Consider the following 115,343-nt stretch of genomic DNA (forward strand, 5'->3'; position numbering starts at 1 on the left):
TGTTATCCGGCGCTGAAGTATCGACCATGCTGCTGGTCTTCGTCCTGCTGGTCGGCATCGCCGACCTGGCCAGCAAATTGTTCCGCAAGGCTCTGGCATGAATACGCATGATAACAACATGCCAGTCGCACCGGCGCTATTCACCCCGCTCAAGCTGGCATTAAGCACAGGTATCATCTTGCTGGTCGTGGCCAGCTTTGTCAGTCTGAACATGGAATGGCGCGCCCTGTTCAGTGACGATGCCGCTGGCAAAACATGGGAATTCCTGCAAGGCTTCGCACCGCCTGACGTCAGTCCTGCCCTACTCCACAAAACTGTCCTGGCGTCTTTTGAGACCCTGGCCATGTCGGCACTGGGTACATTGATTGCTGCCATCCTTGGCCTGTTTCTGGCATTGCCAGCCAGCGGTCGTTTTGGCCAGACTGCAAAAAGCAGTACGCGATTATTTCTGAATGTAGCGCGCGCCATACCCGAACTGGTGTGGGCATCCATCATGCTGATTGCCGCCGGTCTGGGTCCATTTGCTGGCACTATCGCACTGGCCGCCCATACCACAGGCGTACTTGGCCGCCTGTTTGCTGAAGTACTGGAAAACGCCGCGCCGCAGGCAGAGACCAGCTTGCGCCTGAACGGCGCGTCTGCCATCAATGCCTTTATGTATGCCACGTTGCCACAAAGCCTGCCGCAAATGCTGTCTTATACCCTGTACCGCTGGGAAAACAACATCCGCGCCGCAGCCATACTCGGCGTGGTCGGCGCCGGTGGACTGGGGCAGATGTTGAAGTATCATTTGTCACTGTTCCAGATGCAAACCGCCGCCACGGTCATCATCGCCATGCTGATACTGGTCGCCATGGTGGATGCATTGAGCTTCGCAATGCGGCGCTGGCTCATGCATTAGATTAAAATGACTTCATGAGCCTATCCGCCAAACCCTATCTGCAACGCATCAGCATGCGCGATGATGCTGTCATTGATTTTGACAGTTACCCTTACCACATCCCGGCAGTACGGGAACTGGACGCGCTGGAATTTCATGCTGATGTGACTTTTTTCGTCGGCGAAAACGGTGCCGGCAAATCAACGGTCCTGGAAGCGATTGCCATGGCGCTGGGTTATGGGCAGGAAGGCGGCACGAAGAATGTCGCGCATCGCACGACAGAGTCGGTATCTTCGCTCCATCAGAATCTGCGACTATCCAAAAGCTTCAAGAAACCACGCGATGGCTATTTCTTGCGGGCGGAGAGTTTTTTCAACATTGCTACCTACATGGATGAAGTCGGCTATGCAGGTGGTTATGGCGGTTCGCTACATGCGCGTTCACATGGCGAATCTTTCATGGCGCTGTTGCTGAACAAGCTCGAAGGAAATGGCCTTTACCTGATGGATGAACCCGAAGCTGCGCTGTCACCCAACCGTCAACTGGCCGCCCTGAGCGCCATCCATCAACTGGTGCAGGATGGTTCGCAATTCATCATCGCCACTCATTCACCGATACTGCTGTCTTACCCCCACGCAAAAATTTATCAGTTTGACGGCAGCGGCATCACGGAAACCAGTTATGAGGACACAGAACACTTTGCAGTGACCCGTGACTTTCTCAACAATTATCCCAAGCGGCTGGAACAGTTATTGGCCGATGAAGAATAAACAGATTCTCAAGGCTTGCTTTACCAATCGATTACACAAGACAAAGCCAGCAAAGCCAGTGCCAGGACAAAGTACAATAACTGCAAGGGTATCATCCACTTCGCCCAGGTCGCCCAGGGTATGCGCGCCAGCGCCAGCACGCCGACGGTAATGCCGGATGTCGGTATCATCGGCGTCGTGAATTCACCAAACTGAAATGCCAGTATGGCAGTCTGTCTGGTCACGCCGACCAGGTCAGCCAGCGGTGCCATGATGGGCATGGTCAATGCTGCCTGCCCGCTTCCGGAATGGATGAAAAAGTTGATGACAGACTGAATCACAAACATCTTGTGTGCCGCAAAGATGGGATGCGAGGACTGCACGAAAGGCATGAGAAAATTCAACATGGTGTCAATAATATTGGCATCACGTGCCAGTATCATGGTGCCGCGTGCCAGGGCTATCACCAGTGCGGTGGTGACCAGGTCTTTGGCACCCTGCATAAAAGCTTCTACAAAACTGTCAGCACTGAGCTTGCCGACCACACCCACCAGGATCGCCATGACCAGGAACAGGGCAGCAATCTCTTCTATATACCAGTTGTATTTAACTACACCGACCACCATGGTGATCAGCGTGAAAAGGAACATACATAGCACAGCCTTGTGAGTCGTGGTCATGCCAGTAAAACTGGTGAATTCATCGATTTTAAGATTTTTGCGTTTTTCCTCATCAATTCCAAAAGTTGGGCTGAGCATGGGATTTTTCTTGATGCGTGCCGCATACCAGCTGAGAAAAGCAATAGTGACCACTGTCGCCAGCAACCACGCAACAAGCCGGAAACCTATGCCGGAAAATAAGGGCACGCCAGCAATTCCCTGCGCAATACCCACATTGAAGGGATTCAGAAACGCCGCTGCAAAGCCCACTTGTGAACCGATAAAGGGAATCGATACGCCTACGACCGAGTCATAGCCCAACGCCAGTGCCAGCGGGATGAAAATCATGACGAAGGGTATCGCTTCTTCTGCCATGCCAAAGGTGGCGCCGCCCAAAGAAAACAGCGTCACGAACAGGGGAATGATACCAGCCCTGACCAGGCTGGAATGAGTATGCGCCCTGGCCACGGATTTGATCATGGCATCAATCGCTTCAGTCTTTTGCAAAACCGCAAAAGCACCACCGACAATAAGTACAAAGCCTATGATCAGTGCAGCCTCAACAAAACCCTTGACCGGTGCCATCATCAGGGCAACTGCACCTTGCGGATTGCTGGTGACGTAGTGAAAGGTGGAAGGATCAATAAGTGTCTTGCCATTGACCACATGGGTATCATATTTGCCACCGGGTACCAGCCAGGTAGCCAGCGCAATCAGGGCCAGCAAGGAAAATAACAGAACAAAGGTATTCGGCAATCTGAGTTTTTTCAGCATGATGGATTCCAGGTCACAAAGACAGTAAATTGCCGGTACGGTAAGCAACAGGGCCAGCAATCTTGGCGATGCGCATGCCATGCGTGGCATAACGTCTGGCCACACGTGCAAACAAGATACCCGATACCGTCGCCAATACCGGCGTCATCCGTGCGCTGACAGGATCAACGATGTCTGCCACTTTTTCACCTGCTTCGATGTAATCACCCGCTTCCCTGGTAAATACCAGGATGCCAGCATGTGGGGCGCGCAAAGGCTCTACACCCTCCAGCGGCGTAGGCTGGCATAAGGCCTGAGGTAAGGCTGGTGCTTTTCCACGCAGATAACCCGCATGTCTGAGGAAATTAATGATAGCCAAGGCATCTGCCTGCGCCAGTTCATGACTGACCTCGGTTTCGCCACGCAATTCCACCGTAATGGACAGGCAGGCATTTGGAACAGGCGTCGCCGTACCAAAGTGTTGCGCCAGTTCCCACCAGTGACGTGAACAGGATTCGTCGAAAGGATCATCCCCCGACAATACCGATACCAGCACCGCCTGCGCCCTCAGATAAGCTGCCAGCGGCATACAATCATCTGCCAAAGGTGTCCCTGTATATAAATGCATGACAGCCTGGTTATCACAATGCAGGTCCAGCACGATGTCGGCATCCACAGCCAGGGTCTGCAAGATTTTCTTTTGATGATCGGTTGCGGTGTCCGGCTGCCACTCCTGTAATACGGCAAGTGCCTGCTGGCGTATCAGTTTTACATTTTCACTTGCATCTGCACCCAGCTTGCCCTCCAGCAAAGGCAGCAGATGTGGCGTCAGGTGGCGATAACCACGATTGAAGTTGATGCCTGTCGCCAGGTCAAAACGACCGAAGGCTGTACCCTGTATGTCCTGCGCCAGCCCTATCGGGTTAGCCACGGGTACCAGCACTATTTCTGCGGCAATGGCTGCAATTTTCTCATACTGCTCCAACATTTCACGCAGGTAATGGTTCACCAGCATGCCCGGTATCTCATCTGCATGCAAAGACGACTGTATATACACCTTGCGCCCCTGGCCCGATTGACCAAACGAGCCGTAATGAAAACTCCGCAATTCGCGCACCGTCCCGCTACTGATATCGGGCAAGACATGTTGCTGTATCTGCATAGAAAACTCTTTTCTTTGTTGGTAATACTAAAACCAAAAACAGAATCGCAATTTGATTCTGAATTTACATGAATATGGTCCGGCTCATGCAGGATTTATCCCAAGGATGTTCCCGCTACTTCAATCGCAGTTTGTACAGGCAGCGTAAAAACAACACCGTAACAACTGCTCCTCACTGCAAACAAATGAACGATTTTTTACATATTCTACATTTATGAAAATAAAACGACAAATAGTATTGAAAATATTTTTAAACAGGTCTACAGTTCATTCATCGAAAAAGTTTTGCTGACAGTTTTATTGATTGATGCGCATGAAAAAATTAACTACCCCTGTTGAATCTGCTTCACCTGAAATGGTCTTTGCCAAGTCCACGCTGGGTGAATCTTTAATGCTGGTGTTGCAGGAAGGTTCTGTCTCCTACAAACGGATTGCCAATTTCCTCTTGCGCAACCAGGTCAAGGTAACGGCACTGGGCATAGAAGACATGGCCGAACAATGTGAGGTATCAACCGCCACCATCAGCCGTTTTGCGCGCGACATGGGTTTTAATAATTACGCTGGCCTGCGTAACCAGATTGCAGAAGTGGTGCAGGCTGTATTTCAGCCAGTAGAAAAACTGCGCAATACCATAGAAGCAAAAAAGAATGCGCCCTCGCCCGCCCATACCAGCATGCAGTTTGCTGCGGCCAATATCGATGCGGCTAACCAAGGCATGTCTGAACAGAGCCTGAACCAGATTGTGGGACACATCGCCAAGGCCAGCACGGTGTATGTCATGGGCTTTGGCCTGAGTGCCCATCTGGCTGGCATGCTGGCCCTGCATTTGCAGCCATTCTGTTCACATGTGGTGGAAGTGGTTGGCTACGGTGGCACTGAAGTGGCGGCGGGTCATCTGGCGAATATTTCTGACAAAGATGTGCTCATCGTTATCTCATTTCCACGCTATGCACTGGATGTCATCAAGCTTACACAGTTTGTGCGTGACCACGGTGCCTGCATCGTTACGATTACCGATTCCCCTGCCTCGCCGATTGCACAACTGGGTAATTATTTACTGCTGGCACCCAGCACTCATGGTGTTTTGCCCAGCAGTGCCAGTGCAGCGATTGCGGTGATCGAAGCCCTGGTCAGCAGCATGATGGTGTCGAATAAAAAGAATGTGGAAAAGGCCATGCGCCTGACCGAAGCCATATCAGCCTATCTGCATAGCGCTGACAACAACGTCAAATATACACAGCCGGATAACACCAAACCCAAGAAGTAAATAAGGAACCTCTGATCAAGCTACTGCGCGACGCTATTTTGAGCCTGCGATGCTCGCCGTACAGCCGTACGACTGCGCTTCCGTGTTTGTCAATGCGTCAAACTAACGCCGCTCGCTACACTTAATCAGAGGTTCCTCAAGCAAAAAATTAGCACATCACAGTCACTCCCCGGAGTGCCTGAGGGGGATGCTTTTTTTAAATTTCTGTAAAACCCGAGGAGAGCAAGGCAATGGCAACGAAAAAGCAAGCATTTCAGCCCATACCCAAGAAAGTGGCTGTCGCAACCTGGTCTGCATTGAGCGTCATGGCAATGTTGAGCATGGCCCCGCAAGGCGCATGGGCACAGGCTGAAAATCCAGAAAATAAACCACAACGCATAGAAATCACTGGCTCATCCATCAAACGCATTGATGCAGAAACAGCTTTGCCGGTGCAAATCATCAGTCGCGAATCGATAGAAAAATCCGGCGTCACTACAGCGGCAGAATTATTGAGCAAAGTATCTGCCAGCACTGCGGGCCTGACGGACGGCGCCAGCTTCAGCGATAACGGTGGTACTCAACGTGGTTTCAATGGTGCCAACCTGCGGGGTATAGGTGTGTCATCGACCCTGATCTTGCTGAATGGTCGCCGCCTGGCTAATTTTGCTTCGCCTGGCACCTCATCTGGCGTAGATTTGAATTCCATCCCTTCTGCCGCCATCCAGCGTGTGGAAGTATTGAAAGATGGCGCGTCAGCCATCTATGGTGCCGATGCGATTGGTGGTGTCATCAACTTCATTACCCGTCCCGATTATCAGGGGGCAGAAATATCTGCCTATGCGGGCAATACCCAGCATGGTGGTGCAGACAAAAAGATCATCAGCCTGTCTGGTGGCATAGGCAATCTGAGCCAGGACAGGTACAACCTCATGGGCGTAGCCAATTTTCAGAATACTGGCAGCTTGCGTGCGACCCAGCGCTCATGGATAGGTTCAGCCTACCAGCCCGACATCAATCTGGATGTCGGTAGTTCCAACACCTTCCCAGCCAATGTGCGCCGTACCACGGCCAGTGGTGGCGCCACCGGCTCGCGCCTGAACCCTAGCGCCCCGACTTGCAATCCACCTGCCACGGTGTTTGCGGCAGACAGCTTTGTTGGCAGTAAAGCCTGTCTGTATGACTACATGCATGACACTGAAATCTTCCCTGAATCCCAGCGTGCATCGCTGCTGGGCCGTGCCCAGTTTGCCATTGATGCCGACAACACCCTGTTTGCCGAAGTGCTGCACAGTGACACCAAAACCACTTACCGCATCAGCCCGTTGACGGTGACGAATCTGAATTATCCGGTGACTGGAATTTACTATCCCAATGACCTGATCACTAGCAACAAAACACCTTTGCGCGTTGGCCTGCGCCTCAGTGCAGCTGGCCCACGTACCAATGAAGTGAATGCCATTGCGCAACGCCTGGTGGTCGGTGCCAAAGGCACGGTGGCAGGCTGGGACTATGACACGGCACTGAATCACAGCGTCAGCAAGGTCGATGATAAATATGTCGATGGTTATGTCAGAACATCGGCTTTTGACAGCGCCTTCCTGACTGGCAAAATCAATCCTTTCGGCCCATCGGGAACGGAAGGCACGAACTTGCTGAATGCAGCAAAAATCAGTGATGCAGCCCGTCAGTCCAGAGCTACTACCGATTCTTTTGACATCAAGGCGTCACGCGAATTGTTTGCCATGGCAGGCGGCAATGCCGGTCTGGCGATAGGTGCAGAATACCGTCGTGAAAAACTGGAATTCACGCCCTCTGCCTTGCTGGCTGCCGGTGAGATACGCGGTGATGGTGCAGCAATAGCTTACGGCGGCAGCCGTACCGTCAAAGCCCTGTTTGCCGAATTGAACTTGCCCCTGCTCAGCAACCTTGAAGCCCAGGCTGCCGTGCGCCATGACAGCTACAACGATGTCGGCAGCACCACCAATCCAAAATTTGGCTTGCGCTGGACGCCCGCGAAAGAAGTCGTGGTACGTGGCTCGTATAGTGCCGGTTTCCGTGCGCCCAGTCTGGCAGACATCAATGAACCCGCACGCACAGGCCAGACCAGTGGCATCTACAATGACCCGCTGGGTTGCATCAAAGTTGGCAATATTGACAATACCAAAAACCCTGATTACTGCGGCATACAGCCTGACCTGATCAAGGGTGGTACTGCCAATCTGAAACCAGAGACATCGAAGCAATTTTCTGCCGGCATGGTGATAGAACCCAGCCGCAGCCTGACTGCATCGCTGGATTACTGGCGCATCGAAAAATCTGACACCCTGCTGGCCAACGAAGGTGCCTATTTCAGCGACCCAAGGTCCAATCCCGGCTATGCGATACGTGGTGCCACAGACCCCAGCCTGCCTGGCATACCTGGCCCCATTCTGTCGGTAGATGGCCGGGTGAAAAATATTGGCTCACTGAAAACCTCAGGCGTGGATGTCAACGTCAACTGGAAACTGCCAGAAAACAGTCTGGGCAAATTCAATGTCAGTCTGAACGGTACCTATGTCATCGACTACAAGACGCGCAACACGGCAGCCAGCCCGGAAGTGAATGGCGTCGGTATTTATACCGACACCCAGGTGGTACAGCGCTGGAGACATACGCTGACATTTGACTTTGACCGTGGCCCATGGGGCGCAACCCTGCAGCAGACTTACTACCAGGGTTATCACGACCAGAACGCCCTGGCTGATGGCAGCACCCGTGACGTGCCTGCCTATGTCTTGTGGGATGCAAGCGGCAGCTATAAATTCAACAAGGCATTCAGCCTGCGTGCCGGTATCAAAAACCTGCTGGACACCAATCCACCCCGTTCCAACCAGGTGTATAGCTTCATAGCCGGTTATGACCCCAGCTATACCGATCCGCGTGGTCGCTTCTTCTACGTGTCTGGTAACTATGCATTCAAATAAATCGCCATAAGCCAAAAAAATAACGCACAAAAAGCCGCATCAGCAATGAATTAAATTTTTCCAAAGCAGCGCGTTCGGGGACAGCACTTGGTGTTGTCCCTTTTTTTAAATTCATGTCAATAGTGATGAATTGAATGATTTACAATATGAAAAAATCAGGATGAAAATAATGACAATTTCTCTGAAAAATACTGACCGGCTGTTGCGCAGTTTGTTAAGCTGCCTGGCTATCTTACTCTGGCAATTCCCCATGCATGCTCACGCTGAAGACAACTCTCCACCACAAGGCTCACTGGTCATCATAGGCGGTGCCCTGCGGGTAGACAATGCCGTGGTCTGGCAGCGCATCGTGCAACAGGCCGGTGGCAAAGGTGCAAAAATTGCCGTCATACCGGCGGCAGCCGGCAATCCGGAACGGTCTGGTGCTGCCACGGCTGCGGCACTGAACCAGAACGGTGCCCAGGCCTTTGTGATTCCCCTGTCAGTCAAGCATCCACAATTCAAACCACAGGATATCGTCAACGATGCGGGATGGCTGGCAAAACTGAAGGATGCCAGCGGTGTATATTTCACCGGTGGTGACCAGGGTCGCATCGTGCAGGCACTGGTCAAACCTGATGGCAGCAAGACAGCCATGCTGGAAGCCATCTGGTCCATCTATCAGCGTGGTGGCGTCATCGCAGGCAGCAGTGCCGGTGCTGCCATCATGAGTACCACCATGTTCTATGATGCCAAACCGGTGCTGCCCACATTGAAGCTGGGCGTCACTGACGGCAAGGAAATTGCGGCAGGCCTGGGCTTCATCGGTCCTGATGTATTCATCGACCAGCACCTGATCATTCGTGGCCGCTTTGCCCGCATGTTGCCGGTCATGCTGAAGAAGAATTACAAGCTGGGCCTGGGTGTGGATGAAAATACCGCCATGGTCGTCAGCAACCAGGGGGAAGTCGAAGTTATTGGTTACAAGGGTGCCATTCTGTTTGATCTGGCAGAAGCAAGCACCGACAGCAGCCAGAAAAATTTCAACATCAGCAATGCCCGTATCAGCTATCTGGACCGCGGCGATCGTTTCAATTTGCGCAGCAAGACGCTGACACCTTCGGCGGATAAACTGCAGGGCAAGCTCAATCCAGCCCAGACTTACAATACCGACCAGCGCTTTTACGCTGATATCCTGGCCAATACCGTGGTTACTGACCTGATGTTTCATTTAATCGACAGCAAACAGCAACGCGCCATTGGCCTGGCCTTTGGCATGGATGACCAGCCCGAACTGGGTTTTGAATTCAGCTTCAGCAAGGTAGCAGAAAGCCAGGGCTACTTTTCAGCATCGTCAGGCGCCGAGGCTTACACGGTGCATAAGCTGCGTCTGGATATACGGCCAGTCAAAATGCAGTTACCCCTGTATAAATAACTAAATAACTGAAATGCAGGTAAAAGGATGGTCATCTGCGCCGTCCTTTTATAGTGCCTTTGTAGCTATTTCTTTACAGCTCGGTTTTAGATTGGCTACGGCAGGTTCATAGTTCTTTTACCGTCCTCGTTACAGCCAGCCTCCCGGACTGCCGCATCAGAACAACACCCTCACACCATTTTGTCGCTTGTTTGCCTGTTCTTCACCCTATGCGGGGCGTGCTTCACATACAATAAAACTGCAGCACTGAACGTCCCTTGCACATTGTGTGCAGGCCCCAGGCTGCATCATTCATCAGATAATACAGATCCAGCCATCGGCGTATCGGCGTAAGCGAAAAGCCAGAGATGATCAGGCAAGCTTTCTGGCTAGCATATGCACAGCTGTTGCGCTGCATAACCCAGTGAGACCACACCATGAAACTCAGTACCCGCATCATTCTGCTGTGCGCCATCACCCTCTTCGGTATCTCCATCATATCCGTCATTTCACTGTACTCCCTGCGTCAAAGCATGCTGAAAGAACGCAAGGAACAGATTTCCAATATGGTAGAAATGGCCTACGCCGCCATGGAAAAAGCCCATGCGCTGGAACAGGCGGGCAAACTGACGCGTGATGATGCGCAAAAACAGGCCAAGCTGGCAATTTCCAGCTTCCACAAAGATGAAATGTATTTCTTTGTGCGTGGCTACAATGACGATTTGCTGCTGGTACACCCCAAAGCCTCACGTATTGGTGTCCCCCAAAAGGATATGAAAGAATCCGGTGACCGCTATCGGGCCTCACTGGCAAACAGCGCCATCGGTATCGTACAGGCACCCGGCACACGCCCAGGTGTTGAAGCACCAGTCGATAAAATCTATGCAGTGAAAAGATTTACCCCCTGGGAATGGCTGGTGGGCACCGGCACCTACATTGATGATATCAATGAGTCGTTCTGGCAGCAGGCCGGCATACTGCTGGGTGTGGGCTGCATCATGATGGCCATGGTAGGCGTCATAGCCTGGCGCATCACACGGGCCATTCTGGGTCAGTTGGGTGGCGAACCAGCCTATGCAGCTGAAGTCGTCGGCCATATTGCCGAAGGCGACCTGACCACCGACATCAGCCTCAGGCACAATGATGAATCCAGCCTGCTGTTCGCAATCAAGAGCATGCGCGACAAGCTGGCCGCAGTCGTCAGTGAAGTGCGCACAGGTTCTGAATCGATTGCGACAGCCTCGGGGGAAATTGCCTCGGGCAATCTGGATTTGTCTAACCGTACCGAGCAACAGGCTGGCGCACTGGAAGAAACTTCATCCACCATGGAAGAACTGACTTCCACCGTCAAACAGAATGCCGACAATGCCCGCCAGGCCAACCAACTGGCGATTTCTGCGTCTGAAGTGGCAACCCAGGGTGGCAGCGTGGTGGGTAAAGTAGTGGCCACCATGGGTTCCATCAATGAATCATCGAAAAAAATTGTCGACATCATCAGCGTGATTGACGGCATTGCCTTCCAGACCAATATTCTGGCATTGAATGCAGCAGTAGAAGCCGCACGCGCCGGTGAACAGGGGCGCGGCTTTGCCGTAGTCGCCAGCGAAGTGCGCAACCTGGCGCAACGTTCGGCCTCGGCAGCCAAAGAAATCAAAACCCTGATAGACAGTTCGGCCGAAAAAGTGGAAGAAGGCGGCAAGCTGGTCGCCATTGCCGGTTCCACCATGGATGAAGTGGTCGCCAGCGTCAGGCGCGTGACCGACATCGTGGCAGAAATTGCCTCGGCCAGCCAGGAACAAAGCTCGGGCATAGAACAGGTCAATCATGCCATCGTTGACATGGACAATATGACGCAGCAAAATGCCGCGCTGGTCGAACAGGCATCGGCTGCTGCCCAGGCCATGAATGAACAGGCGGCTGCACTGGCGCAGGTAGTGAATATTTTCAAGGTGCAGCAGGCCAGCATTGCACCACAGGTCAGCCGGGCCAACATCCGCCCAGCGCAGCCAGGTCAGCCAAGCCAATCAAACCAGCCGCGCCGGCTACGCTAAATCAGTGATCAGGATCAACTGTCGGGGAAGATTTTCCCGCTTAATGCGGCAATGATGCGCTGGCGCTGTAAAGCCTGTTCACTTGCCGTATTGTTGAGACCTGAACCGACTGCAAAATCAATGACTGTCGATTGCTTGTCCGGTGAATTTTTGGTATCCACCAGCTTACCCAATTCGTAACTGGATATGGATAGATTGCGGTCATGGCTTTTTTCCAGGCGCGCACTATTCAGTTGATTTTTTTCAAAGCCGATCGTCAGTTTGCTGCTCTCATGATCGTCCACCTTGATATAGCGATAATTTTGCGAATTCTTGCTCTCGTCCAGCACCGGCTTTTTGCCTGACTTCAATTCCAGATGAAAAGCTGCACTCAGGCTTGATTCCAGGTTCTGACTGATTTTCCCGCTCGCCTGATGGCCTTCCTGCGTGGTCTTCTGGCTGGTCTGGAAATTGAAATAATCACTTTCCTGTAAACGCATCGGATTCGGCGAAGTTGTCACGCCTTTGATTTTTGCGTCAAAGTCTGCCAACCCGGTTAACAGGGAACTGGCACCCACATCCCAAAAAGATGGCGCTTTCGCAGGCACCAGATTTCCCACGCTACTGTCTTCGTCAGTGGTATTGATTTTCTGCATGGCAGAAAACGCGTCCTTATACATCGATACCAGTCCTTCATCCGCATTGCCGCGCTTGGCTGCGCTGTCGATTTGCGTCAGGAATTGCTGGATAGCCTTGTTTCTTTGCGCTGCATTCCCCTTCAGTCCAGGGTTGTCGTGACTGACATCAATATCAACAACACCGCTAGCCGATGTCAGCTTGAGCTGGTGATGAGACTGATCAATACTGAAATCAAGTTGACGATCGCCTGCATTGATATTCAGTTTCAGCGAGTTGACCACAGATGTGTCAAAGCCCGACAATGCGTCAAGGTTGATCTTTTTATCAGTGAAATAACTTTGTGCTGCGGCCTCCAGGCCCGTCGCCAACTTTTCCAGCGCCTTGCCATCCGCCTCACTCAATTCTGCATCACTGCTGGCTTCAACGCTCAATCCACTGGCATTGCTTTTGATGGACAAGGTAACGCTGCGGCCCGAAGCCAGTTTCACAGTCAGCCCCAGGCTTTGATCAGGGCGGTCACGCAAGTCATTCAAACTGACCTGGCCTGCCTGGGCCACGGCTTTGCTGTCCGCACCTGCATCCAGAGATGTCGCAATGTATGCCTGTTTGACGTCTGCGCCCGTAGTTTGCAAGCGCTCTATCAGGCCTGAAGCAAGTCCATTGAAGCGCCCTGCTGTGGTTGTCGTTGCAATGGCATTTTGTTCCAGCAGGTAACTGAAATGATCGTCGCTCTTGTTTTCCCACCATTGCGATGGTGCAGTACTGGCAGTGGCACTGGCGGAAGCCGCACCGGACTGCGTATAAGTCTGGCTTGCAGATTCAGTACGCGATGTCCGTAAATTGACCTGATAAGAAGCTGCTGTAGAAATAGCCGGCACAGTGGCAGTATTCACTGCACCAGCCTGACTGCTCACATCCTGCGTCCGGCTGACATTCGATGATGTCGTTGCCGCCGCATTCAAACCTGCAATAGTAGTCGACATGGTTTACCAGCATCCCTCAAATTAATTCTTGCCTTATCTTTAAGTACGTAACGGCAAGACTTCCTGTTTCTTTAGCGCATGGCGCTGCAATGATTCGATCTGTCCACTACCACTATGTGCCGGGCACATAAAAAAAGAGATGCACATGGCATCTCTTTTTTCGTCTTGCTGATCAAGCCGATCAGCAAAAAATCAGCTATTAAGACAGATTCCAGACATATTCCAGCTTGGTCCAGGCTTGCTGAGGCTTGCCGTCTTTTGCACCTGGTTTGAATTTGCAGGAAGAGTAAATTTTCTGTGTTGCCTTGTCCAGCGCCTTGGAACCGCTGGATTTTTCGACTTTGGAATCCACAACGGCGCCATCAGGGCCAACCAGAATCGACAATACCACGGTGCCGCTTTCTTCATTCATCAAAGCAGATTTTGGATAAACTGGTTTTTCGCATGTTTGTTTATCAACTGAAGGGGCGATTTCGTTGGCAGAAACAGACACAAAGGAAGCGAGCAGCGCTACAGCTAAAATGATTTTTTTCATGGAAGTCGATGATAAATAAAGGATTTTTTAAAAAAGAGGAAATGCCGAAAATTGCCACATAGAAACACGAAGCGTATTTTACTGCATATTTTTTCCGCATAGCAACATATTTCTGTAAATCATCTTTTCGTGATCAGCATATTGAGCAAACGCATGAAAACTTCGCTTTGGCAGATTTCTGCTAACCCGACCTGATGAGCTGCATTTGCCGCGCTGCAATAACAAGAATGTGAACAATATCAACGCCTGATGAAACATTTTGCCTTTTTGAATAATTTCCGCTAGCCTCAATTCATGCCACACAGTCTGGCTACTGGTTTATACAAGACACAAATTCAGGGAGAGATAAAATGAAATTCTTGAAATTACTTGCCACTTTAACCACTTCATTATTCTTCATTCAGTTCCAACCCGCTTATGCCGAAGACAATCCCGCCGATGCCGTTGCCATGGTAGAAAAAGGCCTTGCCTACATGCAAAAAAATGGCAAGGACGCCCTGGCGCAAGAAATAAACAATAAAAATCCTGAATTCATCAATGGTTCCATCTACCTTGATATGCGTGGCATGGATGGCGCCATCATCGCCCACCCCGTCAATCCCAAGCTGATAGGCAAAAACATGCTGGACCTGCCGGATGCCGATGGTAAATACTACCGCAAGGACATACTCACACTGGCCAAGACCAAAGGCAAAGGCTGGGTCGATTATCGCTATAACAATCCGGTCTCCAAACAGATAGAAAACAAGACCACCTATATTTTCCGCAGCAATGACGTGATACTGGAAGCGGGGATTTATAAAGGCAAATAATCTGCACGCTCTGTAAAATTTAAACTCAAAGGTATTGGCTAAAAATTTTAGCGATACCTTTTTTAATATCTACAGACTAGGTACTGATCAATAAAAGAGTATCGACCCCGTACAGTTTTCCAGATGCTTTGTGCGTCATCGTACAGACGCTGGTAAACAGGTCTTGTAACTTGCCATGTATTCAATAATGAATGGCATGGCAAAGGAACAGACCAATGGCGCAGCGAATTCTCATTATCACCAACGATCTGACTGACAGTATTTCACTACAGAATGCACTGCGCGAAACCAGCGACGGGCCTTACGAGGTGCTGACGGCAGTCAGCATGTCTGAAGCCATTGACCAATTGCGCAAACACAAGATGGATGCGATATTGGCAGACCTGTATCTGCCTGATAGCGAAGGCATGGTCACCTTCAATACCTTGTTCGCCAATGCGCCACAAACACCTATTCTCATCCTGTGCGGTGACGATGAAACACTGGCCAGCGAGGCAGTCAAATCAGGTGCCAAGGCTTATCTGACCAAGAATCACCTGGCCACTTATCTGGTGGCACAGTCTGTGCGCAATGTCATACAGCGCAGAGCTGCAGAAGAGTCCATCTACATCGATAAGGTGCGGGCAGAAATCACCCTTAACTCCATCAGTGATGCCGTCATCGGCACTGATATGGCAGGTAATGTTGATTATTTGAATGTCGCGGCAGAACATATGACCATGTGGAGCAGAGAAGAAGCACGCGGCCAGCCGATTACCACCGTGATGCCCATCATACATAGCGAAAGCAGGCTGGAAAAAGACAATCCGGTGGCGATGGTATTGCAACAGGACAGGGCAACAACCCTGACACCCGGAACCATACTCGTGCGGCGTGATGGCAGCGAAGTAGCCATTGAAGATTCCACCGCCCCCATACACGATTCGGCAGGCAATATTGCCGGTGCGGTCATGGTGTTTCATGACATTACCGATGCCAAGGCCATGGCGGTAAAAATGGCACACCTGGCACAGCATGATTTTCTCACCAATTTACCTAACCGCGCCCTGCTGAATGATCGCATCGCACAGGCAATTGGTCTGGCAAAACGGCGCGGCAGTTTTCTGGCCATTCTGTTCATGGACCTGGATAATTTCAAGCATATCAATGATTCACTGGGGCACGCCACGGGCGACAAACTGTTGCAATCAGTGACAGAACGCCTGAGCGCATGTGTGCGCAGCTCTGACACCGTCAGCCGTCAGGGTGGAGATGAATTCGTGATCCTCGTCACCGACGACAAATCCGCAGAGAGTGTGGCCCAAACTGCCGAGAAATTATTGAAGTCCCTGGCAACGCCCCACCATATCAATAAACATGAACTGCATGTCACCTCCAGCATAGGTATCAGTGTCTATCCGTCTGATGGTATCGATGCAGAAACCCTGATCAAGAATGCCGATACAGCCATGTACCAGGCCAAGGACAAGGGTCGTAATAACTATCAGTTTTTCAAACCCGAAATGAATGTACGTGCCGTAGAACGCCAGGTGATTGAAGCCAATCTGCGTGTTGCGCTGGTACGCCATGAATTTTTCTTGCACTATCAACCCAAGATCAACCTGAAAACCGGCGAAATCACCGGGGCTGAAGCCTTGCTGCGCTGGCAGCATCCACAATGGGGCATGGTACCGCCTATACGCTTTATCGGCATTGCCGAGGACTGTGGCGTCATTGTGCCTATTGGTCGCTGGGTGCTGCGCGAAGCCTGTGCACAGACCAGGTATTGGCAGGATAGTGGCCTGGACATTGCCACCATTTCGGTGAATATTTCAGCCGTTGAATTTCGCCGTCAGGATTTTGTGGCAGCGGTAAATACAATACTGGTGGAAACCGGCCTGCCCCCTACCTGCCTGCAACTGGAAATTACCGAAAGTGTCTTGATGCGCAACGCAGAAGGCAGTATCGCCATCCTTGAACAATTAAAAAACATGGGCATACAATTGGCAATCGATGATTTCGGTACCGGCTATTCCAGTCTCAGCTACCTGAACCAGTTCCCCATCGACGTCCTCAAAATTGACCAGTCATTTGTACAGGACATAGGCTATAACAAAACCGATAGTGATGGCATCATCGTCAGTGCCGTTATCGCGATGGGAAATAGCCTGAAACAAAAAGTCATCGCAGAAGGCGTGGAAGAGCAAGAGCAACTATCTTTTCTCAAGGACCAGCATTGCGAAGAAGGACAAGGCTATATTTTCAGCAGACCCGTGGGGGCCGAGCAATTCGAGAAACTATTGCGCCAAAGGGTAATGACCCAGATAGCAGATGTTGCCGTTTTCCCAAATTAAATAACAAGAACCGATCCACATCGTAAATGAAAAATATTTACGTAAAAAGATATGGAGTAAAGTACTAAAATTTTAGAACTCAGGTGATAACTTGAAAATTTATGGCTATAAAAATACAGAACTTCTTCCGGAAGAAATAATACCTGATGAATTAGCGGAAATTACCCTGCTGGCCTCGGTTGAAGAACTAAGAAAGATCGCAAGTTTCATGCTTTCTGCTGCTGATGAAATAGAAAGCAAGGGATCAAAATGGGAACATAGGCATTTATCGGACTTTGACAAACGCTTTAATGAAGCGCCACATTTCGTTATATATAACCCAAACACAGGCAGCTAAAGCACTTTAGATCTCACCTATCCCAACTTGGCAAAAAAAAACGGACATGCAAACACATGTCCGTTTTTTTCAAGCCAAAACTACCACAAGCTTATTCGTAATCGCTGACCGGCACGCAAGAGCAGAACAGGTTACGGTCACCATAGACGTTATCAGCACGGCCAACCGGCGCAAAATACTTATTCTTGCGCAGGGAAGCTACCGGATAAGCCGCTACTTCACGGCTGTAAGCATGTGGCCACTCATTGGCGATCAACACTTCTGCCGTATGTGGTGCATGTTTCAGCGGATTGTCCTTGGCATCGAATTCACCACTGGCGACCTTGGCGATTTCTTCGCGGATGCTGATCATGGCATCGATGAAGCGGTCAAGTTCGGCTTGTGATTCGCTTTCTGTCGGTTCTATCATCAGCGTGCCGGGCACAGGGAAACTCATGGTCGGTGCGTGGAAGCCAAAGTCGATGAGACGTTTTGCAACATCTTCATTGCTGATGCCGGTGGCATCGGTCAATGGACGCAGATCCAGGATGCACTCATGCGCGACCAGGCCGTCATGACCGCTGTACAGTACAGGGTAATGCGGGGCCAGGCGTTTGGCGATGTAGTTGGCGGCCAGGATCGCGGTTTCTGTTGCTGCCTTCAAACCTTCAGAGCCCATCATGGCGATATACATCCATGAGATAGGCAAGATGCTGGCAGAACCGAATGGTGCGGCACTAACGGCAGAGATACCATCTTCACCGCGTACATAACCTGTGGATTTCTGATTCGGCAAGAACTTCGCCAGATGTGCACCGACAGCCACCGGGCCTACGCCTGGGCCGCCACCGCCATGAGGGATACAGAAAGTCTTGTGCAGGTTCAGATGGCTGACGTCGCCACCAAATTTGCCAGGTGCGGCTACGCCGACCAGCGCATTCATGTTGGCACCATCGACATAGACCTGACCACCGTGGCTATGCACGATGTCGCACAATTGCTGTATACCTTCTTCAAACACACCATGGGTGGATGGATAAGTCACCATCGCTGCGGCCAGGTTGGCGCTGTGTTTTTCTGCCTTGGCTTGCAGGTCAGCCAGATCAACGTTGCCTTTATCATCGCAAGCCACCACGACCACATCCATGCCCACCATGCTGGCTGATGCTGGATTTGTGCCGTGTGCAGACGATGGAATCAGGCAGATATTGCGGTGTGCTTCACCACGGGATGCGTGGTAAGCCTGGATCACCAGCAAGCCTGCGTATTCCCCTTGGGAACCGGCATTTGGTTGCAGGGATACGGCGTCATAGCCAGTTGCTGCGCACAGCATGGCTTCGAGCTGGTCGATCATTTCGCGGTAACCGATGGTCTGGTCATTTGGCGCGAATGGATGGATACTGGAAAATTCTGGCCAGGTTACGGGGATCATTTCGCTGGTGGCGTTCAGCTTCATCGTGCATGAACCCAGCGGTATCATGGTGCGGTCCAGCGCCAGATCCTTGTCAGCCAGGCTGCGCAGGTAACGCAGCATTTCATGTTCTGCGTGATAGCGGTTGAAAGTTGGGTGCGTCAGGTAAGTCGTGCCACGTGTCAGCGCTGCCGGGTAGGCATCATTGACACCTGCTTCAATCGCTGCAAAATCCAATGTCGCGGTGACACCGCTGGCCTTGGCAAAAATCGCCCACAAGGCTTCTATGTCAGCACGGGTAACCGTTTCATCAACAGAGACACCAACCTGCGTTGCACTGATCTGGCGCAGGTTATAGCCCGCAGCTTGGGCAGCCTGATGGCAGGCAGCAGCATTGGCGACATTGACCGTCAGCGTGTCAAAGTAAGTGGTGTTGGCGATGGTCAGGCCCAGCTGTTTCAGGCCGCCAGCCAGTACACCAGTCAAACGATGTACGCGCAACGCGATCTGGCGCAAGCCTGCCGGGCCGTGATAGACGGCATACATGGAAGCGATGACTGCCAGCAAAACCTGGGCAGTACAGATATTCGAGGTGGCTTTTTCGCGGCGGATATGCTGTTCACGCGTTTGCAGGGCCAGGCGATATGCCTTGTTGCCTTGCGCATCGATCGTCACGCCTACCAGGCGGCCTGGCATGCTGCGTTTGAATGCATCGCGTGTACCCATGTAACCCGCGTGCGGGCCACCAAAACCCAGCGGTACGCCAAAACGCTGGCTGTTACCGACGACAACGTCAGCACCCCATTCGCCTGGTGAGGCGATCAGTGTCAGTGCCAGCAGATCGGCAGCAGCGATGACCATCGCACCCTTGGCATGCAAGGCCGCCGCGTATTCGCGGTAATCGCTGATGGAACCATCAACACCTGGGTATTGCAGCAAGACGCCAAAACATTCGTTCTCCAGCGCTTCAGTACCGGCGCAGGTGCGTACTTCTATACCCAGCGGTTTGGCGCGGGTTTCGATGATTTCACGTGTCTGTGGCAAGACATCGGCAGCAACATAAAACACACTGGATTTGGATTTGCCTACGCGCTGTATCAGCGTCATTGCTTCCGCCGCAGCCGTGCCTTCATCCAGCATGGATGCATTGGCAATGTCCATGCCAGTCAGGTCAGTGATGACTTGCTGGAAGTTCAGTATGGCTTCCAGGCGGCCCTGGGAAATCTCTGGCTGGTACGGTGTGTAAGCAGTGTACCAGGCCGGGTTTTCAAAGATATTGCGCAGGATGACGCCAGGGGTATGCGTGTTGTAATAACCCTGACCAATCAAAGACTTCAGTACACGGTTTTTCGACGCCAGTGCCTTCAATGTGGCCAGGGCTTCCTGTTCAGATTTGGCTTCGGTGAATTGCGCCAGTGGCAGCACGTCGTGACGACGGATATTGGCCGGAACGATGGCATCAATCAGGGCAGTGCGATCTGCATAGCCCAGGGTTTTCAGCATGGCGGCTTGTTCTGCTTCAGAAGGGCCGATATGGCGTGCGATGAAAGCATCGTGTGCTTCCAGTTGTGTCAGTGAAGGACGGGTCATGGTATGTGGGGTACAGAAGAGTAACGTGGAATATCAGGCGGAGCTATGCAGGGCAAGCCGCATTCAGGCAAATCCAGATTAAAAGAGGTGATCACAAGATCACCTCTTTTAAACAAATAATTAAGCGATGTTCTTGGCGTAAGTTTCAGCACTCAGCAAGCCATCCACATCAGCAATATTTGCTGGTTTCAGTTTGAACAGCCATGCTGCAAACGCGTCTGCATTGATGGATTCTGGTGCATCCGCCAGCGCTTCATTGATGGCGACAACTTCGCCAGTCACTGGTGCATAGATATCACCGGCAGCCTTGACAGATTCAACCACGGCGCAGTCTTTGCCAGCGTCGAGTACGGTACCGACTTTAGGCAGGTCAACAAAAACGATATCACCCAAGGCGTCCTGGGCAAATTCAGTAATGCCGACAGTGATGGTGCCGTCTGCTTCTGTGCGTACCCATTCGTGGGATGTGGTGTATTTCAGATCTGCTGGTACGTTCATGATGGGCTCCAAATAAGTAAATTAAATAATAATCAGTAAGACTGGCGGTTCAAATCACGCAGCCAGGATTTTGCCGTTACGGACGAAAGGCAGTTTGACCACAGATGCTGCCAATTGCTTGTCACGGATAACAACCTGTACAGTATCGCCTACAGACACACCCATAGGCAACCGCGCCAGAGCAATCGCTTGCTGCATGGTCGGGCTGAAAGTACCACTGGTGATCTCGCCTTCGCCTTGCGCGCAGACGACTTTTTGATGGGCGCGCAGGATGCCGCCTTTTTCACGCAGGATCAGGCCCAGGAACTGAGCATTCTGCCCTTGCGTCTGCAAGGCTTGCTTGCCGACGAAATCACGTTCGCTGACCAGATCAATCGTCCAGGCCAGACCCGCATCCAGCGGGTTGACGGTTTCATCCATATCCTGGCCATACAGGTTCATGCCAGCTTCCAGACGCAGGGTGTCACGCGCACCCAGGCCGGCCGGTTTGACGCCTGCTGCTGCCAGGGCATTCCACAAATCTGTCACGCGATCGGCAGAAACCGCAATTTCAAAACCGTCTTCACCGGTATAGCCGGTGCGTGCCACCATCACTTCACCAAAGGAAGTATCAGCAACGATCACGGCATTGAAGGGTTTGATATCTGCACTGGCAGATTTGGTTTCTGGCAAGACTTCCCAGGCTTTGGCGCGCGCATTTGGTCCCTGCACTGCCACCAGGGCAAAAGCATTTGCGCCATCACGGCGCTGGGTAATGGTCAGGCCGCTATTGGTTTCTGTATTGCGGGCGTTCATCCAGGCGATATCTTTTTCTGCCGTGCCGGCATTGACCACCAGGCGGAACCAGTTTTCGCTGAAGAAGTAAATGATGAGGTCATCAATGACGCCGCCTTCAGGCTTGAGCATGCAGGAATACAGGGCCTTGCCCGCTACCTGTAATTTATCGACATTGTTGGCTACTAGGCCACGCAGGAAGCTGCGTACATTTTCACCCTGCAAATCGACGACACACATATGCGATACATCAAACATGCCGCAATCATTGCGCACAGCATGATGTTCTTCGATTTGGGAACCATAGTTGACAGGCATGTCCCAGCCGCCAAAATCAACCATTTTTGCACCAGCCGCACGATGGGCTGCATTGAGGGGAGTTGCCTTGAGTGATGTCGCTGTTTGCGTCATGAATGCCTCATTACCAGATTGAAGGGACGAACAAACGCATGCCGACGAATAAACGTCGCATGCGTTGAAATCGCATACCCCTCTGTCCTGGTACCTGAGAGATTACGGGAGCATTGTATGTTTGCTTTCCCGCGCGCACCTTCGGTGGGTAGCCCGGCGAATATTTATAAAAATAAACATATCTGCCGCTACCGCTCTCCAGAGTTGGGGCAACTTTTAACTACCCCGTCGATCGGTCCTTTTGCCTGAGAGTTTTTTGGGTATTAGCCCCTTCGGCGGCGACTTTCGTCACGCTCTCCCGATCAAGTAGCGCGATTATATAAGGCTTGCCAGGGATTGGATAGTTGGGTGTGGAAATATTTACAGAAAAGCTGTGGGAATAGTTAAAAAATCACAAAAAAGGCACTTCAAGGCAGTTTCACCAACTTCTGAGGCAATAGAACCACTCGCCAAGATTTGCTCTGCTTCCAAAGTAAAAAATCAAGGGACAGGGTCAAACCTTACCAGACCACTATCCATCTCAGTACTCACTTCTGTATTAATTTGTAATTATTGTATTAAGTAGAAACAATTGCCATAAAACAATGTATGAGTTGCTACTCTTCGCTACGGTTTTATTTCCATTGTATAAATATCTGCCCCTGAGAATTCATCGTTGCCTGTCGTTTCCTGCTGCAAATGACTACCTCGAATGAATAACTCGAACGACTAATTTTTAACGACTAAGCAATCAAGAAGTGACCGGAGAAAAAATGAATAGCAATAAGTTGAAATTGATCGCCTTTGCCGCCATCACAACATGTGGCATGGGTTCTGCATATGCAGCAGACTGGCCGTCCGGCTTTTCCAAATGCGCCGACGAAGGTGGCATCTGCAAAGTAGGCGATAAGGCACTGCAAGTGTCATTTGGATTGAAAGACAAATGGGTAGTGAAATCCCTGTCTGGCAATGTCAGTTGCACCGCCACTACCTTTGGCGCCACCACCACGTCGGATATCAAAGAGAAATGTGCAGTCGGCTCAGCCGCCACACCAGATACCGGCGGCAGCAGTGGCGGCAATGGCGGCAGCACGGGTAATGGATCAGGCACCACACCGGTCCCAGCCGGACACAGCGGCGGCTTTGCCGGACTGGTCACTGGTGGCGGCACCGTGCCAGCAGTCACTGTCACCACAGCGGCACAGATGCAGGCGGCGATTGATGCCTACAATGGCACTGGTGGACTGGTTATCCGTTACACCGGCACGGTCGACTTCCGCACCATTCCTGATGCCTGCACACAATGGAAAAAAGCCAAAGGCGCGATTGTTGAAATCAAGAACAAAGGCAATGTCACCATTGAAGGCAGCAATGGTTCCGCTGCCAATTTTGGTATTGCAGTCAAAGGTGGCGCGACCAACATCATCATCCGCAACATGACCATAGGCCTGTTACCCGGCTCGATCGATGCCATCGGCATAGAAGGCCAGAGCGGCAAGTTCCCTGGCTACGTATGGGTCGATCACAATACCCTGTTCAGCTCACTGGCAGAATGTCCGGGTGCAGGCGATCTGGAATTTGATGGCCTGGTGGACAACAAGGCAGGTGCGCATCATCTCACCTACTCTTACAACTACATCCATGATCACCACAAAGTCGGCCTGATCGGTTCCAACGACAGCGATGCGAGTGACCGTTACATCACCTTCCATCACAATTACTATAAAAATATAGGTTCCCGTGTGCCTCTGCAACGCGGCGGCTATACCCATATCTACAACAATCTGTATAGCGACATCCAGACATCGGGTATCAATGTACGCATGCTGGGTTATTCCCTGATCGAAAGTAACTATTTCGAGAATTCACAAAACCCCGTGACTTCCCGCGACAGTGATGTTATCGGCTACTGGGAATTGCGCAACAATAACGTCAAGACCCCTGCTGACTTCAATACCTACGGCATCAAATGGGTAGCCAGCGATTCCAAGCCGAATCGCGACGCTACAGACTGGATAACGACATCGCACCTGCCGATTGGTATCGCTTACAGCTACACACCAGATGAGCCGACATGCCTGAAACAAAAACTGCCTGCAGTCGCAGGTGCGGGCACGTCACTGGCTAAACTGAGTTGCAAGTAATGTAGTAAGAAAGCAATAGCGCAAGAAAGTAATACAGCAAGAAAGCATACTGTCCTTGCAATCTGAAGCTGAGTGGTCATTCCAGGCCACTCAGCTCCCACAACAAATTCATGTCTTTAAACGACATACCTCTACTTCCCTCGCAACACAAGCACACTCCTGGCATGTGCGCTTACATCTTTCGCATCCAGATACTGCTGCACATAATTGCCTGCTACGAAGCTGGCTGCCTGGTCATTGTAATGCGCATCAAACCAGACACCGCTCTGGCCGACAGGATTAATGCCGAGCGCCTTGCCGGCATTGGCAAAGTCAATCAGGCGGCGGGTTGAAGGGCCGTACGTCACTTCCCATGGTGCGGGGCCGATAGGGCCGGACAGGTTGTTTGGCACTTCCCTCCCGCCGGGTGCAGCGAAGGGGCCGACGTTAAACAGTTTATCCAGCGGCTTTTGTTGCGACAGCGGATGCTTGTGGGTCAGTGTATGTGCCCTGCCCCAGGTCCATTGCTTGCTGTCAGCGCCCAGGGTGTTTTGCAGGTGGGCGATACTGTCACGCCAGGCCAGGCGGATGATATCGTCGCGGCTTTCCACCGCTGGCGTTTTGCGGTTATCCCACCAGGGAGAATGCTCATCCGCCAGCAGACGTGGCAAGGCCATATCCAGCGCACGGGTACGCAACAGATTCTTGAACTGCACTTCGCCCAGCTCATCTGCCATGGCAGCAAAACTTATTTGATACAAAAGCTGGCTGAAGATCACGGGTGCCACGCTGTTGATCTGGTAACTGCCATCCCATTTTTCCAGTTGATCCAGCAAGCGACGGCCTTCGGCATCAGTGACCTGCCGGCGCAATACCGGCAGCAGTGTGCGCAATAGCTGTGGCCCATATTCGGTGCGGGTATCGAGTTGCAGGGTCTGGCTGTTCTTGGCATCCCATTTGATGCCGGGTTTGGCCAGCAGATATTCCAGCCTGCGCGCCCGCTCTGGCAGATTGTAATAACCAGGTATGGAAAAATTAACCGAAGGCAAAGGCTGCTGATTGGCTGACACGATAAAGCCGCGCTCTGGATTCATCTCATGCGGGTTGTCAGCAAAGTCGTAATAGCCTGGCTTATCAGCCTCGGCACTACTGCCATCCAGAATAAAAGCCGGATTCACCTCTGCCGGGCGCCTGACCAGTTTGGCCGCAGCCCACCAGGCAATATCGCCACTGGTATTAGCCCACAATACATTCAAGCCGGGCGCATGGATTTTGCTGGCAGCCTGGCTGGCCATGGGCTGTGTGTTGGCACGGTTAAGTTCATAAAAAGCGTCCAGCACTGGGTTTTCTGTTTCCAGAAATGCCCACCACATCGCCACCGGATTATTGCGGAAGTTATCGCGAAATGCGTCGGTGATGATAGGGCCGTGTGGCGAAGACCGCAGTTGCAGGCGGACCGGATCACTGCCCTTGACCTTGATGATTTCTTCGCGGTTTTGCATGTCCACCCACTGCCCTTTGATCCAGACCTGGTTGGCGTTTTTCGGGTTCACTTTTTCTGCAATCAAATCCAGGTCGTCATTCTGGAACATGGTCAGGGTCCAGCCAAACTGGCTGTTATGGCCAAGCAGGGCAAACGGGTTCAACACCTGGTGGTGACCGTACAGCTCAAAACCCGGCATTTTCAGATGGGCTTCATACCAGACTGCGGGAACCGAATAGGCAATATGCGGGTCGCCAGCCAGCAAAGGTTTTCCACTGACAGTTTTGCTGCCTGCCACCACCCAGGCATTACTGCCTTCCAGTTGCGGCAAACCGAACTCCTCCAGCGCCTGCTGACTGGTGGTGGCGATGCGCTGCAAGCTGGCCCAGTCCGACTGGCTTAATTGCGGGCCAGATTTGATGACACCCTGGGGATACCATGACAGATCAAATATGCGCAGGTAATCAGGCCCCAGTTGATCACGCACCTGCGTCAACACAGGCTCAGTACGAAACGCTGCGGCAAAGCTGTAGGCCATGTAACCGGAAACGGCGATGGTGTCTTCTGCAGTAAACGGGCGTTTGGGGATACCCAATAAATCAAATTCCAGCGGCGCGGCATGGCTGGACTGAAATTGGTTGATGCCATCCAGATAGGCATTCAGGGCTTTTACCGGAGCGGAATTCTGATCCAGCTTTGCCGCATAGTCTGCCGCATGCTTGCGTATGCCCAGGGTGCGGAACAAACGGTCGGTATCGACCAGCTTGGGCCCGAGGATTTCTGCCAGTTCGCCGCGTGCCAGGCGACGCGCCATTTCCATCTGGAACAGACGGTCTTGCGCATGCACATAACCCAGGGCACGATACAGGTCAGCTTCATTTTTTGCTTCGATATGCGGCACACCACGTTCATCATATTGCACGGTGACTTCGGCACTGAGGCCGCTCAGTTCACCAACACCTGAGCGCTGCACCCGCTTGCCATAGACGTACACCGAAACAGCGATCAGCGCGATGATGATCAGGCCAACCAGTAACAGCAAACTCCATTTCAACAGACGTTTCATCAGCATCTCTCATTCCGGGTATGTTTGCTGATTTTACACTTATCTGCCCGGACTCTGCCGTGATCGACTTTTTACAGATATAAATCCCGTTTGATCTGGCGCATTTGCTGGTCATAACGGAATTCCCATGCACGCAAATCATCAATGCGTCTGCGATTGGCACTCAGAAATTCTTGCAGCTCGCGGCGCTCACGTTCACGCTTGCGGTCGATGTTGGCATTGTCTTCGGTTTTAGGGCGATTTTTGTCATCCTGATCGCGCTTGATATCTTGTTCCAGCCTGCGTAACTTGCGTTCGGCATCGGTGTGGCGATCTTCGTGTGTCAGCAAATCGGCATGCGTCTGATTATATTTTCGCGACAGTTCTTCATAATCCTGCCCACCCAGTATGGCACGACGCAAACTACCCTGCAGGCTGATATTGCATACCTCGATTGCCATGCCTTTATTTTCACGGCCCCAGTTAAAGGCATTGTCGACCGTGCAGTAACGTGCGTTCTGGCTGATCCAGGCCTGTTCGTAGACATCGCGGGTCTGGGCAATCACGAAAACATTGTCACGCCGCGCATTGGCCATGCGTTGCTCCAGCTGGTTGGGGTGACCATAACCGTCGCTATTGCCAGCATCGGTCCAGTACTGCAATAATCTTTGTTCCCATTTTTGCTGGTATTCAAGCTCGAATATTTTCAGGCCACGTCGTTTGGCATCATCGCGACGGGTGTGAATATCGCGCCCGCTGACCGCATCATTCCAGCCCAGATTCTTCCAGTATTCGACGATCTCGCGATTCCAGCCGATGTGATAGGCATCTTCACGTATTTGCAGGCCGCTGGCAGTGGCGGTCCTGACGCGGCTGGCCAGTTCACTGTCGGGTATGCCATCATGCGCATCCTGATAACCCATTTGCTGCCAATAGGCGTAATTACCATCAGCCCAACCGCGCTGGTAACTGGGAGCCTGGAAGCCAATTGCCGCGCCGGACCTGGCACGGGCTGCTTCTTCGCCCGCATTGCGGCCTGCCTTGCCATCTTGTAAACCGGTCTGGTACCAGTAATCAGCATTACCCTGCTGCCAGCCTTGTTCATAGGCGGGGCGGTTCAGTGGGGTGCTGTTACGTCCGACAACATCTGACTTGATCTGGGTATCAAAATAACTGATGCCGCGTGCATTGCGGCCATCTTCCCGCCCTAGCCGTGACCAGAAAATCTGGTTACCCTGGACCCAGCCCTGTTCATAATTGCTGGCAGATTCTGCCTTGATCTTGTCGCCATCAATCAGCGAACAAAACCGTCGCCTGTCATCGAAACGCTTGTCCAGCCCTTCGGCCCCATCTTTACTGCCGATAGTGACCCAGTCGCCTAGCTTGCAGTCATTGACGCGGTTAACGGTCGACTGACAGCCGCTCAATAAAAAACCGACAGCCAAAACGGCTGCCAGGATGACACGCTGACCGGGGTTTGATATCAGGTACATAGCAATAATGACTTTAAATGATGATGTTTTAAGTGACGATGCTATATCAACGCATTTGCTTCACATTTGTTGACAAAGCCGATTACAAAGGCTATGACAAAGCCGATTACAAACACGGCATGACATCTTGCCAGACAGGCCATACGTCTTTGGCACAAGGATAAAAAGAACAGCCAGCGCTATTGATTTTAACCAAGCCAACATCATCTATTGCCTTTGCTATTGTTTAGCCCACGCTCGCCCCCTATTCTGGACTGCGCATGACCACCTCCCCTCCCGGCACTGACATTTCCCAGCGCAGCAGCCTGCAAACGCTCAAAGGATTGCTGCCTTTCTTAAGCCCTTACAAGATGCAGTTTGTGCTGGCGGGCATTGCCTTGCTGGTGGCTGCCGGCGCGACCCTGGCTATTCCCTATGCTTTCCGCCAGATGATAGACCTGGGTTTTGGCGGTGGCGATCACAGTATCAAGCATGTGGACCTGACCTTTATTGCCCTGTTTGGTGTCGCCTGTGTGCTCGGCATTGCCACTGCAGCCAGGTTTTATATGGTGTCCTGGCTGGGTGAACGGGTGACGGCAGATATACGCGACGCCGTGTATTCCCACGTTGTGACGCAAAGCCCGGAATTTTTTGAAACCACCCAGACCGGTGAAGTGCTGTCGCGCCTGACCACTGATACCACGCTGATACAGACCGTTGTAGGTACCAGCATATCGATGGCCTTGCGCAATTTCCTGCTCTTCCTCGGTGGGCTGGTGATGCTGTTCGTGACCAGCCCCAAGCTGTCCTCCATCATCATCGTCATGCTGGCGGTGGTGGTCTTGCCCATCATCCTGTTTGGCCGCCGCGTGCGCACGCTGTCGCGGGATTCGCAAGACCGGATAGCCGATGCATCAGCCATCGCTGGCGAAATTTTAAATGCCATGCCCACCGTGCAAGCCTTTACCCATGAACATATAGAAGCACAGCGCTTCTCTGGCTCGGTAGAAGGCGCCTTCAATACCGCCATGCGCCGCATACGCGCACGCTCGCTGCTGACGCTGATTGCTATTCTGCTGATATTTGGTGCCATCGTATTTGTATTATGGCTGGGCGCACATGCCGTCATGCAGGGCCGCATGAGTGGTGGCGAACTTGGTCAGTTCATCCTGTACGCATCCATTGTTGCCGGTGCAGTCGGTGCGCTGTCAGAAGTAATGGGCGATGCCCAGCGCGCTGCCGGGGCCACAGAACGTTTGCTGGAACTGATAGAAGTACAGTCACCGATACAGAATCCGGCTCCTGACCAGGTTTTGCGTCTGCCGGTCAGGGCTGAACATGATGCCAGCGGCGCTGCACTGTCATTGCAAGGACTGGAATTTCACTACCCTTCACGTCCCAACACTGCTGCACTGTCTGCGCTTGATCTGGATATACGGCCAGGCGAAACGGTGGCAATTGTCGGCTCGTCTGGTGCCGGCAAGACCACGCTGTTCCAGATGCTGTTGCGCTTTTATGATCCACAGCGAGGTGAAATACGTCTTGATGGCGTCAATATCCGTCAGCTAAGCCTGCACGACCTGCGTGCCGCCATCGGCATCGTGCCGCAAGATACCATTATTTTTTCTGCCAACGCCATGGAAAATATCCGTTATGGCCGCGCCGATGCCACCGATGCCGAAGTGATCGCCGCCGCCAAAATGGCCGCCGCGCATGAGTTCATAGAAAGACTGCCCGAAAGCTATCAATCCTTCCTGGGAGAACGCGGTGTGCGCCTGTCTGGTGGACAAAGACAGAGAATAGCCATCGCCCGTGCCCTGCTGAAAAACCCGCCCTTGCTATTGCTGGACGAAGCCACCAGCGCACTGGATGCAGAATCAGAGCGTCTGGTACAGGGCGCGCTGGAAGTGGCAATGCAGGGACGCACCACCCTCATCATTGCCCACCGCCTGGCTACCGTGCAGCGGGCAAACCGCATCATCGTCATGGAACATGGGAAGATTGTGGAAACCGGCACCCACGCTTCACTGGTCGAACAAGGTGGCGTGTATGCCAAACTGGCGGCGCTGCAATTTGATTTGCACAAGAACGAAGAGTAAACCTGGCAAGCCCGGTAAGTCCGGTAAACTTGGCAAGACAGGCGCCTGCCAGGTCAGACTGCAGGCGTCTGAAGTTTTACAGCAACGGCCTGTTTTTCCAAAGTCACAGCAACTGCCTGCAGGATGCGCTGCGAAAACCCTGCATCATCCACTGCACGCGCCAGCATGACCGCCCCTACCATGCTGGCAAAAGCAGCCATCGCCTGATCTTCTTTTTCCGTTTCAGTATCCCCCGGCAATAGCTCTGCCAGCACACCGATCAGATCATGTGCTCCTTTGCTGGCGGTTTTACGCACGGCATCGCCCTGCCTGCCCATGTCAGAACCGAGTGCGGCAAGTGCGCAGCCTCTGCCGGGTGCATCGCGATGCGCTGGCGACAAATAGTCTGCGACTATGCGTGACAAGGTCGTTTCTGGCGATTCTGATTTCCATCTCTTCCATCTGTCTGCCGAACGACCCAGACTGCGGGCGCAGGTCTTTGCAATCAAATCTTCTTTGGAAGAAAAATTTCCATAAAAACCACCATGAGTCAGGCCCGCACCTTTCATCAGGTCGACCACACTGACACCGTCAAAGCCGTGCTCACGAAATAATTGCGCAGCCACATTCAGGATGCGCTCGCGATTTTCATTTGCCTGCTCTCTGCTGACTTTCATTACAGCCCCCCACCCACACAAGAAATTGTCTTGACATTATAAATTACGACCGTAATATATACAATCATGACGATCATCATCTATAAATAAAAACGCATAAACCTTTTATTGGTTTTTCAGCATTTGCTCACCACCCATTACCGGAAACCCATATGGATACTCAAAGCAATTTTGTGAACAAATACCCGGCCGTCTGGCTGGTATTGCTAGGCACGGCCGGCACCTTTGCCCTGAGCATGGGCGCACGGCAAAGCATGGGCTTGTTTCTCAGCCCTATGAATACGTCTACCGGCCTTGGCATAGGCAATATCAGTCTGGCATTCGCCTTTGGTCAGTTGTGGTGGGGTTTGACGCAGCCGTTTGCCGGGGCCATTGCCGACAAACTGGGTGCTGGCCGTGTGTTATTCATTGGCCTGATACTGGTGGCACTGGGTACCTTTATCACACCATTAATGACCACCACTGCCGGTTTAATCTTTGCCATTGGCATATTGGCAGCAGGCGGTGCCGGCATGGCCGGGCCAGCTGTGCTGATGGCAGTCGCTACCCGCATGATCCCGGCAGAGAAGCGCGGCCTGGCCACCGGCATCATCAATGCAGGTGGCTCGTTTGGCCAGTTCCTGATGGCGCCGCTGGCAGTATGGCTGATGAGTCTGTACGGCTGGAACAATGCCATGCAGATTCTGGGTCTGGTGGTATTGCTGGCGCTACCCGCTGCTTTTCTGCTGCGTGGCAAACCTGTGCAAAATACAACTGCCGGGCAAGCACCAACCAGCACCAAAGATGCCATCTACAGCGCCCTGAAAAACCCCAGCTACCTGATGCTGGCAGGAGGCTTTTTTGTTTGCGGTTTTCATGTCGCTTTTCTGGCTACACACTTGCCGGGCGTAATCAGCCTGTGCGGCTTGCCGCCAACCTATGGCGCCTGGTCCCTGGGTATATTGGGCCTGTTCAATATTGTTGGCAGTATTTCCATGGGCCTGGCAGTGAGTCGCTGGCGTATGAAATCCCTGCTGTCGCTGTTGTATGCGACACGCGCCCTGGCCATCATCGTGTTTTTGCTGACACCCAAGACTGGCCCCGTCGTACTGGTCTTTGCTGCCGTCATGGGTCTGACTTTCCTGTCCACAGTTCCCCCCACAGCCGGTCTGGTTGCCAAGTTCTTTGGCCCAACGCACATGGCCAGCCTGTTTGGCATCATCATGCTGACGCATCAACTGGGTGGTTTCCTGGGAGTCTGGCTGGGCGGCAAAATATTCGAAGCCAGCGGCAACTTCAACCTGGTCTGGTATATCGATGTAACCCTGGCTGTCGGTGCTGCCCTGATACATCTGCCGATCAAGGAAAAACAACTACAATTACAGGCGGCATAAGTCAAAAAGAGAGGCTGATGAATGGTGATAAATGTTAAAGAGCACTGATAAAGCATGAAGTCACCAACAGCCTTCTCCTGAATTGCAAAGATACTTGATGACATCTGTCATCAAGTATCGGGCATAAAGAAATAAGCCTTCAAAACAATGCAATAAGGCATCATTAGCAGTACTTGCGCTCTGTAAGAGTAATTTTACGCATTGATAACCACATTTACTTATATTCAACATGCGCCATACCGACCAGCAGATGTAACAGTTGTCATTTCATTGACATTTTCCTTGACGCTGCAAAGCGCACTTGCGTACACTCTCACGATCCTGCAATCCACGTTGACCATGGTCGATCAGACACGCTATTGCCTATGAAACGATTCCCCCTACGCTCTTCATCCCTGTTTGCTGCCGCGCTACTAAGCTATGTTGCGCCACAAATCTGCCTGGCTGAAACACCCCCTGCATTCGCACTGGCATCTGCACCGGAAACCATTGCTCCCGTACCGACAATAACTACACCACCCGCCACTGCCCCGGAAATAAGCTTGCCCACACCAATGGCTGCACAAATAGCCACGGATACAGGCACGCTAGAATATACGGAAAAAACTGGCGATTTGTGGAACAGAATACGTACCGGCTATGCAATACCTGACCTGGAAAATCAACTGGTCAGCAATCAACTGGCCTGGTATAGCACCCGCACCGACTATATATTGCGCACCGTGCAGCGCGGCTCACGCTACCTCTTTCATGTGGTCGAAGAACTGGAAAAGCGTGGTATGCCCACCGAACTGGCGCTGCTGCCCTTCATTGAATCCGCTTTTAATCCGCAAGCCATCTCCACTGCCAAGGCCACGGGCATGTGGCAGTTTATGGCGGCAACGGGACGTGATTTCAATCTGAAGCAAACCATGTTCAAGGATGACAGGCGCGGTGTGCTGGATTCCACCGATGCTGCCCTGAATTATCTGGAAAAACTGTACGGCATGTTTGGCGACTGGCAACTGGCGCTGGCGGCCTACAACTGGGGAGAAGGCTCGGTACAGCGCGCCATCAAGAAACAGCAGGCTGCCGGCTTGCCTATCGACTTCCAGAGCCTGTCGGTACACATGCCGAACGAGACCAGGAATTACCTGCCAAAATTACAAGCAGTCAAAAACATCATCGGCCACCCGGAACAATTCAGTCTGGCCCTGCCCAAGCTGGACAACCAGCCTTACTTTGTCACGATAGAAAAAACCAGGGACATTGACGTGCGCGTAGCCGCGCAACTGGCAGAATTGCCGCTGGATGAATTTACGGCATTGAATCCGCAATTCAACCGCCCTGTGATTACCGGCGACAGCAATACCAAGATCCTGCTGCCGACTGACAATGCAGCACTGTTCAGGGCCAATCTGAGCAAATGGCAAGGCCCTCTGTCTACCTGGTCTGCCCATACGGTACAAAAAACCGAACGCATTGAATCACTGGCAGGCAAACTGGGACTGAAACCAGAACTGCTCAGGGAAGTTAACCTGATCCCGGCAAAAATGATGGTGAAAGCAGGTTCCACCCTGCTGGTACCAAAATCAAGCAAGGTGCCAGACAATGATATCTCGCTGGAAATCGCTGAAAAAGCCCAGCTGATCATGGAAAAAACTTCTACCCGTCAGGTCAGCTACAAAGTAGGCAAGCACGATAACCTGGCTGCCATCGCCAAGCGCTATCGCGTCAGCATTGCCGACCTGAAGTCATGGAACAACCTTAAGCGCGAGAATGTTGCTCACGGCCAGACTTTGCGTGTGCAGGTACCATTTGTGACCCAGGTAAGCCAGCATACCCCGCTGGCCACCCGCCATACTGCGGCAGCACCCAGGGTCGTACACCGCTCTGCTGCCCCGGCACGCAGCAGTGGCAAATCATTGATCGCACATCTCAAGAACAGCCGCAAGAAGCATAGCTAGAATTCCTTACTACAGATCTCTGCTAGTGAAATGAGATTTGGCCAACCAGTAATGCACCGCTTTCTGCACGTCAACACCTTGAAAGCGGCAGCTACTACTGACCCTGACCTTACAAGCTGAAATCACAGATATAAAAAAAGGTGCCACAGGCACCTTTTTTTACGCTGATGGTACTGATGTTTCAGCACCATCCCCAATCACTTTGACTTATTTCATAGACTGATTGGCGTAAATAACCCAGTAACGTGCCAGATCTGCCGTGCCATCTGTGCCACGTACTGTTTTCAACATCTTGACCGCAGCGGATTTTTTACCCGCCTGAATGTAGGCCACGCCCAAATGCAATTTGGCGTCGTCTTCATGCTTCAGATTGTCTTTGGCAATGCCCTCTTCCATCATACCAAGGCCTTTGTCAAACTTGCCTGCTGCCACGTAGTTGTAGCCGATATTGATCAGACCCAGGCCATCCTTGGCTTTCTTGGCTTCATCTTCATTGGCTGCACTGGCCTTGTTGGCATCGTCCTGCGCCTTGGTTGCCATGTCACGCAAACGCTTGTGACGATCCGCATCCTTGCCTTCACCCAATACACCAGCCTTGTAGCCAGCATCAATAATCTTTGTTGCTTCCGCCGGGAAACCAGCCTGGATAGCAAACAGAGACATATCCATGTAGTCGGCAGTTTTGGTGATCTGACCCAGAGCCAGTTTCAGGCGCATCAGATCCAGTTTCAGACGCTCAGAATAGCCTGGTTGTTTCTGCATATTGTTCAGCAGGTTGACCCAGTATTCTTTCTTGCCATGGAAGGACACCATTTTTTCCAGCGCGCTGGAATAAGTGGCCATGTCCTTGTTCTTCAATGCATCATTGGACAGGTATTCCAGATTGGTCAGGCTTGGCGTACGGCCAGCTTTTTCATCCGCCGCCAGTTCTGCCTTGATTTCTTTCATGGCCTTGGCGCTATCACCACTTTGTGACATCGCCTGGATCAGGTAAGGACGCAGGGAAGAGTCAGTACCGCCATCTGCATAATAGCGGTTATACCACTGGGCAGCTTTTGAGTAATTGCCTGATTTGAAATAGGCATTTGCCAGCACCTGTATCATCTGCAACTGCTCTTTGCCTGGCAATTTATTGGCAGAAATAATCGTCTCGGCAGAACGGATAACCGAATCATTGTCGCCAGCTGCAGAAGCAATCGACAGGCGCATGCGCTCTATCGTGAAATTTTCATTGACTGACTTGCCACCAACGCTGTCCGCTTCATGAATCTTGGACAAAGCATCCCTGTATTTCTTCGCTCTGTACAACTCACCAGCCGCCTGGACGATACGACCGATTTCAGGACGCATGGATTCCTGAGCAAAGGCTTGGTTTGCTGCAATATTAGTTAATTCCGGAGCGGCGGCAAAGCCAATAGCTGCAATCAATACAGCGATACGAGACAAGCGAAGTTGCTTCATATGTTGATCTCTCAATCAATAAATTTAATAAACTTTGGGATTGCAGCCTCAGAAAAACCTGGGCTCAACCCGTGAATATGAAAAATGGCAGGGAAGCCCCCTGCCAATTTTCTATCATACCTTAAGAACTCAGCATTGATGCGCCGAAATCGTCTTGAAATGAATATTTGTCATTTCAGGAATTGTTCATTCCCGACCATACCGATCTTGGTCACACCCAGACGCTGCGCTGCTGCCATCACTGCGGCTACCGATTTATACGGTACCACAGCCACCGGACGCAAATGCACCTCTGGCTGATCTGGCGATGTTGCTACTGCCTGCAGCTTGACTTCCAGTTCATTCTGGTTGACTGCCACACCATCCCACAATACCGTACCGTCAAAGTCCACGTCGATATTCACGACGACAGGCTCTTTCAGTTGCTGTGGCGGCGTGCCTGTCGGCATGTTCAGATTGATCGCATGGTTCTGGATAGGAATGGTAATAATCAACATAATGATCAATACCAGCATGACGTCAATCAATGGCGTCATGTTCATTTCTATCATTACTTCCGGATCAGCCGAAGCACCGCCGGAACCTATTTGCATACCCATAATGCTTCCTTTATGAATCACTTATTCACATCACGAATGATTCGGAATCTGAATAAAAAATCAAACTTCAAGACCTGAAATCTTTACCACAGAGACACAGAGTCACAGAGGAAAAACAAGAGATGAGAATCAGATTACTTGACAGTATTCGCTTCTCTCTTCTCTATCTTCTCCAGAATTTCTCTTTGCCCTTCTCTGTGTCTCTGTGTTGAGAGGTCTCAGGCCTTTATCGAATTGCTTGTAGTTCCGCTTGGTTCCGCTTAATTACGTGCAGGCGGTTCAATCACGAAGCCTACCTTGGCGATACCTGCCCGCTGTGCTGTCAAGATGCTCTTGCCAATAAATTCATAGCGGGTGTTCTGATCACCACGGATGTGCAACTCAGGTTGCGGTACCTTCACCGCTTCCACTTTCAATTTCTCAAACAGATCATCCGTGCCACCCAGTGGACGCATGCTGCCGTTCCAGTACAGGTCACCATCCTTGTTCACGGACAAGGTGATGTTTTCCGGTTTGGTCTTGTAAATGACGTTTGTTTCTGCCGGCAGTTTGAGCTTGACCGTATCTGTAATCACCGGGGTGGTGATCAGGAAGATGATCAGCAAAACCAGCATGACGTCGACCAGCGGGGTGGTGTTGATGGTGCTGTTGACTTCGTCTTCGCCATCACCATCATTGCCAATTGCCATTGCCATAATGTGTTCTCTTTCAGATTTCACGCCGGACTATTCTCATAGCCCGGCCAAATGCTTTTGCAGAAGTGCTGAGGAAGCGTAGCGAGCGGCGCTAGTTTTAGTTAAGAAGCGCAACCGTACGCAGGTACGGTGAGCATCGCAGACTAAAAATCGCGTCGCGCAGTAGCTTCATCAGTGCTTCATTTTTTTGCTGCTGTTTTGCCCATGTTACCGGACAATACTACAGAGTGCAGGTCAGCGGAGAACGCACGGACTTCTTCCATGGCGCTCTTGTTGCGACGTACCAGGAAGTTGTAACCCAGAACCGCAGGAACAGCTACTGCCAGACCGATCGCCGTCATGATCAGCGCTTCACCCACTGGGCCCGCTACTTTGTCGATCGATGCCTGACCGGACATACCGATGGCTGTCAGCGCATGGTAAATACCCCATACTGTACCGAACAGACCAACGAACGGTGCTGTAGAACCCACTGTCGCCAGGAAGGCCAGACCATCTTGCAGACGGCTTTGAACTTTATCAACAGCGCGCTGGATGGACATGGATACCCAGGTATTCAAGTCGATTTGTTCCAGCAGTGCGCCTTCATGGTGTTCTGTGGCTTTGATGCCAGAGTCAGCGATGAAGCGGAATGGGCTGCCTTCTTTCAGGGAAGAAGCACCTGCTTGTACAGAGGCTGCTTTCCAGAATTTGGCACGGGCATCGGTTGCCTGGCCAGACAGTTTGACCTGGTCGATGATTTTGGTGATGAGGATGTACCAGCTGCCCATGGACATGATGACCATGATGATCAGTGTGCCTTTGGCGACGAAGTCACCAGTTTTCCAGAGTGCGTCGAGACCGTATGGGTTTTCAACCATTTCTTTGGCTGGAGCAGCAGCTGCAGGAGCGCCAGCATCCGCTGGGGCAGGTGCTGGCGCAGCAGCGTCAGCGGCAGGGGCGGCAGCTGGTGCAGAAGCAGCAGCGGAGGCGGATTCCTGTGCGGATACAGGTGCGACGGCAACAGCGGCTGTCAGGGCCAGGAGGGTGGCAGCCAGGAATGCGGAGAAACGGGTTTTCATTGAGGTGCTTCCTTTTAACAAAATAAGGTTGGTGTTGCTTACTGCTGTTTTTATGTGGAACTTGGTTTATTTGTTACGACTACTATTTTCTTGCTATCTCTTGCATGGGTAGAGCAGACTGACCAAACGACGGGGGTCTGCTCTTGCCTGAAATCTTACTCCAGCTTCCAGACGTACTGGACTTTGGTCCAGGTCTGTTGCGGTTTGCCATCGACGGTACCTGGCTTGTTTTTGCAGGAACCAGACATCAATTGCGAACGAACTGCATTGTCGAGACCACGGAAGCCACTGGACTTGTCGATCTTGACGTCTGCAACGGAGCCATCGGCACCGATCAGAACGGACAACTGGACAGTACCGGTTTCTTCATTACGCAACGAAGCACGCGGGTATTCCGGTTTGCAACCACCGACGTTGAAGTCGATCACACCAGGAACTGTTACCGGACCGGTGGACTTGGCTTCAGCAACTGGGGCTGGCTGGGCCGGACCCTTTGGCATGACCGGATTCTCTGGCTTGACGTTGGACACGGCAGAGATGGTCGGCTGTTGCTGTACTGGCTGCTGCACCTGAACTTCCGGTGGCGGAATGAACGGTGGTGGCGGTGCCAGCAGTTTCGGTGGCGGCGGTGGTGGCGTATCCGGTGGTGGTGGCGGTGGTTTCACCTCTTCCACGATCTTCGTTTCCAGCGGCTTGATGACCACTTCCATGGCCTTGCGCGCCAGGCCCGATACCAGTGCATATACCACCAGCACGTGAAATAATATGACCAGCCCTAATCCGATAAATTTCTTTCCCGGCTCTTGCTGGCGATTTGAAAAATCCATTCCTGCTCCTCCACTACCACAAGGTCTACTGTTTGACGCGAGTCAAAACAACTCAAACAAAAAAGTGATTATAAATGCTGTGTATCAATAAAACGCCATACTGACTTAAAACCGCTTATAAATTCATAAGCGGCAGGCTCACCAAAATATAAATCGCGTTTTAACCTAAAACTGACTTATTTAATTTTGCCAGCAGCCATTTTTTGACATCTTCTAAAGCCAAACTGGTCCGACCAGTTATTGACCAAGTAATAAATCTTAATCAATCTATTAAGCCATTTACTTATTCAACACGCCATTCAACACTATTTAACGATGCAGCATAAGCTTATTACGATGCGGCATGGACTTATAACATCACAACATAAGCCCGCAACATCACCTCATTAAATAATAAATTCGTGGTGAATGCGGTGAATAAGAAAGATTATTCTTTTTATTATTCAAACAATTTCCAGCAAAACTGCGCGGCAATTATGCCTGCTCTTCTTGCTAATTCGCTTCATTTTTTAAAATGAAAACGATTTTGCAATAACGGGGAAAAATGAAAATTTACCCGTCAAAAAATTTTCCGAAGGCGCATAAAACCACTTATGCCGAGAAACTGTCAAGCGCTTTACCAATTCGTCGGGCAAAAAAACAACATGGCGCATTTTGCCAAAAAATTCCTCATATAGGAAACCTAATTTCTTGTGCTATGCAGCATAAAAATGGTGCGAGCCAGTTTACAGACTGCGCTCTCCATCGATAAATTTGCCTGCGACGTTACGCACCAAAATTAAATTTTTTTTGGCATGTTTTTTGCGATCAAAACTACCTAAAGTTGTGTCAGCAGTTTTCATTTTCATTACGCACAGCAACATGACTCTACTCAAAATGGTGCATTTTTTTAACTCTTTGAGCGTAATCAAGCCCCGTTGAAAGGATATTGCCCATTTATGGTGCCGCACTTGAAATAAAAATTTTCGCGACATGCGCCTGAGCAGGAAGACTTACGTTATGGTTACGGCTTTTTAAACCTTTCCACCCTACCAGGGATAAGTAGAAACAATGCAGTGCAAGCTGTCCTGAACCTGTGATGTCGGCACTACTGAGACATCCACATGCGCAGAGGCAAACACCGATATGTTTCACGATCATAACGATATCCGGAAAACGGATAAGTGATCGCTACCTCCCTGGAAATGAATGTCGAATAAGAGGTATGTGATATGCCAGACCCAGTCAAGAATTTGTGTTCTGCCCTTGCTTTGTTTTTCGCTGCAACTGTCGCACCATCTGTGCAGGCAGCTAATCCAGCAGATGCAGGCAAGATAGTCAGGCAAGCTTTTGAAGCAGCCGATGATGGCTTCGACATGGCGAAAACACAAAATTTTTACTCTGGCTGGGTCAGTGAAGCGATCTTCGAGCCGCTGCTCAGTTATGACTATCTGTCACGCCCTGCCCGCCTCATACCATTGACAGCCGAAGCCATGCCCGAAATCAGCGACCAGGGCAAAGTGTTCGTGTTCAAGATCAAGTCTGGCATTTTCTTTTCGCCCGACCCCGCCTTCAAGGACAAGAAACATGAATTGACCGCGCAAGATTACGTGTACACCTTTAAACGCTTGCTCGATCCGGTCAACCGTTCACCGAACGCCAGTTTTATCGAAGGCAAGATAGTTGGTCTCGACGATGTCGCCGCAAAAGCCAAGAAGACAGGCAAGTTTGATTACGACACCCCCGTCGCCGGCCTGAAGGCAATCGACAAATATACGTTGCGGGTTGAACTGAAGGCAACCGATTACAACTTCCTGTACGTGGTTGCCTATGGTGGCTTTGGTGCCGTGGCCCGCGAAGTCATCGAAGCCTACGGCGACCAGACCGGCCTGCATCCCGTGGGTACCGGCCCCTATATGGTAGAAAAATATATGCCGCGCAGCAAAATTCTGCTGACGGCCAATCCTGAATTTCGTGGATACATCTGGGATTTCAAATCAACCGGCAGCGCCCGTGACGAAGAGATCGTCAAGCAGATGAAGGGCAAGAAAATGCCTCAGGTCGGCAAGGTCGATATCAGCATCATAGAAGAAGAACAATCACGCTGGCTGGCATTTCAGGACAAGCAACTGGATATCGACAAGCTGCCACAAAGTGCTGCGACCGCTGCACTGGATGGCGCAGCACTGAAACCAGAATTGAAGGCCCAGGGCATCAAGATGGACAGGGTGACGGATGCCGGTATCGTTTTCACGATTTTCAATATGCGTGACCCGGTCGTCGGTGGCTATACCAAGGAAAAAATTGCCCTGCGCCGCGCCGTAGGCATGGCCTACAGTTATGAAGATGAGATTACCCAGATGCGTCTGGGACAGGCTGTGCGATCAGAGATGATCATCCCCAAAGATGTAGTCGGCTATGACCCGGCTTACCGCAGTAGCCTGGCCTATGACATCAGCCTGGCAAATAAACTGCTCGACCATTTCGGCTACAAACGTGGTCCTGATGGTTACAGAAACAATCCCGACGGTAGTTCACTCACTCTTAAAAAAACCGTGGAACCGGCTGCCATCTACAAGGTACAGTCAGAAATCTATAAACGTGGGCTGGACCGTATTGGTATTCGCATAGAATTCCCGGTCAGTAATTTCGCTGACAATCTGAAAGCTGCATCTGCCTGCAAATTAAACATGTGGGGCGGTGCCTGGAATGCCGACTTCCCTGATGGCGAAAACTTCCTGCAATTGCTGTACGGCCCCAAAGCCGGCGCTGGCAACCACGCCTGCTATGAATCACCTGCCTATGATGCACTGTTCCGCAAAGCGGTATCCCTGCCGCTGGGTGAAGAGCGCAATAAAGTATACGCACAGATGAATCGCCAGGTGGAAGCCGATACACCCTGGATCGTACATACATCACGCATCCGCAGCTGGCTGTATCGCCCGTGGATTGTGGGTTACAAAAAACACCCGATATTACATTCCGACTGGGCTTTCATTGATGTCGAAAAACATTAAGAACCTGTTTACTGTCTTTCAAGTCCGTCATCACCATTAGCCATCACACCGTTTTACCAAGCAGGAGAATCTGTCTATGAAGTTACCTCATCCGTTTCAGCGCGACAAATCAGCGCGCACGCTAAGCAGAACGGGCATGGCATTGTGCCTTGCCCTGGCTGGCCTCATCTCATCTGCCCTGCCCTTGCAGGCACTTGCCGCCAAGCCCGAGTTTGCTGATCCGGATAAAGTATTAAGGACCATCTTCCCCGTTGCAGAAACCGGTTTTGACCCTGCGGCAACCCGTGACTTATATTCAAACGCCATCAATGAAGCGATTTTTGAACGTCTGTTCACCTATGATTACCTGGCCAGCCCCGCAAAAATCATTCCTGAAGCAGCGGAAAGCATGCCTGAGATTTCTGCGGACGGCAAAACCTACACCATCAAGTTAAAAAAAGGCATTTACTTCACACCGGACGCGGCTTTCAATGGAAAAAAACGTGAGCTGACGGTCGATGATTATGTGTATTCCTTCAAGCGCATCATGGATCCGAAAATCGCCTCCAGCCATGTATGGCTGTTAGAGGACAAGATCACAGGTCTGGATCAACTGGCTGCGCAGGCAAAAAAATCTGGCAAGTTCGATTACTCTGCCAAAGTGCCCGGCCTGGAAGTCATCGACAAATATACCCTGCGCATCCATCTGACCCGCCCGGACTTTAACCTGCCCATGATATTGGCCTACACCGCCATGTCCGCCGTAGCACGTGAGGTCATAGAAAAATACCAGGACGTGCAGGGTGCTGCCATGGCAAACCCGGTAGGTACCGGCGCTTTCAAACTGATTGAATGGGTGCGCGGATCAAAAATGGTGCTGGATGCGAATCCGGATTATCACACCAATATATGGGATTTCCAGCCCAGTTCCGACCCGAATGACCAAAAGATCATCGCGGCGATGAAAGGCAAGCGCATGCCGCAAATTGGGCGCGTCATCGTCAATGTGATACTGGAAGACCAATCTCGCCTGCTGGCATTCCAGAAAGATGAAATTGATTTGTTCCAGCTCTATGGCGGCCTGGCACCTCAAGTGCTGAACGGCCCGGATTTGAAACCTGAACTTGTCAAACGTGGCATACAGATGTCACGCATCGTTGACCCCGAACTGACTGTCTACTACTGGAATATGCAAGACCCGGTCTTTGGTGGCTTGAGCAAGGAAAAGATCGCCCTGCGTCGCGCAATGGCCATGGCACATAATGTGGAAGAAGAAATACGCATCGTCGACAATGGTCATGCGATACCGCTGCAATATCCCATTCCGCCTGGCGTGGTGGGACATGATCCGAATTACAAGAGCAGCATCCAGTACAACCCTGCCGCCGCCAATGCCTTGCTGGACAAATTCGGCTACAAAAAAGACAAGGATGGTTACCGCACCATGCCCGATGGCAGTCCGCTAGAGATTGTCCACACTGCCCAGACCGAATCACGTGGCCATTTGCAGGCCGAGGTCTGGAAAAAATCCTATGACGGCATAGGCATCAGGATGCGCGCTGAATTCCGCCCTTTTGCTGAAATCCTGAAAGCAGAAAAGCAATGTCAGTTAATGCAGCGCATTTCACCCTGGATAGCCGATTACCCGGACGGTGACAACTTCATGCAATTGTTTTACGGTAAAAACATACACATGAATAATAATGGCTGCGTCACAATCCCTGAATATGACAAACTGTATGAACAATCACAAAAACTGGCACCAGGGCCGGAGCGTGATCTGCTGTACCACAAGATGACACGCATCATGGAACTGTATGCTGCCCAACGTCTGGGGTATGCCCGCCACCGCATGATGCTGGCACAACCACGCGTAGTAGGTTACAAAAAGCACCCCATCATGCATATAGAGTGGATGCAGATTGACATCGACCAAAATAAATAAACAAAAAATGAGCCGCAGACTAACTGAAATTTGAAAACCGAAAGACAAACATGACCGCTTATATTCTGCGCCGCTTATGGCAGATGGCACCAACGATGCTGGGTGTCATCCTGCTGGTGTTTTTCCTGTTTAACTGGGTGGGTGGCGACCCCGCCTACATCCTTGCTGGCAAGATGTCGAATGCCGAACAGATTGCCAATATCCGTACCCAACTGGGCATAGACCAGCCCTATTACGTGCAGTTGTGGATTTTCATTAAACAGATCGTCACCTTCAACTTCGGCAATAGCTGGAGTACCGGTGAAGCCGTATCGTCCATCATAGGCACACGCTTAGGGCCTTCGCTAACAGTGCTGATACCGCTGACCATCATCGAAACCCTGATCGCGATTGCGCTGGCGCTGGCAATTGCCTTCAAGCGTGGCTCGCTGACAGACCGTGGCGTGATGATCGCCTGTACCGTTGGTATGTCGGTCAGTATCCTGGTCTACATCATCGTTGGTCAGTATTTCTTTGCTTATAAACTGGGCATGTTCCCGGTACAGGGCTGGGGTAATCATTTCGCCGAAAACCTGTTCAAGTATTCCGCACTGCCTATCCTGATTGCCCTGGCCGTGGGCGTGGCACCAAATCTGCGCCTGTTCCGCACCTTTGTGCTGGATGAAGTGAACCAGGATTATGTGCGTACCGCCCGCGCCAAAGGCGTGACCGAAAGCCGCGTGAAATGGGTGCATGTCTTGCGCAATGCATCGATACCCATCATCACCCACGTCATGTCCAACCTGCCAGCCTTGCTGATTGGTGCCTTCCTGATTGAGCGTTTCTTTTCGATTCCCGGCATAGGCCGCGAAGTGATCCTGGCAGTGGAACGCAGTGACTTCCCCGTGATTAAAGCCATCACCGTCTATGTTGCTGCCGCCACCATGTTCTTTAATTTGTTGACCGATCTGTTGTACCAGGCGGTTGATCCACGCGTACAGTTGAAATAAGGATCATTCATGAGCACGACTACAACAAATCCATCTGTTCAAACTGTATCACCCGGGCTATGGGCGCTGGCATGGCGCCGCTTGCGCGCCGACAAGGTCGCCATGATTGCCATGGGGATAGTGATTGCCTTTTTAATTGCGCTGGTATTGTCTGCCACCGGCGTTATCGCCTCTGACTGGGAGCAGGAAAGCGGTGTCAGTTACGCGCCACCAGGCTTTGTCGGTGCAGATACAGGCACGGTCACCAAGGCTGAAGTTGAAGCACCGCCGCCAGAAAATCCATTGGATCCGCTGGCCGACATCATCCGCGAATTGCGCAAGCAACCCGATGCTGATCAGGCCGTCATCGTCAATGATTATGGCATCCCTGATCCGCTGGCAAAGGAAATGGCAGAAATCCGCACCGAGCTGGCCAAGTCCGGCAAAGCCGTCGTGGGTGAACGTCTGACCACCCTGCCCTTTGGCGCTGACAAGTGGGGACATGACATCATCAAGAAAACCATCAAGGGTGCAGAGACTTCCATCGTGGTTGGCCTGGTTGCTGCCTTCCTGGCAACCCTGCTGGGCACCATCTTTGGCGCACTGGCTGGTTACTTTGGCGGCAAAGTCGATGACTTTTTCAACTGGTTCTATAGCATCTTCACCTCCATCCCTTACCTGCTGCTGATACTTTCGGTTGCTGCGGTATTGCAGCAAAAGGGCGTGACCACCATCATCCTGATCCTGGCTTTCACTGGCTGGACTGGGCCTTTCCGCCTGATCCGTGCTGAATACATGAAACACAAGGCGCGTGAATATGTATGGGCCGCAGATGCCATTGGTGCTTCGCACTGGCGCAAGATGTTCGTGCATATCTTCCCGAATGTCAGCCATGTGGCACTGGTACAGGTATCCATCCTTGTTGTCGGCTTCATCAAGTCAGAAGTCATTCTGAGTTTCCTTGGCTTTGGCGTACCGGTTGGTGTGGTGTCCTGGGGCAGTATGCTCAATGAAGCGCAGAATGAATTGATTCTGGGTAAATGGTGGCAACTGGTTGCCGCAACCGCAGCAATGGCCGTGTTGGTAACAGCCTTCTCATTGTTCACCGATGCCTTGCGCGATGCGCTTGACCCCAAGTTGAAATAAGGACAGATCATGAGTCAAGACAACACAAATCAAGCTTTGCTGAAAGTAGAAAATCTGCGCGTGTCTTTCCGCGTCAATAAAAAAGATAGCGTGGAAACGGTCAAGGGTATTTCCTTTGAAATCCCACGCAATTCCACCGTTGCCCTGGTGGGTGAATCCGGCAGCGGTAAATCGGTCAGCTCACTCGCCGTCATGGGCTTGCTGCCGCCAGATACATCCAGCATTGCTGCTGACAGCAAAATCATTTTTGAAGGCCGCAGCTTGCTGGAACTCAGCATCGCTGAAAGGCGTGACCTGTGCGGCAAGGAAATCTCCATGATTTTCCAGGAGCCGATGACCTCGCTGAACCCAGTGTTTACCGTTGGTTTCCAGATCGCCGAAGTCTTGCGCCTGCACATGGGCATGGATGCCAAACAAGCCCGCAAGCGCGCCATAGAATTACTGGAAGAAGTCGGCATTCCCGATCCAAAAAACAAGATCGATGCCTACCCTAGCCAGATGTCTGGCGGGCAACAACAAAGGGTGATGATCGCCATGGCGATCGCCTGCGAACCCAAATTACTGATCGCCGATGAACCGACCACTGCTCTCGACGTCACCATACAAAAGCAGATCATCGACCTGATTGATGCTTTGCGTATAAAACACAAGATGTCAGTATTGTTCATTACCCATGACCTGGCACTGGTCGGTGAAATTGCTGACCACGTCATCGTCATGCGTAATGGCGAAATCCGCGAGGCAGGCACGGTAGAGCAAATCTTTGAAAGTCCCAAAGACACCTACACCCAGGCCCTGCTGCACTGCCGCCCTACCCTGGATACCCGCCCCTGGCGCTTGCCGGTCATTGCCGATTTCATGAACAACAATGGCGCTCTGGCTGATCAGAAACAGCGCCCGCGTGGCCTTAAAGGCGACGAAGAGATCGTGCTTGAAGTCAAAGACCTGGGTAAAAGTTTTTACTCGCGCGAAGGTTTCTTTGGCAAAAAAGAATTCAAGGCGGTTGAAGGTGTATCTTTCAAACTGGCGCGTGGCAAGACCCTGGGCGTGGTGGGTGAATCAGGCTCTGGCAAGACCACGGTTGGCCTGACACTGATGCGCCTGCATCAGGCTACGTCTGGTCAGGCCCTGTTTGAAGGCAAGGATATTCTGTCCATGTCGAACAAGGAATTTCATCACTATAAACGCCGCATACAAATCATCTTCCAGAACCCGTATGCCTCGCTGAATCCACGTTTCACCGTGGGACAGATTCTGATGGAACCCATGCATATCCATAACATCGGCGCCAACGACAGCGAACGTTCCGCCATGGCGTATCAGTTGCTGGAAAAAGTTGGCCTGCCCACTATCGCCTTCCATCGCTATCCGCATGAATTTTCTGGTGGTCAGCGCCAGCGTATCGCCATTGCGCGCTGCCTGACGATGAAGCCAGAAGTACTGGTCTGCGATGAATCGGTATCTGCACTGGATGTATCGGTACAGGCACAGGTGCTGAACCTGCTACAGGATTTGCAGGAAGAATTTGGCCTGTCCTACATCTTCATCTCGCATGATCTGGCTGTCGTTAAATACATTGCCGACCAGGTCATGGTGATGAACAAAGGCAAGGTAGTAGAACTGGCCAATTCGGATGACCTGTATCTGAACCCGACCCAGGCATATACCAGGACGTTGCTGAATGCCATACCCAAGGGTCTGCAACACTAAGTTTTGACAATGCTTTGCCCTGATCAAACAGGGCAGAGCCTGATTTACAACAACCATCTCCCTCCGTTCCATATTTCCCATGCAAGACCAGCTCATCGTCCTACTGCTTGCCCATCAGCCAGCGGATGCTACCGAAACCGGGCATCTGCAAAAGACGCTGGACTTTGTCACCCATACCAAGGCATGTAGCAGTCGCCAGACGCTGGCAGGCCATGTGACGGCATCAGCATGGATTCTGTCACCAGATGGACAGGCAGCCTTGCTCACACATCACAAGAAATTGAATCGCTGGTTGCAACTGGGCGGGCATGTGGATGATGGCGACATTAGCATACAGGCTGCCGCCACACGCGAAGCACGAGAAGAAAGCGGCATCCAGGATTTGCAATTGCTGCACGCAACATTGTTTGACGTCGATGCACATGCCATCCCGGCCAGACACAATGAACCTGGCCATTATCATTACGACTTGCGCTTTCTGTTTCAGGCACTGCATCTTGATTTTTGCGTCAGCGATGAGTCGCATGATCTGGCATGGGTACCGCTGTCAACGCTGGTAAGCGACGATAACAATGCATCGGTCAGCCGTATGGCGAAGAAAACCCTTAAAAATAGCAGCTGAAACAAAACTGCGATAGCATGCATCACTCAAGCAATTCCACACTTTCTCGCTAAATCGGTGCGCGTGGCGCACCCTACGAATCACCTGAATAGCGGCCACAGCGTAGGATGCGCCGCGCGCACCGTTTCACATTACGCGATACCAATATGCGGAAATAACACCTCCCTTTCCTATTATTAAACATATCGTTTACCAAATAAAAAAACACCCTTTTTGATCCTGGTCACATCTCATAACATTTATCTTTTTGACCAAAATTACAAACACTGGCAAGATGACCGTATTGACGTGGGCCTGCGCCTGCTCTTCTCGCGCTTCTCACCTGCACATAAGACGGAGTCCCTATTGGATGCTTTGAAAAGTTTGTTTCTGGAATTGATGCCTGCGGTGGATTTTTGTTCCATGCGGGTTGTTGACGAACGCAGCGAAGAACTGCTGGTCAGGCAAAACATTTTGCAACCCCTGCATAGCCGCCGCAGCTATGGTGCCATGCTGACGGTCATCCATCAGGGTGGTTACGGTTATGCTGCCACCAGTGATCTGTCGCGTCATGGCTTGCATGCCGCACTGCAACGAGCCGCTGAATGGGCCGCCATCAGTGCCGGCAAGGCAGTGACCGATTTCAGCCAGATCAAACAATCGTCCGTAGTGGGCAGTTATGAAAGTCCGGCTGGTGGCCACTGGAAGCGCAAGGATTTAATCGCCCTGCTGATGCAGGAATCAGCAGACTGCCAGATCAGCCCGCTCATCGTAGACTGGAGTGCGTCTATCGGCATGGTGACGACAAAGCAATTATTTGTCAGTAGTGCTGGCGCGAATATCCGCCAGCATTTCAATTATCTGATCCCCAATCTCAGCGTCACTGCAAATGAAGGGGTAGAAACCCAGACACGCAGCCTGGGTGGCCAGTACAACGGCTTTTGCCGTCAGGGTGGCATGGAAGTCTTGCAGCAAGCCGGTTTTTATGGGGCGGGCAAGCGCGTTGCCGCAGAAGCACTGGCCTTGCTGCATGCACCGAACTGCCCCAGTGGCAGTATGGATCTGTTGCTGATGCCAGAACAGATGATGTTGCAAATCCATGAATCTATCGGTCATCCGCTGGAGCTTGACCGCATACTGGGCGACGAACGTAATTTCGCCGGCACCAGTTTTGTCACGCCCGACATGTTCGGGCATTTCCGCTATGGTTCGGATTTGCTGAATGTCACCTACGACCCGACCCGCAGCGAACAGTTTGCCAGTTTTGGCTGGGATGATGATGGCAGTGTTGCCGATAAAACCTGGATCATCAAAAACGGCATACTCGAAAAGCCACTGGGCAGTGCCTTGTCGCAAGCCCGTGCCGGCATGGCTGGTGTTGCCAATTCGCGCGCCTGTGACTGGAACCGGCCACCAATAGACCGCATGGCCAATCTGAATATAGAAGCTGGTGACAGCAGCCTGGAAGAAATGATTGCCAGTATTGAATATGGTGTGCTGATGAATACCAATGTGTCCTGGTCCATCGATGATTCACGCAACAAGTTTCAATTTGGTTGTGAATTCGGACAGGTGATACGCAATGGCAAATTGCAGGAACTGGTAAAGAATGCGAATTATCGCGGCATATCAGAAAGCTTCTGGCGCTCGCTGAAAATGGTGGGTAATGACGCTACGCTAGCCGTTATGGGTACGCCATTTTGCGGCAAGGGCGAACCATCGCAAGTCATACGTGTGGGCCATGCATCACCGGCCTGTCTGTTCAGCCAGGTAGAAGTGTTTGGAGGGGAAGCCTGATGCATAGCCATTTTCTTTCCCTGGCCGATCTGGTACAGCAGCAATTGCAGGGCACGGAAATCAGCACTATCTGGTTTTCGGCAGAGTCCAGCGATTTTGTACGCTTCAATCATAGTGCCATCCGCCAGCCTGGCCATGTCTTGCAACAGACTTTGCGCATACAGTTGATACAGGGACAAACCCATGCTGCAAGCAGCTTCAACCTGAGTGGTGATCTGCAAGACGACCATCAGGCGATCAGCCATGCAGTGCAGAATTTACGCGCGCAATTGCCTGATCTGCCAGCCGACCCGCATTTGCTGATTGCCAATACTGTCCACAGCAGCACGCAGATCCTGCCATCTGCCCTGCCGCCAGTGGAAGACATGGTGGCACAGATACTGGCCGCCACAGGCGATGTTGATATGGTGGGCTTGCTGACCACCGGCACGCTGTATCGCGGCTTTGCCAACTCTCTGGGGCAGCGCAACTGGTATGAAAGCAATAACGTCAATTTTGACTGGAGCTTGTTCCATGCTGCGGACAAGGCAGTCAAGTCGAATTACGCCGGGTTTAGCTGGGACAAAGCAGCCTTTCTTGCGGCATTTGAAGATGCCCGTAAAAAACTGGCGCTGCTGGCCAGGCCGCCTGTTACCGTCCCGGCGGGCAACTACCGTGTTTATCTGAGCCCGACGGCTCTGAATGAACTGGTCATGATGCTGAACTGGGGTGGCCTGTCAGAGAAAGCCTTGCGCACCAAATATAGTTCCCTGCGCAGACTGCAATCCGGCGAAGCCAGCCTGCATGTCATGGTGGATATCAGTGAAGATAGCCGCACGGGGCTGGAGCCAGGCTTTCAGGCCCAGGGCTTCATCAAGCCTGAAGTGACCCCGCTGATACAGGCAGGCAAACTGACCGGCAGCATGATTTCACCACGCAGCGCCAAAGAATTTGGCCTGACTGGCAATGGCGCAGGCGAAGATGAATCAGCGCAGTCGCTGGCAATGCGTGCCGGACAGTTGGCCAGAGCTGATGTATTGAAAGAACTGGGAACCGGGATTTACGTCGCCAACCTGTGGTACCTGAATTTTTCTGACCGCGCCACCTGCCGCATCACAGGCATGACGCGTTTCGCCACTTTCTGGGTAGAAAACGGGGAAATCAAGGCCCCGCTGAATGTCATGCGCTTTGATGATTCGCTATTCAAGATACTGGGTGACAATCTGCTGGCATTGACACAGGAAACCGAAGTCATCATGGATGACCGTTCATATGGCGAAAGACATACCGGCGGCGCAGTCTTGCCAGGAGCACTGGTGAAGGAAATGCGGTTTGTGCTGTAATTGTGCGTTGATTCATGAGTTGACTCATGCGTTGATAAGTGAAGCCCATAATTACTATTCAAAATAATAACTTTTGGCTTGATTCAATCAAAATCCGGCGTTTTTCCGGCTGCACACTATGATATAAAGGGGCAAAAGCAATCCAAAGCAGGCCACCCGCCCCATGGGTGGCCAGTTTGAGGCAAACTTAGCATTTGCCCGTTTCGATGAGAGCAACTACAATTCCGACCTGTTGCGGAAAAGGCTGCAATTTACGCATTCCACACAGAGGCCACCACCCCTGATGTAGAAACAACAAGTAACAAAAACCCACAGCGCAATAGAATAAGGCTTTCCACTACGTCAATACGGGAGAGTCTTAAGCATATTGCGGTCATATCTGGAGTCAACATGGCATTTCTGCAAGGCAAAAAAATTCTGATCACCGGTTTGCTGTCCAACCGTTCTATCGCTTACGGCATTGCCCAGGCATGCAAACGCGAAGGCGCTGAACTGGCATTTACCTATGTAGGAGAGCGTTTCAAAGACAGGATCACCGATTTCGCGGCTGAATTTGACAGCAAACTGATCTTTGACTGTGACGTCGCCAGCGACGAACAAATCGAAGCAGTCTTCGCTGACCTGGGCAAATCCTGGGATCAACTCGATGGCCTGGTACACGCAATCGGCTTTGCGCCGCGCGAAGCCATTGCCGGTGAGTTTCTTGATGGTCTCTCCCGCGAAGCCTTCCGCATTGCGCACGATATTTCTGCCTACAGCTTCCCGGCAATGGCAAAAGCCGCCCTGCCGCTGCTGCGCGAAGATTCGGCATTGTTGACCTTGTCTTACCTCGGTGCCATCCGTGCCATCCCGCATTACAACACCATGGGTCTGGCCAAGGCATCGCTGGAAGCGTCTGTCCGTTATCTGGCAGAACATCTGGGTAAAAAAGGCATACGCGTCAATGGTATCTCTGCTGGCCCGATCAAAACCCTGGCCGCCAGCGGCATCAAGGATTTTGGCAAACTGTTGGGCTTCGTTGCAGAACATGCACCGCTGCGTCGCAATGTGACCATCGAAGATGTAGGTAACACTGCCGCCTTCCTGCTGTCGCCATTGGCAAACGGCATTACCGGCGAAATCACCTATGTGGACGGCGGCTTCTCGCACGTCATGGGTTTGAATGCAGATTCTTACGACAAGTAATTAGCTACATCCCCCCTCCCTGACAATACGGGATGCGCCAGTTGCATCCTGTATCCCGTATTGCAGTATGCTTATGGCATGAATTCTTTCCCCATCATGATGTTCAAGACCTGGCAAAGCAAATCCGTTTATCCGTATCGGCTGCTGCTGATCAGCCTTGGCTTTTGCTTGTTGCTGTGCGGCCAAGCCCGTGCTGCTTCATGCAATGATCCCTGGCCAGCCTGGAACAACTTCAAGAAGACTTTTATCGCCGATGATGGCCGGGTGATAGATCACAGCGGCGCACGCAAACCCACCACATCCGAAGGCCAGGCCTATGCCCTGTTCTTTGCGCTGACGGCAAACGACCGGCCCGCCTTCCAGCGCATTTTGACCTGGACCGAAAACAATCTTGCCGCCGGTGACCTGACAGCCCGCCTGCCCGCCTGGCAATGGGGCCAGCGTGAAGACAATAGCTGGGGCATCATCGACAAAAACCCGGCATCTGACGCTGACCTGTGGATAGCCTATGCCCTTGGTCTGGCCGGAGAACAATGGAAAGAGCCACGTTTCAGCGCCTTGTCGAGCTTGCTGGCACAAAGAATCATGAATGAAGAAACCGCAGACCTGCCCGGTCTGGGTCAGACGCTGTTACCTGGCCCCAGCGGTTTCAATTTGCCCGGCAACCAGTGGAAACTGAATGCCAGCTACCTGCCATTGCCACTATTGCGCTGGTTTGAACGCAAGGAAAGTGACGACCGCTGGAAGCGCATGTTGAACTCTGCCACCCGCCTGATCGCAGGCAGCGCCCCCAAGGGCTATGTAGCAGACTGGATTATCTATGACAGCCAGAAAGGTTTCCAGCCAGATACTCAGGGTGCAGAAAAAGGCCAGGGAGGTTATAACGCTATCCGCACCTATCTGTGGGCTGGCATGATGGCTGATAAGGACAGCGAAAAGGCGAACCTGCTGAAACAGCTGCGCCCCATGGCTAATCTGGTGGACAGCAAGGGTTATCCGCCTGAATACATCAACATCCTGACCGGTGAAATCAATGGCCCGGGTTCCAGTGGATTTTCTGCTGCCACCCTGCCTTTCCTGCAGGCGCTGGGCATGCAAAAAACGCTGGTGCAGCAACAACTGCGTTTGCAGGCACAACCCATCAAGCCGGATGCCTATTATGACCAGGTACTGTCACTGTTCGCGCTGGGCTGGCAAGACAAGCGTTTCCGTTTCGATGCCCAGGGTGATGCTGATTTTTACTGGCAACATTTTTGCTGGCGCCTGTTTTAAACACACTGCTGCACAGAACAAAACAGAGTAATAGATAAAAATCTGCGATTACCCCCTCTTTTCAGTTAATTTGCAGTCAATGACTTTACGTCTGAACCCCATCCGCATCCCAAGCTTCCCCTTGAAGGGTAAGGAGCTTTAAACGTAGCAACTTTTTGCAAGCTCTGTGTAAATCCTATTAAAGTTATCGGTAGCAATTTTTAGTACCTTTTGCAGATATTTAACAAAATGGGCTGCATTTTCACTGTAAATCGTGTATAGTCTCGTTTTTTGCATTGCAATATTTCTGTACCGCAGTGATATCAATGTAAAACCAAGTAGCATCGCAAGCCTGTGCATATCCAAGTAGTTGGGATAGTGCATGTAAAAGCCCTCCCGCCTCGCATGTCTGGTTGTAATCCATAGACATCATACCGGCGCAAAGCTTTTGTGCCGAAATTTCATTGTCGTCCCTCGTCGGATTTTCTGTGTTCATTTCGTTTGGTTGGCGCTGCATTGTTGCGCGCGTTCGTTAGCAACGCGCTAATTTATACTGGGACAGAAGCAATCGTTCCGGCAAACATGCTGCGAAACCGGCCTTATCGCCGGTTTGCCAGGCATAGCTGCCGCATTTTGCAAATGCCCTAATTACGAAAGAAATTCATGAGTTTTGAAGCACTAGGTCTCCACGTCAATATCATCCGCGCTCTGACTGATTCCGGCTATACCAAGCCAACTTCGGTACAAGAACAGGCAATCCCTGCCGCGATTGAAGGTCGTGACCTGATGGTCTCATCCCAGACCGGCTCCGGCAAAACTGCCGCTTTCATGCTGCCTGCCTTGCATAAACTGGTCACTGCTGAAGTTGTCAGCTATGACGCTGCCAACAGCAAAACACCTAATCAAGAACGTCAGGCTGCCCGTTCACGTGGCGACAAACCACGTTTTGTTGCTGCAAAACCAAAAATGCTGGTGTTGACACCAACCCGCGAACTGGCTTTGCAAGTAACCACAGCAACCGACAAATACAGCGCTTATTCACGCCGTATCAAGGCCGTGTCCATCCTGGGTGGCATGCCTTATCCTAAACAGATGCAATTGCTGTCCCGCAATCCAGAAATCCTGGTGGCAACACCTGGTCGTCTGATCGACCATATGGAATCCGGCAAGATCGATTTCTCTGAACTGCAAATGCTGGTTCTGGATGAAGCCGACCGCATGCTGGACATGGGTTTCATCGACGATATCGAAAAAATCGTTGCTGCCACACCTCCTACACGTCAAACCATGCTGTTCTCTGCAACACTGGATGGTGTCGTCGGTAACATGGCTAAACGCATCACGACTGAGCCTCTGGTCATCCAGATCGCCGGCTCTGCCAGCAAGCATGAAAATATCCAGCAGCGCGTTCACTTTGTGGATGACCTGTCCCACAAAAACCGTATGCTTGATCACCTTCTGCGCGACGTTACTGTTGACCAGGCTGTTGTCTTCACTGCCACCAAACGTGATGCAGACACCATCGCTGACCGTCTGAACATCGCCGGTTTCGCTGCTGCCGCCCTGCATGGCGACATGCACCAGGGTGCACGTAACCGCACACTGGACGCGTTGCGCCGTGGACAGGTACGTGTACTGGTAGCAACCGACGTTGCTGCTCGTGGTATCGACGTTCCTGCAATTACGCACGTATTCAACTACGATCTGCCGAAGTTCCCGGAAGATTATGTCCACCGTATCGGTCGTACTGGCCGTGCTGGTCGTAAAGGCCTGGCAATTTCCCTGGTGAACCATGCTGAAGGCATGCACGTCAAACGTATCGAGCGCTTCACCAAGCAATTGATACCTGTCGATGTCATCGAAGGTTTTGAACCCAAGAAATCTGCCGCACCGGCACGCTCTGCTGCCCGCAAGCCTAACGGCTGGAAACCAGGCGACACCCGCAAAGCTGGCGGTGGTGGCGGTTACGGCAACAGCAAACCAGGTCAGCGCAGCTTCAGCAAGCCAGCAGCGCCTTCTTCCAGCGGTACCGGCGCAGGTCCACGCAAAGAAGGCAGCGGCGGCTACAAAGGCAATCGCTCCAACGACAGCGGTACACGTCGTACTTTCGGCGATTATTAATTGGAACCACTGTTTAAGTTACTGCGCGACGCCATTTTGAGCCTGTGATGCTCACCGTACCCTGGTACGGTTGCGCTTCTCGACTCAAACTGACACCGCTCGCTACACTTACACAGCGATTCCAAGATTTGTATTTTCATACAAACAGAAGTAACATAGACATTGCTGCATAAGCAATATCACAAAAAAGCGATCACTTTGGTGGTCGCTTTTTTTATACTTATTGGTCCGGCGTATAATCAAGCTTCTGACAAACAGACGATCAATAAAAGCCCATGAGTACAGCTACCGACACCCCAGTCCGCCTTACCTCCTTCTCGCATGGTGGTGGCTGCGGTTGCAAGATTGCGCCGGGCGTACTTGCTGAAATATTAAAAAAATCATCTGGCTTTCCGGTACCAGCGGCGCTGATGGTCGGCATAGAAACCTCGGATGACGCAGCGGTTTACAAACTCAATGACGAGCAGGCGCTGATAGCCACCACCGATTTTTTCATGCCCATCGTGGACGACCCCTTTGATTTTGGTCGTATCGCTGCCACCAATGCCATTTCCGATATCTATGCCATGGGTGGCACCCCCATCATGGCCCTGGCCCTGGTCGGCATGCCCATCAACCAATTGCCACTGGAAGTCATAGGCAAAATTATCCAGGGTGGTGAAGCCATCTGTGCCGAAGCGGGCATCCCTATCGCCGGTGGCCACACCATCGATTCTGTCGAACCGATTTATGGCCTGGTAGTCATGGGCCTGATACACCCATCCAAAGTCAAACGCAATGCCGGTGCCAAAGCCGGTGACAAGCTCATCCTTGGCAAACCGCTGGGAGTAGGCATTTTGTCTGCCGCCCTGAAAAAACAGGTACTCGACAGCACTGGCTTTGACACCATGATCGCCAGCACCACCAAACTCAACAAACCTGGCCAGGCCCTGTCTGACCTTGCCAGCGTACATGCAATGACCGATGTCACCGGCTTTGGCCTGCTCGGCCATTTGCTGGAAGTCTGCCGTGGTTCGGCACTGGGCGCACGCCTGAACATGTCTGCCATACCCTTGCTGGCCAATGTAGAACGGCTGGCAAGAGATGGCTATATAACCGGTGCATCTGCCCGCAACTGGGCCGCCTATGGCGAGTCCGTCATACTGGATGCACAAATCAACCCACCCCAGCAATCTTTATTGACCGACCCACAAACATCCGGTGGACTGCTGGTTGCCTGTGACCCGGCCGCAGTAGAAGATGTGCTGGCAATTTTCCGCCAGGGCGGCTTCTTGGAAGCTGCCGTAATTGGTGATATTGTTACAGGCGAACCGCTGGTGACCGTCCTGCCCTGATTTTTTTGACCTTGCCCCTACTTTTGCACATACCATGAACCAATTAGAACAACTCAAGCAATACACGACCGTTGTTGCCGATACCGGTGATTTCCAGGCAATACAGGCCTATGCACCACGCGATGCGACCACCAATCCATCCCTGATCCTGAAGGCAGTGCAAAAGCCTGAATACCTGCCTTTGCTGGAAAAAGCAGTGAAGGACACCGCAGGCAAATCCATCGATGAAACCATCGATCACCTGCTGATCGCTTTTGGCCTGCAAATCCTCAAAGTCATTCCTGGCCGTGTTTCTACTGAAACCGATGCCCGTCTGTCCTTTGATACCGCCGGCACCGTTGCCAAGGGCCGCCAATTGATCGCCATGTATGAAGCTGCCGGCATCCCGCGCGACCGCATCCTGATCAAGATTGCCTCGACCTGGGAAGGCATCCGTGCGGCTGAAGTACTGGAAAAAGAAGGCATACGCTGCAATATGACCCTGCTGTTCAGCCTTGCCCAGGCGATAGCCTGTGCCGAAGCTGGCGCGCAACTGATCTCCCCTTTCGTTGGCCGTATCTATGACTGGTACAAAAACAAGACTGGCCAGGAAATCTTTGGTGCCGATGACCCTGGTGTCCTGTCCGTCAAGAAAATCTATACCTACTACCGCAAGTTTGGCTACAACACCGAAGTCATGGGTGCCAGCTTCCGCAATACCTCACAAATCCTGGAACTGGCTGGCTGCGACTTGCTGACCATCAGCCCTGATCTTTTGCAAAAACTCAGCGACAGCACTAGCAATGTCACGCAAAAACTGAGCAAGGAACTGGCAGCTTCTTCTGACCTGCAAAAAGTCAGCATGGATGAAAAAACCTTCCGCCTTGACTTGAACGAAGACGCCATGGCGACAGAAAAACTGTCCGAAGGCATACGCGCCTTCTGTGCCGATACCGTCAAGCTGGAAAAGATGATTGCCGCAATGCGTTGAACTGATTGCGTCTGACGGGTTATGATGAGAGGGCAGATTTATTCTGCCCTCTCTTATTTTAAATGACGTTAACATGAAAAAGCAGCTAGACATCGCAAACTGGAACCGGCGCGAGCATTTCGCCTTTTTTTCGCAAATGGATGAACCCTTCCACGGCCTGAACCTGAATGTGGATTGCACCTGGGCTTATCAGCATTGCAAAGATGAGCAACATTCTTTTTTCCTGTTTTATCTGCATCAGATACTGCGCGCCATCATGCACACGGATGCGATGCGTTACCGTATAAAAGATGGCAAGGTATTTGACTACGAAGTCATACATGCGAATGCCACCGTGCAACGCGCCGACCATACTTTCGGTTTTTGTCCTATCTATTACGAAGAAGATTTTGCCAGCTTTGCCGCCGGTGCCAACATCGCCATGGATAAAATCAAGAATAGCAGCGGCCTTTGTTTTAATGATGAATGCGCGCGTGATGACGTCATCCATTTTTCTGCCATACCCTGGATCAGCTTTACCGGCCTGACCCATGCACGGCAATATGACCGCAAGGACAGCGTGCCCAAAATTTCCGTTGGCAAGTTTTTCAAACAGCACCAGCGCCTCATGCTGCCTGTAGCGATATTCGTACACCATGGCCTGGTGGATGCTTATCACGTACATCAGTTCGTCACGACACTGGAGGCAGCCTTGTCTGGCCAAAGCAAATAGCATGATAAGTATGATAAAGCAGATAAAAACGTCCATATTCCTCGTTAGCCTGGTGATTTTGCCAGCAGCGCATGCCAGGGCAGAAGCAGATCCGCTCTGGAATAAAACCATGTCACAGTACAAACTAACAAATCAGTGGGTTCCAAAAGAAATACGGACCCAGATCAATGCCGAGCGCAAAGACCAGCCAGACAAAACTGCTTATATCAAATCTACATTGAATGGTTGGGAAAAACAGGAGCCCAAATATACAAGTGCCACCACAGACAGCAACTGGCAAATCCTGCCTGAGCAAAAAAAATCTTCTGATGGCATCAACAAGATGCTGACCGGCCTCGATGAACTCAAATCTAGCCTGCTGGAAGGCGAAGTCAAGGTCAAACGACTCAATAGTGAGAACCTGGACGGAAAAAATCTTGCGGTATTCCAGCTCAGTGATGATGGCGCAGGCAAGAAAATCGATATCAAGGTTTGGGTTAATCCTGATACTGCCTGCATGGTCAAAATGGATACCTCCATGCATGTGGCTTTTTATGCAGATGCCGATTTCAGTACACGCTATACTGAACCAGGCAAAGAAGGCTTGTGCTTCAGGGGAAAAATGCAGGGCAATATTGATATCCAGATTCCCTTTAAGAAAGCGAAGATGTCTATCAAACAAAACCATGCTGACTGGACACCAAAGCCAGTAAACTGAGGCTGCTGACTTATCTGCACTGTAGAGGGAAATATCATGCAAAAAATTAATCAGGCAATCTTCCTGCTCGCCTCTGTGCTGGCAATTGGTACAGTCCGCGCTGACGATTTCAGCGATGGTGTCAGCTATTACGAACAGGGTGATTTTTCTTCTGCGGCAGTATCATTCCGGGCTGCAGCCAACAAGGGCAATGCCGATGCCCAGTTCAACCTTGGTCTGATGTACCTGAACGGCGAAGGCATAGAGCAAGACTACAAGCAAGCCATGTCCTGGTTTGAACAATCTGCCAGCAAAGACAATGTACGTGCCCAGGTGAATCTGGGGCGCATGTATGCAAAAGGCAAAGGCGTCGTCTCCAACCACGGCATCGCTGCATCCTGGTTCAGGAAAGCCGCTGATCAGGGCTATGCTGACGCCCAATACAGTCTGGGCATACTGTATATCACCGGCACCGGCGTAGCACGCGACTTTGCCAAAGCCAAAGAATTATTCCAGCAAGCCGCCAATCAAAACAATGCCAGCGGCCAGTACCAGTTGGCCCTGATCTACCTGAAAGGCAGAGGTGTCAATGTCAATCTGGTAGAAGCCTACAAATGGCTGACCCTGGCAGGCGACTATGAAGACACCGCCGTCTACAAGAAATTTGTCGAAGCCAAAATGAGCAAGGAACAAGTCAGCGAAGCCCTGGCACTGGCGCAGGACTGGCAGCCGGAGAAGGCTGCTAAATAAGTCTGTCCACTTACCCTGCTCCGTAGCATGATGACTGCCAAATCAATGATGCTGCGCCCCAGACAAGCAAAGTTCACACTATCACTATCCTGCCGTCACGCACCTGATAGTTACCTGGTCCGGCGTCTTCCTTGACCAGCCATTTTTGTTTGCCTATCTGGATTTCCACGCCTTCGTGGATTTTTTTGATGACCTTGACGCCGGCCTGTTCTATCAATTCCAGTTCTGATTCCACCGTGTCGATCTCTGCGTCAAGTGCCTTCAGCTCGTCCAGCAGATGCAGGCGTTTGGCGTCGACTTTTTCACCGACACCACCGGCAGCCTTTTGCGGATTTTTGACGAAAAAAGCCAGCAGCTTCAAGACCTGATCCAGTTCTGCTTCCTTGCGTCCGGCCTGATGTTCCTTGTTCTTGATTTCTTCTTCCAGGTAAGGATCAAAGCCCACCTGTATCTGGGTTTTTGCGCCATTGGAAGAACCCAGCGAAGCAGCCGCGACCAGCAATGCGGCCTGTGCCCTGCCGCCCAGGATATTGCCTACGCCTGAGCCGGGCTTGCCGACGATGATTTCTTTTCTGGCGATCAGGTCACACTGGCGGGCACTCTGCTCCAGTTGTATGGCCAGCCCGGCTTCGATATGCGAATGCTCGGCAAACAGTGCCTGCACGGTGCCCCCGCATTTGATGCGCGAGGTCATGCCGCTCATGCTTTGGGTACCCGGTTTTTTTTCGGCCAGACCGATAATGCCACCTTTTACTGCCACATTACCACCAGCAACTATCTCGGCCGCCTCAACCAGGCCGTTGACGATCACATCACCGGTCACGTTCAGACTCATGCCGGCCTTGATATCACCTTCGACATGGATGGTGCCTTCAAAACGGATATTGCCGGTACCAAGATCAACATCAGGTACCTGCAGCACGGGGTTGACGATCACCCCATCAGGCACGATCATGGGCTGGCCACTATTCGTCGCCAGCAATAAATCCGGATCGGTGGCTGCTGTTGCAGCACCTTGCAGGTGTGGCCCAAACTGCATCTCTGGCAATGGCCTGGCCAGTACCACCTGGCCCATGATGTTCATGCCGAATTTACCCTGTACCGGTGGTATGCGGCGCATCAGCTCATCACCCGCATGTACAATGAGGATATGGCCCAGCTCGCGGAACTTGATGACAGCCAGTTCATCCCTTTGTGCTTTTGCATTTTTATGTTCACCAAACAAGGGTTCCAGTCGTCCCTCTGTGCCGTTGCGTACCGGCTCGCCCTGGGCAATCAGCAAATTGTCACACACGCCTGCGGCCAGTGCCGCATCCAGTTCTGCATGCAAAATGCCATGGATAATGCCTTGTTCACGCAAGGCATCGTTGACCGCTTTACCGACAGGCTTGCCGCCTTGCGCAGGAATCAGCGTCAGCCAGGCAGACAATAAATCATCGGACAGACGCAATGAAAATTCTGCATCCCTGCGCGCTCCGATGTCGAGTTTAACTGGTTCTTTAGCGTCACGGCACAGTTTTATAAAGGCCAGCAGAGCCGACTGTTCTCTATGAAAAGTGGCATACTCGCTGGCGTTGAGCGCATCTTCCAGATCGGCCAGGTCGGGGGTAGCCGTGTCTTCCTGTGGTGTATAGTGGGCGCACAATACCCCTGCGGATTCGTCCACAAAAAATGATAATGTTGCCGGATTAGAAAGCGACTCGTCCAAGATGCTTCCTCAAGATTGAAGCTTTACTCCAAATGGGTTGCACATTATTACATCACAAATGAATAATCTACGACAAGGTTTGTGAAATTAGCGTCATCTTGATTGAATTTGCTTGAAAAAGCCTGCTTTATCGAAAAACCTGCTCGTACAGGTTCTGGCATGTATCTTTTACAGATTCCGGCTTACTTTGACACTGCGGGCTCTTCGCTCACTGCTGCAAATTCAAATTCGATCAAGGCATCGTCAGCCCAGCCCTTGTCATACAGAGGCGGGATGAATTGCAAGCCATTCTTGCTGATCTGTATTTTTGCCCTGCGGTCCTTGCTGACCAGATAAGCCGCGCTCAATTTCCTGGGTGACCAGAAAGAAATAGTGACAAAGGATGAGTGGCAGGCACCACCAAGAAGGCGAAACAGAGTGCGCGTGTCATAGGGCGTATCGTCGTATTCCACTGCCCACCATATACCGCATTCAAGACGTAAATCGCCCAAACGTCGCTTGTCTGCTGGCACACCTTCACTGCGTATGTCAGGACGCCAGCGGAACAGACCTTTTCTCCGGTTCAGCAGCAGATCTGCATTCTCGGTCAGGGCGCTGGGGATTTTTGGCAAGACAAAGCTGCCATCGGGGCCAACCGCAATCGGGACAGAACTCTCTTCGCTGGCGATACGCATGGTCAGATCGCTCAAACTGGTTTTTGCGTCAACCGGTAACAGCACGAATTTCAGTGCAGCAGCAGGTGCCAGTTGCCGTTGCTGATCAAATGCTTCCAGCCCCTTGTACATCTGCCTGTAGGATTTCAGTTCAGGATCTCTGGTACTTGAGATTTCTACCCTGACCGGTGCATCTTCCATTGCAGAAGCATAGGAATACACGCTCATCACAAGCAATGACAGGCAGGTAGCAAGAACTGTTCTGGAGATCAAGTATTTTCCCGATTCGTGAATGATGCAGAGGCAAAACTGCGCCTACCCCTGAAGTGACCCCATTATATTGCAGTGGCTGCAATCATATCAGCACTGCTTTTTCATACGTTGTTTGCTGTCAATGATGACCTGCTTTGTCTCCCGGACTTTTTCAACATGTCATGCATTTCAGCTTGACCCTGGTCTCTACACCAGGGTTTAACATGATCTCACCACATTTTCTGGAGAGACTGCATGCAACTGAACAATTACCTGCGCATTGTGCGCGCCAGTGCCTGGTATGACCTGATTGTCACCATAGGCTTTGTCACTCCCTGGAGTTTTGCCCTGGTTCACCAAAGCCTGTCACAACTCAATAGCAGTTTGGGTATCGCAGGCGAATTTCCGGCTTTCGCTGCTGCCCATGTATTGATGGCGAATTTGCTGGGGTCGATTGTCACTATCTGGGCCATCCTGCGCCTGAGGGATACGCGTATTGAATACGGTCACTATGATGCTGTCGGGCGCATTCTGTTCAGCATGTGGCAACTATATGCCGTCGCTCATGGAGCAAGCCAGATCATACTGGTGTTCACCGTGTTTGAAATTGCTTTTGGCATTGCGCAGTTGTTGCCGGTACGAACACCGGCAATCACAGATTAAAGTCGCTGCAAGGCATCCAGCAATGGCACGCAGGCATCTGCCACCCGATTCAGGCTGTGTTCTCGCAAGGCAGCCAGGTCGACCTTGTGCTCGCTTTCCAGCCCGGCCCAGGCCAGCAAGGCAGCACAGGCTTCGGGGTGATCGAACAGACCGTGCAGGTAAGTGCCAAGGATAAGGTCATCGGGTGAACGTGCACCTTCGTCTTCGCCGTTGATGGTGAAGACGGGTTGCGTGTCATTGCTGGCATAGGTGATACCCATATGGATTTCGTAGCCGCTGACTTGTGCAGCATTTGCATTAAATGCGCAAACACCTGTCACCTGTTGCAGGCGCTTTTCCTGGGTCAGTTCAGTGGTGATGTCGAGCAGGCCAAGTCCACCCGAATCACCGGCCTTTCCCTCTACACCATGCGGGTCGCTGACAACCTGGCCCAGCATTTGATAGCCACCGCAAATACCGATGACTTTACCGCCATAACGCAGGTGCTTTTCCAGCACGGGCTGCCAGCCCTGTGCCTGCAAAAATGCCAGGTCGGCGCGGGTGTTTTTACTGCCAGGCAAAATAATCAGATCGGCAGGCGGTATTGCCCTGTCGGGGCCGATGAACTGCAGATCAACATCAGGGTGGGCGCGCAGCGCATCAAAATCCGTGTGATTCGAGATACGCGGTATGGCGGGCACAATGATGCGAAACTTGCCTGCATTGCCCTGGCTGGACTGTATCGCATCTTCAGCATCGAGTTGCAGACCGTGCAGATAAGGCAGTACGGCCAGCACAGGCTTGCCGGTTTTTTGTTCCAGCCAGTCAAGCCCCGGTTCCAGCAGGCGGATATCACCACGAAAGCGGTTGATGACAAAACCGACTATGCGTTTTTGTTCGGATTCAGACAGGCAATCCAGGGTGCCGACAAAATGGGCAAACACTCCACCACGGTCAATATCGGCCACCAGGATAACAGGGCAATCAACGGCTTCGGCAAAGCCCATGTTGGCGATATCGCGGTCACGCAAATTCACCTCTGCCGGGCTGCCTGCACCTTCGACGATAATCGCCTCATATTGCTGTTGCAGACGGGCATAGGATTCCAGCACGGCACCCATGGCGACGGTTTTGTATTGATGATAATCACGCGCATCCATATCTGCCCGCACCTTGCCATGGATGATGACCTGGGCACCGGTATCCGACGACGGCTTCAGCAAGACCGGATTCATGTCGGTATGCGCAGGCAAACCCGCAGCCACGGCCTGCAAGGCCTGGGCGCGACCTATCTCGCCACCATCGATGGTCACGGCACTATTCAATGCCATGTTTTGCGGCTTCATGGGTACGACGCGCACACCTTGTCGGTATAGCAAACGGCACAGGGCGGCGACGACCGTACTTTTGCCTGCGTCGGACGTGGTGCCTTGTACCATCAGCGTGGAAATATTCATATGACCGTATTCTTATTAACAGGATTTACTCAAAATTGGCCCAGCAAGGCTATCGCTTTTAGGAAACCTCCCTTGCAGGGGAGGTTCGTTACGTCGGCAGACAATGTATTGTCTGAAACCCCGACTACGCCGTAGCGACGAAGACAGTACGAACAGTACGCGGCTCCTAGGAGAGGAGCTACAACGCAGCTGGGGCGGTTTTGAGTAAGTCCTAATTAGAGTTTTGTGCTGCCTGCCATTCGGCAATCAGTATATGCAATTGCACCAGCCCGTGCTGTATCGCTGACGGTCCGGGCGACAGGATATCCGCTGATTTTATTTCCAGCACCCGGCCATAACGCACGGCCGGGATATGATCCCAGCCCTCACGTGCCACGACACTGTCGGGGCGGAATTTCTTGCCACACCAGGAACCGATGATGATATCCGGCGCCCGCCTGACAACTTCAGCAGGGTCGGCAATGATGCGTTGTTTGGCACTGTGAAAAACCGCCAGGTCAGCAAAAACATCTTCACCACCGGCTATCTGTATCAGCTCTGACACCCAGCCTATACCGGACATCAGGGGTTCATTCCATTCTTCAAAATATACCCTGGGGCGGCGTGTCCATAGACCTGTCTGTTGTTTGACGATGTCTATCTGGGCTTGCAGTTCTGCAATCAATGCTGTGCCCTGCTGCTGCTTACCGACCAGGTTCGCCAACACCTTGATCATATGCAATATACCGGCGACATCACGCTGATTGAAGGCATGTACTTCTATGCCTGCACTAATCAATTCACGTGAAATCTCGGATTGCATATTCGAATAGGCAATGACCAGATCAGGTTTGACAGCCAGAATGCGCTCTATCTGGGCAGAAGAAAAGCCACTGACCTTGGGTTTTTCATCACGGGCGCGGGCCGGACGGGTGGTATAGCCAGAAATGCCGGCCACACAGTCTTCTGCCCCCAGGGCATACAAGACTTCCACCGCTTCGGTGGAAAGACAGGCAATGCGTTGATACATACTGGCTGAATTCATTTTTTCCCTTGTGGCAGCACCACGGTTTTATCGCGTTTTTGCCTGGCCAGTTCCAGTGCCTGGCAAATCAGTTTTGCACCTTCAATAATGCGTGGACCAGAACGATTAACCAGATCACCTTCTATAGACACCAGATTATTGTTTTTGGTTGCAAGCAAGGTAGGGAAAGTTTTCCATTGCTCGACGCCACTTACTGCCTGGGTTTTGCTGTCGCCAGAGATAATGACTTCAGGATTTTCCTGCAAGACGGCTTCTGTCCCGACAACGGGTGCGGTAGTGGGTAATTTTCCAAATATATTTTCACCACCACAAGTACGAATCGCATCGCTGACGATGTGGCTATCATTCAATGTATACAGTGGCTTGCCCCATACCTGATAGAAGGTTTTCACCTTGCTTTTGTTCTGGTACTGGCTGCTCAACTGTTGCACCTGTTGCCTGAATTCTGCTGCCGCTGCCTGCGCCTGTTTTTCTGTACCAAACAGATTGCCGAACTTGATCAGGGTGTCGGCTACATTGTCCAGCTTGTGCGGTTCACTGAAAAAATAGGGTACGCCGGATTTGTGCAGAATTTCCAGCTGGCGCTCATAGGCACCATGCATCCAGACGATGAGCAAATCCGGCTTCATCGCCAGTATGCGTTCAATATCCAGTTGACGATTGTCACCTACATGCGGAATATTTTTTGCCGCTGCCGGATAATCGCTGTACTTGACCGTACCAATAATCCTGTCACCTGCACCTGCCACGTAAATCATTTCCGTCACATGCGGCGACAGACTGATAATCCGCTGCGCCGGCTTCGCCAGCGTCACCTGATTACCCATGTCATCCGTCACAGTAATCGCCGCCTGCGCATGACCAGTCAATACAGCAAACCCCATAGTAATCACAAAACTCAAAAGCTTGGACATAAATTTTCCATATTCAAAATATCAACGCGAAATGCAATGCTCTCTCTTGCACTTCCTCTGTGCTTCCTCTGTGTCTCTGTGCCTCTGTGGTGAGTGGTCTTAACGATTTAACTCACACCATTCATCCAGAGCAATCTCCAACCGCAACCACCCAGCCTCACTCCCCGGCAAACCAAAGCGCAGACCATGCGGCCTGTTTGGCCCTTGCGCAAACCAGCGCAGCCATATGCCGCGCTCTGCCATGAACTGCCACAGCCGCTCCGATTGACCATCCAGTTCCTGATGACTGCACCACTGGAACAAATCCGTACCTGACGCATGCATGTCATGCATCTTCAAAAGCTGGCGCAGGCGTTCCCCTTCCTGCTGCAAAAGCCCTGCCGTACGGGCTTGCCAGGCCTGGTCATTCAAAGCAGCAACAGCAATTTGTTGCGCGGGTCCACTCACGCTCCAGGGGCCAAGATAATTCGTCAGTTGCAAAAGTAAATTTTTCTCAGCGGCGACAAAGCCAAGACGTATTCCTGCCAGGCCAAAGAACTTGCCGACTGAACGCAGGACGATCAGACCAGGCTGGTCTGCGTGGGCCGCCACGCTGATATCAGGCACGGTATCAGCAAAAGCTTCATCCACCACCAGCCAGCCACCACGTTCAGCCAGGTGTGCTGCCCAACGTAAAAGCTGGGCTGCCGGAATAATTTCACCCGTAGGATTATTGGGATTACACAGCACAACAACATCTGCATCGGCCACTGCGCTGTCAAGCGCAGCATACGCACATTCTGTCACTGCATGCCCGGCTTGCCGCCACTGGTAAGCATGTTCGGCATAGCTGGGGGCCGATACGACAACCTGCGCAGTCGGGCGCAAGCGTGGTAAAGCCTGTATCACAGCCTGCGAGCCTGCCACGGCCAGCATCTGCGGTGCTCGGTAATAAGATTGCGCAGCCTGTACCAGTGCATCAGAATATTCAGGCAGGCGATGCCAGGCATTAGCTGCCAGTGGCGGTGCAGGATAGAAATGCGGATTGATGCCAGTGGACAAATCCAGCCAGTCTTCCAGCGGACGGCCAAAATGTCGCACTGCATCGCGTAAATTGCCGCCATGTTCAAGCATGGATGACTCCACCCAGAAATAAAACCGACAGTAAAGCGATACCACACCAGAGTGCTGCGCCCCCTTCGACCAGACGCAGGGCACGCAGAATATCTGCCGCCTTTGCTGTATCACCTTCCCCCAGCGGTGGCCGTGTTTCCGTTATGCCGTCATAACTGGCTGTGCCACCCAGCGCCAGGCCCAGCGCACCAGCACCGGCGGCCATCACTGGCCCTGCATTCGGGCTGGGCCAGCCAGGTGCCTGGCGCTGCCAGCATTGCCATGCCAGTCGGGTCTTGCCCAGCACAGCATAAGTACATGCAGTCAGGCGGGCCGGTATCCAGTTCATGAAATCATCAATGCGTGCAGCAACACAGCCAAAGCGCAGGAATCGTGCCGAGCGATAACCCCACATGGCATCGAGGGTATTCACCAACCGGTACAGCACTGCACCAGCACCACCCAGCAGGATGAACCAGAACAAGGTGGCAAAGACGGCATCGCAGCCATTTTCGAGTACCGATTCGACACTGGCTTTGGCCAGATAAGCTTCGTCTGCATCTTGCGTGTCGCGGCTGACGATGTAAGAAGTACGTTTTCTGGCTTCCGGTAAATCACCAGCCTGCAAAGCCGTGGCGATAGCTGCATTATGCTCATGCAGGCTGCGCAAACCCAGGCAAAAATACAGTAATACGATGTGCAATACGGGAGCCAGCCACAGACTGAAACGCTGCGCCAGCACCAGCATTAGCAAGCTGAGTGCGACCAGTGGCAAGACCGCCAGACACCAGGCCAGGGCACCGGTCCAGCGACTTGCTGTTGGTGTATTCAAGCGGCGTTCTATGGCATTAGCCAGGTTACCAAAACCCACCAGCGGGTGGAACTTCTTCACTTCGCCCAGGCCCACATCCAGCAGGATGCCCAGTAACAGGCACAACACCATGACCAGGCCATCCTGCATCAGCATGGCTGGCCTTTAAAATACAGTGGTAAACCGGCAGCAACCCAGACCACATTGTCTGCAATGGCTGCCACGGCCTGGTTCAAACGCCCGGCTTCATCAACAAACCAGCGCGATACCGCCCCCATAGGAACAATGCCCATACCGACTTCATTCGATACCAGGATAATTTGCCCGGGTGCCTGCACCAATGCATCCAGCAAGGCCTGGCGTTGCACGGCGAACTGCGGTGGGGGCGTAATGTGGCCGATTTCAGGAAAGTCTGTCGATTCTGAAAACAGCAAATTGGACAACCAGACCGTCAGGCAATCGACGAGGATGATATTGTCTGCACGGCTATGCGCCATGATGGTCGCACCCAGTTCCAGGCCTTGTTCCAGCGTGCCCCAATGCGCGGGGCGACGTGTGCGATGATGGGCAATACGCTCCTGCATTTCGGCATCACCTGCCTTAGCGGTTGCCAGGTACAGTATTTCTTTCTGATCCTTGCTGAGCCTGGTCGCCAGTTGTTCGGCAAATGCACTCTTGCCAGAACGCGCACCACCAAAAATCAGGCTGGCACGATGTGCGGAGTTCATGTTGCATCCCTTAGTGTATCCCTTGTTGCATCCACTAATGAATCTGCTAAAAACAGCGCAGCCGCAGCCGCCGGGTTGGAGGCAAAGTAGGCATGAAAATAAGAAGCACGCACATTCCCAAGCTGGAAAACAGCTTCGCCCTGCTGTTGGGTGGAATGCTTGATGGTATGGCTGCTGGCAATCAATGTGGTTTCAAAACGCGAGTAATGAAAGGTGTGCCCGCGTAATTCACCCTGCGGTGTCGCCAGCGCCTGCGCACCCAGGGCGGCCAGCCTTTTTTGCATGATGACTTTGCCTGGCAACAAACCCGTCATGGGCCAGCTTTGGCCCTGCTGATCGACCAGACCTTCGGTGATCGCCATCATGCCGCCACACTCGGCCCATATTGGCATACCTTGCGCATGGGCAGCATGCACGGATGCCAGCCACTTGCTGGCTTGCGTCAGTGTCTTTGCATGTAGTTCCGGGTAACCACCTGGCAGGTACAGAGCATCAGCCTGGGCCGGTATGGCCTCATCTGCCAAAGGCGAAAAGAAAACCAGTTCGGCACCCAATCCGATCAGGCATTCAAGATTGGCCGGATAGATAAACGCAAACGCGGCATCACGCGCAATGGCAATGGTCTTGCCTGCCAGATTGATTGCGGGTTGAGATACATGCTGCGAGGCGTGTAGTGAGGCCTGTTCATGCAATTCAAAACTGCTGTCTGGCAGGGCATCCCAGGCTTGCATGTCCAGTTCCAGGCTGTTTGCCATGGCATCGAGTATGGTTTCAATACGATCCACTTCTTGCGGCAAGACCAGGCCCAGGTGACGCTCGGGCAAGGCTTCGTCCTGACGATGCAGGCTGCCCAACAAGGGGATATCGCGCATGGCAGCCGCTACCATCTTCGCATGGCCTTCAGAGGCGATGCGGTTGGCAATAACGCCCGCCAGATGCACCGGCCCAAAATCACGCAAACCCATGGCCAAAGCGCCTACGGTCTGCGCCATGGCAGAGGCATCCAATACCGCCACAACAGGCACGCCAAAGGCACGCGCCAGATCAGCAGATGAGGGGTTGCCGTCATACAGGCCCATGACACCTTCGATGAGGATCACATCTGCATCCAGCGCGGCACGCGCCAGCATGCCTTCGGATTCGGCTTTACCCACCATCCACAAATCCAGCGAATGCACGGCTGAACCACAAGCGCGCTCCAACATCATTGGGTCGATAAAGTCCGGCCCGGTTTTAAATACACGCACCCTCTTGCCAAGCGTCACCAGCTTGCGTGCCAGTGCTGCCGTGGTAGTGGTCTTGCCCTGGCCTGACGCAATAGCCGATATCAGAACGACTTTGGCGCTGGGCCTTACCATTCCACACCTGCCTGCGCAACGATACCTTCCTTGAAGGCATGTTTGATGACCTGCATTTCTGTCACGGTATCGGCAATGGCAATAAGCTCCGGCAAGGCACCGCGACCGGTGACGGCGACGTGCTGCATTTCTGGCCTGCCATCCAGATCATCAATGACCATCTGCAAATCCAGGTAATGGTATTTCAGGGCGATATTGAGTTCATCCAGCACCACCAGGCCTATGGTTGGGTCAGTCAGAAAACGCTTTGCCTGTTCCCATGCAACGGCGGCTTTTTCCATATCACGCTCACGGTTTTGCGTAACCCAGGTATAGCCTTCGCCCATGGCATGGAATTCGACTTCGTCCGGAAAGCGGCGCAAGAAAATTTCTTCTCCGGTCGACATGGCACCCTTGATGAACTGCACCACACCGACCTTCATGCCATGTCCCATGGCGCGCATGACCATGCCAAAGGCGCTGGAACTTTTACCCTTGCCGTTGCCGGTATGCACCAGCAAGACACCGGTCTTGCGTTGGGCCTGCTCTATCTTTTCATCCATCATCGCTTTCTTGCGCTGCATGCGGCGTTCATGACGGGTATTGATGTTGTCTGTCGCGGTGTCTGGCTTTGGTGGCATTGCACTTGTCATGATGATAGTGATGATTTATTTGATGGTTTGTTGGATTTTTAGTTTTGCGGGAAAAACAAGGTTTGCCCACCATGAGTGAAGCGTTCTATGGGGTGCCCAAGGCAGAGACTGAGTTGGGATGCATTGAATATGTCATCGGCAGGCCCGGCTTGCCAACTGCCATCCCCCATCAGCAACAGCGCATGGGTGGCAATGCGGTAAGCCATGTTGAGGTCGTGGCTGACCATGACGACAGCCTTGTTTTGCTGTGCATTCTCTTGACGGCACAAACGGGCAAACAGTTGCATGACGCTGACCTGATGCCCTAGGTCCAGCGCATTCGCCGGTTCATCCAGCAGCATCCACCTGGCATCCTGGGCCAGCAAGGCGGCGATGGCTACGCGCTGTCTTTCACCGCCAGACAGGCTGCGTACATCGCGCTCTGCCATGTCGGCGACATCCAATTCATGCAGCGATGACAGGGCAAGATCCATGTCGTCGCTGTTTTCCCAGTAATGCGCATTCTGGTAGGGATGACGGGCGCTGAGTACCGTATCCAGTGCAGAATAACCGAAAGCATCTACCCTGCCCTGCGGCAAGAAAGAACGTTCACGTGCAAGCTCGGTCAATGACCAGTCTTGCAGCAATTTGTCGCGCAGATAAACCTGGCCACTTTCTATGGGGCGCAGGCCAGCAAGCGTGCGCAGCAAGGTGCTTTTACCGGCACCATTGCGACCTATGATGCACCAGCATTCGCCTGGCTGTATGTGCCAGTTCAAATCACGCACCAGCACACGCTTGCCTACGGATAAATTCAGGGCGCGAATGTCCATCAGCGCCTCCGCAGTTGATGCAGTTGCAGCAGGAACATCGGCACACCCACCAGTGCAGTAATGACGCCAACCGGCAACTGCTGTGGTGCCACCACCGTGCGGGCAACGGTATCAGCCAGCACCAGGAAACAACCACCAGCCAAAGTCGCAGCAGGTACCAGCAGGCGATGATCAGGCCCCCAGGCAAAGCGGCAGATATGCGGCATGATCAGGCCAACAAAGCCTATGCTGCCTGCATTGCTGACAGCGCTGGCTGTCAATAAGGCAGAACATAAAAACAGCAACTGGCGCAGACGGCCAATATTGACACCCAGGGTGCTGGCATTGTCGGCATGCATGGCAGCGACATTGATGGACCGCGCATTACGCATGGCAAACAGCAGGATAACGCCAAGTATCAGCCAGGGCAGATAACGCGACTGGGTATTCGACAGATCGCCTATCATCCAGAACACCATGCCACGCAGGCGGCTGTCCGGCGCAATCGACAGCATGAGGGTGATGATGGCACCACAACCGGTGGCGACGATAACACCAGTCAGCAACAGTACAGGTGCACTGCCATCGGTGCTGCCAGCGCCGCGCAGATCACGGTAGGCCAAACCAAACAACAGCAGCGCTACGGTAATCGCACCGGCAAAGGCAGCCACATCCACCAGCCAGAACGCGCCAAAAAAAAGTATGGTTGCCAGCGCACCGACAGATGCACCGCCAGATATGCCCAGCACATAGGGGTCAGCCAGTGGATTGCGTAACAGCGCCTGCATCATGACGCCAGCCAGCGCCAGTGTGGCCCCGGTCACAAAACCGGTCAGCGCGCGACCTAGACGCAAATCCAGCAGACTGCCTGGCAAGGTCGTTGGCGGGCCGCGCAACAATTCCAGCATGGCTTGCCATAGCTCGGCAAAGCTCAGGGATACCGAACCACAGACGCAGGCAATCAGTATGCTGGCTATGGCGGCGGCCAATAAAATCGGGAGAACCAGTCCGGCACGTTGAGCGACCGCCATCCTGGGGGATTGCTTGCGCTGTCGTGCAGAAAATAAAGACGCCATCATTGGTCTGGTCCAAAGGTAAAACAGCTTGTGATGTGCAGCACCGCAGAAAATAAAGCGGCCTGCACATCCATGATTCAACTGACATCAACTGATATCAACTGACAAACCGGGCAATGAGGAAGAGGCCCATCGGAACCAGGCACTCATCACATCACTGTCAAGCTTATTTAAAGCCGTAGTTCACGCCAACAAATACATTTGAACCAGCTGTTGCATAATTTCTTGCCAGTTCATAGTCTTTGTTCAAAGCATTGTTCCAGCGTGCCAGCACGGTGGTATTTTTTGCCACTTCATATGTTCCGTACAGGTTCAGCAGATTATACGAACCCAATTTTCTCAAGTTGGCAGCATCATCATAGCGATCACCAGAGTAGATGGATTCCACACCGACTTTTGCATTCGCAAACGCATATTCAGCAGCCAAAGTACCATGCTGTTTGGAACGGCGTGCCAGGCGCTTGTTTGCCGTATCGTCTCTTGGGTCCTGGATGTCAATAGAGGCACGCAGTGTCAGGTCAGCAAAACGGGTTGTACCACCCACAGTCAAGCCGGACAAAGTCGCCTTGTTAACATTATGCGCGCAGCCAAAAGCATAATTAGGTGTGTTTGGGCAATAAGCTTTACCTTGTGGATCGTTACCAGAAACATAGACCAGCAAGTCTGTTGCCTTGTTTTGATAATACACAGCGCTCAACTGCGTATCGCCCTGTTCAAAATACACACCGATTTCTGCATTTTTTGCTTTTTCTGGTTTGTTGCTGGCAACGCCGTAACCAGGGTAATACAGTTCATTGAAAGTTGGTGCACGGAAGCTGGTGCCATAGCTGGCATTGACGCGCAGGGCGTCAGTGAAACGGTAGCCGTAAGCGACGCTGCCTGTGGTGTTGGAGCCATATTGCGAGCTGCGGTCATTGCGGATGCTGGCGCTGGCCAGATGCGCATCCTGCTTGAATACATACGATGCGGCAAATGAATTCGTCGTGCGTTTCGCGCCGTTGATGCCCTCTGTGGCCGAACCGGCAGAAACAGAATCAACATTTTCTTCACGGGTTTCAGCGATCAATTGCAGTACGTCTTTACCGATACGGATATCATTCTGGAAGCTGACGCTGTTCTGACGCGTATCAATCTGGCTGGAGCCAAAGCCTGTACTGAAGCCCTTGTCTGCCGTTTGTGCATATTGCAGCGATGCAGACCAGTAATCAGTGAACTTGCCACGACCAAAGATGGCGATGGTTTCCAGTGTACCGATATTGTGGTCATCTTTTGCTGCACCGGAATCATACTGTGCGTCATTGCGGCTGCGCAAAACACTGGCACCCAGTTCGAAGCCCTTGCTGATTTCCCACACCAGACGGCCATTAAAGCTATCCATCTTGTAGCCATCTTTGTCAGCGTTATAACTGGAACCGACGCCGGGTTTGGTGGCAGAGAAGCCATCACTCTCTTCATGTCCCGCGTTCAGGCTGAGGCTGAGATTGCTGGCAACAGAACCGAAGATCCCTGCCTGCAATTTGCGTGTGCCGTAGCTGCCCAGACCTGCCGATACGGTAGGTGTGAGAACGCCTGTACCTTTTTTGGTGAATATCTGTATCACGCCGCCCATGGCATCTGCGCCATACAAGCTGGACAAAGGACCATACACGACTTCGATACGGTCGATCTGTGACAGTGGGATGGAAGACCAGCTTGCACCACCCGTGGTGGATGAACCAATGCGTACGCCATCAATCAACACTACGTTTTGCGCATTATTACCACCGCGCAAAAACACGGAAGATGAAGTGCCTGGTCCACCGTTGCGGGTAATTTCTATGCCGCGTTGTTGTTGCAACAGGTCGACAATGGAAGCAGCACCAGATTTGGCGATCTCTTCTGCTGTGATGACGACATTGTCAGCCAGCACGTCCTTGGCGGCTTGCGCCTGACGGCCAGCGGTAATGACCACACTGGAAGCCGCGCCAACGGCAGCAGTTTGTGCAAAGACGGTAGAGGACGGGAATGCAGCGGCCAAGGCCAGGCTGAGGGCGAGTGGTTTGAATACAGATGTCATGATTTTCAGAAAAATAAAACATGCAGCCGACGTCCCCGCAGGCTGCAATGGAAAAAGCAATAGGGACCATCGGTATCGTCAGCGCCTGTGGCGTAGTTGAAAAGGCGACGCAGCTTTCTGCGCCTGATTTTCACGAAATATCCCCGTCCGTATTACTTCACTTATTCTGGCCGGTATCCGGGCTGACAAGCATTACCATCTGACCTTCCCATGCACCTAGCACAGTGGTATTGGAAAATGGCTGGCTGTAGACTATTCAATTTCAGACAGCAAGAAATTCAATTCAGTTACAGCAACTTGTACACCGTTGCGGGGGCAGCACACGTTTGTCTGAGTGACCTCAGCGTCGTGTTTCCCGTTTAACCGCAGATATGAACATATCCGCGAGCACCAAAACCCCGCCATTCTATAGACAGATGGTGCTGGCGGCAAGTTGAGCTGGCCTGCGCAGCAAGCAGGAGCATGACGATTTAGCCCAGATGGGCGGTTTTGGATATCCAGGCGACAACAAGTTGCGCATGCAATTCAGACATTTCTGATAACAGCATACCAACGTTATAACTATCGCCACTAAGAATGACGTGCCTGACCGTGCCCTTGCAACTGACCTTGTATATGTCAGATGCTTGCGCGATACCGGGGATTTCTATCATCATGGGATAACTGCGCAGGGGAACGAGGTTTTCAGGCGACTGCAAGAGCACGCCTTCTGCCGATATATTAATCACTTTGGTGAATATCAATCTGCCATCCGGCATTTTGATACCAGAACGCCAGGTAACGGTGACACGGGGTGATTTTCTGAGTTCTATCATGCGATGGCCATACACTGCTGGCTTTACTGTCAGTCTTGCGTAAATACTATCTGCATTATTTATGAAACACCAGTATTTCTGTATATTCACCAAAAGCAAGACTGAGGTTTTGCGCACTAACCAGTTGTGCCAGTTCATCTGCCGCCATGCCATCCTGCCAGGTCAGCAGCATACGCATAATGCCGGCATGGGCAACCACCAGCGCTTCCGGCAATTGCATCTGGCGCAGATCAGTCAGCCAGACAATCACGCGTTGCGCCACATCCAGTGCTGATTCACCACCGCCAGGACGATATGTTGCAGGGGCTGCGGCCCAAGCATCAATCTCTGCCCGCGGAATAGCATCCCAGGCACATAGCTCCCACGCGCCAAAGTGCATTTCCATCAAACGCGGGTCAAGTTGCGGTTGATCATGCAGTGCCTGTGCCAGCAAGGCACAGCGCTGCAAGGGGCTGGAAAACACGGGGATACCGGCAGACAGTTTCTGGCGCACCTCTACCGCCAGCATCTGATAATCTGCGGCCAGCACAGGCACATCCGCCTGCCCATAACACAGACCATCGGCAATCTGTGGCCTGGTATGACGCAGCAAATGCAGGCGCATGATCATTGCACCTGACAAGCCAGCAAACCCAGATAGATGGCAACTTCTGCCACCTGCTGCGTGGCGCCCAGGCAATCACCGGTAAAGCCATTGATACGACGCTGGAACATGCGTGCCATGCGCAAGGTCAGCAAGCACATCAAGGCCAGCGCCATCAGGATTGAAGCTGGCGAAAAAGGGAAAGAGAAGCAATACAGCAGCAAGACTGCTGGCAGCAATACTGACAGGCAGGCGATCAGAAACTCACCAGAGCGCATCTCTTGCGCCAATGGCTTGGCCTTACCTTCATGCCGCGCATAGTGCATGCGCCAGATCAGGCTGCATGATGCCAGACGTGACAAGGGGTGGGCGATAAAAAGGATGGGCACAATCAGCGCTGGCGGCAGGCTGATCAGCAATGCCAGCTTCAGCACCAGCATCAGCAGGATGCCGATGGCACCGTAGGCACCAACGCGTGAATCCTTCATGATGTCCAGTACCCGTTCTGGCGTCATGCCACCGCCAAAACCATCGCAGACATCCGCAAAGCCATCTTCATGGAAAGCGCCGGTCAACAAGATACCGGCAATGGTGGACAGCAGCACCGCCACCGCATGTGGCCATAGCTCGGCGGCACCAGCATACACGCCAGCACATACCGCACCGACCACCCAGCCAGTTGCCGGAAAATAACGTGAAGACTGGCGCAGCCAGTCAGCCTCAAACCCCACCCACGCAGGAATGGGAATACGGGTAAAAAATTGCAGGGCAATGAAGAATAAGCGTAGTTGATGCAAGCCAGCTCCTGCAATATAGATTTGTTTAGCCGCTGCTTTTTTCGCTCACCTGGGCTGATGAAAAAGTCGCCATCTGGTTCAGAAAATTCACCGCAGCCTGCAACATGGGGTACACCAGTGCCGCACCTGTGCCCTCCCCCAGACGCAAATCCAGTTGCAGTACAGGCTTTACATGCAAGGCCTGCAACATGCGTGCATGACCACTTTCATCTGACTGATGGGAAAACACGCAATAATCAAGTATGGCGGGCTGCATTCTGGCCGCGACCAGCAAGGCGCTGGTAACGATAAAACCATCGATCAGCAAAACCATGCGACGCTCTGCCGCCGCCAGCATGGCACCAACCATGGTGGCAATTTCAAAACCACCAAACGTGGCCAAGACATCTGCTGGCTGGGTCACATCAGCATGCAAGGCTACAGCGGCTTCAATCACAGCCTGCTTATGGCGTATGCCTTCGCTGGATAAACCCGTGCCTGCACCTACACAATCAACTACCGGGATGCCGGTCAGCTTGTGCATGATTGCCGCAGCTGCGGTGGTATTGCCTATGCCCATCTCGCCAAAACCCAGCACACTGCCAGACAAACCCGCCACCAGTTCAGCGCCATTTCGCATGGCGGCCTGACATTGGGCTGCGGTCATTGCCGGTTCTTTGGCAAAGTTGCGTGTACCTGCTGCCACCTTCTTGTTGAGCAGCTTGTCACGTAGGCCAAAATCATGGTTCACACCGGCGTCCACCACATGCAGGGCAATACCATTCTGACGTGCGAAGACATTGATGGCGGCACCATCGGCCAGAAAATTTTCTACCATCTGCCAAGTCACATCCTGGGGGAAAGCAGAAATACCTTCTGCCACCACGCCATGGTCACCGGCAAATACGATGATGGCCGGGTCACGTAATTGCGGCTGAGTGGTTTGCTGTATCAACCCTATCTGCGCGGCCAACTGCTCCAGACGGCCCAGACTTCCAAGAGGTTTGGTCTTGTTATTGATGGCGGCGGCCAGTTCAGCTTCCAGCGCCGCATTGGCAGTTGCAATGATGTTGGTCGTTGTCATCAGACTATTAGTAGTAAAAGCGGTCCATCAGGATCACGGCCCAGGTTGCCACCGCAATCAAAAAGGTCAGCAACACGGCAGCGCTGCCAAAGTCTTTGGCATTTTTAGACAGGGTATGACGTTCCAGCGAGACGCGGTCAACTACTGCCTCAATCGCTGAATTGATCAGCTCCACCACCAGGATCAGTACCAGCACGGCAATCATCATCAGTTTTTCAAAAGCGGACACCGGCAAGATCAGGGCGATCACGACACCGATGACGACCAGCACCAGTTCCTGACGGAAAGCATGTTCGTTTTTCCAGGCGGAACGAAAGCCGTCTATGGAATAAAAGAAAGCCGAAAAAATCCGGCGCAGGCCACTCTTGCTTTTGAATTCACTGACAGCTTGTTCTTTTTCAGACATTTCTCTTCCTTAAACCTTGTTCCCGGTATGCCACATCCAAGCCATACCGTCCAAGCTTCGCTCAGGTGGCGAATTTTACAGGACTATGTGTGAGGAACAAGCAGATTTATAAGCAGATTTACTTGCCCCAAAACAAATTGATGGCAGCAAATTTCTATAGACGTTGACATTTTACCGACGAAGCAGTGACGTTCATTTCACATTATGGTATAACGTCTATATTGCAGCGCACCAACCATAATATGAAAAACGACTCTACCAGCTCAGATAAAACCTCGATTCAGGTCATAGAGCGCATGGTATCCCTGCTGGATGCCCTGTCGCGCTACCAGGATCCGGTCAGTCTGAAGGAGTTGGCTATAGTAACCGGCTTGCATCCTTCGACTGCGCACCGCATCCTCAATGACATGGTCATTACCCGCTTTGTTGACCGCGCCGATACGGGCTATTACCGCCTTGGCATGCGGCTGCTGGAGTTGGGCAATATCGTCAAGAGCCGCCTTAACGTGCGCGAAGCAGCGCTGGAATTCATGCGTGCCCTGCACCGTCAGACCAACCAGACCATCAACCTGTCAGTACGCCAGGGTGATGAAATCGTCTATATAGACCGGGCATTTTCTGAACGTTCAGGCATGCAGGTGGTACGTGCAATCGGTGGTCGTGCGCCGCTGCACCTGACATCCACCGGCAAGTTATTCCTGTCGCTGGATGAACCCAAGGCCATCCGCGCCTATGCCACACGCACCGGCCTGGCGGGTCACAATAAAAATTCGATTACCGACCTCAACAAGCTGGAAAAAGAACTGGCCGCCGTCCGGGAAACTGGCTACGCCAGGGATAATGAAGAGCTGGAACTGGGTGTGCGCTGCATGGCTGCCGGCATCCATGATGACAGCGGCAAGATGATCGCCGGCCTGTCCATTTCTGCCCCTGCCGATCGTCTGCAGGAAGAATGGCTGAGCAACCTGACCGATACCGCCAGGCAAATTTCATTGACCCTGGGTTATACCGAGGGCAGGTAAGTTGACACCGCCAGTGGCCAGCTTCAGGCTTTGCCTGCGATGCTGGCCTCAATGCTATTTGACGACACTGGATGGCTTCGGCCATCGCCTTAGCCATCGTCTTAGTCTTATCTTTAACCCGTATATTCAATAAAATCAAAGCCGTTCTGTATCACGCCAATGACCTTGAGCTTGTTCTCCTGCCCTTCGGTAAAGCTGGCCAGCGTACCGGCAAAACTGATTTTATTGGTACTCAATTCACCTTTCCAGTAGTCGTAACCGGCCTGATCGGGTAATCGCCCCAGGATATTCTTGTACAGGGTCGTCAGAAAGGTATCGACCAAGGGGCTGCTGCCATACAGTGCCTGGAATTCTTTCGATTGCATAAAGCCTGCTGCCACCGTGGTCAGGCTGGAACCCTTGTCCATGTCCTTGATCCAGTAACCCAGACCTGCCAGATCTGGCGTGCGGCCAAACGCTGCCTGGTAAATACGATAGGCCTGACCAGCTATACCATCAATATCAAGCGCGACCGACAGATCTGAAAATTTCAGTCGTTCCATATTGCTGAGTGTATCCACACCTTGTGAATTCGGCTTGGATACATTAAAGCCACTGTTGTTACTGGCAACCGTGTAGGTTGATCTCAGGCCTGCATATTGAGCGGTATCAAGCCCTGCCCCGCCATTGATTACATCATCACCGCCACCACCATTGATAAGATTATTGGCCGCATTGCCGGTCAGCTTGTCACTGAAGGCGGTACCGATGATGTTTTCTATGGTTGCGTCAAAGGCGATGGATATATTATTGATGGCGGCATCACCACTGGCAATGCGCCCTATTGAATTCAAAGATCCCGGTGTCAGATTAATCGTCGCAGCCACAGTTGCCTTCGACGCGTCTATGGTATCAATACCGCCCGTGTCGTTGATGATCTTGAGCGTGCGGCCATCGACATCGCTATAGGCATAGGTATCATCGCCGGTGTGATAGGCCCGGCTTCCGTACAGATACTTCAACGCCAGCATATCGTAGGTCCCGAAAAACTCGCCTTGCTGGTTTTGCGCAATCGCATTGTAGGACATGATGGAAATCCAGCTACTGTCTTCAGACGTGGCCAGATAGTTGCCCGCTTCGGTACTGGGTGGCTCACCCGCATTGTAGTTACCGGGATGATTGAGGCCTATCGCGTGCCCTATTTCGTGTATCAGTATCTTGTAGGCTTCGCTGCCTCTTTCATAGCTCACATTCATGTAAGTCGTTGACATGAACAGATCACCACTGCCCGCAGAAAATGCCGTGCCATCCGCCGTCGGTACCGGAAGTTTGGCATAACCGGCACTTTTATCCTGGGTATTATTTGCCAGCCGTATGCCGGACTGGATATCGGTATCAGCCACTTCCTTGAAGGTCACATTCAAGACCTGGGCAATGTCTGCAAAGATCGCCCTGGCAGCGGCCATCTGTTCCACGGTAAAGGCTTTGAAACCGTTTTTGTCTGAATCGGAAGCTGTCGAGGTCGGAGACTTGATAAAGCTATAGCTGATTTCAACCGGCGTACCTAAAGCCTTGCCTGCGTTCCAGCGATAATTAACGTCATCAAGCAGCACATCTATTCTGTAATCACCTGAGAACGGTTTGGCGATGATGGTTTTTTCCGGCATGATCCAACTCCTTCTTATAATAAATACTGCTCGAAAAATACTGGGAAAATTGAAGCGAAGCAACAACTTGAAACAGCAAAGAGAGCAAAAGAGTCAGATAAAATAGTGTACGCTACAGCACATTCAGACATGTCGCGAATTCGCTACAAACCAGCAAACAATGGTTAAAGAGTGATACGGAATAAGCAGTACTCCGGCCTGTTCCGGCAGAGGATGTATTGCACGTCGGCAGCGTTTTTGAGTTTCTGAGTTTTGAGTTTCTTTTAGCGAAACGATATTTGCGCGCCAGTCTTATATCTCGCAGCAGAGGTGGCTTTGCAGCATGCAAAACCCCCTCTTCAGTCTGACCACCTATTTAGTCTGATCAGAAATAATAACTCAGCAGCACACCGGCGTGACTGCCGTTAATTTTCTCACCGCCCTGGCGCGGTTTGAATTGCTCTGCGACGTAGCGCAGCTTCAGGCCCATTTGCGGCATCAGTAAATACTCGGCTTCTGCAATCAAACCAACAGTCGCATCGTATTGCTGGCTGATGTTTCTGGCGACACCCGTTCCTTTCAATTCTGGCCGGGCCACCAGTTGCAGACCACTGCCGACACGAAAATTCTGACCTACACGGTACAAGAACAGCAAATCAACTGGAATGCGGGTAAAGCGCAAATTACCGCCAGAGCTTACATCGGTATTGTTGATCTGGTAGCCTATCGTATTTTGCAGCGATATCCTGTCATTCACGCGAAACTCGGCACCGACATACAGATGTGCCAAACCACCCGCCTTGAAATTGTCACGCGAGCCATCAGCGAATGGCACCCTGACCAGGGAATCGCCACCATAGATCGCACCGGCCCCCACCAAAAAGCTGAGCGGCGAAGCCGTATCATCCGCATGCACAAGACCCGTCATGCCAGCGGACAGGGCAAGAGCAGCAAATAACATGCGCTTCAGCAGCAATGCCGTTTTGGCAGGGTGAAGCACAGACCGAACTACAGGCTGAACTGCAGACTGAAAAGTGGTAGAAGTATTCATGATGATTCCTTAAAATTAAATTGGATCGACGTGTAATCACGCCCGATAGCAAACCGGTGAACTGACAGGTTTGATGGAGCGCTGGGATGACCTAGCGCAGGAAGGACAACAAGTCTTCTGCGCCTATGTCTATGCCTGCTTCGGATGCACTCATGGCGCCTATACCGGCTTTGAGGTTCCAGGCATTCGGATATTGTTTGGACACGTAGGCACCCAGCAGCACATTGGTCCAGGAATCGTATATTTCGACTACAAAGCTGACTGAGCCAGTCATCGCACCTTCCTTACCGCGTATTGCCTGCGTGGCATTGTAAGGTCCGCCCAGCAAATCAAAGCGCGACAGCGTGCTCAGGAAAGGGGTGTTTTCCCTGGCACCCGCGAGTGTCAATTTGATGCGCAAGGCATTTTGCGCTGGCGTCATTACACTTCTGAAACGGGTATCAAGTTTGGCTTTAAATGCACTCTGCATGTAACGCGCCAGATAGATTCTGTCCTCTTCAGCGACATCTTCAAACTGACCATCACCACCGCGATAAATAATCACCGGATCAATGATCACGGCTGCATAGTTATTCCAGTTGGTGTCAGTTTTATATTCATAAGGCTTGCGGCCTGTCGCATCACGCTGATTCAACAACATCTGCGACGAAGAATTGATCCCTGAATAAGGAATGGGTTGCGTCGAAGAACAGGCTGCAAGTGCAAGGCAACACGCCAGCCCTGCCAGTCGTATTGAAATTGATGGTGTACTCATTTTAAGTTCCTGGTTTGCTACTGCTAAAAGAGAAGGGAAAAAAATCAAACAGTGCGGGTCCGCCTTGAAGTCTCAGTCTTGCCATCAAGGAAATATTTAATGTCTGAATCCAATTATAAACAAACTACACTGTACGGTTTATTATATAGAGGCACTTCTGCCTGTCAAGAAAAATGTACAATGCGGTATGTTTATGAAGAGAATAAGTATGAAGCTACGTACTGAAGCACGACGCAATGCCATCTTGGTAGCTGCTACTGACCTGTTCAAGGAAATGGGTTACGAACGGGCATCAATGAATGAACTCGCCAAACGCCTGGGCGGCTCCAAAGCCACCCTGTATGGTTACTTCATGTCAAAGGAAGAATTGTTTGCGGCAGTGGTGCAGGCAGTCTCTACTGCACATTTACTGGAAGCGGTAGCAGAACTGTCAGCCAACGCCAGCAACAAAAGCACGCTGGAGTCTCAGTTACGGCAGTTTGGCGAAAGAATGATGCAGGTAGTAACCAACGATCAGAGCGCGCTTGCCGTATGCAGGATGGTAGTTGCAGAATCCGGACACTCTGATGTCGGGCAGGTATTCTATCAATCAGGCCCTGCCGAAGCGATCAATGCCATTGCAGAATTACTGAAAGCGGCAATGGAAAGGGGTGAATTGCGCCAGGCAGATCCAAAGATCACTGCATTGCAGTTCATGGCCCTGGTGACGGCAGAAAATGACATGCGCCTGTTCCAGAGAGACCCACCACCAGTTGCAACGGAACAAGTCCGCGCCATGGTTGATCGTGCGATTGAGGCTTTCTTGCGCGGAGCACAAGCACGCTAGGTGGCCGGTCTGGAAATGCCATACGCATTTCCAGACGTAACCACGTTGAAGCCCATTGCAAGCAGCGCCTTGTCTCCCTGATTGCCATAGTTAGCCGCAGATTATTTATAAGCACCACAGCCCACAAAATAGTCATCCACTTTTTCAAAGTAACTGGACTTGGTTTCCAGGGCTTTGGTGACCGGGTTTGGCCATTGATAGTCAATCCAGCCATCATTTTTGGTTTTAAGAGCGGCGATCATGTCACGGATGATGGGCTTGCCTTCGACTTTCAGGTCCAGTAGATTCTTGCCTATCATTTTGGGATTGGCACCGTGTGACAGGCTCATGCCGTTCATGTCATAGACAAACAGGTACAGATCGCGGTCATGAAATTCCTTGTTGGAGGTATCGTTGAAATCAGCAAAGGCTTTTTCACGGCCATTTTTCTTGATGTAGGCTATACCCTTTTTAACCAGGGCCTGTGCCTGTGCAGTCGAACCACGTTCTTCCCGCGCCGAGGCAGGGGCAGTCATGACGAAACCCATCACAGCGATAAAAATCAGCTTGCTCATCCATTTCATGGCATATCTCCTTCAGGTGTGGACCGGCTCGAATACCCAGCATGTAATTTTCAATGCAAGACCAATATTTCATGCCTGAATCGACTTAGTCCAGCATTAGTCACTGTGCAGCGCAACAATTGTGGCGGAATGGACCATCTGGCGCTGCCTGCACATGGCTAAGGCTATTTGACTATCAGTTGATTCATGACGCCCTGCACGTCATCCAGGCTACGCACCAGTTTTTCGAGTTCACTGGCTTGCCCGGTAGTACGCACACAACCTTTGAGCCAGACAAAGCGGCGCTGGCCTTCCACCCAGATACTGGTTTCAGCAAAACGGCCATCCGCCTCTATGGCGCGTTTGACCCTGGGAATAATTTCCTTGTCGTACAGATAGGAATTTGGCAGACGGCACTGACCCGACTGATAACAGCTGGTACCACGCTCGATGCGACCATGCGCTTCTGCCCTCGCCTGCGCTTCGGTCAGCATGGGGCCTTCAGGGACAGGACATTCGCTGATGCCCTGGGTCACCCTGAGAAAAGGATCATTGAAATAATTGGTCCTGACTTCATCACCAAGCGCGCAAATGGGCAGTGACATCGAGACGGAGGCAGCAAAGGCAAGCCGCAGTATATTTATACTTCTACGCATAGGCAAAAACATGCAAAGATCTCCCGCAAGATCAATATCCGTTTCGCATATTAACCAATTTACACAGACTTTGTCAGATTGAAAACAAGCCTGTGCCGGTGTCGCCTAAATATGAACCCAGCCTGAGCATGAATTGATCTATGCGTTCACCTTAAAATAGCGTCCGGCGAAAAGCATCTTTGAAATCATGCGATGAATCAGGCAATGATATCCGTCACTGCAATCTGCCCTGCACCGATCAGCTTGACGATAACGTCATTGGTTTCCACACTGTTGGCAACCTTGCTCGTGTGTTCGTAGAAATAGGTACCCGCCGCCTGTCCACTGGCAACTGTAATCAGAAATGCCTGGCCCGGGGTGGCGGTCAGGGCATTGCCCGCTGCCGCAGCGCCGCTGGCGATCTTGGCTGCCAAACCGGCCACGTCTGAAGAAGCAATGCTTAACTTGTCGAGGGAAGTTGCCTGTACGCTGGTTTTAAATTTATCTGCACCAGTGACATTGAAATTACTGATCACATTACCGCCAGTCAGAAAATAGTACATGGAGGCATATTTGATATCCAGTATATCGCTGCCACCACCTGTCGAAGCCAGCTTGACCGTCGCGGCAGCGCTAAAAGACAACTCGAGATTAAATAAACCCGTTTTACCTTCAGGTTCTACGATCTGTATTTGTTTTGAATAGCTTGATAAAGACATTTTGGCATCTGTCGAATTCACATTCACCCACATGACAGCATTTTGATTGAAGGTATTGGCATAAAAAGTGCCAGTGCCATTCAGGTTGACGGTGACGGATGCACCGCCCCGAAGTTCCTGATAGCGTGCATCGTTCGTGCCTGTCACCGTCATGGTCAGCGAGCCAGTAGCACTATCGTTGACGATGTAAGTATAAGCACTGGAAATGCCCATGCCAGAGATAGAATAAGCACCCGATCCGGATAAATACAGCATTCCCGACATGCTGCTGACATCTACCTTGGTCGCGGCACCGCTATTGATATAGTGCTCTTTGTCGTTATTGTCTTTGACGCTCAATGAGCCAGAGTTGCTAAAAAAATTGATATTGGAGGCGACGCTATCTTCGATGATCGTGTTAGACATGCCTTCCAGTATCAGGGTGCCAGATAATTGATTTTTGAATCTGACCTCTTGCGTAGTGCCCGAGTTAATGCCGAAAGTAATTTTATTGTATGCACCCTTGTCAGTGGTAATCGAAATCGGCTTTGACGGCGTGAAGTACAGTTCGTTATTTCGATGCAGAATGAGGCCAGTGAAGTTAGCCATAAGGGTGCTGCTCAGGCCAAAAGTGCCGCTATCAAGAACCTCCAGCACATGCTCGTTATAAATGGTATTGCTGAAACTAAACCTGGCATCAGTCAGATTGGCCAGACTGGTTTTGACGGTGGCACTGGCAAACTCCGATATCTGTGTCACGCTCTGACCCGTTGCACCCAGGGTCACGCTCGATGTGCCAGTCACATTGTTGAGATTGACGTTTTGTCGCGTCAGATTGCCCAGGACTATCGTATCGCCACCATCTGCCTTATTGGTATTGATGGTGGTAAAACTGTTCATGAAATTGGCACCTGCATTGCTGGTATTGGCACCGGCCTGCAAATTCAGGGTTTGTACGCCCGTGACCGTACTCGTCGTATGTGGCACGGGCGAAAAATACGTATTCACATTCAAGGCCACTGCGCCGCCATTGCCTGTGATTTTGGTATTGGCTGCCAGCAGGCTGGCATCATCCGTACTGAAAATGAAGTTGCCGCTCCTGCCGGGATTGACTTGCCCCGCCGCGACAACCAGCATACTGCCGTTCACGGATGTATCCGGTAAGCCGGCAAGCATTTTGGCGGTGATAAAACCAAGGCTATCGAGTGCCGCTTTTTGGGTGTTGCCATCTACCACCGTGGCCAGCCATGATTTGGCCAGGCCCTGGGCTACGCCCGCCTGGCTATACAAGGATGCGGCAGCCTGGTTGGCTGCCAGATTGGAGGTAAAACTGGCACTGGCCGCATTTTTTGCGCGTACAGCGTCGAGGTCTGGCCCCATCGCGCCATTCAAAATTGCGATGGCTGCAGCCCCTACCCCAACTTGTCCGGACCTGATCTGGCTGCTCCAGTAGCTTAGTCCAGCAGCATCAGCCTTGTGGTTGAACAGATTGGTATACAGCACATTGATGGTTTGCTCTACCGTAAAACCGGCAAAGGCACTGGCATATTCTTTTTGTTCAGAAAAGCTTTGCGCGATCTGGACCAGGCTCATGGTCGATGATTTCCAGTAAGCCAAACCATCTTTGTCTGCCGGACGATTGAAATAAGCGATGTAGAGATTCTGGATATCGGCTTCGTTAGCCATAAGATCAACCTTGCTGCGGTGTGGGTAAATGCGGCATGCGTATGCCAAAAGAGCCAGCATCATCCCAAAAATTGCAACAAATGTAAACTTTGTCTTAACATCAATTGCGGCTGGTGGCTGGTGGCTGGTGGATGGTGATATCGCAGATCTGACATCATGCAGCATCGTGCAACATCATGGCTGCATCTGGTTTTGACTTTATCAAAAGACATGAGGCATACAGGTCAGGGACCTGTATGCCTCAAGGGATTGAATTCAATAACAGGCGCTAATCAGGCGTCAGATTTTCGCGCCAAAACGGTCAAATCGTGGCGAATAATACTGGTCGCCATTCAGCGAATACATCAGGCGTTTGACTTGCCCGGTAATCAGCTCACGTTTGACCAGACCGATGTAGCGGGAATCATGGCTATTGTCGCGATTATCCCCAAGCATCATATACTCACCCTCAGGCACTTTGACGGGAGCGAAAGTGCGCAGTGCTTCACGCTCTGGCATCACAATCATTTGATGTTGCAGACTGCCTAACTGTTCTTTGTAGACCAGTTGCTGGCCTTTGTATTCACGTTTTGGTGTCAGATGGTCGTCACTGCGTGGTTCCTGAGCTTCATAGCTGGCGGCAACACCGTTAATGAACAGTTTTTCTTCGCGCATTTCCACCACATCGCCAGGCACAGCAACCAGGCGCTTGATCAGGCGCACACCATCGACCGGCGAAGTGAAAGTGACAACATCGCCACGCTGCGGGTCTGCCACATGCTTGAGGACGACATCGGTGAATGGTAACTTGACGTCATAGGCCAGACGGTCGCAGATGACGCGATCCCCTTCCAGCAGTGTCGGGTACATGGAACTGGTCGGCACCATGTAATAATCGGCCAGTGCGCTGCGCACAAAGACCATGCCCAGCATGAGTACGATGAAACCTTTATTGTCGGCAATCAATTTTTTAAGCTGCACGGCTATCTCCTCTATAAAAATCAAGCATGCCAGAGATAGACAAAAAAATACCCCGAAAGTTCGGGGTATTTTTTAGCTGCAGAAAAAATTTGCTTTGAATTTACTTTTGAACTTACATTTAAAGCAGATTATTTTGCATTCATCAGTGCAACAGTGGTATCCAGCATACGGTTGGAGAAACCCCATTCATTGTCATACCAGCTCGATACCTTGACCAGACGGCCAGATACTTTTGTCAGTGTTTCATCATAGGTACTGGACGCAGGATTGTGGTTGAAGTCAACCGATACCAGCGGCGCAGTGTTGTAATCCAGGATGCCTTTCAGGGCACCTTCGGATGCATCTTTCAGCACCTGATTGATTTCTGCCACTGTTGTATCACGGGCAGCAACGAAAGTCAGATCAACTACGGATACATTGATGGTTGGTACGCGCATGGCGTAACCATCAAGCTTGCCATTCAGTTCTGGCAAGACCAGGCCAACGGCAGCAGCTGCGCCGGTTTTGGTCGGGATCATGCTCATGGTGGCTGAACGGGCGCGGCGCAAGTCTTCATGCATCACATCTGTCAGTACCTGGTCATTGGTGTAGGCGTGGATAGTGGTCATCAAACCGTTGACGATACCAATAGCATCATTCAAAGGCTTGGCCAGCGGCGCCAGGCAGTTGGTCGTGCAGGATGCATTGGAAATGACTGTGTCAGTGGATTTCAAAACGCCATGGTTGACGCCGTAGACGATGGTTGCATCCACATCTTTGCCGCCAGGTGCAGAGATGATGACTTTTTTCGCGCCGCCAGCCAAGTGAGCAGACGCTTTTTCTTTTGTCGTGAAGAAGCCTGTGCATTCCAGCACAACGTCAACATTCAATTCACCCCATGGGATATTGGCTGGATTGCGCTCTGCAAATACCTTGATCTTGTCGCCATTGACGATCATGGTGTCGCCTTCGACCGTGACTGTGCCTGGGAACTTGCCGTGGGCTGTGTCGTAACGGGTCAGGTGGGCATTGGATTCTGCATTGCCAAGATCATTGATCGCAACGATCTGGATCTCGTTCTTGAACTTGCCACCTTCGTAATGAGCGCGAAGGATGTTGCGGCCGATACGGCCATAGCCGTTGATTGCGACGCGAATCGTCATGGTTTTATCTCCAAAGGACTAAACAACAATAAATACAATAGGTAAAACTTTAAGACCTCTCAACACAGAGGCACAGAGACACAGAGAAAGGCAGGAGAACGGCAAAACCTATTGGAATTGCGGATCAAAATTCTTAAGCTTTTCTCTTGTTTTTTCCTCTGTGTCTCCGTGTCTCTGTGGTGAGCTTTTTGGTCTTCAAAATACGTCTAATGCAAAGACAAAGGCGTACGCATGGCGTTGACGGATGCCATCAGCACCGACAAATCGCGCCAGCCGTAACTCACTTCCATCAAATCCATGCCATCCCAGCTGAATGCCTGTTCGATCAACAGGACACCGCCCAGTTCCTCGTAGAAATTGCGGGCGATGGAATTGCCGGATATGGCCCACACCAGCAAACTCTCTGCGCCTTGCGCCTGCAAGGTACGTGCTACCTTTTGTACCATGCGACGGCCTATACCAGAACGCTGCCAGGCTGGCCGCAGATACACTGCGGTCAGTTCAGCCTGCATGCCCAGCTTGGGCTCAGGCAGCATCATACCGGATGCGAAGCCGATGATATGACCTTCGCTTTCAGCCACATACACGCAAATGCGGTCTTGCGCTTGCGACATCGCTTGCAGTATCTGACGCCACTTCAGCATGCTGTCTTCTACGCGCATGTCATCCAGATAACTGTCCGGTACCATGCCACGATAGGTAGCCTGCCAGCTTTCCACACGCACAGCAGCAATCGCCTCTGCATCGTCTACAGTAGCACGACGCAGGCTGACCTCTTTGATGCTGCTCACAGTAATGTCTGTCAATTCTGTCTTCCAGCTTAAACTAAAGTCGCTTTTACTTTGGCAACGACGTTATCAACAGTGAAGCCAAAGTATTTGAACAGGACGCCTGCTGGTGCCGATTCACCAAAAGTATCGATACCGACAACCGCGCCTTCCAAACCGACATATTTATACCAGAAGTCGGTGACACCGGCTTCGATGGCGATACGTGGCAAGCCCTTGCCCAATACCGCTGCTTTGTATGCTGCATCCTGGCGATCAAATACGTCCGTACAAGGTATGGACACCACGCGCACGGCAATACCTTGCTGTGCCAGTTCAGCCGCAGATTTGACAGCCAGTTCAATTTCGGAACCAGTCGCAATCAATACTGCTTTTGCATCAGCCACGTCTTGCAAGACATAACCACCGCGCTGGATATCAGCAATTTGCTGGGAAGTACGTTCTTGATACGGCAGGTTTTGGCGTGAAAAAATCAGCGTCGATGGGCCATCATTGCGTTTTACCGCATGTGCCCATGCCGCTGCTGATTCCACCGTGTCACATGGACGCCAGTTATCCAGATTAGGGATCAGGCGCATGCTCGACACGTGCTCGACGGATTGATGCGTAGGGCCATCTTCACCCAGGCCGATAGAGTCATGCGTGAACACAAACAGGGTACGGATTTTCATCAGCGCTGCCATGCGGATGGCATTACGGCTGTAATCAGAGAAAGTCAGGAAGGTCGCGCCAAACGGGATATAACCACCATGCAGGGCGATACCATTCATCATCGCGCTCATGCCGAATTCACGCACACCATAATTGATATGGTTACCGGCCTGGTTGCCACGCACGGCAACGCATTCTTTCCAGTTGGTCAGGTTGGAACCTGTCAAGTCAGCAGAACCGCCGAGGAATTCTGGCAGCGATGGCGCAAATGCCTGGATCGCATTTTGACTGGCTTTGCGGGTCGCAATATTTTCTTTTTTCTCTACGCAGGATGCAATCGCATTCGCCACCACTTCATCGAAGTTGGCTGGCAAGTCGCCATTCATGCGGCGCGTCAGTTCAGCCGCTTTTTGCGGGAACTGAGCCGTGTAGGCTGCAAATTGTGCATTCCATTCTGCTTCGGCTTTGGCGCCATCCGCTTTGGCATCCCAGGCTTCATATACGTCAGCCGGTACTTCAAATGGCGGGTATTCCCAGCCAATGTTGGCACGTACTGCTGCGATTTCCTTGTCACCCAGAGCAGCACCGTGAACATTGTGCGTGCCTTCCATGTTTGGCGAACCTTTGCCAATGACGGTTTTGCAGCAGATCAGGGTAGGCTTGTCAGATGTCTTGGCAGCAGCAATCGCATTGGACACGGCTTCAGCATTGTGGCCATCAATCGCCGGGATCACATTCCAGCCATAGGCTTCAAAGCGTTTTGGGGTATTGTCTGTGAACCAGCCTTCGACGTGACCGTCGATGGAGATGCCATTGTCATCCCAGAAGGCGATCAGTTTATTCAATTGCAGTGTGCCCGCCAGTGAACAGGCTTCATGCGAAATGCCTTCCATCAGGCAACCGTCGCCCATGAAAGCATAGGTGTAATGATCAACCACTTTCAGGTCACCCTGATTGAACTCGGCAGCCAGCAGTTTTTCAGCCAGTGCCATACCAACGGCATTGGTAATGCCCTGACCCAATGGGCCAGTGGTGGTTTCCACGCCTGGTGTCACATGCACTTCAGGGTGACCGGCAGTTTTGGAATGCAATTGGCGGAAATTCTTGATCTCATCCATAGGCAGGTCATAGCCTGTCAGGTGCAGCAGCGAATAATGCAACATCGAACCGTGGCCATTTGACAACACAAAGCGATCACGGTTAATCCATTTTGGATTGGTCGGATTGTGGCGATAATGGCCTTTCCACAAAGCAACGGCGATATCGGCCATGCCCATAGGCGCGCCCGGGTGACCGGAATTGGCTTTTTGTACCGCATCCATGGACAAGGCACGAATTGCATTGGCCATCTTGGTAAGTGTTGCTGGCTGAAGAGATGAAATCATGGTGTCAGAAGTTTGTCTTGAGAAAACTGGTCAGTGAAGCAAGCGGCTGAGGAGGAATAATTCCATCCCTGCGAAACCCGATATTTTACCAGAGCATGGGGTCCATACTACAATTGCGACGCTTCAGAAGCGCAAACAGGCTGTTTTAGACTGTAAAATCACTGGGTTTATCTATAAAGCTTACGCATGTCATCAAAAAAACGTCATTTCTCCCTCGACGAACTTGCCCGGCAATTTCCCCATGAGGTGTTCATCCGTGGTATCAGTTATGCAACAGAAAACAAGGTCAGGGGCTGGAGTTTTGATAATGATTTCGTAGAAAGCGAAGTTCAGGGCAGTGGCCGCAATATCTATACGCAAGAGATAGAACTGGTGTTTGAGAATGAAACACTGGAAGCCGTCAATGGCGCCTGCAGTTGCCCGGTTGAATACAATTGTAAGCATGTAGCAGCCGTTTTACTCAATATTCTTGATCACCAGAACAAGGCCAGCCCACCACCCGACCAGGCAGACGGTAATGGCACGGCACTGGGTTTCACCGAACAGAAGTGGCTGCGCGAACTGGAATTTGCCCGGCATGACAGCCCTGCCCTGATCACTGAGAGCGAATCCGGCAACGAAGAATCAGACGACGGCATGCTGATTTTCAGCCTGTCCACCGTGGCGGGCAGCAAGGAAGTAAGGCTGATACCCGGCAAGGCCAAACAGAATGCCAAAGGCGATCTGAAATACACCAAGCTGTCGCTGGCGGTGCGCGATATGATGAAATCAGCCCATTTTCTGCAAGAAGCAGATTACGAATTGCTGGCGCTATTCAATATGTGCACGATGAATTCGTTTTATTACTCGCACTATTCGCCCAAAGGCAGGATGGGTGCGGTCTTGCTCGAACGCGTCGCCAAAGCTGGCAAACTGTATTGGCTGAATACGGAAAACAAACAAAGCCAGTTATCCAGACTGACTTACCATCCTTTACAACAGGCCCATCTGACCTGGCAGGAAGACAAGGACTACCTGCGGCTGCGCTGGCAAGTCGATGGCGTCGACGCAGAGACATCGGTCTCTGCCGATTCAACACCTGGCCCTTACATATTACCCACCGAACCACCGTGGCTGATCGGCCAGAACAGTTGCGGCGAGCTGCATGTGGCCGCTACCGGCAAGTTTCCCCTGCCCACGTTAATCAACCTGGTGCAGGAAGCCCCCTTGCTGGCTGTTACCCGCACGGAAACCCGGCTGGCCATGGCAAATCGTCTGCTGGACATGGGCTTGCAACACCTAATTCCACTGCCTGCCGAGCTGGATGCCCAGGTGCGTGCCGATGTACGTATGCGCCCGGTACTTGAATTGAATGCCCTGACCACAGCCGACCTGTGTACTGATTACGCCGTCCTGCGCTTTGCCTATGAAAATGTAATGGCAGAAGCCGATCAGGCAGGCGATAGCCTGCTGCGTCGCGGCCAGCACGGGCTGGAAAACATACTCAGGGATCAGCCTGCCGAACAAGCCGCAAAGCAAACCCTGAAAGATCTGGGGTTTCAACTGCAAGTGGTACCCGGACATGAAAAAGACCTGTTGCAATGTCTGCCAGACCAGAATGCCTGGCTACATTTTGCGACAAAAGACTTGCCCGGTCTGATCAGCCAGGGCTGGGATATACGCCAGCAAGACGACTATCGCTACAACCTGCAGGAAGTCGAAGACTGGTACGCAGAAGTGGATGAGGATAACCAGCAATCGGTTTGGTTTGAGCTGGAACTGGGTATCGTCGTCAACCAGACCAAGATTTCATTGCTACCGCTACTGGTGAGCCTGATACGCCAGGCACCGCAAGACTTTAGCCTGCAACAAGTCAATCAGCGTGCCGATGACGAACAGGTTTTGCTGGCCCTGCCTGACAATACCCGCGTCGCCCTACCCTATGCGCGCATCAAGCCTATCCTGCTGATCCTGGGCGAGCTGTATTTCAATGAACATCAAGGCGACAAACTGCGGCTACCCATGCTGGACGCGGCACGCCTGGCAGAACTATCGGCCACCACCCATTTGCGCTGGATAGGTGGCGAACGCCAGCAAAGCTTTGGCCAACGCCTGGCAACATTTGGTGGCATCAATACCATCACCCCGCCCGCAGGCTTGCGCGCCAGCCTGCGCGATTACCAGAAAGAAGGCGTGGCATGGATGCAGTTTTTGCGCGAATACCAGCTGGCCGGCATACTGGCTGACGACATGGGTCTGGGCAAGACCATACAAACCCTGACCCATATCCTGATAGAAAAAGAAGCCGGTCGTTTAAGCCAGCCAGCACTGGTAGTTGCCCCGACCAGTCTGATGGATAACTGGGCCAGCGAAGCACAACGCTTTGCCCCCGATTTGCGGGTACTGGTCTTGCAGGGCAAAGACCGCAGCAAACTGTTTGAACAAATCCCCCAGGTGGACCTGGTACTGACTACCTATGCCCTGCTGCCGCGCGATGAAGAAGCATTGCGTGCGCATCGCTATCATTTGCTGATACTCGACGAAGCGCAGTACATCAAAAATGCCCAGGCCAAGGCCAGCCAGACTGCCAGCTTGCTGCAAGCGAATCACCGCCTGTGCCTGACCGGTACGCCCTTGCAAAATCATCTGGGGGAACTGTGGTCGCAATTCAATTTCCTTATGCCGGGCCTGCTGGGAGATATCAAGTCCTTTACCAAAGACTTCCAGCACCCCATAGAAAAGCTGGGTGACAGCCAGCGCCACGCCCTGCTGACACGTCGCATCAAACCGTTTTTACTGCGTCGTACCAAGGACAAGGTGGCGACGGAATTGCCCGCCAAGACCGAAGTCTTGCGCCACATAGAACTCAGCGGTGCGCAACGTGACCTGTACGAAACCGTGCGCCTGGCGATGGATGAAAAAGTCCGTGAAGAAATCGCCAAGAAAGGTGTGGCACGCAGCCAGATCGTCATCCTTGACGCACTACTGAAACTGCGCCAGGTATGCTGCGATCCACGACTGGTCAAGATTACTGGTGCCAAGGCTACTAATGCTACCAATGCATCCAAGTCGGCCAAAAATGGCAAGGATAAAATGCCGCCTTCAGCCAAGCTGGAAGAATTGCTGGCCATGATCGATGAACTGCTGGCCGAAGGCCGCAAGATCCTGGTATTTTCACAGTTCACCAGTATGCTCGGCCTGATCGCCGAAGCACTGACTGAAAAGCAGTTGCGCTTTGCGATACTGACTGGCGATACAGAACACCGTGGCGAAGTGGTACGCCGTTTCCAGGAAGGTGATATCCCCCTGTTTTTGATCAGCCTGAAAGCTGGTGGCGTGGGTCTGAACCTGACAGCAGCCGACACCGTCATCCACTATGACCCATGGTGGAACCCGGCCGCAGAAAACCAGGCTACCGACCGCGCCTGGCGCATAGGGCAAGACAAGCCCGTATTTGTCTATCGCCTGATCGCCAAGGGCACACTGGAAGAAAAAATCCAGGAAATGCAGGTAAAAAAATCCGACCTGGCCCGTGCCATACTGGGTCAGGGCGAAATCGCCAGCGTGCAACTGACGGCAGAAGACTTGCAGGGCATTTTTGAACCACTGAATTAAAGAAAGACTTATGGAAGGCTTACACCTGACCGCCGACTGCTTCAATTGTGAAGCAGCGCCAGAATATTTCGTCAGCCCGGAAAGCCTGCGTCTGTGCCTGAGTGACATCACCATCGCTGCCGGCCTGACCATAGTCGGTGAAAAATTTCACCCCTTCACGCATGAAGATGGCAGCCCGGCTGGCGTCACCGGTGCCCTGCTACTGGCAGAATCGCATGTCGCCATCCATACCTGGCCAGAACGTCATGCGGTGACGCTGGATGTGTATGTCTGCAACTTCAACCATGACAATGGCAGCAAGGCCAGGCAGATTGTTGATGCGCTGATTGCCGTGTTCAAGCCAGGTACGGTATCACGACAGGAACTGCAACGCGGTGAGAATGCCTCTGACCCGACCACTGGCCTGATCACTGATCTGACCACTGGCCTGGCCACTAGCCTTACATTTGAAGCCCTGAGCGACCACAGCTTTGCTGCTACCCGCATCAACCAGGTATTAGCAAGACACACCAGCGCCATGCAAGACATAGAGATCGCCGACACCAGCGATTTTGGCAAAGTCATGCGACTAGATGGTGCCATGATGACCTCGGAAAAAGACGAATTCTTTTATCATGAATGCCTGGTCCACCCCGCCGCGATTGCTCACCCGGAACCACGTACCGCCCTGATCATAGGCGGTGGTGATGGCGGTTCCTGCGAAGAATTGCTCAAGCACCCCAGCATCACCAGCATCACCCTGTGTGAAATTGATGCCGATGTAGTCGCCATGGCGCGCCAGCACCTCGGCAATATCCATCGTGGTGCCCTGGATGATTCAAAAATACAACACCGCCATGAAGACGGCTTTGCCTATGTAGGTTCATGCAGCGATGTCTACGACCTGATTTTGCTGGATCTGACCGACCCCGTCAGCCCCACCGGCAATTCGCTGGCGGCCACCTGCATGACGGAAGAATTTTTCCAGATCTGCGCCCGACGCCTGACAGCAGAAGGCATGCTGGTGCTGCACCTGGGCAGCCCGTTTTATCATCCCGAACGCTTCAGGACTACACTGACCAAACTGCAAACAGCGTTTGCACAGATCCATCCTTACACGGTATTCATCCCTCTGTACGGTGCCCTGTGGGGTATGGCAATTGCCAGCAAACAGCTCAATCCCCAGGCAATTGCCGCGTCAACGGTAAATCAGCGCATCAAACACCGTGGCTTGCCGTTGCTAAAGTATTACAATGCGGATGTGCATCAGGCATTATTTGCTTTACCCAATTATGTGAAAGACCTGATGCCGGCCACCTGAACCAGGAGAAACCGTGAGTGCCGGAAAAAACAAACAACATGGCAAACGCAGGGCAAGCCGTACCCTGCCGCTAATGCTAGTGACCAGTGCTGCACTGACTGCCTGTAGCAGCAGTGACAGTGACAGCAACCAGGAACTGACCGCCATACGCGATCAGTACAAGAGCCTGGAAGACTGCCGCAAGGACTGGGGCGATGGCCCCGCCTGTGAATCAGTCGCCACCAGCAACCTGAATACGGATGCAAATCTGAACAACACAGGTACAGGTACGGGCAATGGCTACACCGGTTCATCCTACACGGGCACCGGCGGACATTACAGTGGTTACAACATGCATTACTTTGGTCCGCACTACAGTCCGGGCAACCGTGAAACTGCGCAAAGAAGTTTTGGCTTTCAGGGTGGCAGTAGCGACCATGCGGTCAGCCGCAGCACCAGTGTCAGCCGTGGCAGCGTCAGCCGTGGTGGTTTTGGCAGTACGTCACGCGGTTCTTCCGGGGGCGGTTAATGATACGTACCTCACTCACGCCACGCGCGGGCTGGCAACAGCAATTTGAATCGCTTGGCTTTAGCTACCATTCCATCGATGGTCTGTATTGGGACGAACGTTATGCCTACTGCTTTACCGCAGAACAGATCGACGTACTGGAACAGGCCAGCCTTGATCTGCATCAGATGTCGCTGCAGGCGGTGGACCACGTCATCAAAAATGGCATGCAGGAAAAATTTGCCATCCCCAGCGCATTCTGGTCGCAGGTGGAAGACAGCTGGCGCAGCAAAGAATTTTCGCTGTATGGCCGCTTTGATCTCAGCTGGAATGGCAGCGGCGCACCCAAGATGCTCGAATACAACGCCGATACCCCGACCGGTCTGGTGGAATCCAGCGTGGCGCAATGGTACTGGCTACAGGACGTGCATCCGGATGCAGACCAGTTCAATTCCCTGCATGAAAAACTGATAGAACAGTGGAAGAAATTCCCCAACAAGGGCATGCTGCATTTCGCCTGCGCAGGTGGTAACGAAGAAGATGAAGGCAATCTTTCTTACTTGCGCGACACCGCCATACAGGCAGGCTTTGCCACCAAACAATGCGCCATAGAAAGCCTTGGCTGGGATGAAGCAGAAGGCATGTTTGTCGATGATGCCGACAGCCAGATAGACAACCTGTTCAAACTCTATCCCTGGGAATGGCTGTGTCGCGAAGATTTCGCCAACCATTTGCTGAAGCGGCCCATGCGTATCATAGAGCCTGCATGGAAAATGGTATTGTCCAACAAAGCCATACTGCCAATACTATGGGAACTGTTTCCGAATCACCCCAACCTGCTGCCCGCGTCGTTTGATGCCTGGCGCATCAGTGGCAATCATGTGAAAAAACCGCTGTATTCACGCGAAGGTGAAAACATTTCCATCTATGCCGATGGTCAGGTGCTGCATACTGACGGTGACTATGGTGCCGAAGGCTATATCTATCAGGCGTATGCACCCCAGCCCAGGTTTGATGATGGCATCACACCGGCATATACATCCATCGGTGCCTGGATAGTCGGTGACGAACCGGCGGGCATAGGCATACGCGAAGATGAAACCCTGATCACCAAGAACACCAGCCGTTTCATTCCCCATTATTTTGTAGAATAGGATGCCCCATGAGTGAACAATTAGTGACGCACGGGCTAATCGCCTTCTTCAGCCATATCGCCGCCGCCTTTGTCTTGCTGGCGGTCTTCGTGGTGGTCTATATCCGCATTACCCCGTATCGCGAAATCGCCCTGATACGTGCTGGCAATGTGGCAGCAGCCGCCAGCCTTTCTGGTGCTGTGCTTGGTTACTGTACTGCACTGGCATCAGCCATCGCCAACAGTGTCAGCCTGGTGGACATGTGTTTCTGGGGTGTGGTGGCACTAGTCATACAGTTGCTGGCATTTGGTGTTGCCCGCCTGCTGATACCGGGCATTGTGTCTGACATACCGGACAATAAAATTGCCTCAGGCGTTTTCCTGGGGGCACTGAGTCTGGGATTGGGGATGCTCAATGCCGCCTGTATGACATACTAGTGGACTGTAACAATTGAAAACAGAGTGCCTTCCACTTGCACGACGATCATGGCTGCGTTGCAAATGCTCGCGATAGTTCACTATCGCTACGCACAAGTGTTAACCTTGCCTTGCCCTGATCGCCGGGCAAGCGTCTTTCACTTCTGTTTCAACTGTTACAGTCCACTAGAAAAAGTTTTAAATTAATCGAGAAAGCAATGCCACGTTTTTATTGTCCGCTGCCCTTGAGTATAGGTTCCAGCATTGCCCTGCCGGATGAAGTTGCACATCATGTGTTTGTGCTGCGCCAGAGTGTCGGTGACAACATTCATATTTTTAATGGCGAAGGTGGCTGCCATGTCGCTACCCTGACCGAAGTCGGCAAGAAAAATGTGACCGCAGATGTCAAAGTATTTTTGCCGGAAGAATGTGAGCTGCCCTATTCATTAAACCTGGTGCAGGCCCTGCCGGAAGCATCAAAAATGGACTGGATCATAGAAAAGGCCATGGAACTGGGCGTCAGCGCCATACAGCCATTGGCGGCGCAACGTTGCGTCGTCAAGCTGTCGGCAGAACGTGCCGAGAAGAAACAGGCACACTGGCAAGGCATTATCGTTGCCGCTGCCGAACAGTGTGGTCGCAACCGCCTCGCCCATCTGGCACCGGTGATGAACTACACCCAGTGGCTGGGCCAGCAGGACATGCATCAGAGAATATTACTGACTCCACGCGCTGACCAGTCACTGGCCGACTGGTCACGCCACCACCCGGCGCAAGCCGTCAGCCTGATGATAGGGCCGGAAGGTGGTTATACGGATGAAGAAGAAAATCTTGCCATCAAACATGGTGTGCTGGCCCTTTCGATGGGCCCGCGTATCTTGCGTACCGAGACAGCAGGCCTGGCCGCCATTGCCATGTTGAATGCCGCTTGGGGCGGAATGTAATTCAAATAGGACTTACGCAAAACCGCCCCAGCTGCGTTGCAGCTCCCGCATTTAGCAAGATTCGGTACTAAAGTACTGTCTTCGTCGCTGACGGTGTAGTCGGTGTTTCAGGCAACACGTTGCCTGCCGACGAAACGAACCTCCCATGCAAGGGAGATTCCCTAAAAGCGATAACCTTGCTGAGACAATTTTGCATAAGTTCTATCAAAAAAAGCCATGCCAGTAAAACAATGTCAAATTTCATATAAAGTTCACAATTACTGTACGCCAGGCGACATACACTCGCCGTTGTAAGCGTTGTACACATTGTACATTTACAGACGCATCAACTTCATCTGAAAGGATAATCATGGGACTTCTTGATAGCGCATTAGGCATGCTGGGTGGCATGAACCAGGGTAATAACGGCAGTACCGACTCCAAATCCATGCTAATTCAGGCCGCTATGGGCATGTTGAGCAATAATCAGTCTGGCGGCGGATTACAGTCATTGATCAATACCTTCCAACAGGCCGGTCTGGCCGACATCGTACAGTCCTGGGTAGGCACAGGGCAAAACCTGCCGATTTCTGCCGCGCAAATTCAGCAAGCCCTGGGTGGCGGACAATTGCAGCAACTGGCTGATTCCGCAGGTATTTCCCACGAAGGCGCAGCCAGCCATCTGGCCGAATTTTTGCCCGGCATCATCGACCACCTGACCCCGCATGGCCAGGTACCGGAAGCCGGGAGCATCAACCCGGCAGATGTACTGCAACAGTTTTCATCGCTGTTTGGCAAATAATACAACAAGATAATGACTATCTTTAAAAGAACAGCCATAGCAAATTTTTACTGTGACTGTTTTCCCTTCATTTAAAGATAAATTCTTTTCAAAATCTCTATTTTTTCTGATTTTGTACTTGAAGCGAAAGTTCTTTACTGAGCAAATCAGTCACAACTTTGCTACGGGTAGCATCGGGTTTTGTAATTTTCAATCGTTTCAACGATTGTTCAACGCTTGTAATTGCTGCCGAAACCACGCCTTTGAAATCAGGCTCGAGATCAATAGCTCGATAAATTTCGTCAAATACAGGCTTGCCATGTTTGGCGAAAACTTGAACATAGTACATATACAGCAAATATACTAAGTGGTATTTAAATTGTTTCATTTTTCGATCAATAAAACCTCGCTTTGAAAGCATCTCTATTCGGTTCAGGATCGCCGAGGCAAGATAATATTTCTCATGCCTATCAGTTTCAAGAAACATTTTTCCACGATTACTGTCCAAAATCTCGCCAAAATATCTATGAGTACTTTGTGGTTGAGCTAAACAAGCAGAAACATATGCTTTTATTTGTGCGGATAGTGAGATCACTTGGCAATTTTTAACCCCAGGAATACCATCATATTGCTTTGACCGTCTCTCATAGTATATTGGAAACTTTCTATTCGCAGCTTGGGCCTTATAATATTCTTCAAGATCTTTATGAGACGGTGACAAAGATTCAAAAGCCTCCACTTTAACTTCAGTTTGACGATTTGTAGCCTTAATCACGCTAACTGCAATGTCTGGATCGGTGGTTTCTATAATTTTCAGCACTATATGAGACCCGTCTTGCAATATCTGCCTATTTTCAAACAACACGTGGCTGGTTTGACATCCATTAACAATTTGATAATCCGTTAACTTTATTTTGCTACTTATCCTTTCAACTTTCTTTGCTATAACAGTTATCCCATTATTAAATATTGCTATAGCAGCTTGCCCTCCACCGGACTTCAAAGTTCTATCAATTTCACGGTTAACACTTGTATTTCCTTGGTAATCGCGGACATTGTCGTAAAATAAATTCTTTTGCAATTTACCGTCGGAATCTGTAATCAACTTCAAGTATTCTTTGGACGACAGATTTCCAACAAAGGATTGCCGAACACCTGAAATTTCCGGCAAAGAAACTAATGAGGGAAATTCAATTTCTTTTACTATTTTATTTCGCGTTTCCCTATATATCTCTTTGAGTCTTTCTGCATCAACGCATTGAAAATCAATTTTTGAGAAAAGCCCACGCTCAGTCAATATCTTAAGCTCCGATTTTACGAGTCCATTAATATGCTCTGGCTCCTCCCAACTTCCTGTTGAAACAAAGAATAAATCCAGACTTGGAGCTTTCTCTAAGTTAATAGAATTCTTATAAATAGCATCTTTTATTTCTCTAAGAGCCTTTATGTCGTCACTTTCAGGAATCGCAGATACGTCTGAAAAAAAATTTTTAATACCCGCTAAAAAATTAAGTATTTGCGCTCCATTAAATTTTGGAGAAAGTTTCGACTGAATAAAAGAAAATGAAACAGACAATGATCCATTATTTTTCAAAAAAAAAGCTACCTCTTCATGCTCTTCAACAATATTTCCGTTTACAATTATGGCCACTCCATCAAGTGCAGTATCAGCGCCTCCACCAACTGACAGACATTCATAATTAAATTCTCGTGGGTATTGCTTTGAAATAACACAGTAGTTTGCAAATCTTTCAAATACTTTACTTTCATCTAATTCATTAATTGCGTTTTGATCCGCAAAATCATTTACAAAACTTTTAAGTATTTCATCTTTCATAATTTTCCTTTGGTCAATAGAAAAAAATTAAGTTAACGAGACTTTTAAATTTAGAAGTCAAACAAGAAATTTACTCACTCAATGCAATTAGGGAAAAATAATTATCAATAAAACAAATAAAATAATAACAGAATAATGTTTCCCAAGCTGTTAACATGTTTTATTTACTAAGATATATCTCCACCCTCTCCTTGCCCCGCCCTATATTGTTGCGTTTCAGCCTGATCTGCCCCAGTTCACCCGTCTTTTTGACATGGGTACCGCCGCAAGGCACACACGAAAATCCGCTGATTTCCCAATAACGTCGCTGTGTCGACTCATCATCAAAGGCACATATGATATCGAGATTGGCATCAATGATGGCTTGCGCTTCTTGCGTATATGCAGGCAGCAGGGGCGCAATGCTTTCAGACCAGACAAAGTCGATGCGCGCCTTATCCTCGGCAATATGGGCACCTGCTTTACCGACACCAGATAGCGACTTGTAAAACAATTCCAGCACCAGCTCCGCAGCAAAATGCAGGCGCATCAGGCGATAACGCCGTTCCCAGTCTATACAGACTTCCACATCCTGCCCCAGCAACAAGCCATGCCCATCCGCCAGCGTATACACCAGCTCCAACCCTTCCTTGCGCGCAGCGACTACCGCATGCCCGGCTATCGTACCCTGATCACTTTCCTGCCCGCCAGAGAATGCAAAGAAGATCGTCGATACCAGACGAATATCATTGCCATCCACTGCACTGATCTGTGTCAGCAGGCTGGTTTGATAGGGGTCGTTCCAAAATAATTTTTTTGTCAATTTACGTCCTCTTACATATCACCTTATCGGTGCGTGTCAAGATACCAGCCTGGCAAAGTTTCACGCTTCGTTCGCCAGCTATCAGGAATACCTTCGCTACCAACAAACGAAGCGACAACACCGCCGACAATTGCACATAGGGTATCGCGGTCACCACCTGCGCTGACGGTTAGCCACATCGCTTTCTCAAAATCTTCCAGTGACTGTCCGCAGCACCATAAAGCTAGCGGCACAGTATCTTGCGCCGACATGTTATTACCATTTCCTAAAACAGAGACCGGGAAATCCATGTTCCCTACCGTGGTCATGGTCTGTGCGCGAACCAGTTTGGAACGCACTTCACTTTGCGGCAACAAGGCTATAATTTCACCCAAAAATTCTGCATGTCTGGGGCGAACTCCAGCATTCCTGCATAGACAAGCCTGTGCAGCGGCCAGTGCCACTGCGACGGCTCCCGCTATTCCTTCAGGATGACCGTGCGTCACTTCAGCCGACAAGCTTGCCTGTTTCACCAGCAAACCCAGATCATCAGCAAAATATGCCCCCAGAGGGGCAACACGCATGGCAGCACCGTTTCCATACGAGCCTTGTCCTTCAAAAGCACTGGCAACTACATCCTGCCAGGCTTCACCTGCATTGATGCGCGCCAAAACTCTATGCATGGATGGCCCATAGGCACGGTCATAGCTGTAATGCTTTGCAAAACTTTTGGCGAGGATGTCCTGATCGATCTCACCGTAATTGCGCAAGATCGCGATGACAGACAGCGTCATCTCTGTATCGTCAGTAAAATACCAGGGTGCTTCAGGTAACTGATTGCCTTCGTCAAGCAGAAGTTTGTTTTCTGTTTGAAAAAAGCACTGGCCAAAAGCATCACCGATAGATAAACCATCCAGTGATGTCAACGCGCGTTCTAGTGAATTCATTATGTCTGTTCTATTCATACAAATCAGAATGCAAGTGCATTTACCATTCTCAAAAAAGTAAATGCTATTTGATTTTATTTTCCCTGCATCACTTACTCTATCGGTTCATGATGCCACCGGACAGCTGGCACGTATCGCCTCATGCGACATCAAAAACTGCCAGTGTTTTTCATACAGCGACAGATCTGTGATGGGCACACCCAAATCTACGGCCTTGCGATAAATGATGCTGACAAAAATATCGGCCTGGGTGAATTCTGTACCCACTGCAAACTGGCTGCTGCGCCACAGGCGGATTTGCAGTTTTTGCAGGTTGATATTGAGCCAGTTGGCGCGCGCTGGCTTCATTTGTTCCCGGCTCCATTCGGGATGAAAATACCGGACGGTGCTACCGTTTTGCTGTGGATGGATGGACGAATTGACTGCTTCGCAAATCTCGCGGACCTGCGCCCGGGCAAAGGTTTCGGCATATTGCAAAGGCGGATTGGGCACCAGTTCTTCGATGAATTCGGCCATGGCCATGGATTCACTCAAGGGTATGCCATCAATTTCCATCAGTGGCACGCGGGCAAAAGGACTGTGTTGGGTGACATGTTCACCCACCTGTGTCAGCCCCACGTCTATGCGTTCATAGGGCACGCGCTTGTAATCCAGTATCCATAACAATCGCTCACAGCAATTGGCATCCGGGGCATGATAAAACCTGATATGCATACAATTCTTTCCTGATTGGCGGTTTTGGTGGCATTGGTGATGTGAAAGGATCAACAACAAAACAGGATATTAGTCGGCAAACCTGCATTGTGTAATATCGGCATGTTAATGTAAAATAAACAATCCCGCTTCCGCCTTCATGTCTGCAAGGCAAACCACCCTACAGGAGAGTGTAATGTCCATGAACTTGACGAACAAAACCAATTACCAGGCCTATTTTACGGTGTTGAAAGGGGATATGCTGATTGCAGAGCATTTGCCAGTGCCGCCGGAATCCATGGCAGAACTGGCGACTGATTTACCTCCCGCCAGCGTCTTCGCGACGACCGTCATACAAGGTAATACCTATACCAGCGCCAGCCAGAGCTTTGTCGGGGCTGCAGGTTTTCTGGCGCAGGTGAAACAAGTTATGCAGCAAGGTACATTTGAATTTGACATGATCCATGTCCCGTATAGCAATCCGAATCAATTGCAACTTCAAAAGACTTGCGTGGGACCCGTCATTTTTTCCATACGCCAAAATGACCAGGTAACACAGAATGTCGTTGTTACCGATGACTTCATCGCAAGCACGCTGAATATCAGTGATACCTACACCGTCTACGCCGTCATTAACGGTGTCACCACTGATGCCATACAAACCAGCAATCCTCAAGCGGCGATTAACGCCGTGGTCGATACAGGCGTTCTGGAAAGCGGGTACTTTTTGCTGGTCGCTTCCTGATTTTCACAATGCGAGAACTCATTTCATAAATAGGAGTGAGTGCGAACAAGACGATTTGGGCGTATTGCAGCGTTGTGCCACTTGCTAAGGCTCCAGTCTTAGCTGCGCGTCACGCCTTGCACTGCATCCCAAATCGTCTTGTTCGCACTCACTCCTATTTATGAAATGAGTTCTAGTCAGTTGTAGTGAATAGCATCCCGAGATAAAGAAAAAGCCTGCCAGCTCATCAACTGGCAGGCTTTTTCAATATTGCGACGAATCAGTTTACTGCGCGATCAGCGACACATCATCAATCAGGAAAGACGTAGCCGTCACGCTACCTTCCACACCCACAAAATACACGCGTATGGTCTGGCCTTTATAGCTGGTCAGATCAAAGGTTTTGTTGACGTACGCCGTTCCCTTATTCAGGTTCGAATACGTCGCCAGTGTTGCCAATACGGTGCCACTGCTGTTTTGAATTTGCAGTTTGAGGGTATCGTAAGCCTGGGTGGTCGTGGTTTCGTCTGATGTTACCTTCAGCCAAAAACTCAGGCTGGCTGCTGTGGCAGCAGCGGGGATGGTGACCTGCTGATACAGCGTATCAGTATGGGTACTGCCGTAGCCATTGAGCCAGGCTTTATAGCTGCCAGTGCGCGATGCTTCAGAACCACCCGTGCTGATGACGCCAGAACTGGCCGTCCAGGAGCTGGTACCACTTTCGAAGCCACCATTGGTAATCAACTGCGTCGAGGTCGTATTGTTGACCGTAAAACTCAATGCCGACGATGTACCGATGTTATTGGCAGCGTCATAGGCTTTGGCAGTCAGGCTATGGCTACCGTTCGACAATGTTGTTGAATTCAGCGTGGTTGAATACGGTGATGCGGTGCTGGTTGCCTTCAGCGTGCCATCAACATAAAACTCTACCTTGCTGACACCCACATTGTCCGTCGCCGTGGCAGACAAGGTTATGGTGCCACTGCTACCGCTTTCACTGACAGAGACCGTAGGTGGAGTCGTATCGCTGGTCGGGTTATTGATGGTGAAGCTAACAGCCGATGACGTACCGACATTGTTAGCCGCGTCATAGGCCTTGGCGACCAGACTGTGGCTGGCATTGGTCAGGCTGGTGGAGTTCAGTGTCATGCTATAAGGCGAACTGGTGACCGTACCTTTGAGTGCGCTGTCCACATAGAACTCGACCTTGCTGACACCCACATTATCAGTCGCACTGGCGGACAGCGTAATCGTACCGCTGCTGCCGGACTCACCTGCGCTGACCGTTGGTGGCGTGGTATCCACGCTATTCGACTGGGTTACCCAGATCGGTGCCGACCACAGGATATTGCCATCGTCCTGAGTGATTTTTGCATAGTAAAAATGCTCGCCCACTGTCGGGGTGATTGTGGTCGTGGCGGTGCTGGACAATTGCGTTACCGTGCCATTGCGGCCTGGCACACCTTCATAAATAACGACCGTTGAAGCAGTACGACCACTGGTGCTGGCAAAATTGCTGACCAGAGTCAGTGTGCCACTGTTGGTGAAGCGTTCACCCATGACATGCCCGTTGGCGGTCAAGACGATTTGCGAGGTCTTGTCCATACTGGCAAAAATACGGCGCGCTTTCAATGCATCGATAAAATTGGCTGTATTAAAGGCAGCACCCGTTGGCAACAATACGCCGGTACGGTTGGTGTAAGACGCACCCCAGTTGGCGCAGTGATTATCCTGGTCTGTGGTAAAGGCAACATGGAAACCGGCTTCCAGCGCCTTGTTACAGGCACCTTCATAAGTGCTGCGACTGGTTTCGGTTTCTGTGGTGTTGGTCGAAAATGCTGAAGTATTCAGAACTTCGCAAGCCACCATGGCCTGATCACCATCTGCGGTAAAACCGAATGGCGTACTGTTGACGAGGAATTGCCCGCTGGTGGAAGGATGATTGAACTGCCCTATCCAGCCGCGCTGACGCATCAGTGTGTACAGGCCGGCATAATCATTCTTGGTGGTGAATGTGTCAGCGATCAGCTGGTTGCTGCTATTGTATTCCCAACCCAGCAATTCATTCGAGTTGAAAATATTCATGTGCCCACCATTGTTGATGACACCCCATTCCATGCCGTAAATACCCAGGAAACCGGCATGGCTGGAATTGAAACTGGTGGCAGCGGCAAGGCCGGATTGATACAGGTTTTTAGCTGTGGCCGGATTGGCCGAGGTATTGGTGCTGTCAGAACCATCGTACATATGGTTATGTTCAGACGTCATCAAAAAATCCAGACCCTTGTTCAATGCGTATTGATAGGCATCCGTCGGGCCATAGGCAGCAGATTGCGGGTTTTGCGCACCAACACAGGATGTCAGTTCACCACCGCCATCGCTGTGATTGGTCTGGCTATGCAAGTTGCCGTAATACACGGTGTATGGCAAGGAAGCGGTCGCCGCAACTGGCGGTGGTGCTGCGCCGGCCACTGTCTGGCGGCTGGCCGCTGTGCTTGCAGTGCTTGTGGTGCTGGCAGTCGACAGCGCTTTGCTGGCTTTGGTCGGCAAACCCGCAAAGCCTGGCATTTTAGGTGCAGCCACGCTACCAACTTGCAGTGGCCAGCTTTGCGTAATGATTTCCGTATCATGTTTGGCCAGGGCGCGTTCAACCAGGGTGGCAACATCCGCCACCGGAGCCGCCTGCAACGCCACAGTGTCCGTAGCTTTGGCAGTCAATCTGACCTGATAGATACCGTCTTTAAGGGCTTCGCCCCTGGGGCCGCGACCACTCCAGAAAAACTGCGTTGTCACGGTTTTTTTGAACAGTTTTTCTACGCCATACCAATGGTCAATAACACGTCCGTCAGCACCCAGCAATTCCAGCCGCCAGGTGATGGACTGTTCTTTGGTGACATACGGATATTCGAATTCCATCGTGAAATAACGGGATTCGGCACCGGCTTTGGCGTCAGAACGATATGGCACATGCAGACTGGCATCAAATTCATGATGATCAGGAATAGATGCGTAGGCCGCATCCATCCCGGTAAAACCGACTGCAAAAATCAGACTTAGTTGTAGCGCCAGCAGTTTTAGCCTGCCGTTTTTTTGTTGGCCTTGCATAAAAGATTCCCCCTGAATAATTGATATTTGACATTCGATGATGTGGCTGTCAAACACATATCTTCATTCAGATGAAATCGTCAAAAAAGAGGGCAAACTACCAACTTGCGCACGTGTTCCGGGTAGAAACACATTCGCTCTCTCGCTTCTTTTATTCCAGCCTTGTTCAGATATCTGTAAGCAGCCATTCTTGTAAAGCTCTACCTATTCTTCTTACCACGATGCTGTTTGCAGCTTTCCAGAAACGAGATTTAACGACAGTTCAACTAAGCAATCGTTTGCGCAAACGATTACTAGATTAACATCGACACATGTCAATTTTGTGACCCGTGTTTACTTTTTTTAACAGATTTGTAAAAAAACTACTCTTGCCACATTTTTTGAACTGCTTTGTGGCATTTTTTGATGACTATTCTGAGGCTGCACCAAAATAGACGAGAGATAATTTTCCATCGGGAAATGTTTTCTTGCGAGACCGAGGTGTATGTCTGGGTATTGCAAAAATACCGCTAGCCTACACCGCTGCCTGCGCTTGTTTTCACCCCTTGAAAAATCTGCCTTGCTTCAATATTTTTCGCAATATTTTCCACGTGGAAATTCACTTTTTTGTAAAGCACTGAAACGATTTGACACAAATCTATTGAGAATGTTTTAATCCTCGCTTTAATTTTTGACGACGTCTGTTTCCTTTTTCCTATAACTACAATAAACAAGCATCATGGAATTTGACACCATCACGCCCGAGCCACAAGGCCGCCCTTCCAACGCTGCCGGCAGTTCCCTCAGTCTGGAAGACTGGGATAAGCCCGCAGCCAAAAAACCAGAACCTGCACCTGCGCCATCGAGTCAGCGTGAACTGACCGGGCATGACATTTCCAACCTGAACCCCAAGCAATTTCATAACGCCAATCTGGGCCTGGAATTTTATGCGCCTGGCGCCTGGCGCGAAGTGAAGAATACGCGTTCCATCCATCTGCATGACGCTGCCACCGATACCCGCATGGAAGCCAATGGCTTCGCGCGCGCAGAGGTATCGATAGAACGCTGGGTTGGCATGCGACTACCCATGCTTGAAAAAGAAATGCCGCACCTGAAACAAGTGGCACGCCCGGCTGTGATCAAGGGTGAAAACTGGGGTTATGGCATACAGGGTATCGCCGCCGAATACCGTGGCAGAGCGCATGGTGATGAAGAAGATACCTGCATGATCATTTGCTGCATGTGCACCGATGAATTGCTGCTGTCAATCACCATCACGGCCAAGGCCTCCGTGTTTGAAGCCAACCGTGCCGTATATCACTGGATCTTCAGCCGCAGCGATATCAGCAATCCGCTGGCCGTCATGGGTAGCAATGGCAGCAGCAATGCTGGCAACACCAGCAACACCGGTCGTTCGTCTGCCGTCGGGTCACGCCATTCAGCATCAAATAAGGCTGTTGCATCCAGAGGCAACACGGCAAACGCCACGTCAGATCATGATGCAGAAATCGGCAGCATCGCCAGTGGGCAGCGGCTTTTTATTTTTGGCATCCTGCTGTCACTGTTTCTGGCGAGCTGGATGAAGAATGTCAATATTTTCGACCGCACCGAGTTGATGATCAGTGTGTTTCTCTGCCTGTTGGTCGCCGCTACCGGCCTGTTTGGATTCTTCCGCATGGCCAAAGGTTTTGCCTGGTCAGGGCGGATCAGTCTGGTGATGTTTGTGTTGTCCTGCATACCACTCGTAAGCCTGTTTACTTTCCTGTTCATGAATTTCAAGGCCAGTGCCCGATTGAAGGAAGAAGGCTATAAAGTCGGCCTGCTCGGTGCACCTTCAGCTATACCCGACAACAATCATGACATGCGCAACATCCTGGTATGTTGCGTGGTGTTGAGCCTGATTGGCTATGGCGTATTGCTAAAGATAAGCAAGGGCCCGAAAGAAGAAGCAATTACAGCATTTTCACCGCCAGATCACAGCTTTAGCGTGAGTCTGCCAGGCAAGCCAGTAGAGCAAGCAGCCAAAGTTGCCCCAGGCGTCACGAATAATCATAGCTATGCACTGCACGCAGGCAAATTTTTCTATGGCATCACTTATTTCGAACTGCCCTCACGCCCTGCCGATGTATCTGGCTTGCTGGACAACATCCGCAATAGTGCCGCACAAGGCGAAAATACCATTGTCAGCGATGACCACATGATACGTCTGGATGGCAACCCAGGCCGCAGCCTGCGCCTGGAAGCTAAAGGCTTGGTCAGACAAGCGCATTACTACGTGATCGACAAAACGATCTATATCATCGAAGTTGCCACAGAAAAAAATGAAGCAAACTCACCCAAGATTGCGGCGTTCATGGATTCCTTCCATGTCAATTAAGCTGCATTAAATAGCAATATGCGAAGATTTATATCATAGGAAAAATACTTCTGTTTGTTTCAGACACGTGAAGATGGAATTATGATAGCCAGTTCACGACTTTCATAAACAGCCCATTTAATTTTTTTTAATACGGCCTATTTAACCAATTCTAAAAACTCGGCTAATCTTTCCTCTTTAAACATATGATGTTTTCTGGATTCCCGATACTCCTCGTCTACAAATTCTAACGCACTCCTTATCAATCCAACTCCAATATATTCTCCAGGCCCGTATCCATTAGGATCTCGAGGAGGATATTTTTTCTCCTCTGCAATAACAGCATCCCAAGCTCTATTTATCGCATTGTCAATGCTATTTAACTTTTTATACCCAAACTCGTTCAATTCCTCTAGTAAACTAGCTGCCCCTTCAATAGAGGAAGTATCCCTGTCAGGAAACCTCCAAGCCATGTAGCCAAGGAGGCTGTCAAGGTTTATATCATGCTCTAAGAATGATTTAGAATCGGCGTTAATTTGATGTTTTACGCTATTTTGATATTCAATCCTTGCATGATTGATACTTTCAAATTGGTCGTCGGCAGTTTCAAATAATCCAGAAAGTGCATGAAGTTTTCGTTTTAACTCGTTAGGAATATCGTCCTCATGTTTGTAGGACAAGTGATGAGCCACAATCGCCCATGCATCTTGGAGAATTGTTCGAATTTGTATCTCACAACGTACACTCCTTAGGTCGTCGTATCTAGCCCCAGCATGCTGCTCTTTTAAGCTCACAATATAATGAAGGGCTCCGTATCCAAATTTCTCCACTCCTTGATCACCCAGTTTGTCGACCCTCTCGTGTATTTCGAATTCATCCTCAACAAGCTTCTCCAATTTAATTTTATCGGATACGTATAGGAAAACAACTCTCACTCCAGATAGATCGGTGATCTCCTGCAATGGGTTGTTGTATATTTTTCGCTCTATTTTTTCACAAAAACTCTCAAGCGCTTTCGCCCTAGAAGTCAAGTGCCCTATTTCAATACCAGAAGATTTTATTTTCTTTTCGAGAATATACTTAACTTCATCACAAAGACGTTGATGAATAGGAAGCATATCGTAATAACTACGAATTAACTCAGGCTTGCTCTTCCATATTCTATTTAAAGGGCTATCCAAGTTTATATTCCTTTCTTTTTAAAATTGGTAAATAATTAGAAGCATTATGTTACCTTTTCAGCATACGCCAACCGCTCAGTCAACAGTGAAGTTGGTTCTTTCAATACTTTAAGAAATAAATCTGCTGACTCTTCATCCATTGATCTTATCAGTGCAAAATGATCGATTTGGTCCGCCTGGAAGAAGTAGGCTGGCTAACGCACGTTTTACCGTGGAACTTGTAATATTCTGTGTCTGTCCATCAGTTTCCTCAAGAAGCTGAACCCCACATGTCTGAGGGCTATCTGTATGAGTCAATCGGTACTTCGCTCCTGGACGTGCAGCAAAGGAATATATGGCGTTGCAAGTCTGAACGTTAATTCCGTACCCTCCGCCAGCTGCTCCAATTGTAGAAAGCCCTACTGTCGTTGTGCCAGATCGAATCACGATGGTTGCCGCATTATCAGACTCGCGCAAGTCGATTCTTTGGTTCACTCTGCACTCAAGCGGATCCTTGAATATCACCGCTGTTTTTACTGGTCGAACATTGCCGACGAGTTGCACTGTTAGTTCCGCAGTATCTGCTCCCGAATTTGGCTGCTGATACATGTTTACGCATCCAAGAAGGTGTATCGCGACAAATATAACTGTAGTGAGCTTTATCAAACGAAAATTTTTTATCATTGAAGTGTAATTCCGTAACGTCTAGCGCCTTAAATTTTCTCGATATTTATTATTTCAAAACCATTTGGCAGTGTGACTTAATTGTTGAACGCCGTAAAGTTAATCAAATAAACGTTAATTATTAATAATAATGCAATAATTTAAATTCCATTAATATGAACGAAAACCAATCACAAGCATCTCCATTTATGTCTGAAGCATGGGCTTTGATACTTCTTACAGCACTGTTTATGCTGCTTTTATAGTTCGAGAAATATCTTTCGCGCTCTATTTCAGTATTCGTTCGGATCTGATTGCAACTAGAGAAATTGGTTTAGCGTTAGCCGCAGAATCTATATTATTTGCGCTTCTTTCTTATTGCGCGAAGTTGAATATCCTTTGGGCATTTACTCAAAAATCGGGGACTTATCTATCTACAGTACTAAGGAGGAATGAGGTGGATGCATAGGCTTCTCATGAAGGAACAGACTTTCATTTGTTCCTTCATGAGACAGTAAAAATTGAAAACGGTGAGATTCGAACTCACGGCCCCCGACAGCAATGCTGTATGTAGACAGGTGCATTCAACCACTCTGCCACGCTTCCAAAATTCTGTATGTGATGTTTTATAGACGCACGGTCCAATTTGCTGGGTGCGCTGCACGCACAGTTTGATGTTTTATACAATTCGATTGCACGAAAAACCTGGTGCACTGTAGGGTGCACCGCGTGCACCGTTCGCTGTCTTATGCAAATAGCGATATGCACAAAACACCCGGTGCACATGGTGCACCCTACTTCAACTTGGTGCGCGCAGAGGGGCTTGACCCCTCAATCCTTTCGGCACTGGTTTCTAAGACCAGCGTGTATCCCAATTCCACCACACGCGCATTTAAACTCTGTCAATTTCACTCTTGCTGTAGGGTGCACCGCGTGCACCGTTCGCTGTCTTACGCAAATAGTGACATGCATAAGACATCTGGTGCACATGGTGCACCCTACTTCAACTTGGTGCGCGCAGAGGGACTTGAACCCTCAACCCTTTCGGCACTGGCTTCTGAGACCAGTGTACAAACCAATTTCACCACACGCGCATTTGCATGTTTTCATCGGAGTAGCCACTAATTCTCATCCAAAATGGTTAGAACGTCTGATAGACAAATTTAGACTGTTTACAGCCGCTCGGCGATATCGGCTCATAGCGGGTCGGTGCCCATCGCCGCCATTCGCACTCCAACAAAATGGTCATTTAAAACAGCTTACCTAGTGGCTTGCAACTGTCGTAAAAATAAACTCTGAATCAAGATTGGTTTGAAGCTGTAATCTGTTCGCTTAGAAATGGCTTCACGTTGCCCTGCGATCGCCAAACAACATGGTGACATTGATACGCCGATTTTCATATCCTGGCTTGAACCTAAA

Annotated in this window: 94 protein-coding genes, 3 tRNA genes and 3 riboswitches (2 of these 100 running past the window's edge); of the genes, 42 read left to right on the top strand and 55 right to left on the bottom strand. The window is 51.3% G+C overall.

Annotated elements, in window-relative coordinates; genetic code table 11:
• The 3 genes in view from H8L32_RS18860 to H8L32_RS18870 are tightly spaced (at most 14 nt apart) and all read left to right on the top strand, a layout consistent with a single transcriptional unit that may run on beyond the window.
• On the top strand, positions 1-101 hold the 3' end of the coding sequence (locus tag H8L32_RS18860; protein WP_186948817.1) for a PhnE/PtxC family ABC transporter permease. The gene continues 739 nt to the left of window position 1, outside the view; 101 of the gene's 840 nt are visible here — the last part of the coding sequence; the start codon falls outside the window, past its left edge; its stop codon occupies positions 99-101.
• Positions 98-901, top strand: coding sequence for a phosphonate ABC transporter, permease protein PhnE (gene phnE / locus H8L32_RS18865; protein WP_230412304.1), 804 nt, complete (start codon positions 98-100; stop codon positions 899-901). Before H8L32_RS18860 ends, phnE begins: the two co-directional genes overlap by 4 nt.
• A 14-nt stretch (positions 902-915) precedes the next feature.
• Complete coding sequence (locus tag H8L32_RS18870) at positions 916-1,650, top strand: AAA family ATPase (RefSeq protein WP_186948818.1); 735 nt, start codon at positions 916-918, stop codon at positions 1,648-1,650.
• Positions 1,651-1,670: 20 nt separating this feature from the next.
• Here H8L32_RS18870 and H8L32_RS18875 read toward each other — a convergent pair whose 3' ends face one another.
• Together H8L32_RS18875 and H8L32_RS18880 are read right to left on the bottom strand one after the other, a co-directional pair.
• Positions 1,671-3,062, bottom strand: a complete 1,392-nt coding sequence (locus H8L32_RS18875) for a YfcC family protein (RefSeq protein WP_186948819.1) — start codon at positions 3,060-3,062, stop codon at positions 1,671-1,673.
• Positions 3,063-3,075: 13 nt separating this feature from the next.
• On the bottom strand, positions 3,076-4,203 hold the full coding sequence (locus H8L32_RS18880) for a succinylglutamate desuccinylase/aspartoacylase family protein (protein ID WP_186948820.1): 1,128 nt from the start codon (positions 4,201-4,203) through the stop codon (positions 3,076-3,078).
• Between the two features lie 313 nt (positions 4,204-4,516).
• On the opposite strand from H8L32_RS18880, the gene H8L32_RS18885 reads away from it, so the two are divergent.
• Complete coding sequence (locus H8L32_RS18885; RefSeq protein WP_230412305.1) at positions 4,517-5,470, top strand: MurR/RpiR family transcriptional regulator; 954 nt, start codon at positions 4,517-4,519, stop codon at positions 5,468-5,470.
• Between the two features lie 230 nt (positions 5,471-5,700).
• Positions 5,701-8,415 (top strand): TonB-dependent receptor, encoded by a 2,715-nt coding sequence (locus H8L32_RS18890; RefSeq protein ID WP_186948821.1) that lies wholly within the window; start codon positions 5,701-5,703, stop codon positions 8,413-8,415.
• Here the strand turns inward: H8L32_RS18890 and H8L32_RS28020 are convergent.
• Complete coding sequence (locus H8L32_RS28020; protein ID WP_268977642.1) at positions 8,408-8,530, bottom strand: hypothetical protein; 123 nt, start codon at positions 8,528-8,530, stop codon at positions 8,408-8,410. The two genes, H8L32_RS18890 and H8L32_RS28020, sit on opposite strands and share 8 nt — an antisense overlap.
• Before the next feature lie 54 nt (positions 8,531-8,584).
• On the opposite strand from H8L32_RS28020, the gene H8L32_RS18895 reads away from it, so the two are divergent.
• Both H8L32_RS18895 and H8L32_RS18900 read left to right on the top strand, forming a co-directional pair.
• Complete coding sequence (locus H8L32_RS18895; protein WP_186948822.1) at positions 8,585-9,829, top strand: cyanophycinase; 1,245 nt, start codon at positions 8,585-8,587, stop codon at positions 9,827-9,829.
• Between the two features lie 416 nt (positions 9,830-10,245).
• A complete protein-coding gene (locus tag H8L32_RS18900) occupies positions 10,246-11,859 on the top strand; it encodes a methyl-accepting chemotaxis protein (RefSeq protein WP_186948823.1) in 1,614 nt (537 codons plus the stop codon).
• Positions 11,860-11,873: 14 nt separating this feature from the next.
• Here H8L32_RS18900 and H8L32_RS18905 read toward each other — a convergent pair whose 3' ends face one another.
• Entirely contained in the window at positions 11,874-13,460 is a 1,587-nt protein-coding gene (locus H8L32_RS18905) for a hypothetical protein (protein ID WP_186948824.1), read from the bottom strand.
• 199 nt (positions 13,461-13,659) lie between these two features.
• Positions 13,660-13,995: an energy transducer TonB gene (locus H8L32_RS18910; RefSeq protein WP_186948825.1), complete on the bottom strand. Its 336-nt coding sequence runs from the start codon at positions 13,993-13,995 to the stop codon at positions 13,660-13,662.
• A gap of 350 nt (positions 13,996-14,345) precedes the next feature.
• On the opposite strand from H8L32_RS18910, the gene H8L32_RS18915 reads away from it, so the two are divergent.
• The 3 genes from H8L32_RS18915 (at position 14,346) to H8L32_RS18925 (ending at position 17,477) form a co-directional block, all read left to right on the top strand.
• The gene (locus H8L32_RS18915; RefSeq protein ID WP_186948826.1) at positions 14,346-14,807 is read left to right on the top strand and encodes a cache domain-containing protein; all 462 of its coding nucleotides are present in this window, start codon (positions 14,346-14,348) and stop codon (positions 14,805-14,807) included.
• A 215-nt stretch (positions 14,808-15,022) separates the two neighbouring features.
• Positions 15,023-17,140 carry an EAL domain-containing protein gene (locus tag H8L32_RS18920; RefSeq protein ID WP_186948827.1) on the top strand — a complete coding sequence of 706 codons (2,118 nt, stop codon included), beginning with the start codon at positions 15,023-15,025 and terminating at the stop codon, positions 17,138-17,140.
• Between the two features lie 91 nt (positions 17,141-17,231).
• Positions 17,232-17,477 (top strand): hypothetical protein, encoded by a 246-nt coding sequence (locus tag H8L32_RS18925; protein WP_186948828.1) that lies wholly within the window; start codon positions 17,232-17,234, stop codon positions 17,475-17,477.
• A 91-nt stretch (positions 17,478-17,568) separates the two neighbouring features.
• On the opposite strand, the gene gcvP is transcribed toward H8L32_RS18925, so the two are convergent.
• From gcvP to gcvT, 3 genes are all read right to left on the bottom strand, one after another.
• Positions 17,569-20,457, bottom strand: a complete 2,889-nt coding sequence (gene gcvP, locus H8L32_RS18930; RefSeq protein WP_186948829.1) for an aminomethyl-transferring glycine dehydrogenase — start codon at positions 20,455-20,457, stop codon at positions 17,569-17,571.
• A gap of 120 nt (positions 20,458-20,577) precedes the next feature.
• Positions 20,578-20,955 (bottom strand): glycine cleavage system protein GcvH, encoded by a 378-nt coding sequence (gcvH, locus tag H8L32_RS18935; RefSeq protein ID WP_186948830.1) that lies wholly within the window; start codon positions 20,953-20,955, stop codon positions 20,578-20,580.
• A 54-nt stretch (positions 20,956-21,009) separates the two neighbouring features.
• Entirely contained in the window at positions 21,010-22,140 is a 1,131-nt protein-coding gene (gene gcvT, locus H8L32_RS18940) for a glycine cleavage system aminomethyltransferase GcvT (protein WP_186948831.1), read from the bottom strand.
• Between the two features lie 72 nt (positions 22,141-22,212).
• Positions 22,213-22,352, bottom strand: a riboswitch (glycine riboswitch).
• A gap of 11 nt (positions 22,353-22,363) precedes the next feature.
• Positions 22,364-22,451, bottom strand: a riboswitch (glycine riboswitch).
• A gap of 441 nt (positions 22,452-22,892) precedes the next feature.
• On the opposite strand from gcvT, the gene H8L32_RS18945 reads away from it, so the two are divergent.
• A complete protein-coding gene (locus H8L32_RS18945) occupies positions 22,893-24,263 on the top strand; it encodes a pectate lyase family protein (protein WP_222619417.1) in 1,371 nt (456 codons plus the stop codon).
• 131 nt (positions 24,264-24,394) lie between these two features.
• On the opposite strand, the gene H8L32_RS18950 is transcribed toward H8L32_RS18945, so the two are convergent.
• Positions 24,395-26,791, bottom strand: coding sequence for a penicillin acylase family protein (locus H8L32_RS18950; protein WP_186948832.1), 2,397 nt, complete (start codon positions 26,789-26,791; stop codon positions 24,395-24,397).
• Positions 26,792-26,862: 71 nt separating this feature from the next.
• The gene (locus H8L32_RS18955; RefSeq protein WP_186948833.1) at positions 26,863-28,263 is read right to left on the bottom strand and encodes a DUF2799 domain-containing protein; all 1,401 of its coding nucleotides are present in this window, start codon (positions 28,261-28,263) and stop codon (positions 26,863-26,865) included.
• Positions 28,264-28,523: 260 nt separating this feature from the next.
• Here H8L32_RS18955 and H8L32_RS18960 point away from each other — a divergent pair, with 260 nt between their 5' ends.
• On the top strand, positions 28,524-30,341 hold the full coding sequence (locus tag H8L32_RS18960) for an ABC transporter transmembrane domain-containing protein (protein ID WP_186948834.1): 1,818 nt from the start codon (positions 28,524-28,526) through the stop codon (positions 30,339-30,341).
• Positions 30,342-30,394: 53 nt separating this feature from the next.
• Here the strand turns inward: H8L32_RS18960 and H8L32_RS18965 are convergent, their stop codons facing one another.
• On the bottom strand, positions 30,395-30,997 hold the full coding sequence (locus H8L32_RS18965) for a TetR/AcrR family transcriptional regulator (protein WP_186948835.1): 603 nt from the start codon (positions 30,995-30,997) through the stop codon (positions 30,395-30,397).
• A gap of 152 nt (positions 30,998-31,149) precedes the next feature.
• Between H8L32_RS18965 and H8L32_RS18970 the strand changes: the two genes are divergently transcribed.
• Both H8L32_RS18970 and H8L32_RS18975 read left to right on the top strand, forming a co-directional pair.
• Positions 31,150-32,370, top strand: coding sequence for an MFS transporter (locus tag H8L32_RS18970; RefSeq protein ID WP_186948836.1), 1,221 nt, complete (start codon positions 31,150-31,152; stop codon positions 32,368-32,370).
• Positions 32,371-32,924: 554 nt separating this feature from the next.
• On the top strand, positions 32,925-34,316 hold the full coding sequence (locus tag H8L32_RS18975) for a transglycosylase SLT domain-containing protein (protein ID WP_230412314.1): 1,392 nt from the start codon (positions 32,925-32,927) through the stop codon (positions 34,314-34,316).
• 207 nt (positions 34,317-34,523) lie between these two features.
• Here the strand turns inward: H8L32_RS18975 and H8L32_RS18980 are convergent, their stop codons facing one another.
• The 6 genes from H8L32_RS18980 to H8L32_RS28025 all read right to left on the bottom strand — a co-directional run bounded on the left by H8L32_RS18980 (position 34,524) and on the right by H8L32_RS28025 (position 39,807).
• Positions 34,524-35,777: a tetratricopeptide repeat protein gene (locus H8L32_RS18980; RefSeq protein WP_186948838.1), complete on the bottom strand. Its 1,254-nt coding sequence runs from the start codon at positions 35,775-35,777 to the stop codon at positions 34,524-34,526.
• Positions 35,778-35,947: 170 nt separating this feature from the next.
• Positions 35,948-36,376, bottom strand: a complete 429-nt coding sequence (locus tag H8L32_RS18985; RefSeq protein ID WP_186948839.1) for an ExbD/TolR family protein — start codon at positions 36,374-36,376, stop codon at positions 35,948-35,950.
• 260 nt (positions 36,377-36,636) lie between these two features.
• Positions 36,637-37,071: an ExbD/TolR family protein gene (locus H8L32_RS18990; protein WP_186947253.1), complete on the bottom strand. Its 435-nt coding sequence runs from the start codon at positions 37,069-37,071 to the stop codon at positions 36,637-36,639.
• 179 nt (positions 37,072-37,250) lie between these two features.
• Positions 37,251-38,132 (bottom strand): MotA/TolQ/ExbB proton channel family protein, encoded by an 882-nt coding sequence (locus tag H8L32_RS18995; RefSeq protein ID WP_186948840.1) that lies wholly within the window; start codon positions 38,130-38,132, stop codon positions 37,251-37,253.
• A 155-nt stretch (positions 38,133-38,287) separates the two neighbouring features.
• Complete coding sequence (locus H8L32_RS19000) at positions 38,288-38,959, bottom strand: energy transducer TonB (protein WP_186948841.1); 672 nt, start codon at positions 38,957-38,959, stop codon at positions 38,288-38,290.
• A gap of 725 nt (positions 38,960-39,684) precedes the next feature.
• Positions 39,685-39,807 (bottom strand): hypothetical protein, encoded by a 123-nt coding sequence (locus H8L32_RS28025; protein WP_268977643.1) that lies wholly within the window; start codon positions 39,805-39,807, stop codon positions 39,685-39,687.
• Between the two features lie 363 nt (positions 39,808-40,170).
• On the opposite strand from H8L32_RS28025, the gene H8L32_RS19005 reads away from it, so the two are divergent.
• The 16 genes from H8L32_RS19005 (at position 40,171) to H8L32_RS19080 (ending at position 60,422) form a co-directional block, all read left to right on the top strand.
• Positions 40,171-41,955, top strand: a complete 1,785-nt coding sequence (locus H8L32_RS19005) for an ABC transporter substrate-binding protein (RefSeq protein WP_186948842.1) — start codon at positions 40,171-40,173, stop codon at positions 41,953-41,955.
• Positions 41,956-42,031: 76 nt separating this feature from the next.
• Complete coding sequence (locus H8L32_RS19010; RefSeq protein ID WP_186948843.1) at positions 42,032-43,879, top strand: ABC transporter substrate-binding protein; 1,848 nt, start codon at positions 42,032-42,034, stop codon at positions 43,877-43,879.
• A 50-nt stretch (positions 43,880-43,929) separates the two neighbouring features.
• Positions 43,930-44,868: an ABC transporter permease gene (locus H8L32_RS19015; protein ID WP_186948844.1), complete on the top strand. Its 939-nt coding sequence runs from the start codon at positions 43,930-43,932 to the stop codon at positions 44,866-44,868.
• Between the two features lie 9 nt (positions 44,869-44,877).
• On the top strand, positions 44,878-45,993 hold the full coding sequence (locus H8L32_RS19020) for an ABC transporter permease (protein ID WP_186948845.1): 1,116 nt from the start codon (positions 44,878-44,880) through the stop codon (positions 45,991-45,993).
• A 9-nt stretch (positions 45,994-46,002) separates the two neighbouring features.
• A complete protein-coding gene (locus H8L32_RS19025) occupies positions 46,003-47,703 on the top strand; it encodes an ABC transporter ATP-binding protein (RefSeq protein ID WP_186948846.1) in 1,701 nt (566 codons plus the stop codon).
• A 79-nt stretch (positions 47,704-47,782) separates the two neighbouring features.
• Positions 47,783-48,325, top strand: coding sequence for an NUDIX hydrolase (locus H8L32_RS19030; RefSeq protein ID WP_186948847.1), 543 nt, complete (start codon positions 47,783-47,785; stop codon positions 48,323-48,325).
• Positions 48,326-48,703: 378 nt separating this feature from the next.
• Entirely contained in the window at positions 48,704-50,101 is a 1,398-nt protein-coding gene (locus H8L32_RS19035) for a TldD/PmbA family protein (RefSeq protein ID WP_186948919.1), read from the top strand.
• On the top strand, positions 50,101-51,423 hold the full coding sequence (locus H8L32_RS19040) for a TldD/PmbA family protein (RefSeq protein ID WP_186948848.1): 1,323 nt from the start codon (positions 50,101-50,103) through the stop codon (positions 51,421-51,423). Before H8L32_RS19035 ends, H8L32_RS19040 begins: the two co-directional genes overlap by 1 nt.
• Positions 51,424-51,813: 390 nt before the next feature.
• A complete protein-coding gene (gene fabI / locus H8L32_RS19045) occupies positions 51,814-52,608 on the top strand; it encodes an enoyl-ACP reductase FabI (protein ID WP_186948849.1) in 795 nt (264 codons plus the stop codon).
• Positions 52,609-52,686: 78 nt separating this feature from the next.
• Entirely contained in the window at positions 52,687-53,880 is a 1,194-nt protein-coding gene (gene bcsZ / locus H8L32_RS19050; protein ID WP_230412306.1) for a cellulose synthase complex periplasmic endoglucanase BcsZ, read from the top strand.
• Positions 53,881-54,522: 642 nt separating this feature from the next.
• Positions 54,523-55,980 carry a DEAD/DEAH box helicase gene (locus H8L32_RS19055; RefSeq protein ID WP_186948850.1) on the top strand — a complete coding sequence of 486 codons (1,458 nt, stop codon included), beginning with the start codon at positions 54,523-54,525 and terminating at the stop codon, positions 55,978-55,980.
• Between the two features lie 275 nt (positions 55,981-56,255).
• A complete protein-coding gene (gene selD, locus H8L32_RS19060; RefSeq protein ID WP_186948851.1) occupies positions 56,256-57,314 on the top strand; it encodes a selenide, water dikinase SelD in 1,059 nt (352 codons plus the stop codon).
• A gap of 34 nt (positions 57,315-57,348) precedes the next feature.
• Complete coding sequence (gene tal, locus H8L32_RS19065) at positions 57,349-58,284, top strand: transaldolase (RefSeq protein WP_186948852.1); 936 nt, start codon at positions 57,349-57,351, stop codon at positions 58,282-58,284.
• A 73-nt stretch (positions 58,285-58,357) separates the two neighbouring features.
• Positions 58,358-58,996 carry a CatA-like O-acetyltransferase gene (locus H8L32_RS19070; RefSeq protein ID WP_186948853.1) on the top strand — a complete coding sequence of 213 codons (639 nt, stop codon included), beginning with the start codon at positions 58,358-58,360 and terminating at the stop codon, positions 58,994-58,996.
• A gap of 10 nt (positions 58,997-59,006) precedes the next feature.
• Positions 59,007-59,693, top strand: a complete 687-nt coding sequence (locus H8L32_RS19075) for a hypothetical protein (RefSeq protein ID WP_186948854.1) — start codon at positions 59,007-59,009, stop codon at positions 59,691-59,693.
• Between the two features lie 36 nt (positions 59,694-59,729).
• A complete protein-coding gene (locus H8L32_RS19080) occupies positions 59,730-60,422 on the top strand; it encodes a tetratricopeptide repeat protein (protein ID WP_186948855.1) in 693 nt (230 codons plus the stop codon).
• A gap of 73 nt (positions 60,423-60,495) precedes the next feature.
• Here the strand turns inward: H8L32_RS19080 and H8L32_RS19085 are convergent, their stop codons facing one another.
• A complete protein-coding gene (locus H8L32_RS19085; RefSeq protein ID WP_186948856.1) occupies positions 60,496-62,130 on the bottom strand; it encodes a DUF342 domain-containing protein in 1,635 nt (544 codons plus the stop codon).
• Between the two features lie 182 nt (positions 62,131-62,312).
• Complete coding sequence (locus H8L32_RS19090; RefSeq protein ID WP_186948857.1) at positions 62,313-63,056, bottom strand: hypothetical protein; 744 nt, start codon at positions 63,054-63,056, stop codon at positions 62,313-62,315.
• Between the two features lie 234 nt (positions 63,057-63,290).
• Between H8L32_RS19090 and H8L32_RS19095 the strand changes: the two genes are divergently transcribed.
• Positions 63,291-63,698 carry a hypothetical protein gene (locus H8L32_RS19095; protein ID WP_186948858.1) on the top strand — a complete coding sequence of 136 codons (408 nt, stop codon included), beginning with the start codon at positions 63,291-63,293 and terminating at the stop codon, positions 63,696-63,698.
• On the opposite strand, the gene H8L32_RS19100 is transcribed toward H8L32_RS19095, so the two are convergent.
• From H8L32_RS19100 to H8L32_RS19175, 16 genes are all read right to left on the bottom strand, one after another.
• The gene (locus H8L32_RS19100; RefSeq protein ID WP_186948921.1) at positions 63,695-65,116 is read right to left on the bottom strand and encodes a cobyric acid synthase; all 1,422 of its coding nucleotides are present in this window, start codon (positions 65,114-65,116) and stop codon (positions 63,695-63,697) included. The two genes, H8L32_RS19095 and H8L32_RS19100, sit on opposite strands and share 4 nt — an antisense overlap.
• A gap of 229 nt (positions 65,117-65,345) precedes the next feature.
• The gene (locus H8L32_RS19105) at positions 65,346-66,158 is read right to left on the bottom strand and encodes an ABC transporter substrate-binding protein (RefSeq protein ID WP_186948859.1); all 813 of its coding nucleotides are present in this window, start codon (positions 66,156-66,158) and stop codon (positions 65,346-65,348) included.
• On the bottom strand, positions 66,155-67,072 hold the full coding sequence (locus H8L32_RS19110) for a cobalamin-binding protein (RefSeq protein WP_186948860.1): 918 nt from the start codon (positions 67,070-67,072) through the stop codon (positions 66,155-66,157). The genes H8L32_RS19105 and H8L32_RS19110 overlap by 4 nt, the downstream gene beginning before the upstream one ends.
• 99 nt (positions 67,073-67,171) lie before the next feature.
• Positions 67,172-68,185, bottom strand: a complete 1,014-nt coding sequence (gene cobD / locus H8L32_RS19115) for a threonine-phosphate decarboxylase CobD (protein ID WP_186948861.1) — start codon at positions 68,183-68,185, stop codon at positions 67,172-67,174.
• Complete coding sequence (gene cbiB, locus H8L32_RS19120) at positions 68,178-69,131, bottom strand: adenosylcobinamide-phosphate synthase CbiB (protein WP_408058949.1); 954 nt, start codon at positions 69,129-69,131, stop codon at positions 68,178-68,180. The genes cobD and cbiB overlap by 8 nt, the downstream gene beginning before the upstream one ends.
• Positions 69,125-69,703, bottom strand: a complete 579-nt coding sequence (gene cobU, locus H8L32_RS19125; RefSeq protein WP_186948862.1) for a bifunctional adenosylcobinamide kinase/adenosylcobinamide-phosphate guanylyltransferase — start codon at positions 69,701-69,703, stop codon at positions 69,125-69,127. The genes cbiB and cobU overlap by 7 nt, the downstream gene beginning before the upstream one ends.
• Entirely contained in the window at positions 69,700-71,061 is a 1,362-nt protein-coding gene (locus H8L32_RS19130; protein WP_186948863.1) for a cobyrinate a,c-diamide synthase, read from the bottom strand. Before H8L32_RS19130 ends, cobU begins: the two co-directional genes overlap by 4 nt.
• Complete coding sequence (cobO, locus tag H8L32_RS19135; RefSeq protein ID WP_230412307.1) at positions 71,055-71,693, bottom strand: cob(I)yrinic acid a,c-diamide adenosyltransferase; 639 nt, start codon at positions 71,691-71,693, stop codon at positions 71,055-71,057. The genes H8L32_RS19130 and cobO overlap by 7 nt, the downstream gene beginning before the upstream one ends.
• A 38-nt stretch (positions 71,694-71,731) precedes the next feature.
• Complete coding sequence (locus tag H8L32_RS19140) at positions 71,732-72,505, bottom strand: ABC transporter ATP-binding protein (protein ID WP_186948864.1); 774 nt, start codon at positions 72,503-72,505, stop codon at positions 71,732-71,734.
• Positions 72,505-73,560, bottom strand: a complete 1,056-nt coding sequence (locus tag H8L32_RS19145) for a FecCD family ABC transporter permease (RefSeq protein ID WP_230412308.1) — start codon at positions 73,558-73,560, stop codon at positions 72,505-72,507. The genes H8L32_RS19140 and H8L32_RS19145 overlap by 1 nt, the downstream gene beginning before the upstream one ends.
• A gap of 166 nt (positions 73,561-73,726) precedes the next feature.
• The gene (locus H8L32_RS19150; protein WP_186948865.1) at positions 73,727-75,616 is read right to left on the bottom strand and encodes a TonB-dependent receptor domain-containing protein; all 1,890 of its coding nucleotides are present in this window, start codon (positions 75,614-75,616) and stop codon (positions 73,727-73,729) included.
• 151 nt (positions 75,617-75,767) lie between these two features.
• Positions 75,768-76,026: riboswitch (cobalamin riboswitch) on the bottom strand.
• Between the two features lie 60 nt (positions 76,027-76,086).
• Positions 76,087-76,431, bottom strand: coding sequence for a PilZ domain-containing protein (locus H8L32_RS19155; RefSeq protein WP_186948866.1), 345 nt, complete (start codon positions 76,429-76,431; stop codon positions 76,087-76,089).
• A 55-nt stretch (positions 76,432-76,486) separates the two neighbouring features.
• On the bottom strand, positions 76,487-77,035 hold the full coding sequence (locus H8L32_RS19160) for a histidine phosphatase family protein (RefSeq protein ID WP_186948867.1): 549 nt from the start codon (positions 77,033-77,035) through the stop codon (positions 76,487-76,489).
• A 2-nt stretch (positions 77,036-77,037) separates the two neighbouring features.
• Positions 77,038-77,811, bottom strand: coding sequence for an adenosylcobinamide-GDP ribazoletransferase (locus H8L32_RS19165; protein WP_186948868.1), 774 nt, complete (start codon positions 77,809-77,811; stop codon positions 77,038-77,040).
• Positions 77,812-77,836: 25 nt separating this feature from the next.
• Positions 77,837-78,874 (bottom strand): nicotinate-nucleotide--dimethylbenzimidazole phosphoribosyltransferase, encoded by a 1,038-nt coding sequence (gene cobT, locus H8L32_RS19170; protein WP_186948869.1) that lies wholly within the window; start codon positions 78,872-78,874, stop codon positions 77,837-77,839.
• A 7-nt stretch (positions 78,875-78,881) separates the two neighbouring features.
• Positions 78,882-79,280, bottom strand: a complete 399-nt coding sequence (locus H8L32_RS19175; protein WP_186948870.1) for a diacylglycerol kinase — start codon at positions 79,278-79,280, stop codon at positions 78,882-78,884.
• Between the two features lie 242 nt (positions 79,281-79,522).
• Between H8L32_RS19175 and H8L32_RS19180 the strand changes: the two genes are divergently transcribed.
• The gene (locus H8L32_RS19180; RefSeq protein ID WP_186948871.1) at positions 79,523-80,302 is read left to right on the top strand and encodes an IclR family transcriptional regulator; all 780 of its coding nucleotides are present in this window, start codon (positions 79,523-79,525) and stop codon (positions 80,300-80,302) included.
• Between the two features lie 113 nt (positions 80,303-80,415).
• Here H8L32_RS19180 and H8L32_RS19185 read toward each other — a convergent pair whose 3' ends face one another.
• From H8L32_RS19185 to H8L32_RS19195, 3 genes are all read right to left on the bottom strand, one after another.
• Positions 80,416-81,948, bottom strand: coding sequence for a M57 family metalloprotease (locus tag H8L32_RS19185; RefSeq protein WP_186948872.1), 1,533 nt, complete (start codon positions 81,946-81,948; stop codon positions 80,416-80,418).
• Between the two features lie 364 nt (positions 81,949-82,312).
• Positions 82,313-82,978, bottom strand: coding sequence for an outer membrane beta-barrel protein (locus H8L32_RS19190; protein WP_186948873.1), 666 nt, complete (start codon positions 82,976-82,978; stop codon positions 82,313-82,315).
• 91 nt (positions 82,979-83,069) lie between these two features.
• Positions 83,070-83,732: a DUF3313 domain-containing protein gene (locus H8L32_RS19195; RefSeq protein ID WP_186948874.1), complete on the bottom strand. Its 663-nt coding sequence runs from the start codon at positions 83,730-83,732 to the stop codon at positions 83,070-83,072.
• Between the two features lie 208 nt (positions 83,733-83,940).
• On the opposite strand from H8L32_RS19195, the gene H8L32_RS19200 reads away from it, so the two are divergent.
• Positions 83,941-84,558: a TetR/AcrR family transcriptional regulator gene (locus tag H8L32_RS19200; RefSeq protein ID WP_186948875.1), complete on the top strand. Its 618-nt coding sequence runs from the start codon at positions 83,941-83,943 to the stop codon at positions 84,556-84,558.
• Positions 84,559-84,659: 101 nt separating this feature from the next.
• On the opposite strand, the gene H8L32_RS19205 is transcribed toward H8L32_RS19200, so the two are convergent.
• The 7 genes from H8L32_RS19205 to tkt all read right to left on the bottom strand — a co-directional run bounded on the left by H8L32_RS19205 (position 84,660) and on the right by tkt (position 93,045).
• Positions 84,660-85,121 carry a cache domain-containing protein gene (locus H8L32_RS19205; protein ID WP_186948876.1) on the bottom strand — a complete coding sequence of 154 codons (462 nt, stop codon included), beginning with the start codon at positions 85,119-85,121 and terminating at the stop codon, positions 84,660-84,662.
• 164 nt (positions 85,122-85,285) lie between these two features.
• Entirely contained in the window at positions 85,286-85,705 is a 420-nt protein-coding gene (locus H8L32_RS19210) for a BON domain-containing protein (RefSeq protein ID WP_230412309.1), read from the bottom strand.
• 248 nt (positions 85,706-85,953) lie between these two features.
• Positions 85,954-88,119 carry a DUF4214 domain-containing protein gene (locus H8L32_RS19215; protein WP_186948878.1) on the bottom strand — a complete coding sequence of 722 codons (2,166 nt, stop codon included), beginning with the start codon at positions 88,117-88,119 and terminating at the stop codon, positions 85,954-85,956.
• Positions 88,120-88,398: 279 nt separating this feature from the next.
• Positions 88,399-89,079 carry a signal peptidase I gene (gene lepB / locus H8L32_RS19220; protein ID WP_329605203.1) on the bottom strand — a complete coding sequence of 227 codons (681 nt, stop codon included), beginning with the start codon at positions 89,077-89,079 and terminating at the stop codon, positions 88,399-88,401.
• Between the two features lie 128 nt (positions 89,080-89,207).
• Positions 89,208-90,221 carry a type I glyceraldehyde-3-phosphate dehydrogenase gene (gene gap, locus H8L32_RS19225; RefSeq protein WP_186948879.1) on the bottom strand — a complete coding sequence of 338 codons (1,014 nt, stop codon included), beginning with the start codon at positions 90,219-90,221 and terminating at the stop codon, positions 89,208-89,210.
• 206 nt (positions 90,222-90,427) lie between these two features.
• On the bottom strand, positions 90,428-91,027 hold the full coding sequence (locus tag H8L32_RS19230) for a GNAT family N-acetyltransferase (RefSeq protein WP_222619418.1): 600 nt from the start codon (positions 91,025-91,027) through the stop codon (positions 90,428-90,430).
• A gap of 14 nt (positions 91,028-91,041) precedes the next feature.
• A complete protein-coding gene (gene tkt, locus H8L32_RS19235; protein WP_186948880.1) occupies positions 91,042-93,045 on the bottom strand; it encodes a transketolase in 2,004 nt (667 codons plus the stop codon).
• A gap of 186 nt (positions 93,046-93,231) precedes the next feature.
• On the opposite strand from tkt, the gene H8L32_RS19240 reads away from it, so the two are divergent.
• From H8L32_RS19240 to H8L32_RS19270, 7 genes are all read left to right on the top strand, one after another.
• Positions 93,232-96,639, top strand: a complete 3,408-nt coding sequence (locus H8L32_RS19240) for a DEAD/DEAH box helicase (protein WP_186948881.1) — start codon at positions 93,232-93,234, stop codon at positions 96,637-96,639.
• A gap of 10 nt (positions 96,640-96,649) precedes the next feature.
• Entirely contained in the window at positions 96,650-97,939 is a 1,290-nt protein-coding gene (gene speE, locus H8L32_RS19245; protein WP_186948882.1) for a polyamine aminopropyltransferase, read from the top strand.
• Between the two features lie 13 nt (positions 97,940-97,952).
• Positions 97,953-98,447 (top strand): hypothetical protein, encoded by a 495-nt coding sequence (locus H8L32_RS19250; protein WP_186948883.1) that lies wholly within the window; start codon positions 97,953-97,955, stop codon positions 98,445-98,447.
• On the top strand, positions 98,447-99,580 hold the full coding sequence (locus H8L32_RS19255) for a glutathionylspermidine synthase family protein (RefSeq protein WP_186948884.1): 1,134 nt from the start codon (positions 98,447-98,449) through the stop codon (positions 99,578-99,580). The genes H8L32_RS19250 and H8L32_RS19255 overlap by 1 nt, the downstream gene beginning before the upstream one ends.
• An 8-nt stretch (positions 99,581-99,588) precedes the next feature.
• Entirely contained in the window at positions 99,589-99,996 is a 408-nt protein-coding gene (locus tag H8L32_RS19260; RefSeq protein WP_186948885.1) for a DUF350 domain-containing protein, read from the top strand.
• 197 nt (positions 99,997-100,193) lie between these two features.
• Positions 100,194-100,919 (top strand): 16S rRNA (uracil(1498)-N(3))-methyltransferase, encoded by a 726-nt coding sequence (locus H8L32_RS19265; protein ID WP_186948886.1) that lies wholly within the window; start codon positions 100,194-100,196, stop codon positions 100,917-100,919.
• Positions 100,920-101,175: 256 nt separating this feature from the next.
• Positions 101,176-101,700: a YidB family protein gene (locus tag H8L32_RS19270; RefSeq protein WP_408058951.1), complete on the top strand. Its 525-nt coding sequence runs from the start codon at positions 101,176-101,178 to the stop codon at positions 101,698-101,700.
• A gap of 97 nt (positions 101,701-101,797) precedes the next feature.
• Here H8L32_RS19270 and H8L32_RS19275 read toward each other — a convergent pair whose 3' ends face one another.
• From H8L32_RS19275 to H8L32_RS19290, 4 genes are all read right to left on the bottom strand, one after another.
• The gene (locus tag H8L32_RS19275; protein WP_186948888.1) at positions 101,798-103,516 is read right to left on the bottom strand and encodes an AIPR family protein; all 1,719 of its coding nucleotides are present in this window, start codon (positions 103,514-103,516) and stop codon (positions 101,798-101,800) included.
• 160 nt (positions 103,517-103,676) lie between these two features.
• Entirely contained in the window at positions 103,677-104,318 is a 642-nt protein-coding gene (locus H8L32_RS19280; RefSeq protein WP_186948889.1) for an alanyl-tRNA editing protein, read from the bottom strand.
• Between the two features lie 23 nt (positions 104,319-104,341).
• A complete protein-coding gene (locus H8L32_RS19285) occupies positions 104,342-105,244 on the bottom strand; it encodes an ADP-ribosylglycohydrolase family protein (protein ID WP_186948890.1) in 903 nt (300 codons plus the stop codon).
• 105 nt (positions 105,245-105,349) lie between these two features.
• On the bottom strand, positions 105,350-105,958 hold the full coding sequence (locus H8L32_RS19290) for a glutathione S-transferase family protein (protein ID WP_186948891.1): 609 nt from the start codon (positions 105,956-105,958) through the stop codon (positions 105,350-105,352).
• A gap of 175 nt (positions 105,959-106,133) precedes the next feature.
• Between H8L32_RS19290 and H8L32_RS19295 the strand changes: the two genes are divergently transcribed.
• On the top strand, positions 106,134-106,682 hold the full coding sequence (locus tag H8L32_RS19295) for a hypothetical protein (protein ID WP_186948892.1): 549 nt from the start codon (positions 106,134-106,136) through the stop codon (positions 106,680-106,682).
• Between the two features lie 264 nt (positions 106,683-106,946).
• Here the strand turns inward: H8L32_RS19295 and H8L32_RS19300 are convergent, their stop codons facing one another.
• Positions 106,947-109,766, bottom strand: a complete 2,820-nt coding sequence (locus H8L32_RS19300) for an Ig-like domain-containing protein (RefSeq protein ID WP_222619419.1) — start codon at positions 109,764-109,766, stop codon at positions 106,947-106,949.
• A gap of 718 nt (positions 109,767-110,484) precedes the next feature.
• Here H8L32_RS19300 and H8L32_RS19305 point away from each other — a divergent pair.
• Entirely contained in the window at positions 110,485-112,122 is a 1,638-nt protein-coding gene (locus H8L32_RS19305; RefSeq protein WP_186948893.1) for a hypothetical protein, read from the top strand.
• 137 nt (positions 112,123-112,259) lie between these two features.
• Here H8L32_RS19305 and H8L32_RS19310 read toward each other — a convergent pair whose 3' ends face one another.
• The 5 genes from H8L32_RS19310 to H8L32_RS19330 form a co-directional block, all read right to left on the bottom strand.
• Complete coding sequence (locus H8L32_RS19310; RefSeq protein WP_186948894.1) at positions 112,260-113,282, bottom strand: GTP pyrophosphokinase; 1,023 nt, start codon at positions 113,280-113,282, stop codon at positions 112,260-112,262.
• Positions 113,283-114,446: 1,164 nt separating this feature from the next.
• Positions 114,447-114,530, bottom strand: a tRNA-OTHER gene (locus tag H8L32_RS19315).
• A 199-nt stretch (positions 114,531-114,729) separates the two neighbouring features.
• Positions 114,730-114,814 (bottom strand) — tRNA-Leu (locus H8L32_RS19320).
• 119 nt (positions 114,815-114,933) lie between these two features.
• Positions 114,934-115,018 (bottom strand) — tRNA-Leu (locus tag H8L32_RS19325).
• 250 nt (positions 115,019-115,268) lie between these two features.
• Positions 115,269-115,343: the 3' portion of a tetratricopeptide repeat protein gene (locus tag H8L32_RS19330; RefSeq protein ID WP_186948895.1), read on the bottom strand. 1,203 nt of this gene lie beyond the right edge of the window; the window shows 75 of its 1,278 coding nt (coding positions 1,204-1,278); its start codon lies beyond the right edge, outside the window; it ends in the stop codon at positions 115,269-115,271.

The sequence above is a fragment of the Undibacterium hunanense genome (assembly GCF_014284335.1).
Taxonomy (GTDB): domain Bacteria; phylum Pseudomonadota; class Gammaproteobacteria; order Burkholderiales; family Burkholderiaceae_D; genus Undibacterium; species Undibacterium hunanense.

Bases quoted from the DNA above. Each gene is read 5' to 3' on its own strand.
- phnE (WP_230412304.1), top strand. From the start codon at position 98: ATGAATACGCATGATAACAACATGCCAGTCGCACCGGCGCTATTCACC.
- H8L32_RS18870 (WP_186948818.1), top strand. From the start codon at position 916: ATGAGCCTATCCGCCAAACCCTATCTGCAACGCATCAGCATGCGCGAT.
- H8L32_RS18875 (WP_186948819.1), bottom strand. From the start codon at position 3,062: ATGCTGAAAAAACTCAGATTGCCGAATACCTTTGTTCTGTTATTTTCC.
- H8L32_RS18880 (WP_186948820.1), bottom strand. From the start codon at position 4,203: ATGCAGATACAGCAACATGTCTTGCCCGATATCAGTAGCGGGACGGTG.
- H8L32_RS18885 (WP_230412305.1), top strand. From the start codon at position 4,517: ATGAAAAAATTAACTACCCCTGTTGAATCTGCTTCACCTGAAATGGTC.
- H8L32_RS18890 (WP_186948821.1), top strand. From the start codon at position 5,701: ATGGCAACGAAAAAGCAAGCATTTCAGCCCATACCCAAGAAAGTGGCT.
- H8L32_RS28020 (WP_268977642.1), bottom strand. From the start codon at position 8,530: ATGAATTTAAAAAAAGGGACAACACCAAGTGCTGTCCCCGAACGCGCT.
- H8L32_RS18895 (WP_186948822.1), top strand. From the start codon at position 8,585: ATGACAATTTCTCTGAAAAATACTGACCGGCTGTTGCGCAGTTTGTTA.
- H8L32_RS18900 (WP_186948823.1), top strand. From the start codon at position 10,246: ATGAAACTCAGTACCCGCATCATTCTGCTGTGCGCCATCACCCTCTTC.
- H8L32_RS18905 (WP_186948824.1), bottom strand. From the start codon at position 13,460: ATGTCGACTACTATTGCAGGTTTGAATGCGGCGGCAACGACATCATCG.
- H8L32_RS18910 (WP_186948825.1), bottom strand. From the start codon at position 13,995: ATGAAAAAAATCATTTTAGCTGTAGCGCTGCTCGCTTCCTTTGTGTCT.
- H8L32_RS18915 (WP_186948826.1), top strand. From the start codon at position 14,346: ATGAAATTCTTGAAATTACTTGCCACTTTAACCACTTCATTATTCTTC.
- H8L32_RS18920 (WP_186948827.1), top strand. From the start codon at position 15,023: ATGGCGCAGCGAATTCTCATTATCACCAACGATCTGACTGACAGTATT.
- gcvP (WP_186948829.1), bottom strand. From the start codon at position 20,457: ATGACCCGTCCTTCACTGACACAACTGGAAGCACACGATGCTTTCATC.
- gcvH (WP_186948830.1), bottom strand. From the start codon at position 20,955: ATGAACGTACCAGCAGATCTGAAATACACCACATCCCACGAATGGGTA.
- gcvT (WP_186948831.1), bottom strand. From the start codon at position 22,140: ATGACGCAAACAGCGACATCACTCAAGGCAACTCCCCTCAATGCAGCC.
- H8L32_RS18945 (WP_222619417.1), top strand. From the start codon at position 22,893: ATGAATAGCAATAAGTTGAAATTGATCGCCTTTGCCGCCATCACAACA.
- H8L32_RS18950 (WP_186948832.1), bottom strand. From the start codon at position 26,791: ATGAAACGTCTGTTGAAATGGAGTTTGCTGTTACTGGTTGGCCTGATC.
- H8L32_RS18955 (WP_186948833.1), bottom strand. From the start codon at position 28,263: ATGTACCTGATATCAAACCCCGGTCAGCGTGTCATCCTGGCAGCCGTT.
- H8L32_RS18960 (WP_186948834.1), top strand. From the start codon at position 28,524: ATGACCACCTCCCCTCCCGGCACTGACATTTCCCAGCGCAGCAGCCTG.
- H8L32_RS18965 (WP_186948835.1), bottom strand. From the start codon at position 30,997: ATGAAAGTCAGCAGAGAGCAGGCAAATGAAAATCGCGAGCGCATCCTG.
- H8L32_RS18970 (WP_186948836.1), top strand. From the start codon at position 31,150: ATGGATACTCAAAGCAATTTTGTGAACAAATACCCGGCCGTCTGGCTG.
- H8L32_RS18975 (WP_230412314.1), top strand. From the start codon at position 32,925: ATGGCTGCACAAATAGCCACGGATACAGGCACGCTAGAATATACGGAA.
- H8L32_RS18980 (WP_186948838.1), bottom strand. From the start codon at position 35,777: ATGAAGCAACTTCGCTTGTCTCGTATCGCTGTATTGATTGCAGCTATT.
- H8L32_RS18985 (WP_186948839.1), bottom strand. From the start codon at position 36,376: ATGGGTATGCAAATAGGTTCCGGCGGTGCTTCGGCTGATCCGGAAGTA.
- H8L32_RS18990 (WP_186947253.1), bottom strand. From the start codon at position 37,071: ATGGCAATGGCAATTGGCAATGATGGTGATGGCGAAGACGAAGTCAAC.
- H8L32_RS18995 (WP_186948840.1), bottom strand. From the start codon at position 38,132: ATGAAAACCCGTTTCTCCGCATTCCTGGCTGCCACCCTCCTGGCCCTG.
- H8L32_RS19000 (WP_186948841.1), bottom strand. From the start codon at position 38,959: ATGGATTTTTCAAATCGCCAGCAAGAGCCGGGAAAGAAATTTATCGGA.
- H8L32_RS28025 (WP_268977643.1), bottom strand. From the start codon at position 39,807: ATGAAAATGAAAACTGCTGACACAACTTTAGGTAGTTTTGATCGCAAA.
- H8L32_RS19005 (WP_186948842.1), top strand. From the start codon at position 40,171: ATGCCAGACCCAGTCAAGAATTTGTGTTCTGCCCTTGCTTTGTTTTTC.
- H8L32_RS19010 (WP_186948843.1), top strand. From the start codon at position 42,032: ATGAAGTTACCTCATCCGTTTCAGCGCGACAAATCAGCGCGCACGCTA.
- H8L32_RS19015 (WP_186948844.1), top strand. From the start codon at position 43,930: ATGACCGCTTATATTCTGCGCCGCTTATGGCAGATGGCACCAACGATG.
- H8L32_RS19020 (WP_186948845.1), top strand. From the start codon at position 44,878: ATGAGCACGACTACAACAAATCCATCTGTTCAAACTGTATCACCCGGG.
- H8L32_RS19025 (WP_186948846.1), top strand. From the start codon at position 46,003: ATGAGTCAAGACAACACAAATCAAGCTTTGCTGAAAGTAGAAAATCTG.
- H8L32_RS19030 (WP_186948847.1), top strand. From the start codon at position 47,783: ATGCAAGACCAGCTCATCGTCCTACTGCTTGCCCATCAGCCAGCGGAT.
- H8L32_RS19035 (WP_186948919.1), top strand. From the start codon at position 48,704: ATGCCTGCGGTGGATTTTTGTTCCATGCGGGTTGTTGACGAACGCAGC.
- H8L32_RS19040 (WP_186948848.1), top strand. From the start codon at position 50,101: ATGCATAGCCATTTTCTTTCCCTGGCCGATCTGGTACAGCAGCAATTG.
- fabI (WP_186948849.1), top strand. From the start codon at position 51,814: ATGGCATTTCTGCAAGGCAAAAAAATTCTGATCACCGGTTTGCTGTCC.
- bcsZ (WP_230412306.1), top strand. From the start codon at position 52,687: ATGAATTCTTTCCCCATCATGATGTTCAAGACCTGGCAAAGCAAATCC.
- H8L32_RS19055 (WP_186948850.1), top strand. From the start codon at position 54,523: ATGAGTTTTGAAGCACTAGGTCTCCACGTCAATATCATCCGCGCTCTG.
- selD (WP_186948851.1), top strand. From the start codon at position 56,256: ATGAGTACAGCTACCGACACCCCAGTCCGCCTTACCTCCTTCTCGCAT.
- tal (WP_186948852.1), top strand. From the start codon at position 57,349: ATGAACCAATTAGAACAACTCAAGCAATACACGACCGTTGTTGCCGAT.
- H8L32_RS19070 (WP_186948853.1), top strand. From the start codon at position 58,358: ATGAAAAAGCAGCTAGACATCGCAAACTGGAACCGGCGCGAGCATTTC.
- H8L32_RS19075 (WP_186948854.1), top strand. From the start codon at position 59,007: ATGATAAAGCAGATAAAAACGTCCATATTCCTCGTTAGCCTGGTGATT.
- H8L32_RS19080 (WP_186948855.1), top strand. From the start codon at position 59,730: ATGCAAAAAATTAATCAGGCAATCTTCCTGCTCGCCTCTGTGCTGGCA.
- H8L32_RS19095 (WP_186948858.1), top strand. From the start codon at position 63,291: ATGCAACTGAACAATTACCTGCGCATTGTGCGCGCCAGTGCCTGGTAT.
- H8L32_RS19100 (WP_186948921.1), bottom strand. From the start codon at position 65,116: ATGGTACAAGGCACCACGTCCGACGCAGGCAAAAGTACGGTCGTCGCC.
- H8L32_RS19105 (WP_186948859.1), bottom strand. From the start codon at position 66,158: ATGAATTCAGCCAGTATGTATCAACGCATTGCCTGTCTTTCCACCGAA.
- H8L32_RS19110 (WP_186948860.1), bottom strand. From the start codon at position 67,072: ATGTCCAAGCTTTTGAGTTTTGTGATTACTATGGGGTTTGCTGTATTG.
- cobD (WP_186948861.1), bottom strand. From the start codon at position 68,185: ATGCTTGAACATGGCGGCAATTTACGCGATGCAGTGCGACATTTTGGC.
- cbiB (WP_408058949.1), bottom strand. From the start codon at position 69,131: ATGCTGATGCAGGATGGCCTGGTCATGGTGTTGTGCCTGTTACTGGGC.
- cobU (WP_186948862.1), bottom strand. From the start codon at position 69,703: ATGAACTCCGCACATCGTGCCAGCCTGATTTTTGGTGGTGCGCGTTCT.
- H8L32_RS19130 (WP_186948863.1), bottom strand. From the start codon at position 71,061: ATGGTAAGGCCCAGCGCCAAAGTCGTTCTGATATCGGCTATTGCGTCA.
- cobO (WP_230412307.1), bottom strand. From the start codon at position 71,693: ATGACAAGTGCAATGCCACCAAAGCCAGACACCGCGACAGACAACATC.
- H8L32_RS19140 (WP_186948864.1), bottom strand. From the start codon at position 72,505: ATGGACATTCGCGCCCTGAATTTATCCGTAGGCAAGCGTGTGCTGGTG.
- H8L32_RS19145 (WP_230412308.1), bottom strand. From the start codon at position 73,560: ATGGCGTCTTTATTTTCTGCACGACAGCGCAAGCAATCCCCCAGGATG.
- H8L32_RS19150 (WP_186948865.1), bottom strand. From the start codon at position 75,616: ATGACATCTGTATTCAAACCACTCGCCCTCAGCCTGGCCTTGGCCGCT.
- H8L32_RS19155 (WP_186948866.1), bottom strand. From the start codon at position 76,431: ATGATAGAACTCAGAAAATCACCCCGTGTCACCGTTACCTGGCGTTCT.
- H8L32_RS19160 (WP_186948867.1), bottom strand. From the start codon at position 77,035: ATGCGCCTGCATTTGCTGCGTCATACCAGGCCACAGATTGCCGATGGT.
- cobT (WP_186948869.1), bottom strand. From the start codon at position 78,874: ATGACAACGACCAACATCATTGCAACTGCCAATGCGGCGCTGGAAGCT.
- H8L32_RS19175 (WP_186948870.1), bottom strand. From the start codon at position 79,280: ATGTCTGAAAAAGAACAAGCTGTCAGTGAATTCAAAAGCAAGAGTGGC.
- H8L32_RS19180 (WP_186948871.1), top strand. From the start codon at position 79,523: ATGAAAAACGACTCTACCAGCTCAGATAAAACCTCGATTCAGGTCATA.
- H8L32_RS19185 (WP_186948872.1), bottom strand. From the start codon at position 81,948: ATGCCGGAAAAAACCATCATCGCCAAACCGTTCTCAGGTGATTACAGA.
- H8L32_RS19190 (WP_186948873.1), bottom strand. From the start codon at position 82,978: ATGAATACTTCTACCACTTTTCAGTCTGCAGTTCAGCCTGTAGTTCGG.
- H8L32_RS19195 (WP_186948874.1), bottom strand. From the start codon at position 83,732: ATGAGTACACCATCAATTTCAATACGACTGGCAGGGCTGGCGTGTTGC.
- H8L32_RS19200 (WP_186948875.1), top strand. From the start codon at position 83,941: ATGAAGCTACGTACTGAAGCACGACGCAATGCCATCTTGGTAGCTGCT.
- H8L32_RS19205 (WP_186948876.1), bottom strand. From the start codon at position 85,121: ATGAAATGGATGAGCAAGCTGATTTTTATCGCTGTGATGGGTTTCGTC.
- H8L32_RS19210 (WP_230412309.1), bottom strand. From the start codon at position 85,705: ATGTCACTGCCCATTTGCGCGCTTGGTGATGAAGTCAGGACCAATTAT.
- H8L32_RS19215 (WP_186948878.1), bottom strand. From the start codon at position 88,119: ATGGCTAACGAAGCCGATATCCAGAATCTCTACATCGCTTATTTCAAT.
- gap (WP_186948879.1), bottom strand. From the start codon at position 90,221: ATGACGATTCGCGTCGCAATCAACGGCTATGGCCGTATCGGCCGCAAC.
- tkt (WP_186948880.1), bottom strand. From the start codon at position 93,045: ATGATTTCATCTCTTCAGCCAGCAACACTTACCAAGATGGCCAATGCA.
- H8L32_RS19240 (WP_186948881.1), top strand. From the start codon at position 93,232: ATGTCATCAAAAAAACGTCATTTCTCCCTCGACGAACTTGCCCGGCAA.
- speE (WP_186948882.1), top strand. From the start codon at position 96,650: ATGGAAGGCTTACACCTGACCGCCGACTGCTTCAATTGTGAAGCAGCG.
- H8L32_RS19255 (WP_186948884.1), top strand. From the start codon at position 98,447: ATGATACGTACCTCACTCACGCCACGCGCGGGCTGGCAACAGCAATTT.
- H8L32_RS19260 (WP_186948885.1), top strand. From the start codon at position 99,589: ATGAGTGAACAATTAGTGACGCACGGGCTAATCGCCTTCTTCAGCCAT.
- H8L32_RS19265 (WP_186948886.1), top strand. From the start codon at position 100,194: ATGCCACGTTTTTATTGTCCGCTGCCCTTGAGTATAGGTTCCAGCATT.
- H8L32_RS19275 (WP_186948888.1), bottom strand. From the start codon at position 103,516: ATGAAAGATGAAATACTTAAAAGTTTTGTAAATGATTTTGCGGATCAA.
- H8L32_RS19285 (WP_186948890.1), bottom strand. From the start codon at position 105,244: ATGAATTCACTAGAACGCGCGTTGACATCACTGGATGGTTTATCTATC.
- H8L32_RS19290 (WP_186948891.1), bottom strand. From the start codon at position 105,958: ATGCATATCAGGTTTTATCATGCCCCGGATGCCAATTGCTGTGAGCGA.
- H8L32_RS19295 (WP_186948892.1), top strand. From the start codon at position 106,134: ATGTCCATGAACTTGACGAACAAAACCAATTACCAGGCCTATTTTACG.
- H8L32_RS19300 (WP_222619419.1), bottom strand. From the start codon at position 109,766: ATGCAAGGCCAACAAAAAAACGGCAGGCTAAAACTGCTGGCGCTACAA.
- H8L32_RS19305 (WP_186948893.1), top strand. From the start codon at position 110,485: ATGGAATTTGACACCATCACGCCCGAGCCACAAGGCCGCCCTTCCAAC.